91 protein-coding genes, 2 pseudogenes and 1 riboswitch (1 of these 94 cut by a window edge) are annotated in these 114,118 nt (G+C 73.1%); of the genes and pseudogenes, 52 read left to right on the forward strand and 41 right to left on the reverse strand.

Annotated features, from left to right (window positions below; all coding sequences use genetic code 11):
• Positions 1-238: 238 nt before the first annotated feature.
• A complete protein-coding gene (locus tag ACFY0D_RS10580; protein ID WP_390797952.1) occupies positions 239-2,905 on the reverse strand; it encodes a LuxR C-terminal-related transcriptional regulator in 2,667 nt (888 codons plus the stop codon).
• 181 nt (positions 2,906-3,086) lie between these two features.
• Here ACFY0D_RS10580 and ACFY0D_RS10585 point away from each other — a divergent pair, with 181 nt between their 5' ends.
• Positions 3,087-3,806, forward strand: coding sequence for a ZIP family metal transporter (locus ACFY0D_RS10585; RefSeq protein WP_390797953.1), 720 nt, complete (start codon positions 3,087-3,089; stop codon positions 3,804-3,806).
• A 29-nt stretch (positions 3,807-3,835) separates the two neighbouring features.
• Here the strand turns inward: ACFY0D_RS10585 and ACFY0D_RS10590 are convergent, their stop codons facing one another.
• Positions 3,836-5,320 carry a S1 RNA-binding domain-containing protein gene (locus tag ACFY0D_RS10590; protein ID WP_390797954.1) on the reverse strand — a complete coding sequence of 495 codons (1,485 nt, stop codon included), beginning with the start codon at positions 5,318-5,320 and terminating at the stop codon, positions 3,836-3,838.
• Between the two features lie 90 nt (positions 5,321-5,410).
• Here ACFY0D_RS10590 and ACFY0D_RS10595 point away from each other — a divergent pair, with 90 nt between their 5' ends.
• Positions 5,411-6,343 carry an aminoglycoside phosphotransferase family protein gene (locus tag ACFY0D_RS10595; RefSeq protein WP_390797955.1) on the forward strand — a complete coding sequence of 311 codons (933 nt, stop codon included), beginning with the start codon at positions 5,411-5,413 and terminating at the stop codon, positions 6,341-6,343.
• A gap of 126 nt (positions 6,344-6,469) precedes the next feature.
• Here the strand turns inward: ACFY0D_RS10595 and ACFY0D_RS10600 are convergent, their stop codons facing one another.
• From ACFY0D_RS10600 to aceA, 3 genes are all read right to left on the reverse strand, one after another.
• Positions 6,470-7,348 (reverse strand): 3-hydroxybutyryl-CoA dehydrogenase, encoded by an 879-nt coding sequence (locus ACFY0D_RS10600; RefSeq protein ID WP_390797956.1) that lies wholly within the window; start codon positions 7,346-7,348, stop codon positions 6,470-6,472.
• Positions 7,345-8,937, reverse strand: coding sequence for a malate synthase A (gene aceB / locus ACFY0D_RS10605; protein WP_390797957.1), 1,593 nt, complete (start codon positions 8,935-8,937; stop codon positions 7,345-7,347). Before aceB ends, ACFY0D_RS10600 begins: the two co-directional genes overlap by 4 nt.
• An 85-nt stretch (positions 8,938-9,022) precedes the next feature.
• On the reverse strand, positions 9,023-10,309 hold the full coding sequence (aceA, locus tag ACFY0D_RS10610; protein ID WP_351155559.1) for an isocitrate lyase: 1,287 nt from the start codon (positions 10,307-10,309) through the stop codon (positions 9,023-9,025).
• Between the two features lie 432 nt (positions 10,310-10,741).
• Here aceA and ACFY0D_RS10615 point away from each other — a divergent pair, with 432 nt between their 5' ends.
• The 6 genes from ACFY0D_RS10615 to ACFY0D_RS10640 all read left to right on the forward strand — a co-directional run bounded on the left by ACFY0D_RS10615 (position 10,742) and on the right by ACFY0D_RS10640 (position 18,054).
• On the forward strand, positions 10,742-12,157 hold the full coding sequence (locus tag ACFY0D_RS10615; protein WP_390797958.1) for a short-chain fatty acyl-CoA regulator family protein: 1,416 nt from the start codon (positions 10,742-10,744) through the stop codon (positions 12,155-12,157).
• Between the two features lie 92 nt (positions 12,158-12,249).
• Positions 12,250-12,436: riboswitch (cobalamin riboswitch) on the forward strand.
• Between the two features lie 204 nt (positions 12,437-12,640).
• Positions 12,641-14,140 carry a CoA-acylating methylmalonate-semialdehyde dehydrogenase gene (locus ACFY0D_RS10620; protein WP_390797959.1) on the forward strand — a complete coding sequence of 500 codons (1,500 nt, stop codon included), beginning with the start codon at positions 12,641-12,643 and terminating at the stop codon, positions 14,138-14,140.
• Complete coding sequence (locus tag ACFY0D_RS10625; protein WP_390797960.1) at positions 14,137-15,291, forward strand: acyl-CoA dehydrogenase family protein; 1,155 nt, start codon at positions 14,137-14,139, stop codon at positions 15,289-15,291. The genes ACFY0D_RS10620 and ACFY0D_RS10625 overlap by 4 nt, the downstream gene beginning before the upstream one ends.
• Positions 15,288-16,385, forward strand: coding sequence for an enoyl-CoA hydratase/isomerase family protein (locus ACFY0D_RS10630; RefSeq protein WP_390797961.1), 1,098 nt, complete (start codon positions 15,288-15,290; stop codon positions 16,383-16,385). The genes ACFY0D_RS10625 and ACFY0D_RS10630 overlap by 4 nt, the downstream gene beginning before the upstream one ends.
• Complete coding sequence (gene mmsB / locus ACFY0D_RS10635) at positions 16,382-17,284, forward strand: 3-hydroxyisobutyrate dehydrogenase (RefSeq protein WP_390797962.1); 903 nt, start codon at positions 16,382-16,384, stop codon at positions 17,282-17,284. Before ACFY0D_RS10630 ends, mmsB begins: the two co-directional genes overlap by 4 nt.
• On the forward strand, positions 17,281-18,054 hold the full coding sequence (locus ACFY0D_RS10640; protein WP_390797963.1) for an enoyl-CoA hydratase: 774 nt from the start codon (positions 17,281-17,283) through the stop codon (positions 18,052-18,054). Before mmsB ends, ACFY0D_RS10640 begins: the two co-directional genes overlap by 4 nt.
• A gap of 249 nt (positions 18,055-18,303) precedes the next feature.
• Here ACFY0D_RS10640 and ACFY0D_RS10645 read toward each other — a convergent pair whose 3' ends face one another.
• From ACFY0D_RS10645 to ACFY0D_RS10655, 3 genes are read right to left on the reverse strand one after another with little or no spacing between them, the layout of a single operon-like run.
• Positions 18,304-20,370 carry an iron ABC transporter permease gene (locus tag ACFY0D_RS10645; protein ID WP_390797964.1) on the reverse strand — a complete coding sequence of 689 codons (2,067 nt, stop codon included), beginning with the start codon at positions 20,368-20,370 and terminating at the stop codon, positions 18,304-18,306.
• A 4-nt stretch (positions 20,371-20,374) separates the two neighbouring features.
• Entirely contained in the window at positions 20,375-21,352 is a 978-nt protein-coding gene (locus ACFY0D_RS10650) for an iron-siderophore ABC transporter substrate-binding protein (RefSeq protein ID WP_390797965.1), read from the reverse strand.
• Positions 21,349-22,209, reverse strand: coding sequence for an ABC transporter ATP-binding protein (locus ACFY0D_RS10655; protein ID WP_390797966.1), 861 nt, complete (start codon positions 22,207-22,209; stop codon positions 21,349-21,351). The genes ACFY0D_RS10650 and ACFY0D_RS10655 overlap by 4 nt, the downstream gene beginning before the upstream one ends.
• A gap of 217 nt (positions 22,210-22,426) precedes the next feature.
• Between ACFY0D_RS10655 and ACFY0D_RS10660 the strand changes: the two genes are divergently transcribed.
• The 8 genes from ACFY0D_RS10660 to ACFY0D_RS10695 all read left to right on the forward strand — a co-directional run bounded on the left by ACFY0D_RS10660 (position 22,427) and on the right by ACFY0D_RS10695 (position 30,950).
• A complete protein-coding gene (locus tag ACFY0D_RS10660) occupies positions 22,427-23,113 on the forward strand; it encodes a response regulator transcription factor (RefSeq protein ID WP_390797967.1) in 687 nt (228 codons plus the stop codon).
• Positions 23,110-24,498, forward strand: coding sequence for a histidine kinase dimerization/phospho-acceptor domain-containing protein (locus tag ACFY0D_RS10665; RefSeq protein ID WP_390797968.1), 1,389 nt, complete (start codon positions 23,110-23,112; stop codon positions 24,496-24,498). The genes ACFY0D_RS10660 and ACFY0D_RS10665 overlap by 4 nt, the downstream gene beginning before the upstream one ends.
• An 84-nt stretch (positions 24,499-24,582) precedes the next feature.
• The gene (locus ACFY0D_RS10670) at positions 24,583-26,844 is read left to right on the forward strand and encodes an MMPL family transporter (RefSeq protein WP_390797969.1); all 2,262 of its coding nucleotides are present in this window, start codon (positions 24,583-24,585) and stop codon (positions 26,842-26,844) included.
• A complete protein-coding gene (locus ACFY0D_RS10675; protein WP_390797970.1) occupies positions 26,841-27,560 on the forward strand; it encodes an LmeA family phospholipid-binding protein in 720 nt (239 codons plus the stop codon). The genes ACFY0D_RS10670 and ACFY0D_RS10675 overlap by 4 nt, the downstream gene beginning before the upstream one ends.
• 127 nt (positions 27,561-27,687) lie before the next feature.
• Complete coding sequence (locus ACFY0D_RS10680) at positions 27,688-28,419, forward strand: TetR-like C-terminal domain-containing protein (protein ID WP_390797971.1); 732 nt, start codon at positions 27,688-27,690, stop codon at positions 28,417-28,419.
• Between the two features lie 40 nt (positions 28,420-28,459).
• Positions 28,460-29,611 carry an MAB_1171c family putative transporter gene (locus ACFY0D_RS10685; protein WP_390797972.1) on the forward strand — a complete coding sequence of 384 codons (1,152 nt, stop codon included), beginning with the start codon at positions 28,460-28,462 and terminating at the stop codon, positions 29,609-29,611.
• A gap of 296 nt (positions 29,612-29,907) precedes the next feature.
• Positions 29,908-30,372 carry a helix-turn-helix domain-containing protein gene (locus tag ACFY0D_RS10690; protein ID WP_390797973.1) on the forward strand — a complete coding sequence of 155 codons (465 nt, stop codon included), beginning with the start codon at positions 29,908-29,910 and terminating at the stop codon, positions 30,370-30,372.
• On the forward strand, positions 30,369-30,950 hold the full coding sequence (locus ACFY0D_RS10695; RefSeq protein ID WP_390797974.1) for a toxin: 582 nt from the start codon (positions 30,369-30,371) through the stop codon (positions 30,948-30,950). The genes ACFY0D_RS10690 and ACFY0D_RS10695 overlap by 4 nt, the downstream gene beginning before the upstream one ends.
• A gap of 10 nt (positions 30,951-30,960) precedes the next feature.
• Here the strand turns inward: ACFY0D_RS10695 and ACFY0D_RS10700 are convergent, their stop codons facing one another.
• Positions 30,961-34,350 (reverse strand): aminotransferase class I/II-fold pyridoxal phosphate-dependent enzyme, encoded by a 3,390-nt coding sequence (locus tag ACFY0D_RS10700; protein WP_390797975.1) that lies wholly within the window; start codon positions 34,348-34,350, stop codon positions 30,961-30,963.
• A 19-nt stretch (positions 34,351-34,369) separates the two neighbouring features.
• Positions 34,370-35,320 carry an NAD-dependent epimerase/dehydratase family protein gene (locus ACFY0D_RS10705; protein WP_390797976.1) on the reverse strand — a complete coding sequence of 317 codons (951 nt, stop codon included), beginning with the start codon at positions 35,318-35,320 and terminating at the stop codon, positions 34,370-34,372.
• A gap of 91 nt (positions 35,321-35,411) precedes the next feature.
• Between ACFY0D_RS10705 and ACFY0D_RS10710 the strand changes: the two genes are divergently transcribed.
• From ACFY0D_RS10710 to ACFY0D_RS10730, 5 genes are all read left to right on the forward strand, one after another.
• Entirely contained in the window at positions 35,412-36,383 is a 972-nt protein-coding gene (locus ACFY0D_RS10710) for a cyclase family protein (RefSeq protein WP_390797977.1), read from the forward strand.
• Positions 36,384-36,489: 106 nt separating this feature from the next.
• Complete coding sequence (locus ACFY0D_RS10715) at positions 36,490-39,303, forward strand: SpoIIE family protein phosphatase (protein ID WP_390797978.1); 2,814 nt, start codon at positions 36,490-36,492, stop codon at positions 39,301-39,303.
• A gap of 130 nt (positions 39,304-39,433) precedes the next feature.
• Entirely contained in the window at positions 39,434-40,984 is a 1,551-nt protein-coding gene (locus ACFY0D_RS10720) for a sugar ABC transporter ATP-binding protein (protein WP_390797979.1), read from the forward strand.
• Positions 40,981-42,039 (forward strand): ABC transporter permease, encoded by a 1,059-nt coding sequence (locus ACFY0D_RS10725; protein WP_390797980.1) that lies wholly within the window; start codon positions 40,981-40,983, stop codon positions 42,037-42,039. The genes ACFY0D_RS10720 and ACFY0D_RS10725 overlap by 4 nt, the downstream gene beginning before the upstream one ends.
• Before the next feature lie 108 nt (positions 42,040-42,147).
• Positions 42,148-43,248 carry a substrate-binding domain-containing protein gene (locus ACFY0D_RS10730; protein WP_390798171.1) on the forward strand — a complete coding sequence of 367 codons (1,101 nt, stop codon included), beginning with the start codon at positions 42,148-42,150 and terminating at the stop codon, positions 43,246-43,248.
• Positions 43,249-43,318: 70 nt separating this feature from the next.
• Here the strand turns inward: ACFY0D_RS10730 and ACFY0D_RS10735 are convergent, their stop codons facing one another.
• From ACFY0D_RS10735 to ACFY0D_RS10745, 3 genes are all read right to left on the reverse strand, one after another.
• The gene (locus ACFY0D_RS10735) at positions 43,319-44,056 is read right to left on the reverse strand and encodes an NPP1 family protein (RefSeq protein WP_390798172.1); all 738 of its coding nucleotides are present in this window, start codon (positions 44,054-44,056) and stop codon (positions 43,319-43,321) included.
• Between the two features lie 222 nt (positions 44,057-44,278).
• Positions 44,279-44,866 carry a hypothetical protein gene (locus tag ACFY0D_RS10740; RefSeq protein WP_390797981.1) on the reverse strand — a complete coding sequence of 196 codons (588 nt, stop codon included), beginning with the start codon at positions 44,864-44,866 and terminating at the stop codon, positions 44,279-44,281.
• 139 nt (positions 44,867-45,005) lie between these two features.
• On the reverse strand, positions 45,006-45,665 hold the full coding sequence (locus tag ACFY0D_RS10745; protein WP_390797982.1) for a TetR/AcrR family transcriptional regulator: 660 nt from the start codon (positions 45,663-45,665) through the stop codon (positions 45,006-45,008).
• 176 nt (positions 45,666-45,841) lie between these two features.
• Here ACFY0D_RS10745 and ACFY0D_RS10750 point away from each other — a divergent pair, with 176 nt between their 5' ends.
• Complete coding sequence (locus ACFY0D_RS10750; RefSeq protein WP_390797983.1) at positions 45,842-46,960, forward strand: serine hydrolase domain-containing protein; 1,119 nt, start codon at positions 45,842-45,844, stop codon at positions 46,958-46,960.
• Positions 46,961-47,224: 264 nt separating this feature from the next.
• Here the strand turns inward: ACFY0D_RS10750 and ACFY0D_RS10755 are convergent, their stop codons facing one another.
• Entirely contained in the window at positions 47,225-48,094 is an 870-nt protein-coding gene (locus ACFY0D_RS10755; RefSeq protein WP_390797984.1) for an SDR family NAD(P)-dependent oxidoreductase, read from the reverse strand.
• A gap of 87 nt (positions 48,095-48,181) precedes the next feature.
• Here ACFY0D_RS10755 and ACFY0D_RS10760 point away from each other — a divergent pair, with 87 nt between their 5' ends.
• Entirely contained in the window at positions 48,182-48,682 is a 501-nt protein-coding gene (locus ACFY0D_RS10760) for a MarR family winged helix-turn-helix transcriptional regulator (protein WP_390797985.1), read from the forward strand.
• A 21-nt stretch (positions 48,683-48,703) separates the two neighbouring features.
• Here ACFY0D_RS10760 and ACFY0D_RS10765 read toward each other — a convergent pair whose 3' ends face one another.
• Entirely contained in the window at positions 48,704-49,345 is a 642-nt protein-coding gene (locus ACFY0D_RS10765; RefSeq protein ID WP_390797986.1) for a TetR/AcrR family transcriptional regulator, read from the reverse strand.
• Between the two features lie 64 nt (positions 49,346-49,409).
• Between ACFY0D_RS10765 and ACFY0D_RS10770 the strand changes: the two genes are divergently transcribed.
• Complete coding sequence (locus ACFY0D_RS10770) at positions 49,410-51,032, forward strand: FAD-binding oxidoreductase (RefSeq protein ID WP_390797987.1); 1,623 nt, start codon at positions 49,410-49,412, stop codon at positions 51,030-51,032.
• A gap of 143 nt (positions 51,033-51,175) precedes the next feature.
• Here ACFY0D_RS10770 and ACFY0D_RS10775 read toward each other — a convergent pair whose 3' ends face one another.
• The 6 genes from ACFY0D_RS10775 to ACFY0D_RS10800 form a co-directional block, all read right to left on the reverse strand.
• Positions 51,176-52,063 (reverse strand): geranyl diphosphate 2-C-methyltransferase, encoded by an 888-nt coding sequence (locus tag ACFY0D_RS10775; protein WP_351155516.1) that lies wholly within the window; start codon positions 52,061-52,063, stop codon positions 51,176-51,178.
• A 15-nt stretch (positions 52,064-52,078) separates the two neighbouring features.
• A complete protein-coding gene (locus ACFY0D_RS10780) occupies positions 52,079-53,431 on the reverse strand; it encodes a family 2 encapsulin nanocompartment cargo protein terpene cyclase (protein WP_390797988.1) in 1,353 nt (450 codons plus the stop codon).
• Positions 53,432-53,536: 105 nt separating this feature from the next.
• Complete coding sequence (locus ACFY0D_RS10785) at positions 53,537-54,949, reverse strand: family 2B encapsulin nanocompartment shell protein (protein ID WP_390797989.1); 1,413 nt, start codon at positions 54,947-54,949, stop codon at positions 53,537-53,539.
• Between the two features lie 268 nt (positions 54,950-55,217).
• Positions 55,218-55,892 carry a GNAT family N-acetyltransferase gene (locus ACFY0D_RS10790; RefSeq protein WP_390797990.1) on the reverse strand — a complete coding sequence of 225 codons (675 nt, stop codon included), beginning with the start codon at positions 55,890-55,892 and terminating at the stop codon, positions 55,218-55,220.
• On the reverse strand, positions 55,885-56,502 hold the full coding sequence (locus tag ACFY0D_RS10795; protein WP_390797991.1) for a hypothetical protein: 618 nt from the start codon (positions 56,500-56,502) through the stop codon (positions 55,885-55,887). The genes ACFY0D_RS10790 and ACFY0D_RS10795 overlap by 8 nt, the downstream gene beginning before the upstream one ends.
• Positions 56,492-57,112: a TetR/AcrR family transcriptional regulator gene (locus tag ACFY0D_RS10800; protein ID WP_390797992.1), complete on the reverse strand. Its 621-nt coding sequence runs from the start codon at positions 57,110-57,112 to the stop codon at positions 56,492-56,494. The genes ACFY0D_RS10795 and ACFY0D_RS10800 overlap by 11 nt, the downstream gene beginning before the upstream one ends.
• Before the next feature lie 130 nt (positions 57,113-57,242).
• Between ACFY0D_RS10800 and bla the strand changes: the two genes are divergently transcribed.
• From bla to ACFY0D_RS10815, 3 genes are all read left to right on the forward strand, one after another.
• Complete coding sequence (bla, locus tag ACFY0D_RS10805) at positions 57,243-58,142, forward strand: class A beta-lactamase (RefSeq protein ID WP_390797993.1); 900 nt, start codon at positions 57,243-57,245, stop codon at positions 58,140-58,142.
• A gap of 41 nt (positions 58,143-58,183) precedes the next feature.
• Positions 58,184-59,086: a DUF6891 domain-containing protein gene (locus tag ACFY0D_RS10810; RefSeq protein WP_390797994.1), complete on the forward strand. Its 903-nt coding sequence runs from the start codon at positions 58,184-58,186 to the stop codon at positions 59,084-59,086.
• A gap of 137 nt (positions 59,087-59,223) precedes the next feature.
• Positions 59,224-60,069, forward strand: a complete 846-nt coding sequence (locus ACFY0D_RS10815) for a class I SAM-dependent methyltransferase (RefSeq protein WP_390797995.1) — start codon at positions 59,224-59,226, stop codon at positions 60,067-60,069.
• Between the two features lie 69 nt (positions 60,070-60,138).
• Here the strand turns inward: ACFY0D_RS10815 and ACFY0D_RS10820 are convergent, their stop codons facing one another.
• Positions 60,139-60,714: a TetR/AcrR family transcriptional regulator gene (locus ACFY0D_RS10820; RefSeq protein ID WP_390797996.1), complete on the reverse strand. Its 576-nt coding sequence runs from the start codon at positions 60,712-60,714 to the stop codon at positions 60,139-60,141.
• 133 nt (positions 60,715-60,847) lie between these two features.
• Between ACFY0D_RS10820 and ACFY0D_RS10825 the strand changes: the two genes are divergently transcribed.
• Complete coding sequence (locus tag ACFY0D_RS10825; protein ID WP_390797997.1) at positions 60,848-61,579, forward strand: SDR family oxidoreductase; 732 nt, start codon at positions 60,848-60,850, stop codon at positions 61,577-61,579.
• A gap of 57 nt (positions 61,580-61,636) precedes the next feature.
• On the opposite strand, the gene ACFY0D_RS10830 is transcribed toward ACFY0D_RS10825, so the two are convergent.
• The 3 genes from ACFY0D_RS10830 to ACFY0D_RS10840 form a co-directional block, all read right to left on the reverse strand.
• Positions 61,637-63,373 carry an acyl-CoA dehydrogenase family protein gene (locus ACFY0D_RS10830; protein ID WP_390797998.1) on the reverse strand — a complete coding sequence of 579 codons (1,737 nt, stop codon included), beginning with the start codon at positions 63,371-63,373 and terminating at the stop codon, positions 61,637-61,639.
• 112 nt (positions 63,374-63,485) lie between these two features.
• Complete coding sequence (locus ACFY0D_RS10835; protein WP_390797999.1) at positions 63,486-64,058, reverse strand: PadR family transcriptional regulator; 573 nt, start codon at positions 64,056-64,058, stop codon at positions 63,486-63,488.
• 133 nt (positions 64,059-64,191) lie between these two features.
• Positions 64,192-65,289: an alpha/beta hydrolase gene (locus tag ACFY0D_RS10840; RefSeq protein WP_390798000.1), complete on the reverse strand. Its 1,098-nt coding sequence runs from the start codon at positions 65,287-65,289 to the stop codon at positions 64,192-64,194.
• A gap of 527 nt (positions 65,290-65,816) precedes the next feature.
• Between ACFY0D_RS10840 and ACFY0D_RS10845 the strand changes: the two genes are divergently transcribed.
• Positions 65,817-66,656: a Dyp-type peroxidase gene (locus ACFY0D_RS10845; protein ID WP_390798173.1), complete on the forward strand. Its 840-nt coding sequence runs from the start codon at positions 65,817-65,819 to the stop codon at positions 66,654-66,656.
• A gap of 130 nt (positions 66,657-66,786) precedes the next feature.
• The gene (locus tag ACFY0D_RS10850) at positions 66,787-67,392 is read left to right on the forward strand and encodes a GPP34 family phosphoprotein (protein WP_390798001.1); all 606 of its coding nucleotides are present in this window, start codon (positions 66,787-66,789) and stop codon (positions 67,390-67,392) included.
• A gap of 50 nt (positions 67,393-67,442) precedes the next feature.
• Here the strand turns inward: ACFY0D_RS10850 and ACFY0D_RS10855 are convergent, their stop codons facing one another.
• Together ACFY0D_RS10855 and ACFY0D_RS10860 are read right to left on the reverse strand one after the other, a co-directional pair.
• Positions 67,443-68,060, reverse strand: coding sequence for a nucleoside/nucleotide kinase family protein (locus tag ACFY0D_RS10855; RefSeq protein WP_390798002.1), 618 nt, complete (start codon positions 68,058-68,060; stop codon positions 67,443-67,445).
• Positions 68,061-68,202: 142 nt separating this feature from the next.
• Positions 68,203-68,631 carry an Ig domain-containing protein gene (locus tag ACFY0D_RS10860; protein WP_390798003.1) on the reverse strand — a complete coding sequence of 143 codons (429 nt, stop codon included), beginning with the start codon at positions 68,629-68,631 and terminating at the stop codon, positions 68,203-68,205.
• A 173-nt stretch (positions 68,632-68,804) separates the two neighbouring features.
• On the opposite strand from ACFY0D_RS10860, the gene ACFY0D_RS10865 reads away from it, so the two are divergent.
• From ACFY0D_RS10865 to ACFY0D_RS10890, 6 genes and pseudogenes are all read left to right on the forward strand, one after another.
• Positions 68,805-69,884, forward strand: coding sequence for a hypothetical protein (locus tag ACFY0D_RS10865; RefSeq protein WP_390798004.1), 1,080 nt, complete (start codon positions 68,805-68,807; stop codon positions 69,882-69,884).
• Between the two features lie 161 nt (positions 69,885-70,045).
• Positions 70,046-71,554, forward strand: coding sequence for a cytochrome ubiquinol oxidase subunit I (locus tag ACFY0D_RS10870; protein ID WP_390798174.1), 1,509 nt, complete (start codon positions 70,046-70,048; stop codon positions 71,552-71,554).
• 70 nt (positions 71,555-71,624) lie between these two features.
• On the forward strand, positions 71,625-72,002 hold the full coding sequence (locus ACFY0D_RS10875) for a hypothetical protein (protein WP_390798005.1): 378 nt from the start codon (positions 71,625-71,627) through the stop codon (positions 72,000-72,002).
• Positions 72,003-72,127: 125 nt separating this feature from the next.
• A complete protein-coding gene (locus tag ACFY0D_RS10880) occupies positions 72,128-73,552 on the forward strand; it encodes a carotenoid oxygenase family protein (RefSeq protein ID WP_390798175.1) in 1,425 nt (474 codons plus the stop codon).
• A gap of 86 nt (positions 73,553-73,638) precedes the next feature.
• Complete coding sequence (gene dacB / locus ACFY0D_RS10885; RefSeq protein ID WP_390798006.1) at positions 73,639-75,279, forward strand: D-alanyl-D-alanine carboxypeptidase/D-alanyl-D-alanine-endopeptidase; 1,641 nt, start codon at positions 73,639-73,641, stop codon at positions 75,277-75,279.
• Between the two features lie 70 nt (positions 75,280-75,349).
• Positions 75,350-75,487 (forward strand): annotated as a pseudogene (locus tag ACFY0D_RS10890) (VOC family protein); the annotation flags it as partial.
• 12 nt (positions 75,488-75,499) lie between these two features.
• Here ACFY0D_RS10890 and ACFY0D_RS10895 read toward each other — a convergent pair.
• Positions 75,500-76,003, reverse strand: coding sequence for a hypothetical protein (locus ACFY0D_RS10895; RefSeq protein WP_390798007.1), 504 nt, complete (start codon positions 76,001-76,003; stop codon positions 75,500-75,502).
• A gap of 171 nt (positions 76,004-76,174) precedes the next feature.
• Between ACFY0D_RS10895 and ACFY0D_RS10900 the strand changes: the two genes are divergently transcribed.
• The 4 genes from ACFY0D_RS10900 (at position 76,175) to ACFY0D_RS10915 (ending at position 80,357) form a co-directional block, all read left to right on the forward strand.
• Entirely contained in the window at positions 76,175-76,522 is a 348-nt protein-coding gene (locus tag ACFY0D_RS10900) for a S26 family signal peptidase (protein ID WP_314244995.1), read from the forward strand.
• 11 nt (positions 76,523-76,533) lie between these two features.
• Positions 76,534-77,208 carry a hypothetical protein gene (locus ACFY0D_RS10905; RefSeq protein WP_390798008.1) on the forward strand — a complete coding sequence of 225 codons (675 nt, stop codon included), beginning with the start codon at positions 76,534-76,536 and terminating at the stop codon, positions 77,206-77,208.
• Positions 77,209-77,256: 48 nt separating this feature from the next.
• Positions 77,257-79,206: a hypothetical protein gene (locus ACFY0D_RS10910; protein ID WP_390798009.1), complete on the forward strand. Its 1,950-nt coding sequence runs from the start codon at positions 77,257-77,259 to the stop codon at positions 79,204-79,206.
• A 191-nt stretch (positions 79,207-79,397) separates the two neighbouring features.
• Positions 79,398-80,357 carry a GDSL-type esterase/lipase family protein gene (locus ACFY0D_RS10915; RefSeq protein ID WP_390798010.1) on the forward strand — a complete coding sequence of 320 codons (960 nt, stop codon included), beginning with the start codon at positions 79,398-79,400 and terminating at the stop codon, positions 80,355-80,357.
• A 104-nt stretch (positions 80,358-80,461) separates the two neighbouring features.
• On the opposite strand, the gene ACFY0D_RS10920 is transcribed toward ACFY0D_RS10915, so the two are convergent.
• On the reverse strand, positions 80,462-81,706 hold the full coding sequence (locus ACFY0D_RS10920; protein ID WP_390798011.1) for a molybdopterin molybdotransferase MoeA: 1,245 nt from the start codon (positions 81,704-81,706) through the stop codon (positions 80,462-80,464).
• Positions 81,707-81,931: 225 nt separating this feature from the next.
• Here ACFY0D_RS10920 and ACFY0D_RS10925 point away from each other — a divergent pair, with 225 nt between their 5' ends.
• Positions 81,932-83,083, forward strand: a complete 1,152-nt coding sequence (locus tag ACFY0D_RS10925; RefSeq protein WP_390798012.1) for a methyltransferase domain-containing protein — start codon at positions 81,932-81,934, stop codon at positions 83,081-83,083.
• A gap of 16 nt (positions 83,084-83,099) precedes the next feature.
• Here ACFY0D_RS10925 and ACFY0D_RS10930 read toward each other — a convergent pair whose 3' ends face one another.
• Entirely contained in the window at positions 83,100-84,596 is a 1,497-nt protein-coding gene (locus tag ACFY0D_RS10930) for a DUF6056 family protein (protein ID WP_390798013.1), read from the reverse strand.
• 429 nt (positions 84,597-85,025) lie between these two features.
• Here ACFY0D_RS10930 and ACFY0D_RS10935 point away from each other — a divergent pair, with 429 nt between their 5' ends.
• Complete coding sequence (locus tag ACFY0D_RS10935; protein WP_390798014.1) at positions 85,026-86,504, forward strand: hypothetical protein; 1,479 nt, start codon at positions 85,026-85,028, stop codon at positions 86,502-86,504.
• Between the two features lie 145 nt (positions 86,505-86,649).
• Here ACFY0D_RS10935 and ACFY0D_RS10940 read toward each other — a convergent pair whose 3' ends face one another.
• Both ACFY0D_RS10940 and ACFY0D_RS10945 read right to left on the reverse strand, forming a co-directional pair.
• A complete protein-coding gene (locus ACFY0D_RS10940; protein WP_390798015.1) occupies positions 86,650-87,096 on the reverse strand; it encodes a hypothetical protein in 447 nt (148 codons plus the stop codon).
• Between the two features lie 194 nt (positions 87,097-87,290).
• On the reverse strand, positions 87,291-89,435 hold the full coding sequence (locus tag ACFY0D_RS10945; RefSeq protein WP_390798016.1) for a PIG-L family deacetylase: 2,145 nt from the start codon (positions 89,433-89,435) through the stop codon (positions 87,291-87,293).
• A gap of 578 nt (positions 89,436-90,013) precedes the next feature.
• On the opposite strand from ACFY0D_RS10945, the gene ACFY0D_RS10950 reads away from it, so the two are divergent.
• Positions 90,014-91,000 carry a hypothetical protein gene (locus ACFY0D_RS10950; RefSeq protein WP_390798017.1) on the forward strand — a complete coding sequence of 329 codons (987 nt, stop codon included), beginning with the start codon at positions 90,014-90,016 and terminating at the stop codon, positions 90,998-91,000.
• A 16-nt stretch (positions 91,001-91,016) separates the two neighbouring features.
• Here ACFY0D_RS10950 and ACFY0D_RS10955 read toward each other — a convergent pair whose 3' ends face one another.
• Together ACFY0D_RS10955 and ACFY0D_RS10960 are read right to left on the reverse strand one after the other, a co-directional pair.
• Entirely contained in the window at positions 91,017-91,589 is a 573-nt protein-coding gene (locus tag ACFY0D_RS10955; protein WP_390798018.1) for a hypothetical protein, read from the reverse strand.
• A gap of 133 nt (positions 91,590-91,722) precedes the next feature.
• On the reverse strand, positions 91,723-92,670 hold the full coding sequence (locus tag ACFY0D_RS10960) for a nitrilase-related carbon-nitrogen hydrolase (protein WP_390798019.1): 948 nt from the start codon (positions 92,668-92,670) through the stop codon (positions 91,723-91,725).
• A gap of 199 nt (positions 92,671-92,869) precedes the next feature.
• On the opposite strand from ACFY0D_RS10960, the gene ACFY0D_RS10965 reads away from it, so the two are divergent.
• Positions 92,870-93,874: a LacI family DNA-binding transcriptional regulator gene (locus tag ACFY0D_RS10965; RefSeq protein WP_390798020.1), complete on the forward strand. Its 1,005-nt coding sequence runs from the start codon at positions 92,870-92,872 to the stop codon at positions 93,872-93,874.
• Between the two features lie 28 nt (positions 93,875-93,902).
• On the opposite strand, the gene ACFY0D_RS10970 is transcribed toward ACFY0D_RS10965, so the two are convergent.
• Positions 93,903-97,469 carry a BTAD domain-containing putative transcriptional regulator gene (locus tag ACFY0D_RS10970; RefSeq protein ID WP_390798021.1) on the reverse strand — a complete coding sequence of 1,189 codons (3,567 nt, stop codon included), beginning with the start codon at positions 97,467-97,469 and terminating at the stop codon, positions 93,903-93,905.
• A gap of 148 nt (positions 97,470-97,617) precedes the next feature.
• On the opposite strand from ACFY0D_RS10970, the gene ACFY0D_RS10975 reads away from it, so the two are divergent.
• The 3 genes from ACFY0D_RS10975 (at position 97,618) to ACFY0D_RS10985 (ending at position 99,909) form a co-directional block, all read left to right on the forward strand.
• Positions 97,618-98,508 (forward strand): NAD(P)-dependent oxidoreductase, encoded by an 891-nt coding sequence (locus ACFY0D_RS10975; RefSeq protein ID WP_390798022.1) that lies wholly within the window; start codon positions 97,618-97,620, stop codon positions 98,506-98,508.
• Positions 98,509-98,902: 394 nt separating this feature from the next.
• Positions 98,903-99,277, forward strand: a complete 375-nt coding sequence (locus ACFY0D_RS10980; RefSeq protein WP_390798023.1) for a patatin-like phospholipase family protein — start codon at positions 98,903-98,905, stop codon at positions 99,275-99,277.
• 278 nt (positions 99,278-99,555) lie between these two features.
• Positions 99,556-99,909 (forward strand): hypothetical protein, encoded by a 354-nt coding sequence (locus tag ACFY0D_RS10985; protein WP_390798024.1) that lies wholly within the window; start codon positions 99,556-99,558, stop codon positions 99,907-99,909.
• A gap of 225 nt (positions 99,910-100,134) precedes the next feature.
• On the opposite strand, the gene ACFY0D_RS10990 is transcribed toward ACFY0D_RS10985, so the two are convergent.
• A complete protein-coding gene (locus tag ACFY0D_RS10990; RefSeq protein WP_390798025.1) occupies positions 100,135-100,683 on the reverse strand; it encodes a DUF1062 domain-containing protein in 549 nt (182 codons plus the stop codon).
• A 316-nt stretch (positions 100,684-100,999) separates the two neighbouring features.
• On the opposite strand from ACFY0D_RS10990, the gene ACFY0D_RS10995 reads away from it, so the two are divergent.
• The gene (locus tag ACFY0D_RS10995) at positions 101,000-101,389 is read left to right on the forward strand and encodes an SUKH-4 family immunity protein (RefSeq protein ID WP_390798026.1); all 390 of its coding nucleotides are present in this window, start codon (positions 101,000-101,002) and stop codon (positions 101,387-101,389) included.
• Between the two features lie 38 nt (positions 101,390-101,427).
• On the opposite strand, the pseudogene ACFY0D_RS11000 reads toward ACFY0D_RS10995, so the two are convergent.
• The 4 genes and pseudogenes from ACFY0D_RS11000 to ACFY0D_RS11015 form a co-directional block, all read right to left on the reverse strand.
• Positions 101,428-101,682: pseudogene (locus ACFY0D_RS11000) on the reverse strand (IS5/IS1182 family transposase); the annotation flags it as partial.
• A gap of 93 nt (positions 101,683-101,775) precedes the next feature.
• Positions 101,776-102,735, reverse strand: coding sequence for an ABC transporter ATP-binding protein (locus ACFY0D_RS11005; protein WP_390798027.1), 960 nt, complete (start codon positions 102,733-102,735; stop codon positions 101,776-101,778).
• Positions 102,732-105,623 carry a hypothetical protein gene (locus ACFY0D_RS11010; RefSeq protein ID WP_390798028.1) on the reverse strand — a complete coding sequence of 964 codons (2,892 nt, stop codon included), beginning with the start codon at positions 105,621-105,623 and terminating at the stop codon, positions 102,732-102,734. Before ACFY0D_RS11010 ends, ACFY0D_RS11005 begins: the two co-directional genes overlap by 4 nt.
• On the reverse strand, positions 105,620-108,910 hold the full coding sequence (locus tag ACFY0D_RS11015) for an FtsX-like permease family protein (protein WP_390798029.1): 3,291 nt from the start codon (positions 108,908-108,910) through the stop codon (positions 105,620-105,622). Before ACFY0D_RS11015 ends, ACFY0D_RS11010 begins: the two co-directional genes overlap by 4 nt.
• Before the next feature lie 196 nt (positions 108,911-109,106).
• Here ACFY0D_RS11015 and ACFY0D_RS11020 point away from each other — a divergent pair, with 196 nt between their 5' ends.
• From ACFY0D_RS11020 to ACFY0D_RS11035, 4 genes are all read left to right on the forward strand, one after another.
• Complete coding sequence (locus ACFY0D_RS11020; RefSeq protein ID WP_390798030.1) at positions 109,107-109,853, forward strand: ABC transporter ATP-binding protein; 747 nt, start codon at positions 109,107-109,109, stop codon at positions 109,851-109,853.
• Between the two features lie 193 nt (positions 109,854-110,046).
• Complete coding sequence (locus ACFY0D_RS11025) at positions 110,047-111,723, forward strand: FAD-dependent oxidoreductase (protein ID WP_390798031.1); 1,677 nt, start codon at positions 110,047-110,049, stop codon at positions 111,721-111,723.
• On the forward strand, positions 111,720-113,219 hold the full coding sequence (locus ACFY0D_RS11030) for an ATP-binding protein (RefSeq protein ID WP_390798032.1): 1,500 nt from the start codon (positions 111,720-111,722) through the stop codon (positions 113,217-113,219). Before ACFY0D_RS11025 ends, ACFY0D_RS11030 begins: the two co-directional genes overlap by 4 nt.
• Positions 113,216-113,569: a UBP-type zinc finger domain-containing protein gene (locus tag ACFY0D_RS11035; protein WP_390798033.1), complete on the forward strand. Its 354-nt coding sequence runs from the start codon at positions 113,216-113,218 to the stop codon at positions 113,567-113,569. The genes ACFY0D_RS11030 and ACFY0D_RS11035 overlap by 4 nt, the downstream gene beginning before the upstream one ends.
• Positions 113,570-113,609: 40 nt before the next feature.
• Here the strand turns inward: ACFY0D_RS11035 and ACFY0D_RS11040 are convergent, their stop codons facing one another.
• Positions 113,610-114,118, reverse strand: partial view of a DJ-1/PfpI family protein gene (locus ACFY0D_RS11040; protein ID WP_390798034.1) — the 3' portion only. The gene runs 232 nt beyond the window's last position; the window shows 509 of its 741 coding nt (coding positions 233-741); the start codon falls outside the window, past its right edge; it ends in the stop codon at positions 113,610-113,612.

The raw sequence follows: 114,118 nt of genomic DNA on the forward strand, positions 1-114,118 counted from the left end.
GAGGGCAATGCGGCGCGGCATCCCCCCCCCCCCCCCCGCGGCACACACGGCCGCGGCCCCGGGGGGGGGGGGGGGGGGGGGGTTTCCCCCGCGGCGGGGGGGGGGGGCCCCCCCCCCCCAACCCACCCCCCAGGGCCGGGCCGCTTCCGGCCTTCCCCTGCCATCGTCGGCCCTCTGCCCGGCGCTCGGCATCGCCCGGTGCGGGCGAGACACGCGTTCGCGGCGGCCGGCTCGCGGCTCAGAGCATCCCGAGGTCCTGCGCCCGGTGGACGGCCTCGCTGCGCCGGGTGACGCAGAGCTTGCGGTAGATGCTCTTCAGGTGGGTCTTGACCGTGTTGGCCGACACGTACAGCTCGGCCGCGATCTCCTCCGTGGACAGCAGCTCCGCGGCCTTGCGCAGCACCTCGGTCTCCCGCGCGCTCAGCGGCTCCACCACCGGCGACTGCCCGTCGCCCTGCGCCGCGCGCACCGTACGGGCCGGGGCGCGGGGGGTCAGCCAGCCGTGCGACCGCGCCAGTCGCGGGTCCCCGCGCAGGATCCGGCGCACCCACGGACCGCTCTCGGCGAACATCCGGCGCAGTTCCTCGGGGCGGGCGAGGGCCAGCGCCTCACCGAGGCGCCGGTGCGCCTCCTGGGAGTCGCCGTCCGCCGCGGCGATCCGGGCGTGGAGCAGGCACGCGTGGGCCCGTACCGGGGTGGCGACCGCGTCGTCTCCCGCTACGTCCGCCAGCGCCCCCGCCGCGCACGCGCCGCGGCCGGCGGCCAGCAGGGCCCGGGCCCGGGCCACCGCGTGCTCCGGCCGGCCGCTGTCCGGGGCCTCCACCGCGTCCAGGACCCGCAGGGCCGTGTCGGCGTCGTCGCGTGCGAGGTGTACGCCCGACTCGGCCACGGCCAGCTCGTCCGCCGCCCAGGCGGGCAGTCCCTGCGGGTCCACCGCGCGCAGGACGGCGAGCGCGGCGTCCCCGTCGCCCTCGGCCGCCGCGATCCGGGCTGCGATGACGGCGGCCCGGGCGGCGGTCGCGGGGTCCGGGCGCGGCCCCGGCGCCGCAGTGGCCAGGTCGAGGTGGCGGCGGGCGGCCGGCAGGTCGTCCTGCTCGACGGCCACGCCCGCCAGGACGAGGTGGTCGGTCCCGGCCCGGCGCCCGGGCGGCAGGGCGGACCGCTCGGCGACGGCGAGCGAGGCACGGGCGTGTTCGGCCGCCTGCCGCAACCGGCCGCGCAGCAGTTCGGTCAGGGCCAGAGAGCCGAGCGCACCGCAGAGCGCGGATTCCGTGCCCGGCGGCCCGCACGCGGCGACGGCGGCCGTGAGGGTGGATTCGGCCCGGTCCAGGCGGCCCGCGCCCAGCTCGACGGCGCCGAGGTGCGCCAGTAGCAGGGCGCGGATCTCGGGGCGTTCGGCGAGCAGGTGCGGCGGCAGCTCCCGCAGCAGCCGGTCGGCCTCGGCGGCGGCCCGTTCGGTGACCGTCACGTCGTCGGCCGGCCGGCCGGCGAGTACGCCGAGGAAGGCGCGGCCGAACCGCACCGCCGTGCCGCAGGACTCCGCGCGGGAGGCGTCCGTGGGGGATGCGTCCGCCAGGACGGTGTCCGCCCGCCGCAGTCCGGCCTCGCATCCGGGCAGGTCCTGTTCGGCCAGCCGGCAGGCCGCGTCGACCAGTGCGGGCGCCACTCCGGTCGTCCCGGTCGGCATCCCGGCGAAGGCCCGGCCCAGCCGGTCCGCCTCCAGGCCCGTGAGGAGGCGGCCGATCGCCAGGTTGTCGACCAGCTGCGCCGCCGCGAACTGCCAGTCCCCGGCGGCGGCGCCCTGGAGCACCGCCTCCGTGAGCCGCCCGGTCCGGGCGAGCCAGCGCGCCGCACGGCCGTGGAGCTGCGGTTCCAGCCCGGGGCAGCGTTGCCGCAGGTGCGCGCGCAGGACCTCGGCGAACAGCGGGTGCAGCCGGTACCAGGCCGAGGCGTCGATCTGCTCCAGGAACGCGTTGTCGCGGGCCAGCCCCGCCAGGGTCCGTGCCCCGTCGTCCCGGCCGGTCAGGGCGTCCGCGAGATCCGGGTGGACGCGGTCCGTGACGCAGACGCGCAGCAGCAGGTCCTGGGTGGGCGGTGGCTGCGCGTCGAGGACCTCGGTGAGGAGGTAGTCGGCGATCGTGGTGCGGTCGGCCGCGAACTGGCGCAGGAACGCCTCCGGGTCGGCGCTGCGCTGCATCGCCAGGGCGCACAGGCGTACTCCGGCCGCCCATCCCTCGGTCCGCTCCATCAGCAGGCGGATTCCGGCGGGTGAGATGTCCAGCCGGTGCTCGCTCAGCAGCGCGTCGGCGTCCGCGTGGGTGAATCGGAGGTCGGCGTGCCGGATCTCCGTGATCTCGCCGGCCGCCCGGTAGCGGTGCAGCGGCAGCAGGGTGTCCGACCGGCTGGTGAGCACGATGCGCAGGCCGCCGGCCGCGTGCCGGAGTACGAAGTCCAGTCCCTCGGTCGTCGCGGGCGGCTGGGCGGTGTCGAACTGGTCGAGCACGAGGACCGCGGGCTGCGCTGACGCGGCCAGCCCGTCCGCCAGACGCACCAGGAACGACCGGGTCACCCCTTCGGCGCGGGTCGGCCTGCCCACCGCGCCCGGCAGTGCCACCCCGCCCCGGTGGAGGGCCTCCAGGACGTACGCCCAGAAGGCGCCGGGGGCGTCGTCGGGTTCGACGGTGAGCCACATGGGGGGACGCGGCGCGCGTCCGTCGGCCGCCCATTGGGCGGTGAGCACCGTCTTGCCCGATCCGGCCGGACCGTTGACGAGGGTGAGTGGCCCCTGCGCCCCGGCCGTCAGGCGCCCCAGCAGCTCGGGCCGGTGGACCAGCAGCTTCGGCACGGCCGGGGGCGCGAACCTGGCCGTGAGCATGGGGTCGCCGGTCGGGGCACGGTGGTCCATGGAGGTCACCGGGGTTCCCGCGGCGGTACGGACTGTGATCGGCCCACGGTCACCACTGAAGCGGTGATCAGTGGTGATCACCAGTTGTGTCACCTGGTACGGGGGATGTCGGGGCGGACGGCGGCCCGGAGCATGGGCACCGGTCGCCTTCCCCACGCGGGACGGCCGTCCAGGAGGTCCGATGAACGCTCTCGCGGCGGCCGGATGGGGTGCTCTCGCGGCATTCTCCCTGGTCATCGGCGCCTGGCTGGCGCTGCGCTACCGTCCGTCGCCGAAGGCGACCGGACTGGTCCTGGGTTTCGGCGCGGGAGCGCTGATCGCGGCCGTGGCGTACGAGCTCGTGCCCAGGGAGCGCTTCGAGAGCGCCTGGGACTTCCTGGCCGTCGGCGTCGGCGCCCTGACCTTCTTCCTCCTCGACGGAGCCCTCGCGCAGAAGGCCACGGCGCAGCGGTCGGCCGGGAGCGCGCACAACGCGAACCGCTCCATCGTGCTCGGTGCCCTGCTCGACGGGATACCCGAGTCGCTGGTGCTGGGGATGGGCCTGGCCGCAGGCGGCTCGATCAGCGTCCCTTTCCTTGCGGCGGTGTTCCTGTCGAACCTCCCGGAGAGCCTCGGCGCCACCGCGGGCATGCGGGAGGAGGGCCGGCAGCCGGGTGTGGTGTACCGGATCTGGTGGGGCATCACCGCGATCTCGGGCGCGTGCGCCGCGCTGGGGTACGGGCTGGTGGGGTTCGTTCCCGGCACCGAGGGCCGGCTGGTGCAGGCGTTCGCGGCCGGGGCGGTCCTGACCATGCTCGCGAACTCGATGATGCCGGAGGCCTTCGAACTGGGCGGCAGGCTCGCCGGCCTGTCGACCGTGCTCGGCTTCGCGGCCGCGGGTGCCCTCTCCCTCCTGGAGTGACGCGCCGCCGGCGGCCGCTCGCTCAGGCTTCAGGCCTCGGGGGCCGGGGAAAGGCTGATCCGGCGCCGCTCCAGGTCCACGGCGAGCAGGGTGACGCGTACGTCGTCCCCTGCCTCGAAGGTCCTGCCGGAGAGCTCGGTCTCGTGGACCAGGCCCTCGACGCCCGGTGCGATGCGCACGAACACACCGAACGGAATGATCTTGGTGACGGTGCCGGGGAGAGTGTCGCCGATCCGGAGGGCTTCGGCGAAGGCGCGCCAGGGGTCCGGGTGCAGTGCTCTGACGGACAGGCCCACGCGCTCCCGCCCCAGGTCGACGTGGAGGACCTCCGCGCGGATCCGCCGTCCGATCGGGGCCACCTCGTCCACGTCCTCGAAGTACTCCCAGGACATTTCGGGGACCCGCAGGAAGCCCAGGGGCCATCCCCGCTCGTGTTCCAGGTCCAGGTGCACGTGTACGCCGACGTCGTCCAGGCCGCTCGCCACGGTGCCGGTCACCACGTCCCCGGTCCGCAGCGAGGCGAGCAGGGTGCGCCGTTCGTCGGCGGGGGTGCGATTGGTACGCCAGCGTGCCCGTACGACGCCGTCGGCGTCCGGCAGCACTCCGGCGAGCAGGGGCCGGCGATCGGCCGGTGCCAGCGGGACCAGGCCGGCCCGGCTCCCCGGACCACTCCCGATCATCGGGTAGGCGATGTCGGTGCGGCCCATCCACGGCTCGGCGAGGCGCGCCCAGGGGATCCCGTCGGGATGCTGCTGGACGAGGAGTTCGAGCCGTCGCGAGCGCAGGACGGCGGCGCGGACCGCCTCGATGTCGTCGGTCAGGTCCGGCCAGACCGCCAGCCGGGCCCGCGGGGTCAACAGCTCCCGTACCCGGGTGATCTCGGCGGCTGTGGCCGGCCGGTGCCAGCGATGGGCGCCGGCGACGTACCGCTCCTCGACCAGTACCCCGCCGCGCTCGGCGACCAGGCGGTGGACCGCCGTCCAGAAAGCCGCGTCCGCGGGCGGCTGGGGGTCGGTCTCGTCGAGGGCGGGGTCGTACGGGGAGCGTTCGACCGGTTCGACGGTCAGCCCCGATCGTCGGGCGTGTGCCACGGCCTCCTCGTACGGCCTCGCGCCCCCGATGTAGAGGTCGTGCCGTTCCCCGACGTGGAGGAAGAACCCTCCTTCGGTGTACAGCCGGCACCAGGGGCCCTGACGCAGCAGCATGGCCCGCAGCAGTTCCAGGCCGGTGTCGAACGGCACGCGCGCGCCGTCGTGGAAACCGGACGGTGGGAGCGGGCCGGACGGGCCGGGCCTGCCGGTGGGGAACAGCCCCGCCGGCTCCGGGGCGCTCGGGGCCGATCGGGACCGGAAGGAGAAGAACCCCCGCGCCATCGGGTTGTCGATCGTCAGCCGGTCGGTGCCGGCCTCCGGGGCGAAGCGGCGCGCCGCGGCGACGAATGTCTCGGCCACCTGCTCCCGGACGGCGAAGGGGACGGCCGCACCCGGGGTGAGCCGGTAGGTGAAGGGCGGCATCTCAGCGCGCCCGGCGGCTCGAAGTCGCCCCGAGGGCCGGTCTCGGACGGACAGAAAGCTGGATCATGCGGCCCAGCGTAGGGTACCGGGATGATCGAGACACCAGAGGCGTTCACGCACTGCACCGTCGAGCGCGAGGGAGCGGCCGGAGCCGCATGGCTCGCCGAACTGCCGGGGATCGTGGATGAGTTACTGGCACGCTGGGAGTGCGTACCGGACGGTGAGGTCATGCACGGGGGTGTCGCAGTCATCGTCCCGGTACTGCGGCGGGACGCGGTACCGGCCGTGCTGAAGGTCTCCTTCCCGCATCCCGGCAACGTCCACGAGCCGGACGCGTTCGAGGCGTGGGGCGGGCGTGGAGCCGTCCTGCTGTACGAGCGCGACGACGAGCGTTTCGCGATGCTGCTGGAGCGGGTCCGGACGGCGACGCTGGAGGGGGTCGAGGACGGGGACGAGGTGGTGACGGTGGCGGGGCGGCTCAGCCGCCGGCTGGCCGTCCCGGCGCCGGCCGGCCTGCCCCGGCTGCGGGAGCAGGCCGACTCCTGGGAGGAGCAACTACGTCGGGACGAGAAGGAGTTGACGCACACCATGCCGCGGTACGTGGTGGACGCGGCGGTGGCGACCGTCCGCGAACTGGGGCGCACCCAGCCGGACGTCCTGATCCACGGCGACCTCCACGCCCGGAACATCCTGCGGGCGGACCGCGAGCCGTGGCTCGCGGTCGATCCCAAGGGCTACGTGGGCGATCCCGCCTACGACGGCGGCACGCTGCTCAAGACGCGTGCGTTGTCCCTCCTGGGAGCCGAGGACCTCGGCAAGGCGGTCCACCGCACGCTGGACCTCTACGTCGAGGCCGCGGAACTCGATCGCGAGCGCGTCCGGCGCTGGGCTCAACTCCATGCCGTTCAGGCTGCGTTCTGGGGCCGTCGGCACGGCTTCCGGGTCGCCCGCAGCGGCCCGCTGCTCGACTGGATCACGGAATTCGCCGACGACCTCGCGCAGTTGCTGACGCGACCCGCCTGATCGCGACCCGCCGGCCCCTCACTCCCGTACGCGGTGCGGCGCGGGTGCGGCGACACCACTCGCCCCACCCGCGCCGTTCCCGTGCGTCTCCGGCGCACCCTCTGCCCTGGAGACCGCCGGGGCCCCTCAGCCCCGGCCGTATGTGTGGAACCCTCGGCCGCTCTTGCGGCCGAGCAGACCCGCCTGCACCATCCGCTGCAGCAGCGGAGGCGGCGCGTACAGGGGTTCCTTGAACTCCTCGTAGAGGGATTCCGCGATGGCCGCGACGGTGTCCAGGCCGATCAGGTCGGCGAGTTTGAGCGGGCCCATCGGGTGGGCGCAGCCCAGCTCCATTCCGGCGTCGACGTCCTCGGGGGCGGCGAACCCGGATTCGGCCATGCGGATGGCCGAGAGGAGGTAGGGGATCAGCAGTGCGTTGACCACGAAGCCGGCCCGGTCCTGGGAACGGACGGTGGTCTTGCCCAGGGCGTCGCGGGCGAAGGCCTCCACGGCGTCGAGGGTGTCGCGCGAGGTGTGGAGGGAGGAGACGACCTCCACGAGCGGCAGGACGGGGACGGGGTTGAAGAAGTGCAGGCCCACGACCCGGTCGGCGCGGCCGGTGGCCATGCCCAGGCGCATGATCGGGATGGCCGAGGTGTTCGTGGCGAGGATCGCCTCCGGGTCCGCCACGATCTTGTCGAGGCCGGCGAAGACCTCGATCTTGGCCTCGGGGTTCTCGGTGACGGCCTCGACGACGAGCTGCCGGTCGGCGAGGTCCTCCAGGTCGCCGGTGAAGACGAGCCGGGCCAGGGCGTCCTCGGCGGAGATCCGGTCCAGTTTGCCGCGCTGCACGGCCCGTTCGAGGGAGACGGCGACGCGCTCCCGGGCGGCCCGGGCGGCGGCGGCGTCCGACTCGGCGACGACGGTGTCGAGGCCGGCGCGGGCGCACACCTCGGCGATGCCGGCGCCCATCTGGCCGCCGCCGACGATACCGACCCGGTGGATCGGGGCGATCGACGTGGTCATCGGCGGTTCTCCGTCCGGCTCACGAGGTGGCGGGTGTAGGCCTCGGGGGTGAAGAAGGCGGGCAGGCGGGGGGTGAGCGCGGTGTTCACGAAGACGTCCCGGGCCTCGGCGACCCGGGCCCGCGGGTTCTCCTCCTCCAGTGCCGCGCATTCGGCGTCGAGGAGGTCGAGGACCGCCGCCCGGTCGGCCTGGTCGTGGCGCAGCCACTGCCAGATCTGGACGCGGGCGATCTCGGCGGTCGCGGCGTCCTCCATCAGGCCGTACAGGGCCACGGCGCCGCTGCCGCGCAGCCAGGCGTCGAAGTAGCGCAGGGCCACGGCGACGTTCGAGCGGATGCCCTCCCGTGTGGGGGGTGCGGCGATCCGGCGTACGGACAGCAGGTCGGCGGCCGTGATCTCGACGTCCTCCCGGGTGCGGTCCAGCTGGTTCGGCCGCTCCCCCAGGACTCCGTCGAAGACCTCGCGACAGACGGGGACCAGTCCTGGGTGGGCCACCCAGGAGCCGTCGAAGCCGTCCTCGGCCTCCCGCTCCTTGTCGAGGCGGACCTTGGCGAGGGCGGCGGCGTTCGCCTCCGCGTCCCGGCTGGGGACGTGGGCGGCCATCCCGCCGATGGCCTGGGCGCCGCGGCGGTGGCAGGTGCGGACGAGCAGTTCGGTGTAGGCCCGCATGAAGGGGGCGGTCATGGTGACCTTGGCCCGGTCGGGCAGCTGGAAGTCGGTGCGGTGGCCGAAGGTCTTGATCAGGCTGAAGAGGTAGTCCCAGCGGCCCGCGTTCAGCCCCGCGCCGTGCTCGCGCAGCTCGTGGAGGATCTCCTCCATCTCGAAGGCGGCGGTGATCGTCTCGATGAGGACGGTGGCGCGGACGGTGCCGCGGGGGATGCCGAGCAGTTCCTGGGCGAGGAGGAAGACGTCGTTCCACAGGCGCGCCTCGTACCGGTTCTCCAGCTTGGGCAGGTAGAAGTACGGGCCGTGGCCGGCGTCGATCTGCCGCTGGGCGCAGTGGAAGAAGTACAGGCCGAAGTCGACGAGGGACGCGGACAGGGGCCGGCCGTCGATCTCCAGGTGCTCTTCGAGGAGGTGCCAGCCGCGCGGCCGGACCATGATGGTCGCGAGCTGCTCGCCGAGGCGGTACTCCTTGCCCTCCGGGGTGGTGAAGTCGATGCGCCGTTCGATGGCGTCGAGCAGGGTCAGCTGGCCGCCGATGACGTTGGTCCAGGTCGGGGCGGTGGCGTCCTCGAAGTCGGCCATCCAGACCTTGGCACCGGAGTTCAGGGCGTTCACGGCCATCCGCCGCTCGGGCGGGCCGGTGATCTCGACGCGGCGGTCGGTGAGGCCGGGCGCGGGCGGGGCGACACGCCAGTGCGGGTCCTCGCGGAGGGCGCGCGTGGCGAGCGGGAAGTCGAGCGGGGTGCCGCCGGCCAGATGGCCCGAGCGGCGGTGGCGCTCCTTGAGGACCTCCAGGCGGCGGTCCGCGAACGCGGTGTCGAGCCGGCCGATGAACTCCAGGGCCTCGGGGGTCAGGATCTCCTCGTGGCGCTCACCCGGCGCACCGAGGACCTGAACGCTGCTGGTCAGAGGCGAGAGGGGCATGCGGTTCTCCTCAGCGGGGCGGTGGGTGGGGTGCCCGGGGGACTTCCCTCGGGCACCCGTCGGAAGGACTCGGCGCAGAGACGGCCTAGTGGAACTGCTCTTCCTCGGTGGAACCGGAGAGCGCGGTGGTGGAGGAGGCCGGGTTGACGGCGGTGGAGACGAGGTCGAAGTAGCCGGTGCCGACCTCGCGCTGGTGCTTGACGGCGGTGAACCCCTGGGCCTGGGCGGCGAACTCGCGCTCCTGGAGGTCGACGTAGGCGGTCATGCCGTGCTCGGCGTAACCGCGGGCGAGGTCGAACATGCCGTGGTTGAGGGAGTGGAAGCCGGCCAGGGTGATGAACTGGAAGCGGTAGCCCATCGCGCCGAGCTCCCGCTGGAACTTGGCGATCTGGTCGTCGTCCAGCGCGGCCTTCCAGTTGAAGGACGGCGAGCAGTTGTAGGCCAGCATCTGGTCGGGGTACCGGGCGTGGATCGCCTCGGCGAACTCGCGGGCCTGCTCCAGGTCCGGGGTGCCGGTCTCCACCCAGATCAGGTCGGCGTACGGGGCGTAGGCGAGGCCGCGGGCGATGACCGGGGCCATGCCGCCCCGCACGTGGTAGAAGCCTTCGGCGGTGCGCTCGCCCGTGCAGAACTCCGCGTCGCGCTCGTCGACGTCGCTGGTCAGGAGGGTGGCGGCGAGGGCGTCCGTACGGGCGATGATCAGGGTCGGGGTGTCGGCGATGTCGGCCGCCAGGCGGGCCGCGTTGAGGGTGCGGACGTGCTGCGCGGTCGGGACGAGGACCTTGCCGCCGAGGTGGCCGCACTTCTTCTCGGAGGCCAGCTGGTCCTCGTAGTGGATGCCGGCCGCGCCCGCCGCGATCATCGCCTTGGTGAGTTCGAAGGCGTTCAGGGGGCCGCCGAAGCCGGCCTCGGCGTCCGCGACGATCGGCGCGAGCCAGTCCGTCGTGTCGGTGCCGCCCTCGGCGGTGGCGATCTGGTCGGCGCGCAGCAGCGCGTTGTTGATCCGGCGCACCACCTGCGGGACCGAGTTGACGGGGTACAGGCTCTGGTCCGGGTAGGTGTGCCCGGCCTGGTTGGCGTCGGCGGCCACCTGCCAGCCGGAGAGGTAGATCGCCTGGAGTCCGGCCCGCACCTGCTGGACCGCCTGGCCGCCGGTGAGCGCGCCGAGGGCGTGGATGTAGTCCTGCTCGTGGAGCTGTCGCCACAGCCGCTCGGCGCCGCGCCGGGCCAGGGTGTGCTCCTCGCGGACGCTGCCCGAGAGCCGCACCACGTCCTCGGCCGTGTAGGTGCGCTCGATGCCCGCCCAGCGAGGGTCGTCGGCCCACCGCTGCTTGAGCTGCTCGGCCGCCGCCGTCGTGTTCGCCTCTGCCATGACCGTCACCGTTTCCATCCGTCGCTTGTCTTGCCAATGAGCCGGGACGTGGACCCGACGCATTGGCACTCTGTGCCTGTCCATGAGATGCGGCCGCCGAACCCGGCCATGGGCCGAAGCTGAGCAATGCTGCCGAGCCGCCGGGACGAACTGCCTGGATGGCCGAAATCAGGGCGTGAATCGGGCCAGTCAGCTCTTCCCGGCCACCGTGTCCGGCGGGCCGCAGCACCGACTCTGGCACTGACACCGAGTGCCATCAAGGAAGTACATCTGCCAAACTCTGCGAATCTTCGGCCCCTAAATTGCCAAGGTTGCGAAGCCCGCCGACCGCGAAGATCCCCGTATCCTGGCGACGCGTGTCCGGTGCCTGTCCGGTGCCTGTCCGGTACCTGTCCGGCGCGTGTCCGGCCCGGCAGGCGGCGAGGGAGTGCGGTGAGCAAGACGTACGCGGGAGCGCGGCTGCGACGGCTGCGCGAGGAGCGGCGGATGACCCAGGCCGACCTGGCCCGGGTGCTCGCCATCTCCCCCAGCTACCTCAACCAGATGGAGCACGACTCCCGGCCGCTCACCGTTCCGGTCCTGCTGCGGCTCACCGAGGCCTTCGGTGTGGATCCGGGGTTCTTCTCCGAGCGCGACACCAGCCGGCTGGTCGCCGACCTGCGCGAGGCGCTGGCGAACGAGGTGGCGCAGGCCCGGGTCTCCCCCTCCGACCTGGCCGAACTGGCCACCCGCATGCCCGCCGTCGCCTCGGTCCTGCTGGACCTGGGCCGGCGCAGCCAGCTCCTGGCCGAGCGGCTCGCCGACGCCGCCGACGGCCGGGACGCGGCCGCCGACAGCCCGCGCTCGCCCCACGAGGAGATCCGCGAGTTCTTCTACCGGCGGCAGAACTACCTCCACGACACCGATCTCGCCGCCGAAGGCCTCGCCGCCGAGATCGGCATCCGTCCGGGGGACGTCATCCGCGCGCTGACCCGACGGCTCTGCGACCGGCACGGGATCCGGACGGCCACCGACTCCGACCGGCTGCACCACTACGACCCCGCCGCACGGGTGCTGCACCTGTCGAACCGGCTCCGGCCGGGGCAGCAGGCGTTCCGGATGGCCACCCAGCTGGCGCTGATCGAGTACGGGGACGAGCTGGACCGGCTGGCCGCCGAGGACTTCCCGCCCGGCTCCCCCGTCCACGCCCTCGCGCGGATCGGCATCGCCAACCACTTCGCGGGCGCGCTCATCCTCCCGTACCGCGCCTTCCACGCGGCCGCCGAGGAGTTCCGCTACGACATCGAGCGGCTCACCGACCATTTCGGGATCGGCTACGAGACGGTCTGCCACCGGCTGAGCACCCTGCAGCGGCCCAGGCTGCGCGGGGTGCCCTTCTCCTTCGTCCGGGTGGACCGGGCCGGGAACATGTCCAAGCGGCAGTCGGCGACCGGATTCCACTTCTCCCGCGCGGGCGGCACCTGCCCGCTGTGGAACGTGTACGAGGCCTTCGCCGCGCCCGGCCGCATCCACGTCCAGGTGGCCGCCATGCCCGACGGGCAGCGGTACCTGTGGACCGCCCGGGCCGTCACCCGCCACCGCGGCGGCTGGGGCGAGCCCGGCAAGACCTTCGCGATCGGGCTCGGCTGCGAGATCCGGCACGCCTCGCGGCTCGTGTACGCCGACGGGCTCGACCTCGACAACACGGCGGCCGCCACGCCCATCGGCATGGGCTGCCGCCTCTGCGAACGCCTCGACTGCCCGCAGCGGGCCGTGCCGCCGCTCGGGCGGGCGCTGGCCGTGGACGAGAACAGCAGCACCTTCATCCCGTACCCGGTGACCAGGAACCCGGCCCCGGCGCGGGGCTGAGCGGGCGTCAGGCAGCGGACGCGGTCGGCGGGCCGCGGGCGGCGCGGCCGGATGCCGAAGCCGCGCGGCGGCGGCTCTGGACTTACTAGGACGTCCAACTATATGTTCGTGGGCACAAGGTCCGCGGTGCAGGGAAGCCGGTGAGAAACCGGCACGGTCCCGCCACTGTGACCGGGGAGTGTGCTGCCATCCACACGCCACTGACGAGGTCTGTCGGGAAGGCGGGCGGCACGCGGGGATCCGGGAGTCAGGATACCGGCCGCGGATGTTCCGTGTTGTCCACGAGGATGGAGCAGACACGCATGGCACCGGTTTGTACCCACGACCCTGGTGATCCGGCGGAGCGCACGCACACCTTCGCGCGCTCATAGGTCGTCTCTTTCGACCTGGTCCCACGACCCTCCCCAGCGGCGCACCCGATCGGGTGCCGTCCGCCGGTCGGCCGTGCCATCCCCGGATCCAACCTGACGAGAGCAGGCACCCATGGTCCGTGAACTCACCCATTTCATCGGCGGCAAGCACACCACCGGATCCTCCGGCCTCTTCACCGACGTGTACGACCCCAACACCGGCGCCGTCCAGGCCCGGGTCCCGCTCGCGGGGCGGGCCGACACCGAGGCCGCCATCGCGAACGCCGAGGAGGCACAGGCCGACTGGGGGCAGTGGAACCCGCAGCGCCGCTCGCGCGTGCTGCTGCGCTTCCTCCAGCTGGTCGAGGGCGAACGGGACTCCCTCGCCCGGCTGTTGTCCTGCGAGCACGGCAAGACCGTCGCCGACGCCCACGGAGACCTGCAACGCGGCCTGGAGGTGGTCGAGTTCGCCGCCGGTGTCCCGCACCTGCTCAAGGGCGAGTTCACCGACAACGCGGGCACCGGGATCGACGTGCATTCCCTGCGCTCGCCGCTGGGCGTGGTCGCCGGGATCACTCCCTTCAACTTCCCCGCGATGATCCCCCTGTGGCAGGCCGCACCGGCCCTGGCCTGCGGTAACTCCTTCATCCTGAAGCCCTCCGAGCGCGACCCCTCCGTACCGCTGCGCCTCGCCGAGCTGTTCCTGGAGGCCGGCCTGCCGCCCGGCGTGCTCAATGTGGTCAACGGCGGCAAGGAGGCCGTCGACACCCTCCTCGAAGACCCGCGCGTGCAGGCCCTCGGCTTCGTCGGCTCCACTCCGATCGCCGCGCACATCTACGCCACCGCCGCGGCCCACGGCAAGCGCGCCCAGTGCTTCGGCGGCGCCAAGAACCACATGATCGTGATGCCCGACGCCGACCTCGACCAGGCCGTGGAGGCCCTCATCGGCGCCGGCTACGGCTCCGCGGGCGAGCGCTGCATGGCCATCGCCGTCGCCGTACCCGTCGGCGAGGAGACCGCGAACGCCCTCGTGGCCAAGCTGACGGAGCGCATCGCCACCCTGCGCGTGGGCCGCTCCGACGACCCCGAGGCCGACTTCGGGCCGCTGGTCAGCCGGGACGCCCTCGACCGGGTGAACCGCTACGTCGGCATCGGAGCCACCGAGGGCGCCGAACTCGTCGTGGACGGGCGCGGGTTCACCCTGCCCGGGCACGAGGACGGGTTCTTCGCCGGAGCGACCCTCTTCGACCGTGTGACCCCGCAGATGCGGATCTACCGCGAGGAGATCTTCGGCCCGGTGCTGTCCGTCGTACGGGCCACCGACTACGAGGAGGCCCTGCGCCTGCCCACCGAGCACCCGTACGGCAACGGCGTCGCGATCTTCACCCGTGACGGGGACACGGCGCGCGACTTCACCCGCCGGGTGGGCGCCGGCATGGTCGGCGTCAACGTGCCGATCCCCGTCCCCGTCGCGTACCACACCTTCGGCGGCTGGAAGCGGTCCGGCTTCGGCGACCTGAACCAGCACGGCCCCGACTCGATCCGCTTCTACACCCGCACCAAGACCGTCACCTCACGCTGGCCCTCCGGGGCGAAGGAGAGCGCGAGCTTCACCATCCCGACGATGGGATGAGCCCGGTGACCCTCACCCTCAGCCCCGATCAGCTCGCCCTCGCCGAGGTCACCCTCGACTTCGCCCAGGAGCAGCTCGGCCCGTACGCCGTCACCTGGGACCAGGACAAACACTTCCCGCTGGACGTGATCCGCAAGGCGGCGGACCTCGGGCTCGGCGGCGTCTACGTCCGCGAGGAGCACGGCGGTTCCGGCCTCAGCCGCAGCGACGGCGTCCTCGTCTTCGAGACCCTCGCCACCGGTTGCCCCTCCATCGCCGGGTACCTCTCCATCCACAACATGGTCGCCTGGATGGTCGACCGGTACGGGGACGCGGACCAGCGGGCCCGCTGGCTCCCCGACCTGTGCTCCGCCCGGTCCCTGGGCAGCTACTGCCTGACCGAACCCGGAGCCGGATCCGACGCGGCCGGGCTGCGCACCCGGGCCGAGCGCACGGACGACGGTTATGTGCTGACCGGGGTCAAGCAGTTCATCTCCGGCGCCGGCGCCTCCGAGGTCTACATCGTCATGGCGCGCACCGGCGGGGAGGGCGCGGGCGGCGTCTCCGCGTTCGTCGTGGAACGCGCGGACGCCGGGGTCTCCTTCGGCCCGAACGAGCGCAAGATGGGCTGGAACGCCCAGCCCACCCGCCAGGTGATCCTCGACGGGGTCCGCGTCCGCGCCGACCGGCGGCTCGGCGCCGAGGGCGACGGTTTCCGCATCGCCATGAACGGGCTCAACGGCGGCCGCCTCGGCATCGCCGCCTGCTCGCTGGGCGGTGCGCAGAGCGCGCTGGACCGCAGCCTCGCGCACCTGGCCGACCGGGAGGCGTTCGGGGCCCGGCTGCTGGACGCCCAGGCCCTGCAGTTCCGGCTCGCGGACATGGCCACCGAGCTGGCCGCGGCCCGCGCCCTGGTCCGCCAGGCCGCCGACGCGCTGGACCGGGGTGACCCGCTGGCCCCGCAGCTGTGCGCGATGGCCAAGCGCTTCGCCACGGACACCGGCTACACGGTCGCCGACCAGGCCCTCCAACTCCACGGGGGTTACGGCTACTTGAGCGAGTACGGCATCGAGAAGATCGTCCGCGACCTTCGGGTCCACCAGATCCTGGAAGGCACCAACGAGGTCATGCGCATCATCGTCGCCCGCGGGCTCACGGAGGCCCTGCGATGAACCACGGAACCCCCGGGGCCCACGACCAGGACCAGGACCACGTGCTCCTGCGGACCGAGGGCCACACCGCCTACATCACCCTCAACCGCCCCAAGGCTCTCAACGCCCTGACCCACTCCATGGTGCTCCGCATCGACGGGGCGCTCGCCGGCTGGCAGCACGACCCGGACGTCGCGGCCGTCGTCATCGAGGGCGCCGGTGAACGCGGCCTGTGCGCGGGCGGTGACATCCGCGCGATCTACGAGGACGCCCGCACGGGCGGCACCGCCTCGGCCGGCTTCTGGCGCGACGAGTACCGGCTCAACGCCCGCATCGCCCGCTACCCCAAGCCGTACGTCGCGCTCATGGACGGCATCGTCATGGGCGGCGGCGTCGGGATCTCGGCCCACGGCACCGTGCGGATCGTCACCGAACGCTCCCGCGTGGCCATGCCCGAGACGGGCATCGGCTTCGTCCCCGACGTCGGCGGCACGTACCTGCTGGCGCTGGCGCCCGGCGAGCTGGGCACCCACCTGGCCCTGACCGGGGCGCCCGCGGGAGCGGCGGACGCCCTGCTCTGCGGGCTCGCCGATCATTTCGTGCCCTCGGAGCTGCTGCCGCGGCTGGCCGCGGACCTGGCGGGGGCCTCCGTACACGAGGTGCTGGAACGGTACGTCGGTCCGGCTCCCGCCGGCGCGCTCGACGGTGACCGCGCATGGATCGACCACTGCTATGCGGCGGACACGGTGGAGGACATCGTGGAGCGCCTGCTCGGCAGCGGTGTCCCGGCGGCGAAGGAGGCCGCGGCCACCCTTGCGGCCAAGTCGCCCACGGCCCTCAAGGTGACCCTGGCCGCCCTGCGCCGGGTGCGTGGACTCGGCCCGCTGGAGCGGGCTCTGGAACAGGAGTACCGGATCTCCTGCGCGGCGCTGTCCTCCCCCGACCTGGTGGAGGGGATCCGCGCGCAGGTGATCGACAAGGACCGCAGCCCCCGCTGGTCACCGCCTTCCCTGGCGGAGGTGGCTCCTGCGGACGTGGAACGGTTCTTCGCCCCGCTCGGCGCGCGCGAACTGGGGCTCACCCATGCGGATTCGACTCAGGAGGTGCCCTGGTGAGCAGGACCGTGGCGTTCGTCGGACTGGGCCACATGGGTGGCCCGATGGCGGCCAACCTGGTGAAGGCCGGACATCGCGTCCTCGGCTTCGACCTGGTGCCGGAGCTGCTGGAAACCGCCGCCGCGACGGGGGTGGAGCCGGCGGTGTCGGCCGCCGCGGCGGCCGCCACGGCCGACGTGGTGATCACCATGCTGCCGGCGGGCGGGCACGTCCTCGCCCTGTACGGGGAGGGCGGACTGCTGGCCGCCGCACGGCCCGGCACCCTGTTCGTCGACTGCTCCACCATCGACGTGGCCGACGCGCGGGCGGCCCACGAGGCCGCCGGGGCCGCCGGCCACCGGTCCCTCGACGCACCCGTCTCGGGCGGGGTGGTCGGCGCGCAGGCGGCGAGCCTCACCTTCATGGCGGGCGGCGGCGCCGAGGAGTTCGCGGCGGCCGAGCCGCTGCTCGGCGCGATGGGCAAGAAGGTTGTGCACTGCGGGACGGCGGGCGCCGGACAGGCCGCGAAGATCTGCAACAACATGATCCTCGCGGTCTCGATGATCGGGGTGAGCGAGGCCTTCGTCCTCGCCGAGAGCCTCGGCCTGGACCACCAGGCCCTCTACGACGTGGCCTCCACCGCCTCCGGCCAGTGCTGGGCCCTCACCGTCAACTGCCCCGTGCCCGGACCGGTTCCGGGCAGCCCCGCCAACCGTGACTACCTTCCCGGCTTCGCCGCACCCCTCATGGCCAAGGACCTCGCCCTGGCGGCGAACGCCCTGCGGGCCGGCGGGGTGGAGGCGCCGCTGGGCCTGAAAGCCGCCGAGCTGTACGCCGACTTCGCCGCGGGCGAGGGCGCCGGCCTCGACTTCTCGGCGATTGTCCACACGCTGCGACCCCGGAACGGAACCCCCGCATGACCTACGAAACCATCCTGCTGGAGCGCAAGGGCCGGGTGGCCGTCCTCACCCTCCACCGGCCGGAGGCCCTCAACGCCCTCAACCTCCAGGTCATGACCGAGGTGGTGGCCGCCGCGGAGGAGCTGGACCGGGACCCGGAGGTCGGCTGCATCGTCCTGACCGGCTCCGCGAAGGCCTTCGCGGCCGGCGCCGACATCAAGGAGATGCGGCCGCGCAGCTATATGGACATGTACCTCTCGGACTGGTTCACGGCGTGGGACCGGCTCGGCCAGGTCCGTACGCCCACCCTCGCGGCGGTCTCCGGCTACGCCCTGGGCGGCGGCTGCGAGCTCGCCATGATGTGCGACATCCTGCTCGCCGCGGACACCGCGAAGTTCGGGCAGCCCGAGATCAGGCTCGGGGTGATCCCGGGGATCGGCGGATCCCAGCGGCTCACCCGGGCCGTCGGCAAGGCCAAGGCCATGGAACTGTGCCTGACGGGCCGCACCATGGACGCGGTCGAGGCCGAAAGGGCCGGCCTGGTCTCCCGGATCGTCCCGGCGGACGAGCTGCTGTCCGAGGCCCTCGCGGTCGCCGAGACCGTCGCCGGGATGTCGAAACCGGTCGCGATGATGGCCAAGGAGGCCGTGAACCGGGCCTTCGAGACCACCCTCACCGAGGGCGTCCGCTTCGAACGCCGGCTGTTCCACGCGGTCTTCGCCACGGCCGACCAGAAGGAGGGCATGTCCGCCTTCGTGGACAAGCGCCCGCCCCGCTTCAGCCACGGCTGAGCGTGCGAAGGCCGGGTACGGCGCGCAGGACCGCGCCGTACCCGGCCTTCGGCCCGCCCACGACGGGCGGCTGCTAGGGCGTGTTGTAAAAGTCCCGCCTGGCTCGCGGCGCCTGGCACCGCGCCTCGCCGCGTTGTCGGAACGCCCGCTTACGTCCAGTAGGCGGGCGATCCTCCGCCTTGCGATGCACGGCACCAGACGCCGCGAGCCGCGCCCTTCGGGCGCCCGGCGCTACTTTCAAAACACGCCCTAGCGGCGGCTGCGTACGAGCAGGTGCAGGAAGTACGGAGTGCCGATCACCGCGGTCATCAGGCCGGCGCCGAGCTGGGCCGGTGCGATCACGGTGCGGCCCACCAGGTCGGCGGTGCAGACGACGACGGCGCCGAGGAGCACCGCGACCGGGACCACCCGGGTGTGCTGCCGGCCCACGAGCGCACGGGCGGCGTGCGGTGCGACGAGCCCGACGAAGCCGATCGTGCCGGCGGCGGCCACGGCGGTGGCGCTGAGCAGGACGCCGAGCAGGAGGAAGCCGAAGCGGCCGCGGCCCAGGCTCAGTCCGAGCAGCCTCGGGGTGTCCTCGTCGAGCGACACGAGGTCGAGTTCGGTGCGCCGGGCGACCGCCACGACCAGGCCCACGACGAGGACGATCGCCAGCGGCACCACGTCGGGCAGGGTCCGGCCGTAGGTGGAGCCGGACAGCCAAGTGAGCGCCTTCGTCGCGTTGAACGGGTCGGTGAGGATGATCAGGAGGCTGACGAGGGCGGCCGACGCGGTGGCGACGCCGAACCCGACGAGGACCAGCCGGTTCTGCTGGAATCCGCCGCGCGCGGCCAGCCCGAAGACGATGACGGAGCTGAGGGCGGCGCCCGCGAACGCGGCGCCGGCCACGCTCCAGGATCCGGCCAGGGGCACGGTCGTCACGAGGAGGACGGCGCCGAGCGCGGCGCCTCCGGAGACGCCCAGGACGCCCGGTTCCGCGAGCGGGTTGCGGGTCACGGCCTGGACCAGGGTGCCGGCCAGGGCGAGTGCGGCGCCGGCGAGGAGGGCGGCGAGGACGCGGGGCACCCGGGTGTCGAGGACGAAGGTGATGGTCCGGCCGGCCCGTCCCTGCGCCCAGTTCAGCACGTCGCCGAGCAGCAGTTTGGTGTCTCCCAGCAGTACGGCGGCCAGGACCACGCCGACGAGGACGGCCACCAGGACGGCCGTGGTGACGAGGAAGACGGCCCTGCTCCTGATCCGCAGCCGGTCGGCGGCGGCGGCTCCTGCGGTGTCCTTGACCCGGATGGCCATGACGATGAGGAAGACGGCGCCGACCAGGCTGGTGACGACGCCGGTGGGCACGGCGACCGCCACGTCCGTCCGTACGACGGCGCGCAGCAGGACGTCGGAGCCGAGCACCAGGGCCGCGCCGGTGAGCCCCGCGACCGGCAGGCTCGCGCGGTTGCGGGTGAACCCGCGGAACCTGCGGGCGAGCGGGCGGACGAGGGCGGGGGCGCACATGCCGACGAAGCCGACGGGTCCGGCGAGTGTGACCGCGGCCGTGGAGAGCAGGGCGGCGAGCACGACGGCGGTGACCCGGGTGGACCGGACGGGGACGCCGAGGCCGCGGGCGGCGTCGTCGCCGAGGGCCAGGGCGTCGACGCGGCGGGCGAGGAGCAGCAGTCCCACGAGGGCCACGAGGCCGATCGGCGCCATCTGCAGGAGGCCGTCGAAGCCGTGCTGGGCGATGCTGCCCTGGTTCCACCGGAAGATGCCCGCAGTCTGCTGGGGGAACAGCAGGAGCAGGCCCTCGGTGATGGCGGAGAGGCCGAGGGTCAGGGCGCTGCCGGCGAGGACGAGCCGGACGGTACCGGCGCCGAGGCCGGACAGCCCGAGGACGACGGCCGCCGCGGCGAGGCCGCCGACGAAGGCGACGCCGGAGGAGGCGAGCAGCGGGAGCGAGGCCCCGGAGACGGCGAGGATGCCGAGGCCGAAGTAGGAGCCGGCGTTGACGGCGAGGGTGTCGGGCGAGGCGAGGACGTTGCGGCTGACCGCCTGGAGGGCGGCGCCCGCCATGCCCAGCACGGCGCCGACGAACAGCCCCGCGGCCATCCTCGGGAGCCGGGAGGCGATGACGACGGACGCGTCGCCCGGGTCGGCCCGGCCGGTGAGCGCCCGCCACACCTCGGGCACGCCGACGGCGGCCGTGCCCTGGGTGATGTCCACGGCGGCGAGACCGGCGACGAGGAGGACCAGCGCGGCCGTCACCGCGGCCGCTCCCGTCCGGGACGTGACCGACGACGGACGGGTGGCGGCAGTTGTTGCGGTGACGGCCATGGTGCTACTTCGTCAGTGCGGCGACGACGGAGTCGATGTACTTGTTCATCGACTCGGGACCGCCGAACATCCAGATGCCGTCGGGCAGCCGGTTCACGTTGCCCTTCTGCACGAACGGCAGCGAGGTCCACACCTTGTCCTGCGCGAGGACACCGGCGAACGGGTTGCTGTCCTTGTCGCCGTCGTTGCCGATGTAGGCGAACTCCACGTCACCGAGCTTGGTGAGGCCCTCGACGTCGCTGGTGGCCAGGCCGTAGGCCTCGTCACCCTGGACCGTCCAGGCGTTCTTCAGGCCGAGCTTCTCGCTGACCCCGCCGATGAGCGAACCGCTGGTGTAGGGCCGGATCGAGACCTGGTTGGAGACGATGTAGCCGTCCGCGAAGGCGTACGCGGCCCCGCCCTTGCCCGCGTCGGCGAGCGCCTTCCTGCCCTGGTCCAGCTTCGCCTGGAACCCCTGCTTGAGCTTGTCGGACTGCGCCGTGGTGCCGGTGGCCTGGGCGATGAGGTCCAGGTTCTTGGTCATCTGCCCGATCGGGTCGGCGGCGTCGCCGGGGCGGACCTCCAGGACCGGGGCGACCTTGCGCAGCTGCTGCAGGGCGGCCGGCGGCAGGTCGGAGGTGGCGATGACGAGGTCGGGCTTGAGCGAGGCGATGGTGTCCATGCTCGGCTCACCGCGCGTGCCGATGTCCTTGGGCTCGTTCTTGAGCGGGACGGCGGTGTTCCAGGTCTTGTAGCCCGCGACGTCGGCGACGCCCAACGGGTCGACACCCAGCGACACCAGGCTCTCGACGACGTTCCACTCGGTCCCGACGACCTTCTTGGCGGGGCCGGCGAGCTCCACCTTCGCGCCCGAGGCGTCGGTGAGGGTGAGGGGCTCGGCGGTCTTCTTCGCGTCGTCGGCGGCGGGCTCGGTGGTCCCGCAGGCGGTCAGGGTGAGGGCCGCGACGGTGGCGGCCGCCACGGTGAGGAGGAGTCGTCTCATGAGGTGGTACTGAGCCTTTCGGTACGCAGGTGGTGCCGGCCTATCGCGCGGGTGCGCAACTGGCCTGTGAGGGGGTCGGTTTCGACCTCGATGCGGATGCCGTAGGTGTCGGTCAGCCGCTCGGGGGTCAGTACGTCTTCGGGCGCGCCGTCGGCGATGATCCGTCCCGCGTGGAGCAGGACGATCCGGTCCGCCACGGCGGCGGCCTGGTCGAGGTCGTGCAGTACGGCGCCCACGGCGATCCCGTGGTCGTCCGCCAGATCGCGCATGAGGTCGAGGAGTTCGACCTGGTAGCGCAGGTCCAGGTAGGTGGTCGGTTCGTCGAGGAGGAGCACGCCCGTCTCCTGGGCGAGGCAGCCGGCCAGCCAGACGCGCTGGAGCTGTCCGCCGGACAGGTGTTCGGCGCCGCGTTCGGCGAGTTCCCCGACGCCCGTGAGGGCGAGGGCGCGGTCGACCGCGGCCCGGCCGCCCGGATCGTCCCTGCCCCAGCGTCCGCGGTAGGGGTACCGGCCGAATTCGACGAGGTCCCGTACCGTCAGTCCGCTCGGCGTGGGGCGCCCCTGCGTCAGGAGGGCGACGCGGCGTGAGAACTCACGGGGGCTCAGCGCGAAGCCGTCGGTGTCCCCGTCGATGACGAGGGTGCCGGTCCGCGGCCGCTGCAGCCGGGCTGTCGTGCGCAGCATCGTGGACTTGCCGCTGCCGTTCGGTCCCACCAGGACGGTCACTTCGCCGGGTCGCAGCGTCATGGAGGCGTCGTGGACGACGTCGACGCCGTCGTACGCCACGGTGACGCCCTGGGCGGAGAGTTCATGACCCTGGGGAGGCGTGGCCTCGGTGGTCTCTTCAGCTGCTTGCACGTCAGTTAGGTTAGCCTAACCTCAAAATATGGCAAGCACTTTCAACCAGGTGACTGCAAGAGCGAGAACCAGCCAGAAGAGCACTCCGGACATATCCCTTCGTTCCGGAGCGCGGCCGGCGCATTGTTCGGGGAATGTACGGATGGCGGCGCGCCCACCGGAAGGGCCGGTCGCCGCGGTTAGCATCGATGCTGCCAACCGCGGCTGAAAGGCAGTGATGACGGAGTCCAGGGGCCTCGTACTGATCGTCGAGGACGAGCGCCACATCTCCGACGTGCAACGGCTCTACCTGACCCGCGAAGGCTTCGGGGTCCACGTCGAGGCCGACGGGGCCGATGGTCTGGCGGCCGCGAGGCGCATGCACCCGGTGGCGATCGTCCTGGACATCGGCCTGCCCGGCATGGACGGCATCGCCTTCTGCCGCGCCCTGCGGGACGCCGGCGACTGGACACCGGTGCTGCTGGTCACCGCCCGCGGCGAGGAGGCCGACCGGATCCTCGGCCTCGAACTCGGCGCGGACGACTACCTGACCAAGCCGTTCTCGCCCCGCGAGCTGGTCGCCCGGGTCAAGACCGTACTGCGCCGGGCGGCGGGCCCGCCCGGCCCGCCGCCCGGGAGCACCGGCCGGCTCAGCGTGGACCCGGTCAGCCGTACCGTGCGCCGCGACGGCGAGCCGGTCGAACTCACCGCCACCGAGTTCAATCTGCTCTTCCACCTCCTCCAGCACGTGGGCCAGGTCTTCACCCGCGAGCAACTGCTCGCCCAGGTGTGGGGATACCCCGGCTACCGCGACACCCGCATGGTCGACGTCTTCGTCTCGCAGGTGCGCGCCAAGCTCGGCGACGCGAGCCCGATCCGTACGGTCCGGGGCGTCGGGTACAGCGCGACGGCGCCCGGCCCGTGAACCGCCACCCCCGCACCGGTGCGCACCGCGGCTCCCTCGCCCGCAAGATCGTGGTGCTGACCACCGTGGTGGCGGCGCTCGCGGTGGCCCTGACCGGACTGATCGCCTGGCAGACCGCCGCGCACGGCGCCGAACAGCGTGAACGCGACCAGCTGACCCGTCAGGCGACGGTGCTCAGCCGGCTGCCGATCCTGTCCGAGGCGCTCTTCACCGGCGCGCAGGCCCTGGCGGGGCCGAACGGTGTGCAGCTCGCGGTCATCGCCCGGGACGGCACCGTGAGCGGAACGGCCGGCCCGGCCGTCGACCGTACGTCCAAATCGGCCCTGCTGGCAGGAGATCCGGTCTCCACCACCGGCATCCTCGGTGGCCGGGAGGTACTGCTGGTGGGGCAGCCCGGCGTACGCGGCGGCGCCGTCGTGCTGACCGAGCCGTACACGGTCGTCACCGAGAACACGAACCAGATCCGCCGCAACGTGATCGTCCCGCTGGTCTTCGGCATGCTCGGCGCGGCCCTGGCCGGAGCGCTCCTCGCCCGCCGGATCGCCCGTCCGCTCGTGACGGCCGCGCAGATCGCGCACCGGCTCGCCGACGGCGAACGCGGCGTACCGGCCCCGGTGGACGGCCCCCGGGAGACCGCGGACATCGGGCGCGCCCTCAATGTCCTGGACGAGGCGCTGGCCCACAGCGAGAACCGGCAGCGGGAGTTCCTGCTCTCCGTCTCCCATGATCTGCGCACCCCGCTGACCGCGCTGCAGGGCTACGCCGAGGCGCTCGCCGACGGCCTGATCGAGCCGGAGCGGGTGCCCGAGGTCGGCTCCATCCTGGCCGACGAGACCCGGCGCCTGGACCGGTTCCTCGGGGACCTGCTGGACCTGGCCCGGCTGGAGTCCGACGACTTCCGCCTGGACGTGGCCCCGGCCGATCTCCGCGCACTCCTCTCCGAGGCCGCCGCGTTCTGGACCGGCCTGTGCGCACGCCACGGCGTCGACCTCCGGCTCGAACGGCCGGAGCTGCCCGTCGTCGTCGCGACGGACGCCTTCCGGGTCCGGCAGCTGATCGACGGCCTGGTGCAGAACGCGCTGCGCGTCACGCCCGGGGGCGCGCCCCTGGTCCTCGCCGTCCGCCCGGCCGCCACGGGCGGCGGGGCCGAGCTGCAGGTCCGCGACGGCGGGCCCGGCCTGACCGACGACGACGTACGCATCGCCTTCGACCACGGCGCCCTCCACGAGCGCTACCGGGACACCCGCCCGGCCGGCAGCGGCCTGGGGCTGGCCATCGCCCACCGCCTGACCGGCCGTCTCGGCGCCGCCATCCGCGTCGAGGGGCACGGTCCGGAAGGCGGCGCCTGCTTCACCGTCACCCTCCCGCAGGCGCCCGCCGCCTGAGCACCCGGGTGCCGCCGCGGCCCCCTTACATTCCCCGAACAATGCGCCCACGCCCCCCTTACACACACCGCGCACAGTGGCCCCATGAACACTGAATCGGCCGAGGGGCCGGGGCTCCTCCACCGGAGCGGGCGCTGGTGCGCACGGCACGCCTGGCGGGTCGTCGCCCTGTGGGTACTGGCACTGGTCGGCCTCGGGCTCGCCAACCACACCTGGGGCGGCACCTACGCGGACAGCTTCTCCCTGCCCGGCACCAGCACCCAGACCGGTGCCGACCTGCTGGCGGCCCACACCACCGGGTCCGGCGGCACGGCCTCCGCCATCGTGATCACCACCGACGAGGGCGCGGTCACCGATCACCGGGCGGCGATCGACGCGGCCGTCGCCGGCCTGGGCCGGCTCCCGGACGTCCTGTCGGTGGCCGACCCGCTCACCACCCCCGGGGCGGTCTCGGCGGACGGCGGGACCGCCCAGGTGACCGTCCGCTTCGACGGCAACCCGGCGAGCTTCGACCCCGCCTACCTCGCCGGGGTGGACACCGCCGTCGAGCCGCTGCGCGCCGACGACGTCACCGTCGAGTACGGGGCCCCGCTCGGCCAGCTGGCCACCCCCAAGTCCGCGGACCGCGCCTCCGAGGCGATCGGTCTGGCCGTCGCCGTGCTCGTCCTGCTGATCGGCTTCGGCAGCGTCGCCGCCACCGGCCTGCCCCTGGTGACGGCCGTGGTCGGCCTGTCCGTGAGCCTGGCCGGGCTCGGACTGCTCGCCGGGCACTTCGGCTTCGCCCAGGCCGCCCCGACCCTGGCCGCGATGATGGGCCTCGGCGTCGGCATCGACTACGCGCTCTTCCTCGCCACCCGCTACCGGGCCCTGCTGCACGCCGGAACCGAACCCGCCGAGGCGGTCGGCCGTACGGTCGCCACCAGCGGCCGGGCCGTGCTGGTCGCCGCCGCCACGGTGGCCATGGCCCTGGGCGGACTGTGCGCCTCCGGCGTGGGCTTCATCGGCGCCCTCGGTGTCGCCGCCGGACTCAGCGTCCTGGTGGCGGCCGCCGCGTCCGTGACCCTGACTCCCGCCCTGCTGGGTCTGCTCGGCCGCCGCATCGACCGCCTCCACGTCCGCGAGCCCGTCGCGGAACCCACCGGCGAGGCCGATGTCTGGCACCGCTGGGCCGTCAGGGTGAGCCGCCGCCCGTGGCTCTTCCTGGTCGGCGGCCTGCTCGTACTCGGCGTACTCGCGGTCCCCGTCGCGTCCATGCAGCTCGGCCACGTCGACGCCGGAGCCCAGTCCACCAGCAGGACCGACCGCCGCGCCTACGATCTGATCACCGAGGGCTTCGGACCCGGCGCCAACGGCCCGCTCACCGTCGTCACCCACCTCGACAGCAGGCACGTCGAGAGCGAGAGCCTGCGCCAGGACCTCGCGGCCTCGCTCCGGCGCGAGCTGGCCGCCGTACCGGGCGTCGCCTCCGTCACTCCCCCGGTGCCCAGCCCCGACCACGCCCTGCTCATCACCACGGTCGTGCCCGCCACCGGCCCGCAGGACGCGGCCACCGCGGACCTGATCCACACCTTGCAGGACGAGACCGTGCCGCACACGCTCTCGGGCACCGGGGCCACGGGCTACCTCACGGGCACGGCCACCGCCGCCCAGACCTTCACCGACACCCTCTCCGCCAAACTGCCCCTGATCATCGCCGTGGTCGTCTCCGCCGCGTTCCTGCTGCTGCTCACCGTCTTCCGCAGCCCGCTGGTGGCGCTCAAGGCCGCCGTGCTCAACCTCTTCTCCATCGCCGCCGCCTACGGCGTGGTCGTCGCGGTCTTCCAATGGGGCTGGGGCGGCGCGCTGTTCGGCGTCACCGAGAAGGTGCCCGTCGAGTCCTACGTACCGATGATGATGTTCGCGATCGTCTTCGGGCTCTCCATGGACTACGAGGTCTTCCTGCTCTCCCGGATCCGCGAGATCTGGCTGCAGCACGAGGACAACCACCTGGCCGTCGCCACCGGCCTCGCCGCCACCGCCCGCGTCATCACCTGCGCGGCGCTGATCATGACCAGCGTGTTCCTGGCCTTCCTGCTCTCGACGAACGTCGCCGTCAAGATGCTCGCGCTGGGCCTCGGCGTCAGCGTCATCATCGACGCCACCGTGGTCCGCCTCCTCCTGGTGCCCGCGTCCATGTACCTCTTCGGGCGGGCCAACTGGTGGCTCCCCGGCTGGCTGGACCGGCTCCTGCCGCATCTCGACCCGGAAGGGCCCGCCGCCGGGCCGGGGCCCCTGGCGGGATCGGATCCCGCACCAGATCCCGGAACCACACCCGATCTCGCACCCGCCCGAGGAGAACGGCGATGAAGCGCCCCCTGACGAGGATCCGGGCCGCCCTGCGCCGCCGTACCGTCCTCACGATCACCGTCGCCGTGGTCCTGCTGGCCGTCCTCGCCACCGGCGCGGCCGAGTACACGGTCCGCCACCACATCCAAAGCCGTGTCGCGAAGGCGGCTCCGGGCCTCGGCGACGACGTGGCGGTCGGTGTCGCCGGCGGCTGGGCCCTGTGGGACCTGGCGCACGAGAACATCCCCCGGCTCGACATCAGCAGCGACGACGCCCGGGTCGGACGGCTCTCGCAGGTCCGCGTCCGGGCCCGGCTGGACGACGTCCGCCTCGGCGGAACGACCACGGTCGGCGGCACCCACGCGGACGTGACGGTCTCGACGCAGTCCCTCGCCGCGGCGATCCGCGACGCCGTACCGTCCGTGGCGGTGGCCTCGGTGACCACCGATCCGACGCAGGGGATGGTCCTCGCGGACGTCGGCCCGGGCGGGCTCGGGCGGCTGACGCTGCGTCCGGTCCTCGCGGACGGCAAGGTCACCCTCGCCGTCGACGGGCTCACCCTGTTCGGCCGCTCCGTCCCCGCCGACCGGCTCGGAATCGGTGCCGGCGGCTTCGGCCCGCAGGCGGGCGCACCGAAGGAGTACCCGCTCGGGCTCGCGGCCACCTCCGCCGAGGTCCGGCCGGACGGCCTGCACGTCTCCCTGACGGGCGGCCCCAGCACCCTGTCCGACGTCTGACGCCCACCGCTCGACCGCATTCGCCCGGAACGTTCCGTACCCGCCCGGTGGCCGGATCACACCGCATGACCAGGGCGTTCGAAAGACCGTACGCACGGCCGCAGTTGCCGGCGGGTACGGTTCCGGCATGGATGTTTCCGCAATCAGTTCGACCGAGGACGACGACATCACCCTGGCGGTGGTGATCAAGGACATCGCGCGTCAGCAGCTGGTGAAGCTGGGCGCCGCCGGGCTGTCCCTGGACGGCGTGGCACGCGACAGCGGCCTTCCTTCCGCCGATGTCGAAGCCGCCTTCCCGCACCGCGACGATCTGCTGACCGCACTGGTCATCGACGCCTACGACGCGTCCGGCGAGGCGATGGAACGGGCCGACGGCGCCGCCGCGGAGGCCGGTGCGCCGGGAGGCGCACGGCTCCTCGCGGTCACCCGCGCGCTGCGGCAGTGGTCCTTCGCCAACCCCGCCGAGTTCACCCTGATCTACGGCTCGCCCGTGCCCGGTTACCACGCCCCGCAGGACACGGTCCCGTCGGCCTCGCGCACTCCCGCGGTCCTCGCCGGCATCGTGCGCTCCGCGCTGGAGGCCGGTGAACTCACCCCGCCCCGGCGGCCGGTGCCCGGCCCGCCGCTGCTCCTGCCGGAGGCCGTGCAGCTCTTCGGCGGCACGCCCGAGGCCCCGTTCTCGGACATCATCGAGCGCGGCATCGTCCTGTGGAGCAATCTGATCGGCCTCCTCGTGTTCCAGGTCTTCAGCCGTACCCACGACAGCGTCCGGGACGAGGCCGCGTTCTTCGACTACGCCATCGCCGTGGCCGCCGAGAGCATCGGCCTCGTGGTCCCCCCGGCCGAGAACACCGACTGACCCGCCCGCCGCCCGCGCGGCACCGGCAGAAAACCAGGACGTGAACACCACCAGAACCCTCTGCTTCGTCATAGCGGCGCTCTCCTCGTACGCGGCGCTCGTCTACCGGCTGTGCCAGGCCCGGCGCAGTTGGAAGGACGGCGCGTACCGCACGCTGATCGCCACTCTGCTCCTCCAGTGCCTCACCTTCACCATGGGAGCCCTGGCCATGGGGGGCGGGCCCCTGCTGGGAGTCGGCAACCTCGCCGTCCTCCTCATGCACCTGTCGGCGGTCGCCTTCTGCGTCAGCGCGCAGATCATCCTGCTGCGGTGGGCCGCGGCGGACGAGGAGGCCGCACGCAAGACCCGCTACTGGCTGATCACCGGTATCACCCTCGACGTGCTGCTGGCGGCCCTCTTCTTCCTCGCCGACGGCACCGGCCGGCCCGCCTCGGACTTCGACGGCACCAGCGAACCGCTGCTGCTCACCTATCTCCTGGCGTTCATCGTCTCGCAGGCGATTCCGTGCGTCACGATCTACCTCCAGTGCGGGCCGTACGCCCGGATGACCGACAACGCCTCGCTGCGCCAGGCCCTGCGGCTGCTCTCGGTCACCGCCGTGGTCCTGTTCCTCTACTGCCTCGCCAGGACGGTCAACATCCTCACGGCGGCGGGCGGGGTCGACATCGGCGCCTGGAAGGTCGCCGCCTCGGTCTTCAGCGCGGCGGGCATCGTCCTGCTCTCGCTCAGCCTGACCAACTCCTCCTGGGGCCCGGCGGCGACCCGGCTCCTGGAGTGGGCCCGCACGTACCGGTCGTACCGGGCGCTCTACCCGTTGTGGCGGGACCTGTACGAGTCCTCCCCAGACATCGCCCTGGAGCCGCCCGGCGCCTCGGTGTCCGACCTCGACTACCGCCTTCACCGCCGGGTCGTCGAAATACGGGACGGGTGGCGGGACTTGCGTCCGTACATCGACCGCACCGCGGGAGAGGGTCACGATCCGGCCAAGGAGGGGAGCGCGGAATCACGGCAGGCCTTCACCGAAGCTGCACAGATCAAGCGCGCCTTGCAGGCAAAACTGACCCACACGGTGCCCCGGAACAACAAGGACGCCGGCGACTTCGACGACCGTGATACGAACAACTTCGCGGCAGAGCTGGCATGGCTCACCCAAGTGGCAGCCGCCTACAGTAAGCTCGGCAAGGCGAGTTGAGAACTCCCGCCCGGTTTGCATCCCCCGTCAAACCGGGCGGGTATCCCGTTTCCCCGCTCTCGCGGCGGCCGGACGGGTTGCTCCCGCCCGTACTGGCCCGGCCCATCCCCCGAGGGCCGGGCCAGTCCGATGTCACCGGTGACCAACGTGCGTCCCCCGTGAGCGCAAGTTAGCTGCCAGCTATCGGCTGGACCCCACGTTCGCCGAGTCCTGGCCAATTGTCAACTGACAGCTAATCTGTGAAACTGACGTATAGCTGAGGGCTATACCGAAGGGCGACGGGAGGATGGTTCACCATGACCGGGACCGAGAGCGACACCGAGAACGGGAGTGAGGAACGCCCCCTGCTCGCGAAGCGCCTCGACGACCTGTTCCGAACGGTCCGCCCCAAGGGCAAGCACTGGACCAACGCCGAGGTCGCGGACGAGCTGAAGCGGGTCAATCCCGAACTCAAGGTCGGGGGGGTGTATCTGTCGCAGCTGCGCACGGGGAAGCGCTCCAACCCGTCACCCGACCTGCTGTCCGCCCTGGCCCGTTTCTTCGGGGTCTCGGTCGCCTACTTCTTCGACGACGAGGTCGCCGAGTCCGTGCTCGGCGAGCTCGCCGCCATCGAGGCGCTGCGCCAGTCCGGGGTGCGCGCCGTGGCGATGCGGGCGGCGGGGATGAAGAAGGAGAACCTCCAGGCCATCACGGCCATCATGGACCAGTACCGGCAGATGCAGGGCCTGCCGCCCGTCGCCGATCCCTCCGAGTCGCCATGAGGGGCGCCCGCAAGGAGCGGGCGGCCGACCACGAGCGCCGCAGCCGGCTCAAGAAGCTCCGGAAGGCCGGCGCGCAGCGGATCGCCGAACTCGATCTGCCGGCGGCGGCCGACGTGGCCGAACTGTGCCGCCATCTCGGCGAGGTGCGCGACCGTCCGATCACGCTGGTCCCGATGCAGATGCCCTCGTCGCATCCATGCGGCATGTGGGTGGCCGCTCGCGACGAGGACCTCATCTTCTACGACGCCAACACCACCGGCGCGCATCAGGAGCACATCATCTTGCACGAGCTGGGCCACATCATCTGCTGCCATCGCGGTGCAGGCGGGCTGGACGAGGCGGCCGCGCGCCTCCTCTTCCCCAACCTCGACCCCGAACTCGTACGCGACATGCTCCTGCGGGCGACCTACGACGACGTCCAGGAGCAGGAGGCGGAGATCATCGCCTACCTCCTGTCCCAGCGGATCGGCGACGCCGATCAGCGGCACGCCGCGGTGGCGGCCACCGCCGCGGCGGGCGAGGACGGCGATCCCGCCCGGAGCGCCACGCTCAGCCGCATCGAACGCACCCTGATCTGAGATGGATCACTTATCGCCCGGCGGCCGCTGCCGCCACCTCTTCGGCCAGGATCGACACGGCCCGTCGGATGTCCTCCGCGCGGTGTTCGCTGGTGATGAAGAACCGCAGTCTCGACAGCCCTTCCTCCACCGCGGGGTGGAAGATCGGGTCCGCGACGACGCCCCGGGCGAACAGCCCGTCCGCGACGCTCAGGGTTCTCGCCGAGTCGCCGAGGATGCACGGCACGATGGGGGTGCCGGCGCTGGAGCCCGTTGCCAGGCCGGCCCCGGTGGCGAGGCGCAGGAAGAGCTCGGAGTTCCGTCTGAGGGCACGCACCCGCTGCGGCTGCGCGGTGAGCAGCTCGGTGGCGGCCAGCGCAGCGGCCGCGTTGGCCGGGGTCAGGCCGACGCTGTAGACGAAGCCGGGGAGCGTGTGGCGCAGCCAGCGCACCATCCGGGCCGAGCCGCCGAGGTAACCGCCGCAGCTGGCGAAGGACTTGGAGAGGGTGCCCATCCACAGGTCCACGTCGGACCGGTCGATGCCGTAGAACTCGCCCACTCCCCTGCCGTGTTCACCGACGGTGCCGATGCTGTGGGCCTCGTCGACCATCAGCAGGGCTCCGTAGCGCTTCTTCAGCTCGATCACGGCGGGCAGGTCGACGAGGTCGCCGTCCATGCTGTAGGCGCCCTCGACGGCGATCAGCACCCGCCGGAAGCGGGACCTGTTGAGCCGCAGCATGTGCTCCAGCTGCCCCATGTCGTTGTGGGCGAAGGGGCGTCGCGCCGCCCCGGACAGGGCGCAGCCCTGGAGGATGCTGTCGTGGGCGAGCGCGTCGTGCACCACCAGGTCCTCGGGGCCGACGAGGTGCCCTATCGCGGTGACGTTCGTGGCGTGGCCGCTGACCAGGGTCAGGCAGTCGCCGACGCCGAGGAAGTCCGTCAGCGCCCGCTCCAGCCGTACGGTCAGGTCCCGTTCGCCGGAGAGGACGCGGCTCGCGGAGACCGAGGTGCCGTACCGGTCCACCGCCCGGTGCACGGCTTCGTCGACCGCCGGATGGCCGGAGAGCCCCAGGTAGTTGTAGCTGCCGAAGGACAGCAGGGTGCGGCCCCCGATGACGGTCGTGTCCCGGATGTTGCCCTCGTGCACCCGGAAGTAGGGGTTGGCCGCGCCGCTGTCGGTGATCCGGCCGAGGCGCTGCTCGAACTCGCCCACTTCCGGGAACGCGTCGATGACGGCCGTCCTGGCGTCCCATACGGGCTCCTGCTGCGGGGCCGGTCCGGCGGGGGCCGCCGTACGCGTGCGGTCCGCAGCGGTGTGCGGATCCGGGTCCGGATCGACGAGTTCGATCAGCCGGCCGACGGTGAGTTCGGGCGAGAACAGCTCCTCGGACCGGAAGCCCGGTATCCGCTTGGCGATGTTGATTTCGAGCTCCTGCAGCATCAGGGAGTCGAATCCGAGGTCGGTCACCAGGGTCAGGTGCCCGCTCAGCTCGGAGAGCGGGAAGACACCGGTCCGCGAGACCTCTTCGAGCACGAGGGAGGCGGCGGACGCGGCCCGCGCGGCGGCCGCGGCGGACGCGCCGTCGGGGCGCGGCACGGCGAGTGCCGCGGGTGTCGCGGGCGTGGCCGCGGCGGGATCCGGGACTTCCCGCGCCGAGTCGTCCACGACCCAGTGGCGGCGCGGGGCCAGCGGGCTCGGCGGCAGGGTGCACGGGGGTGTCCGCGCCGTCGCGGGCGGCCGGGGCTCGGCGGCGGTGGCCGTGTGCCCGGCGAGCCCTTCCGTACGGCCCGCCTCGACGGCGGCGGCCGCCGCCGTCAGCCGGGCGGTGGCGTCGGCGGCGTCCCGTACCACCAGGGTGAGGTGTTGTGTGAGGGGTGTGCGGCGGGCGAGGGTGTCCGCCACCGAGGCCAGCGGGGGCCGGTCGTCGGTGAGGGTGTCCGCGAGCTCCCGGGCGTAGCGGGCCAGTCCGTCCGGGTCCCGCGCGCTGAGGGCCAGTACGTACGGTCCGCCGGCCGGCGCCGCGAGGGCCCCCGGTCCGGTCGGCGCCGTGGTGCATTCCTCCACGACCAGGTGGACGCCGGTACCGCCGAAGCCGAAGGCGCTGACCCCGGCACGGCGCGGACCGGCGCGGTCCGGCCACGGCGTCGGGGCTGTCGCCACGGTCAGCCGAGCGGCGTCGAGCCCGGAGCGATCGGCCAGGTCGCACTCCGGCTGCGGGGGTATGACGCCCCGCTGCACGGCCAGGACCGACTTGATGAGCCCGGCGATCCCCGCGGAGTTCAGCGAGTGTCCGACCACCGCCTTCACGGCGCCGAGATAGGCGGGTTCGGCGTGCTCACCGCGCAGTTCGCGCAGGACACCGAGCTCGACGGGGTCACCTACCGTGGTTCCGGTGCCGTGCGCCTCCAGGTAGCCCACCGCGTCCGGGGAGAGTCCCGCGTCCCGGTAGGCCCGGCGCAGGGTGCGGAGCTGGCCGGCCGGCTGGGGGTGCATACCGCCCTGCACGGTCCCGTCGTTGGCCGTTCCCACACCGCGGATCACGGCGTAGACCCGGTCGCCCGCCGCCAGCGCGTCGGTCAGGGGCCGCAGCACCAGGACCCCGGCTCCCTCGCCGAGGACGAAGCCGTCGGCCTGCGCTCCGAAGGGCAGGCAGCGGCCGCTGCGCGAGATGGCGCCGATCCGGCACAGCCCGACCAGCAGGTCGGGGGTGAGTATCAGTTGGGCGCCGCCCGCGAGGGCGATGCGGGAGCGGCCCGCGCGCAGTGCGTGCACGGCGTTGGCCACGGCCATGAGTCCGCCCGAGCAGGCCGAGTCCAGGGCGTAGCTCTCGCCGTGCAGGTCGAAGACCGAGCTGATGGTGTTGGGGCCCATGTTGAGCAGGAGCCCGGCCACGGAGGTGCCGTTGAGTCCGTCGACGGCCCGGACCGACTCCAGCAGGCGGGGGTGGCCGAGCCGCGCACCGAACTCGCCACCGGCCAGCTGGCGCATCCGGATCTGCAGGGTGCTGAGTTCGCGGTAGCCGCCCTCGGTGAGCGCCGTGATCACCGAGGTCTCCTCACGGTCGAAGCCGTCGGCCTCCCACCCCGCGTCCTGGATGGCCTCGCGGGCGAGGTCGATCAGCAGCCGGGCCTGCGGGTCCATCGCCCGGGCCCGCCGCGGCGGGATGCCGTAGTGGGCCGCGTCGAAGTGGCCCACGTCCGGCAGCAGCGCCATGGTGTCCGTGTACGCCGACGAGGTGTCACGGAAGTTGTCGCTCGTGAAGGCCGTGGTGCGCCACCGCGAGTCCGGGATCACCCCGAACTGTGCCTGCGGGGCCGTCAGCAGCCGCCAGTACTGGTTCACATTGCGTGCTCCCGGGAACCGGCACGCCATCCCCACGACGGCGATGTCCTCCCGCCGCGGTCTCCTGGCGTCCTCCATGTGGTCCATCCCTGTCCTGTCACCCCTGCCGATCGCTGGTCGCGAGTCGTTCGCGCCACCATTCCAACGTCGCCTTGACCTGTTCGTCGACGGCGGTGGACCGTACCGCGAACGCCGCCTCGTAGGCGCTCGAATCTACGACGAACGGACGGTCGAACTGGTAGCGGATCTCCTTCAGTTCGCGGATCAGCGGGGAGAAGAGCGATGCCACGCCGACCACGGCCGACGGGAGCCCGCGCACGGCGACCGGTCCCGTTCCCGCCTGGGCGCAGAGCCGCCCGGCCATCTCCCGTACGGACAGCGTCGGCTGGGTCGGGATGTGCCAGGCGCGTCCCCAGGCACGCTCCTCGTCCGCGACCTCGGCCAGCGCCCGCGCGACATCGGGGAGGTAGGTCCAGCTGTGCGGGGCGTCCGGGTCCCCCAGCGTGGTGACCGGCCTGCCGCGCAGCAGCGGCGGCACGACCCGTGCGGCCAGGTGGCCGCCATCGGTGACGCCGGGTCCGAAGAAGTCCGAGGCGCGTAGCTCGACCGCCCTGATCCTTCCCTGCTCGTGCAGTGTCCGCGCCTGTTCCCAGACCGCGGCGCGGACCCGCCCCTTGGTGCCGGTGGCCGCGAGCGGCAGCTCCTCGGTCATGGGGCCGTCCACGGGGCCGTAGCCGTAGAGGTTCCCGAGCATGACCAGTACGGCCCCGGTCGCCTCGGCCGCGGCGCAGAGCGACGAGGCCAGCGGCGGCCAGTCGCCCGCCCAGCGGTGGTAGGGGGGTGCGGCGCAGCCGTGGATCGCGGCCGCGCCCCGCGCGGCTTCGGTCAGCCGCTGGGTGTCCGTCGCGTCGAGCGCGACGTGTTCGATCCCGGGTTCCGGGCTCCGGCCCGATCTGGTGACCACCCGTACGGTACGGCCCTGTTCGGCGAGGAGCCGGGCGGTGGCGGCGCCGGCGGGTCCAAAACCTATGACGACATGAAAGCTCACGCGCGCACACTAGCGCGAGCGACCGGCACCCCCTTCCGCGGAGAACGTCTCCCGGCCAGCGCCGGGGGGCGAACCGCCGGACACTGGGGACATGAGCGGCAACCCCACCGACGCCCCCGCCGGCGTCCCCGCCGACGGGCCGGCGAACGGGCCCGCCGTCTCCCGGCAGGAGTTCGACGCACTGTTCGCGTCGGTCCGTACGTGGGGCCGGTGGGCGGCGGCCGACCGCGGGGCCTGGAACCGGGTGACGGCGGAACACGCGCGCAGGGCCGCCGCCACGGTCCGGGACGGGAGGGTCGTCCCGATGGCACGGCCCTGGGACACCCGCCCCGGCCCGGACAACGCGAAGCCCGCGCTGCACTACATGTCCGACCTCGGCGACGTGCAGGTCCCGGAGCCGTCCGTCCACAAGGACTTCCTGGCCGCGGACTACCACGGCAAGAGCGTGACGCACCTCGACGCACTGTCGCACGTCGCCTACCGAGGGCAACTGTACGACGGGCGCGCGGCGCGCGAGTGTGTCGATGCGGCGGGTGCCCGCTTCGGCGCGGTGTCGGCGCTCGGCCCCCTGGTCACGCGGGGCGTCCTGGTCGACCTGCCCGCCGTCCTCGGGGTCGAATGGCTCGAACCGGGCCGTGCGGTGCACGCCCGGGACATCGTCGCCGCGGAGGAGGCCCTCGGGGTGACCATCGGGGACGCAGACGCGGTACTGCTGCGTTCCGGGGCCCTGCGCCGGCGCCGGGAGCTCGGCCCCTGGAACCCCGACGCGGCGAGCGCGGGCTGGCACGTGCACGCCGTACCGCTGCTGGCCGAGCGCGCCGTCGCGCTGCTGGGCGGCGACGGGGACAGCGACGTACGGCCTTCGCCGGTCGAGGGGCTGCACTCCCCCGTCCACGCGCTCGCGGTCACGGCGATGGGGGTGCCGCTGCTGGACAACCTCGACCTCGAAGCGCTCTCGGCCGCGTGCGCCGAGGCGGGCCGCTACGCGTTCCTGCTCGTCGTGGCACCGCTGAACGTCCCCGGCGGAACGGGCTCACCCGTCAACCCGGTCGCGATCCTGTGACGCGGGCACCCAATGATCACGTCGCTCCCGCACCTCATTGCCGAATTGTGAGGAATATACTCAAATCTGGCGATCGAGGGTGCTCCGGTGAGGGGAAGTGATGCACATGGGGGTCGTCGGAGACCGCATCGGCCCCGTGCGATTCCGTGACCGATTCCTGCAGGGCGAGTCGGTCGAGGGAAGCGTGAGAAGCCCGATCCTGAGCTCGTGGCAGCGCAGTCGGCTGCTGGGGCTGTCACCGGAGCAGTCCGAGCTCCCGTTCCAGGAGGGCTTCGACCCGGACGGTCCGCTGCTGCGCGCCGCCGAGCCCGTACTCGACCGGCTCCAGAGCATTTTCGCGGGCAGCCGCACCAACATCTGCCTCGCCGACGGTCACGGCATGGTGCTCGCCCGCCGCTTCGGCGAGAAATCCATGCTCAAGCAGCTCGCCCCGATCCAGATCCTCCCCGGGTTCGTGTTCGCCGAGCAGGTGGCCGGTACGAACGGCATCGGCCTGACCCTCGCGGAGAGGCGGCTGTGCCAGGTCTACGGCGCCGAGCACTTCGCCGAGCGGTCCCAGTCGAGCGCCTGCACCGCGATCCCCTTGCGCGACCAGCTCAGCGGGCACATCCAGGGCGTCCTGTGCCTCGGCTATCCCTACACCGACGCGGACCCGGCGCTGATCCCCGTGGTGCGCAAGGCGGCCGAAGCCATCGAACGACGGCTGATGGACCAGAGTTCGGCGCGCGAGCACGGTCTGCTGCAGGCCTATCTCGACACCGCGAACCTGGCCCTGAGCAGCGAGCACGGCCTCGACGGGCACCCGGTGGCGATGGCCGACTTCCTCCAGAGCGAGCTGGAGCAGAGCGACCAGGCGACCCTCAAGGAGAGGGCCACGGAGCTGATGTCCGGGGACCGGCGGGCCGCCGCCGAAGTGCCCCTGTCCCGCGGCCGGTGGGTCACGCTGGTCAGCCGCCCCGTGACGAGCGCCGCCGGGGTGGAGGGGGTCGTCGTCGAGGCACTGCTCCCCGAGGACTCGGAGCGGCACGCCCCCACCCCCACCCACCCCCATGCCCCCGCCGCGGTGCCGCCCGCGTTCCGTCCTCACGTCACCCCCGGTCCACAACCGGCGACGGTCCGCGCACGCGGCGCACCGGGCGCCGAAGGCCCCGCCGGGGAGGCCGTCGCGGCGCCCGCCGTCGGCCCCGCCCAGAGCCGGGTCAGAGGGCTGGTGCTGGTGGGCGAGCCCGAGGTGGGCAAGTACGCCGTCGCGGCACGCCGGCGCCTGGAGTTGCTGGCCGAGGCCAGCAACCGCATCGGCACCACGCTGGACGTGAGCCGCACCGCCTGGGAGCTCGCCGAGACGGCCGTCCCGAGGTTGGCCGATTTCGTCACCATCGATCTGCCGGGGGGCGTACTGCTCGGGGAGGAATCCCCCCATCCCACCACCGAGATGCAGCGCACGGTGGTGCACGGCATCCGCGAGGACTGCCCCTTCTACCCGGTCGGCGCGCAGATCAGCCTGCGGCCCACCACGCCCCACATGCGCTGCATCGCCACCCGGCAGCCGGTGCTCGAACCGGATCTGCGGGCCGCCTTCGGCTGGATCGCCCAGGACCCCCGGCACGCCGAACGGCTCCTCGCCCACAACATCCACTCCCTCATCACGGTCCCCCTGCTCGCCCGTGGCGCCGTCCTCGGCGTCGCGAGCTTCTACCGCTCGCAGGACCCGGCCCCCTACGGGGACGACGACCGCTCGCTGGCCCAGGAGCTCGCCGCCCGCGCCTCCCTCTGCATCGACAACGCCCGCCGCTACACCCGCGAACACACCCTCGCCCTGTCCCTGCAGCGCAGCCTGCTCCCCCGCGACCTCCCCGAGCAGAGCGCCGTCGAGGTCGCCCACCGCTATCTGCCCGCCGAGTCGGGCGTCGGCGGCGACTGGTTCGACGTCATCCCCCTGTCCGGGGCCCGGGTCGCCCTCCTCGTCGGCGATGTCGTCGGCCACGGACTGCACGCCGCCGCCACCATGGGCCGGCTGCGCACCGCCGCCCGCAACTTCGCCGAGCTGGAGCTGGCCCCCGACGAGCTCCTCACCCATCTGGACAACCTGATGGTGCGCCTCGACCGGGAGGAGGGCGGGGACGGTCCAGGCTCCGGCAGCACCGGCATCGTCGGCGCCACCTGCCTGTACGCCATCTACGACCCCACCTCCCAGCAGTGCACGATGGCCCGCGCCGGCCACCCTCCGCCCGCGCTGGTCCGACCCGACGGCACCGTGTCCCTCCTCGACCTGCCCGCCGGTCCCCCGCTCGGCCTCGGCGGCCTCCCCTTCGAGTCGGCCGAGATCCGGCTCCCCGAGCACAGCCAGCTCGTCCTCTACACCGACGGGCTCATCGAGGACCGCCACCGCGACATCGACGTGGCCCTCGACGCCCTGAACCGGGCGCTGGCCCACCCGGACCGGGCCCCGGAGGAAACCTGCCAGGCCGTCCTCGACGCCGTCGCACCCGAGCACCCCGACGACGACATCGCGCTCCTCGTCGCCCGCACCCACGCCGTACCCGCGGAGCGGATCGCCACCTGGGAGCTGGACGCCGATCCGGCCCTCGTCTCCGAGGTCCGCGCCGCTTCCGTGAGCCAGCTGAACCGGTGGGGACTGGAGGAGTCCGCGTTCGCCACGGAACTCCTGCTCAGCGAGCTGGTCACGAACGCCGTCCGGTACGGGACCGCGCCCATCCGGGTCCGTCTCATCCACGACCGCAACCTGATCTGCGAGGTGCACGACGCCAGCAGCAGCGCCCCGCGCATGCGTCAGTCGGCGACCACCGACGAGGGCGGCCGCGGCCTGTTCCTCGTCGCGCAGCTCGCCCAGTCCTGGGGCACCCGCTACACCACCGACGGCAAGGTCATCTGGGCCGAGTGCACCCTGGCCGCCGCATGACCCCCGGACCCCGGCCGTTCGGCCATTGGGGTCAGACAGCGCGGCGATATGCCGGGAAAGACCCTCTTTATCACCGTAGAGTGCCTCGTACCGTCGGGAAGAACTCGGAGGCCGACCCCCGGAGAAGTCTGTGCATGACGCTCCCGACACCTGGGCGAGCCCACCCTCGCCGTCCGGTGCCGCACCCCTCGTCCGTCTGCGCGGCCTGAGCAAGCGGTTCGGCGGCACGCTGGCGCTGGACTCGGTCGACCTCGACATCCGGCGCGGCAGCGTCCTCGCCCTGCTCGGCCCCAACGGAGCCGGAAAGTCCACCCTCATCAAGGTGCTCGCCGGGGTGCACCAGGCCGACACGGGCGAGGTCACGGTGGCCGGCCATCCCCTCGGCAGTCACGCCGCGACCCGGAACATGTCCTTCATCCACCAGGACCTCGGGCTCGTCCCGTGGATGACGGTGGCCGAGAACATCGCCCTGGGCACCGGCTACTCCCGCCGCCGCGGACTGATCTCCTGGCGGCGGACCCGGGAGCGCTGCGACGAGGCCCTGCGGATCGTCGCCGGGCACCTGAACGCCGACGCCCGGATCGCCCGCCTCGGCCCCGCCGAGCGCTCGCTCGTCGCCATCGCCCGCGCCCTCGCCACCCGCGCCGAGCTCATCGTGCTCGACGAGCCGACGGCCACCCTCCCCGCCGCCGACTGCGCGCGGCTCTTCGACGTACTGCACACCCTGCGCGAGCGCGGCCACGGCATCCTCTACGTCAGCCACCGGCTCGACGAGGTCTACCGGGTCGCCGACACCTTCGCCGTCCTGCGGGACGGCCGGCTGGTCGACCGGGGCCCGCTCGCCGGTCACAGCCCGGACCGGCTGGTGCACGCGATCGTGGGCCACGCCCCGGCCGGACGGACGCCGGGCACTCCCCCGGCCGCCGGCGCGCCCCTGCTGAGCCTCGCGAGGGTGCGGACCGTGTCCACCGGCGAGGTCAGCCTGGACCTGCGGGCCGGCGAGATCCTCGGCATGGTGGGCCTGACCGGCGCCGGTCACATGGAGCTGGGCCGCGCCCTCGCCGGCGCCCGGCCGATCCTCGGCGGGCAGGTCCTGCTCGACGGCCGGCCATACCGCCCGCGTACGGTCCACTCCGCACTCGACTCCGGCGTCGGCTTCGTGGCGGCCAACCGTCAGGAGGAGGGCTGCGCCGCCGACCTGACCGTGCGGGAGAACTTCCTGGCGAACCCGCGCGCGGCCGGCGCCCCCGCGGCGCACTGGATCAGGCCCCGCCGCGAGCGCGCCGAGGCCACCGCCCTCATCGACCGGTTCTCGGTGCACCCCCGCGACAGCGAGGTGCCGATCGCCACCCTGTCCGGCGGCAACCAGCAGAAGGTCATGGTCGGCCGATGGCTCCGCGGACACCTGCGCCTGCTCGTCCTGGAGGAGCCGACCGCCGGGGTGGACGTCGGGGCCAAGGCGACCATCCACCGGCTGCTCGACGACGCGCTGGCCTCGGGCCTGGCGGTCCTGCTCATCTCCACCGATTTCGAAGAGGTCGCGGACGTGTGCCATCGCGCTCTGGTGTTCGTCCGCGGGAGCGTGAGCACCGAGCTGAGCGGTGCGGCCCTCACGGTCGCCGAACTCACCCGAACCGCCTCGGCCATGCCCGCGATCACCGGACCCACGACGGACCGATGACCATGCCCCCTTCCCCTTCGTCCTCGCCTCCGCCCTCGTCCCCCTCCCCGTCCCCGTCCCCGTCCTCGCCTCCGCCGCGGTCCCCCCTGGACCGGCTGCGGGGTCACCACATCGGCGCCTACGGCCTGCTGGCCCTCGCCGTCCTGCTCTTCCTGGTCTTCTCCCTCGTCCTGCCGGACACCTTCCCCACCCGGGACAACGTCTCCTCGATCCTGTCCAACCAGTCGATCCCGGCCATCCTGGCCCTCGGCGCGACCATCCCCATCGCCACCGGCAAGTTCGACCTGTCCATGGGCTACGGCCTCGGCCTGGCGCATGTGATGGTGATGCAGCTCATCGTCAACACGGGCTGGCCGTGGCCGCTCGCCTGTCTCACCGTGATCGTCGGCGGCGCACTGGTCGGCGTCCTCAACGGCGTCATCGTCGAGTACGTGCGGATCGACTCCTTCATCGCCACGCTCGGCACCGGCAGCATGATGTACGCCGTCACCGGCTGGATCACCGACGGCTCCCGGATCGTCCCCGGCCCGGACGGCCTGCCCGCCGCCTTCACCGGCCTCTACGACTCCCGCTTCCTCGGTCTGCCGCTGCCCGCCTACTACGTCCTGGCCCTCGCGGCCGCGCTCTGGGTGGTCCTGGAACGACTGCCGCTCGGCCGGTACATGTACGTCATCGGCTCCAGCCGGCGCACCGCCGACATCATCGGCATCCCCAGCCACCGGTACTCCGTCTACGCCTTCGCCGGATCGGGCCTGGTCACCGGCCTCGCCGGGGTCCTCCTCGCCGCCCAGCAGCAGACCGGCAACCCGAGCGTCGGGCTGGACTACCTGCTGCCCGCCTTCGTCGGCGCCCTGCTCGGGTCCACGACGATCAAACCCGGCCGCGTGAACGCCCTCGGCACCGTCGTGGCGGTCGCCGTCCTCGCCATCGGCCTCGCCGGCATCGGCCAGCTCGGCGCCGACTTCTGGGCCACGCCGCTGTTCAACGGGGCCACCCTGCTCATCGCCGTCGGCCTGGCCGGCTACTCCGCCCGCCGCCGGCTGCGCACCCCCTAGAAAAGTTCGTACGCGCACCGCGTCAGGAGCACCGTGTACCCGAAGGACTCGCACTCACACCCGCACCCGTTCTCGCACGGCAGGACCACCCGCACGGCCGCTGCGGCCCTGCTGGCAGCGGCCGCCGCCCTCGTCGCCGGCTGCGGGAGCGGCGGCCCCTCCACCGGCGCCGCGCCGCCCAAGGCCGGTTGCCCCGCCACCCTCGCGAGCGCCTCGGCGGCCGTCGCGCGGGCCGAGAAGGCCGACACCGCCTGGCACGGCCCCACCACCGGCCCCGCGGCGGTCCCCGGCAAGTCGATCGTCTACGTCGCGCAGACCATGACCAACCCCGGTGTCGCGGGCGTCGCGAAGGGCGTCGAGGAGGCCGCGAAGGCCATCGGCTGGCAGGTCCGGGTGATCGACGGGGACGGCACCCCGGCCGGCATCCAGGCGGCGCTCAGCCAGGCCATCACCCTGCGGCCCTCGGGCATCGTCATCGGCGGCTTCGATCCCCAGCTGACCTCGCAGCAGATGGCGCGGGCCGAAGCGGCGCACATCCCGGTGATCGGCTGGCACGCCGTGGGCTCCCCCGGCCCGAGCGAGAGACCGAAGCTGTTCACCAACGTCACCACCAAGGTGGAGGACGTGGCGAGGATCAGCGCGGACTGGATCATCGCCCGGTCCGCGGGTGATGCCGGGGTCGTCCTCTTCACCGACGACTCGATCCCGTTCGCGAAGAACAAAGCCGAGCTGATCCGCAAGGAGCTCGCCACCTGTTCCGGCGTACGGCTCCTCAGCTACGAGAACATCCCCATCCCCGACGCGGCGAGCCGCACCCCGCAGGCGGTCTCCTCGCTGCTCTCCCGCTTCCAGGACGACTGGACGTACTCCGCCGCCATCAACGACCTCTACTTCGCGGACGCGGCCCCGGCCCTGCGCGCGGCGGGCAGGCCCGGCTCCGGGCCGCCCTTCAACATCGGCGCGGGCGACGGTGACCCCTCCGCCTTCCAGCGGATCAACAGCAGGCAGTTCCAGGCGGCCACCGTGCCCGAGCCGCTGAACGAGCAGGGCTGGCAGATCGTCGACGAGTTCAACCGCGCTTTCGCCGGCCGGCCGGCCAGCGGCTACGTGGCCCCCGTGCACATCGCCACGGCCGGCAACAGCGACGGCGCCACGTCCTGGGACCCGTCCGGTTACCGCGAGGGGTACCGCAGGATCTGGGCGGGCTGACGACACGGCGCAGCGGCGCCGGCCCCGCTCGGTGCGGGGCCGGCGCCCGTGACGTGCCGGGTTCCGGGTGTTACTGGTACGGGTCGAAGGGGATGCCCGCCGGCTTGGCCTCCGCCAGGTGGGAGGCGAAGGAGCCGTCCTTCAGGCCGAAGTGCGCGCTGCCGAAATCGGCCTGGGTGAGCTTGTCCCGCACGGTCGCCGGGTAGCCCGACCACCCGACGAGGGTGGGGAACTGCCAGGCGCGGCGGTGGTTCTCGGGCGGTTCGTCGTTGGTGTTCGCGGCGCGGAAGCAGTGCGTGCCGATGCCGTCCTTGTGGTAGACGATCTTGGGGTGATTGCCGTCCCAGCGGATCTGGTCGCGGGAGTGGATGTTGAAGTCCCCGTGCGCGGAGGTCGCGACGTACTTGGCCTCGTTGCCCTGGATCCACACGACCACGTGCTCCCAGTCGTGGCGGTGCCCGCCGAGCTCGATGCCGGGCAGGGCCTGGTCCTTCTCGAAGTAGAGCGCGTACATGACGGCGCACCAGCCGTTGTTGCAGGCCCAGCGGGAGTAGCCGTTGGTGTTGTCCAGGTCCGAGGCGTCCCGGCAGCTGCCGTTGAGGGCGCCGGTGGGTTTGAGTCCGCCGTTGAGAACCCCGCTCGAACTGATGGCGGGCGTCGGGTAGCAGCCGTCGGTGTCGTAGTCGTAGGCGGGCTGGTAGGTCAGCTCGATCGCTTCGGCTCGGCCGGGGAGCGCCGGGGGCGGCGCCGCGAAGGCCACCTGGGGAACGGCGACGACCACCGCGAGGGCGGCACCGACGACCACCATCGATCTCCGGATGTGACGGTTCGTCCGCAAAACGGGCCTCCTGGCCGACCGGGTGCGAGGGGGGCGGACGCGTCACGACGGAACACCGCCGACCGACACGCCGCGAGCATCATTCGCGAACCGGGGCGACACGGCAAGAGGCCGGGCAGACTCCGTTCCTTGCGTACCGAAGAGCCGGGAAAGCCTCGCACACAAGGAATTTGACGGATTGTCAGAGATCGGTCACGCGACACCTTCGGCGAGCAGCCGCTTGCGATGGCGGCTGCGGCGGAAGGCGGTGACGAGGACGATGACGGCGCAGATGCCGATTCCGAGGACGGGGAGGGCGATGGCCAGGATCAGCCAGCCGGCAAACGCGAGAATGGCTCCGGAGTCCCCGATGGCGTACTGGGAGAGTGCTTGGGACGAGCAGGTGACCTCGTAGTCGCCTGCTCGTGGCACGTCGATGCTGTAGAGCGGATTCCAGGTCTCGTCACGGGTGAGGAACACGTCGATTCCCGGATCGGTGAGACCGGGGTCGCCCGGCCCGGTGATGCTGCACTCCGGGGCGGCCGGCCCGCCGAATTCCTCGTCCCTGATCCAGATGGCCTTCTCGCTCTCCGGCTTGAGCCGAAGGGTGACGGTGTCGCCGTTGGCGAACTGATGGCCGGTGTCCACCGAGTCGATCACGGTGTGGAGCCGGTACGCACCGATGGCCACACCCAGCACGATCAGCACGACGGCGATCGCGGCCGCTGTGGCATACCAGTGACGGCCGGGCCGGAGTTCGTTCGCCGGTGTCTGCGGCGGCGGGAAGGGCTGCATCGGCACACCCTAGATCGTCCGTCCGGTCGGCGAGCCGCTGGGGCCTCCCCGGCGGATCATGTGACTGGTTCAGCGCCGGCCCGGTGGCGCTGACGCGTCACCAGATGTCCACGGAAGGCATCCGGCCTGATCGGCAGGACACCCCCTAGCCCGGGCGGACTGCGGCCTCGATGTGGGCGAGTTGGGCGGCGAGGATCTCTTCGAACGCGGCGCGGCGATCCTCCCCGAGGGGGCGGACGTCGCGGGCGAAGTGGGCCAGGGCCGGGAAGCGTTCGGGGTCGGCGCCCAGAACCGCCACGCGAAACAGCTCCATGCCCTGTTCGTGTTCTTCCGGGGTGACGGTACTGACCCCGGCCTCGGAGGCGATCAGTGCGGCGAGGAGGACCGCGAGCCGGTGGTAGCGCGCCGGGATCTCCTCGTCGGGCAGTCCCGACGCGCGCAGGGCCTGCAGCACCTCTTCCATGACCAGCCGGGAACCGGTGCTGCTCGACGCATGGCGTCCCCAGACCGCGGCGAGCTGGGGCTGCTGCCCGAAGGCCTCTCGCGCGCGCAGGGCCAGGGACGTGATGCGCTGCTTCCAGTCGCCCTCGGGGCGGTACCCGTCCATCGCGGCCAGGAGGATCCGGTCGGCGACCGCGCGCAGCAGTTCGGTCTTGCTGCGGAAGTGCCGGTAGAGGCTGGAGGAATCGGTCCCGAGGGCCGCGGCCAGCTTGCGCACGCTGAACGAGTCCGCGTCGCTCGTGCGCAGCAGCTCCGCCGCCGCATCCAGGATCTCTTCGGTCGACCAACGCCTTCGGCCTGCCATCCCGCTCCTCTCGCCGGATCTCATCCTACCTGTGCGCCTGGTGTTGCACGCACCGCGTGCATAATGAGGACATGAGTATGCCGGCCGGGCCGGCATGCCACTCGTGCCCTGTTGGTCCGGGTCGGGCGAGCGATGCGGAGCCGCTCGCCCCCGGGGAACACGAAAGGACGCATGACGTGAAGAACCCACTGGATGGCGCGGCACTGGACGCAGCCATCGAAAACGTCCACCGCGCCGGAATGCCGGGCCTGTTCGCCGAGGTGCGAGACGGCGACCGGGTCTGGCGCGGCGCCGCCGGGGTCGCCGACGTCGCCACCGGTCGTCCCGTCACCGCCGGCATGCGGCACCGCGTCGGCAGCATCACCAAGACCTTCACCGCCGCCGCGGTCCTGCAACAGGCCGAGAGCGGTCGGATCGGTCTCGACACACCGATCGGCCGGTATCTGCCGGGGCTGGTTCCCGGGGAACGCGGCGCCGCGATCACGGTCCGGATGCTCATCAACCACACCAGCGGCCTCGCCGAGTACCTCCCGTACGCCTACCCCTCCCTCAAGGCGTTCCCCGCGCTCGCGGACACCGGACCCCAGAGCCTGGACGACCACCGGTTCACGCGGTTCGATCCCGTCGAACTGATCGAGATGGGGGTCGGCGCACCTGCCGTCGGCGCCCCGGGCGGCCGGCCGGGTGTGTACTCCAACACCAACTACCTGCTCCTCGTCCAACTCCTGGAACAGGTGACCGGTACGACGGCCGAGCGGTACATCACCCGGAACGTCATCGAGCGCGCCGGGCTCCGGGACACCGAACTGCCCGCCGGACCGTACGTCGACGGGCCGCACTCGCGGCTCTACGAGGCGTGGTTCGGCATGATCGATCCGCCGCGTGACTACAGCGTCTACGACATGTCATGGGTGGGGCCGTCGGCCTCGCTGATATCGACCGTCGCGGACCTCAACCGTTTCTACGGCGCGCTGCTGGCCGGGGAGATCGTCAGCCAATCGTCACTGGCGCAGATGCAACGCACGGTCCCGGTCGTCTCCCAGGAGGGAAGGACGATCGACTACGGCCTCGGTCTGCACCCGATGGAGGGTCCCGGTCCGGGCGTCTTCTGGGGTCATGGCGGCACGGTCTGGGGTGGTGGGGCGCTGGCCATGACCCGTGCCGACGGCAAGCGGCAGATGGCGGTGGCGGTGAACCTTCAGAGGTGGAACAGGCTCGGCTCCTCCGGCATGCCGCAGCCCCATCCCGTCGACGGCGCGCTTGCGACGCTGTACCGCCTGGCGATGTACGGCTGACCGGGACCGGGCATCAGCCGAGGGTGTTCATCAGGATGATGGCCAGGAGGTCCAGGAGGATGACGGCGACGACGACGCCGATCGTGAACCAGGCTCTGCGCGATTCGTCCATGCCTACGAGTCACCTCCCGACCCGGGCGGGCCGCCGTGCGCGCTCCCGGGGATCGCGCGTCGGCCTCGTCCGCCTCCGGCCATCATGACCCGATTCCGGCCGGAGCACAGATCGGGCCCCGCCCCCCCTCTCGGCCGGGACGCCACGGCAGGTCAGGCGACCCAGGTTCCGGTCATGCCGACGACCGCCGAGCCGTCCTGGTCGGCCAGCTTGGTCCCCGTGAAATCACGGGCCCACTGCGAGGTCTGGATACGGAAGGCGGGCCGGTCGGCGGTGAGCGCCTCCATGACGGACTCGGCCGCGCCGGCCGGGGTCTGCGCGCCGTTCAGGAACTGGCCGACCGTGCGCTCGACGTAGTGGTGCAGCGCGTCGGAGTACGGGCCGGCCGCGGCGATCCGGGCCTCAAGGTCGAGGCCGATGTTGTTCACGAACTCCGTCGCCACGGCGCCGGGCTCGATGACGGACACGCTCACACCGACGGCCCCCGCGACGGGGGCCAGGCTCTCCATGTACCCCTCCACGGCGAACTTCGCGGCGCAGTAGGCCTCGTTGAAGGGCTGGCCGATGACGCCGCCGACGCTGGTGACCGTGATCAGGCGGCCGCCGGTGGCCCGCAGGTGCGGCAGCGCGGCCTTGGAGACGTTCAGTACGCCGAAGAAGTTGACCTCCATGACCTCGCGGACGTCGGCGACGGATTCGAGCTCCAGGGTGCCCACGTGTCCGGCGCCGGCGTTGTTGACTACGGCGTCCAGCCGGCCGTAGTCGGCGATGACACCCTCGACGGCGGCCGCGACGGAGGCCTCGTCGACGACGTCGAGCTGTCGGATGTCGAGCTCGACGCCCGCCTCGACCGCGGCCTTGCGCAGGGCGTCGGCGCGGCCGGTGTCACGCAGGGTGGCGACCGTACGCCAGCCGGCCTGGGCGGCGGCGATCGCGGCGGCCAGGCCGATGCCGGAGGAGGTGCCGGTGATCAGGACGGTGCGGTCGGAGGCGGAAGCAGAGGAGGCGGAGGAGGTCGACATGGCGGGGCCTTTCACAGGGGTGATTTATGTGCGTGCACACACACTATAAAATTATGTGCGTGTGCACGCAAGCTCTAGACTGCCGACATGCCGAAGAAGCTCACCGAAGCCGAGATGCCGACGGCCGACTACGCCTTCTACGGGCTGGTGTGGGCCGGGACGGTCATGACCGATCGCGTCGACCGGGCCCTGGTCAAGGCCCATGACCTCCCCGTGTCCTGGTTCGAGGTCATGCTGTGGCTGGCCTCCAGCCCCGAGCCGGTGCCCGCCTCCGTACTCGGCAACAGCACCCTGCTCAGCCGCAGCCAGGTCTCCCGCGTCGTGGACGCCCTGCAGACCCGGGGCCTGGTGACCCGCACGCCCTCCGCGCGTGACGCCCGGTCGGTGGAGGTCTCCCTCACCGAGGCGGGCCGTACGGTGTTCACCGAGGCGGACGCCACCCGGCGCGAAGCCCTGGCCCCGGTCTTCACCGAGCTCCTCGACGAGCGGGACCTGGAGGCGCTGGGCACCGTATGGCGCAAGCTCAAGGCCGCGAAGGCCGCACAGGCGGCGCAGGCCGGACAGGCCGGGCAGGAGCGCGCGAGGTAACCCCTCCCCGGGCAGTGTCCGTCAGCCGGATCGGCCGTCGGGGGTGAGGGTGGCGGCGACCGCGAAGAGACGGGCGCAGCGCCGCGTCATGGCCTCCGGCGTCTGCTCCGGGTGCTTGACCCACCAGCGGACGAGGGTGGCGACCAGGTCCCGCCAGACGTACTTGAGCGCGTCGGCGTCCAGCGGATCGGCGGATCCGGCCGAGCGCAGCAGTTCCGCGGTGCCGCCGGCGGCGAGCCGGTCGATGGCCGCCCAGTACTCCGAGGCCCGGCGCTCGGCCTCACCGCCGGGCGGCAGCGTGGTGTCGTAGAGCACGAACCACGCCTCCCGCTGCCCCTCCAGGGCGGTGAAGATGCCGTGGAGCACGCGCAGCGGCGTGTTCGGGGCGGTCCCGCCCTCCCCCATCGCCGCGCGGACGGTGTCCAGCAGCCGGTCCCCGACCGGGACCAGGCAGGCCACGTACAGGTCCTCCTTGGTGCCGAAGTACTGGTGCAGCAGCGTCTTGGTGACTCCCACGCGCGCGGCGATCGCGGGGAGCGAGGCGGCCGCATAGCCGTGCGTACCGAACTCCTCCGTGGCCGCCTCCAGCATCTGCCGGCGGCGGTGCTGCCGCGGGACTCCCTTGGTGCCGGCCTTCGAGGAATGCGGGGAGGGGGTTGCCATGAGCCGATATTATCAGTAGGTAATTTACCGCTAGGTAAATTACCTCGACCCCTGGAGCGCCGCCATGGCCGGCACCACCCCGCAGCCGACGCAGTCCACGTCCCGCACCCGGTCCTGGTGGGGCTGGGGCTGGACGGACGCGCATCCCGACGACGCGGAATGCACCGCGATCGGCGCCCTCCTCCCCGGCACCCTCGGCCGTCCGCTCCCCGTGCCCCGCGTCCGCGACCTGGCCATCGCCGGCCCCGCCGTCGAACCCCCGCCGAGCCTCGCCCACCTGGTCGCCGCCGATCCCGCGGACCGCGCCGCGCACGCCATGGGCAAGGCCTACCGCGACGTGGTGCGCGCCCTGCGCGGACGCCCCGGCCGCATCCCCGACCTCGTCGCCCGCCCCACCGACGACCAAGGGGTGGCCGACCTGCTGGACTGGGCCGGTGAGCGGCAGGTCGCCGTCGTCCCGTACGGCGGGGGCTCCTCGGTCTCCGGGGGCGTCGAGTACCGAGGCGATGCCCACCGGGCCGTCATGTCCCTGGACCTGACCGCCATGGGCCGCGTGCTGGAGGTCGACACCCAGGGCCGGGCAGCGCGCATCCAGGCCGGCACGCTCGGGCCGAGCCTGGAGGACCAGCTGCGGCCCCACGGCCTCACCCTGCGCCACTTCCCGCAGAGCTTCGAGTTCTCCACGCTGGGCGGCTGGCTCGCCACCCGGGCCGGCGGCCACTACGCCACCGGCCGCACCCACATCGACGACTTCGTCCAGTCGCTGCGCGTCGTGACCCCGGCCGGCACCAGCAGCTCGTGGCGGCTGCCCGCCTCCGGGGCGGGCCCCTCCCCCGACCGCCTGTTCCTCGGCTCCGAAGGGGCCCTCGGCGTCATCACCGAGGCGTGGGTACGCCTGCAGGAACGCCCCCGCCACAAGGCGTCCGCCGCGGTCGCGTTCACGGACTTCCAGGACGCCCTCGGGGCGGTGCGCGCCGTCGCGCAGTCCGACCTCTCCCCCGCCAACTGCCGTCTGCTGGACTCCGGCGAGGCCGCGCTGTCGGGCGCGGCGCACGACGGCAGCTCCGTACTGGTCCTGGGGTTCGAGTCGGCCGACGAACCGGTGGCCGCCCGGCTGGAACGGGCCGTCGCGCTGGCCCGTTCGCACGGCGGCCGGTACGGGGGGACGGGCGGGGCCGGCGGCCCGCAGGAGGGTCAGGACGGCGACGCGGCCGTGAGCGCCTGGCGCTCGGCGTTCCTGCGGATGCCCTACCTCCGCGACGGTCTGGCCCGGATGGGCGCGGTCGCGGAGACCTTCGAGACGGCGGCCACCTGGGACCGGATCCCCGGCCTGATCGAGGAGGTGCGCAGGGAGGTCGGCGAGGCGGCGGTCAAGGCCACCGGATTCCCGGCGACCGTCAACTGCCGTCTGACGCACGTGTATCCGGACGGTGCGGCGCCCTACTTCACCGTGCTCGCCGCCGGCCGGGCCGGTGACGAGGTCGCCGTCTGGGACGACCTCAAGGCCGTCGCGAGCGAGGTCCTGCACCGCCACCGGGCCACCATCACCCACCACCACGCGGTCGGCCGGGACCACCGCCCCGGCTACGACCGCCAGCGCCCGGAACCGTTCGCCCTCGCCCTGAAGGCCGTGAAGGGGGCCCTCGATCCGCACGGCATCCTCAACCCCGGTGTGCTCGTGGACTGATCGGGGCCCGTACGTACGCCGGCGGGCCGGTACGCCCCGGGACACCCCGAAGGGGCCGGGGCCGTCGGACGACGGCCCCGGCCCCTTCGGTCCGCGTCCGGTCGGACGCGGACGGTCAGACACGGACGGTCGGACGCGGACGGTCAGACGCGGTCGGCCGCGATCAGGACGTACTGGAAGGAGCCGTCCTTGTAGGACTCGATGAACGCCTCTTCGATGCCGGTGACCAGGGAGGACGTGGCCCGCAGCTCCCAGTAGGGCAGGGTCTCGGGGGTCAGGTCGATGACGGCCTGCGGGACGAGACGGTTGTCGGCCATCGCGCGCAGGTACTCGCGGCGGGAGTGGATGTTGCACTCGAAGTGCGCGTTGATCTGGGAGACCCACTTCGAGGGCTGGCCGTACTTCGGGTTCCAGCAGCCGGTGATGGTCACGTACCGGCCGCCGACCGCGAGGACGCGCGAGTGCTCCGCGAAGAGGTCGTGCAGGTCGACGTACATGCTCGACTCGTTGTTCCACGAGCCGGCGGCCTGCCCGGTCTCGAACGGGGTGCTGAGCATGTTGCAGACACGGGCCCGGACGTGGTCCTCGATGCCGAGTTCCTGCGCGCGCCCGTTGGCGAAGTCGGCCTGCTTGGCCGACAGGGTGACGCCCTCGACCTTGCATCCGAAGCGCTGGTGGGCCATGACCATCGAACCGCCGCGGCCGCAACCCGCGTCGACGAGGGTGTCGTCGCGCCCGATGGGGCCGAGGTGCTCAAGGAGGAGTTCGGCCTGGGCCGACTCCAGGCGGTGGAGCTCGGCGATCAGCTTCTTCTCGTATGCGCTGTCCTCGGTGTCGCCGAGGGCGGCGTGGTCGATGTCGCCGATGCCGTAGTGGTGGTGGTAAAGGCCGTCCACATCGCCGAGACGGAGGTTCACGGGCCTGGCCTCGTGGTCCCAATAACGGGCGATGTCCCCCTGATAGGGAGTCACCGGGCCGGGGATGAACACGGAGGAGGTACCGGCGGCGGCGGTGAGATCGGTGCTAGTCATGAACAATTCCCATCTTTACCAGAAATCGGGCAGGCTGTAGCGATATGTGTTGGTCTGGTGCCAGTAGTGGTTGCCGTCGACCCACACGGCCACCCCGCGCAGAAAGCGCTGGACGCTCGGGACGGGACAGGTGACGGCCAGCTCGGCGGCCGCGGCCTCGAAGTCGTGCATCAGGTCGTTGTGGACTTCGACGGCCTTCAGGTAGGCCTCCTGCTCGGAGCGGCTCTCGCGTTCGGCGATCACCACCGGCAGGTTCAGGTGCCTTCCAGGACTGGCCAGTTCCTTGGTGTAGGAGTACAGGTCGTTGACGATGGTAGTGGCGTTCCCGGCCAGCGCGATCACCCGTTGCATGGCGGGCTGCGCGTGGAGATCCGCCGGCAGTTCGTAGCCGCCCACGGAGTCGGTGATGGTGGGGCAGGGGCGGAAGTTGTTGAACTGACGCATCGCCAGGTACTCCCACACCTCCGGGACGTACTCCGTCTGCGCCCAGGCCCCCTCGGCGAGATAGCCCATGTGCAGCCGGGCCATGTCGTGCCGGAACCGGTCGGCCTGCGAGGGGGTGGCGGCCTGGAGGAAGTACTCCATGGCCGAGCGGTAGGCGCGCCGGGGAGCGTCCGAGAGGAGCGACGCCTCCCAGTCCGGCGCGTACTCCTTCGTCGTGTGGAGGGGGTCGAGAGCGGTGTGCGCCAGCAGCAGGCGTCCGCCCAGGCCGACGGGCGAGCCGCCGTGGTCCTCGCAGTAGCAGTCGTCGACCGCGTTCTCGGCGACCATCAGCCGGGTGGCGAGCATGAGGTGGTCGATGCTGGGGGCGTCCGGATGGCAGGCGACCATGTAGCGCCCGACGGAGAAGCCGTCGAACTGGTCCTCCCAGTCCTCCGGGTAGAGCGACACCTCGTCCAGCGCCCAGGCCTTGATCCGGCGGCTGAGCTCCTCCACCCGCACCGGATCGGGCTCCGGCACCGGGTGGTAGTAGAGGCCCGGGATCGGGTTGCCGGCCACCGGCGCGGGTGCGCCGGGCGCCGCGGCCGCCGCGGGCGCGTCGCTCCGGGCCCAGTGCAGGCTCGCCGTGCCCAGACCGCTGGGCCCGCGCAGGATCCGTTCGAGGGCGGCACTCGGCTGCGGCGCGGCGGCCGCGGCCGCACCCTCGTCGGGTACGGGTACGGGTACGGGCGTCAGGACCGGGGGCCCCGTCGGCAGGGCGGGCGGGACGGGCAGGGCGGGCGAGGGCGGTGGAGGAGGCTCGCCCGGCCCGGCGCCGGCGGCGGCTTCGACGCCGGCGGCGAGGGTGTTGGCGAGCACGTGGGCCCCGAAGGACGCCACGGCGGCGGGCAGGCTCGACTGCAGAGGGGAAGGCCCAGGATCGGGCATCCGTAACTCCTCGGAGAGATAAGTGGGTTGTCCCGGATCCCGGGCATGCTCGGCGGGCCAGGACAGGCAGAGGTCCTGGCTGTCACGGCCGTCGGGCAGGTCCTCTTAGTCCCGCCTGCGGGCGATCTGCACGTTCTCCAGCACACCGAGCGCGTCGGGCACCAGGATGGCGGCGGAGAAGTAGGTGGTGACCAGGTAGGAGATGATCGCCTGCTCGCTGATCCCCATGAAGCGCACCGAGAGGCCCGGCTCGTACTCCTCCGGCAGGCCGGTCTGGCGCAGACCGATGACACCCTGATTGTCCTCGCCGGTGCGCATGACGAGCACCGAGCTGGTGTTCTCCTTGCTGATCGGGATCTTGTTGCAGGGCAGGATCGGGACCCCGCGCCAGGCCGGGACCGACTGCCCGCCGACGTCGACGTGGTCCGGGTAGAGGCCGCGGGCGTTGAACTCGCGCCCGATCGCGGCGATCGTCCGGGGGTGGGCGAGGAAGAACTTGGAACCGCGGCGGCGGCAGAGCAGCTCGTCGAGGTCGTCCGGGGTCGGCGGGCCGGAGTGGGTCTGGATCCGCTGCTTGAAGGCGGCGTTGTGGAGGAGACCGAAGTCCCGGTTGTTGATCAGCTCGTGCTCCTGGCGCTCGCGCAGCGCCTCGATGGTGAGCCTGAGCTGTTCCTCGGTCTGGTTGTGCGGCCCGTTGTAGAGGTCGGCGACCCTGGTGTGGATCCGCAGCACGGTCTGGGCGATGGAGAGTTCGTACTCGCGGGGCTTGAGCTCGTAGTCGACGAATGCGCCGGGCAGGTCCGCCTCGCCGGTGTGGCCGGCGGACATCGCGATCTCGGCCTCGCCGTGCCGGTTCTGGCGCTGGTTCGGGAGCGAGCTGAACCGGTTGATGTGGTCCTGGAGTTGCGGCGCCACGGCGAGCACGGAGGCGAAGTCGCCGCGGGAGAGGGTGAGCAGGATGCCGGGGGTCTCGGCGGTGGCCGTGTAGTCCCAGGTGGCGTCCCCGTCCAGCAGGGCGTTCTCACCGAACCGGTCACCGTCGGCGAGCACGGCGACGGCGACGTCGTCGCCGTACTTGCCGACGGAGGTCTGGCTGATCCGGCCGTGGGCGATCAGGTGGATCTGGTCGGCGGGGGTACCGCGCTCGACGATCACCTCACCGGCCCGGAAGTCGCGCTGGACGCACCGGCCGGCGATCGCGGTCAGCACCTCGTCGTCCTCGAAGCCGCGCAGCAGCGCCAGTTCGCCGAGCTCGCGCGGGATCACCCGGACGTTCGCGCCGTCCTGGACGAACTCGATGGTGCCGTCGCCCACGGTGTACGTCAGCCGGCGGTTGACCCGGTAGGTGCCGCCCTTGGTCTCGACCCAGGGGAGCATCCGCAGCAGCCAGCGGGAGGTGATCTCCTGCATCTGCGGGGCGGACTTGGTCGTGCTGGCAAGGTTGCGGGCAGCCGCCGTGCTCAGGCTGGACTGCCGCGGCGGCTCCAGCTGGGCTTCCGGGCTGGTGTCAACGGTCATCGGGCGAGCTCTCCTTCGTAAGGGTGGTGATCGGCGGATGCGCACGTCACCGAGGAACGAGGAAAAAGGGGGGATTATCCGGGAATTCCGTCCAGATCCGGGGGAACAGTAGCGGCCGGTACACCCGCTTTGAGCCTGAAAACCGTTGGCATTACCTCGATGCAGTGATCTTGCACCGCAGGTGGTTTGCCGGGGTTGTGAACGATTTTCGGCCTTGCTCACGAACACGGCCGAAAAACGGCGCGGCGGTCAGTTCATGGCGCTGCCCTCACCTGCTACAGCGTGTCTGCTCGGCCGCGGCCGGTCGCCACATCGCCGTCACCTCCAGGGGGCCCACGGTCAGGCGCCGCAGGGTGGTGAAGCCGAAGCGGTGATAGAGCCGGACGTTCGCCTCGTCGGCGGTGGTGAGGAAGATGCCCCCGGGCGCGGGGGTCGCGCTGAGCAGGTGGCCGAGGAGCCGCCCTCCGGCACCCCGCCCCGCCGCCTCGGGCTCCACGCCGATGAACTCCAGGGTCCAGGCCCCGGCCGGGGTTTCGGCCTCGGCGGCGTGCAGATAGCGCAGTGTCCGTACCAGGGTGCGCGGGCCGCAGCCCACCAGGGTGCGGGCCGCCCAGGCCGCCCGGGCCGCACCCGAGGGGACGGTGGCGGGCGGGGTGAGGACGGCGGCGGCGACGGGCCGACCGTGACGGTCGGTCAGCAGGTGGCGGCGGGCTCCGGGGAGCGTGGCGTGCGTACGCAGGGTGGCGGCGAACCAGGCCTGCCGTACGCGGTCCGATCCGCCCGCGATCCAGGTCATGGCGGGTTCGCGGACGAAGGCCGCGGCGAGCACGGGCGCGCACCGCGCGGGTGGCGGAGCGTCGTCGCGGTCCAGGCGGCCGCCACCGGGACCGGTAGCCGGACCGGGACCGGGACCGGGACCGGGAGCCGCGTCGGGGTCAGACATCGCGCCGCCGTTCCAGCGGCGCCTCGGGCACGAGGTGGCACACCAGGAGCTTCAGGAAGAAGAGCGGTGCGAACCAGGCGAGGGCGGAGGGCACGGGCAGCCAGAACAGGTTGACCACGACGGCGGCGGAGTAACCGGCCATGGCCGCGGGGCGCTTGAGATGGACGGGCGTGAACTCCACGACCACGGCGGCACAGAGCAGCAGCGCGGTGTTGCCCAGGGTCCAGCCGCGGTCCCCGCCGAGCACCAGGAGACCCATCGCGGCGAGGTGGAGCACGTGCGCGCCGACGAAGAGCAGGCGGGCGCGCCGGGCCCCGGGGTCCTGGCGGTGGTACCAGCGCTTCGCGGAGTTCGTCGCGTTGGTGAGGATCCCCCCGAGCAGATCAAGGCCGATCAGCACCACCACGGCCCACTGGAGGCCGTTCCAGTCACGGTGGATCCCCGACGACCACACCCCGGCCGCGAGCAGCACCGCGCACCCGCCCGCGCCGAGAATCTCCACCGCCGACTCCGAGCGGGACTTGCCCGGCCCCATGAACCGCTCCAGGCGGCCCAGCGGTCCCGGGGAGGTGGGCGGTATCTCCCAGCGGATCTCCAGGTCAGTGCGCATGCCCGGCCCCTCCGTCGGCTCCGCCGTTCCACAGCCCCCGCAGCAGGCTCCAGACCTGCTCGCCGCCCGGCACGGCCTGCGCCGTCGGCCGCGCCGAGCGCAGCGCGCCCAGGGCCCATTCGTCGGCCGCCCGCATCACGGCCGCGGTCGCGCCGGCCAGCAGGGCCGGGTCCACGTCCGTCCGGATGAATCCGAGCCGCTGTCCGTCCTCGACCACGGCCCCGAACCAGCCCAGCCAAATGCCGTCCTGAGCCCGCCCGACGGCGGTGTCGGCGAGGGCCAGATCGTCCGGGTGGGCGCGCAAGTGGGCGACCAGGGCGTGCGATCCGGCTTCCAGCCGGGCCCAGAAGTCGGCCTCGTCGGGGGCCGGGGTCCAGGGCCCGAGCACGCCGAGCAGGCGGTCGAGCACGTCGTCGAGAACGGCGGCGAGGAGGTCCTCCCGGCCGTCGAAGTACTGGTAGGCGGCGGTCTTCGAGAAGCCCGCGGCCTCAATGATCTTGTTGTACGAGGCGGACGCGGGTCCGTGTTCGGCGAAGTGCGCGCGGGCGACGGCGAGCATCGCCTCCTGTCGCTCGGCCGGCAGTCGATGGAAGCGAGGGAGCGGAGTCATGCACTCACGGTACACACCAGCAGGGTGTACCGCTAGTACACCCCACTGGTACATCAATGCGGCGGAACCGAATTGATCACGTTTGACGTCTTCGGGGGCACATGACCGGCCAGGAAGAGGAGAACCTGACGTGAGGACCCCGGACGCATGGACGTCTCGACGCGCACTGCTGACCGTGGGGGCGGGGGCGGCACTGGCCGCGGCGCTGCCGGCGGGTACGGCCCGCGCCGCTTCACCGGTGGCGGGGCTGAGCGCGCTGGAGCGCGAATACGGGGCGCGGCTGGGGGTGTACGCGCTGGACACCGCCACCGGCCGGAGCGTCGTCCACCGGGCCGACGAACCGTTCCCCATGTGCTCGCTGTTCAAGACGCTTGCGGCGGCTGCCGTGCTGCGGGACCTCGACCACGACGGCGCGCATCTCGCCAAGCGCATCCACTACACGCTCCAGGACGTCACGGACGCGGGCGGCGGGTCGGTCACGGAGCTGCCCGAGAACATCGCGGGCGGTCTGACCGTGGCGGAACTCTGCTCCGCCGCCATCGCCCAGAGCGACAACACGGCCGGCAACCTGCTGCTGCGCGAGCTCGGCGGCCCCACCACGATCACCCGCTTCTGCCGCTCGCTCGGGGACCGCACGACCCGGCTCGACCGGTGGGAGCCGGACCTGAACACGGCCGAGCCGTGGCGGGTGACGGACACGACCACCCCCCGCGCGATCGGACGGACGTACGCCCGCCTCGGGCTCGGCGACGCGCTGGACGCGGGCGACCGGGAGCAGCTGAACCGGTGGCTGCTGTCGAACACCACCAGCGGTGATCGCCTCCGGGCCGGCCTGCCGAAGGACTGGGCCGTCGCGGACAAGACGGGCGCCGGTTCGTACGGGACCAACAACAACGTGGGCATCGCGTGGCCCCCGGGACGCCCGCCCGTGGTCCTGGCCATCCTCTCGACCATGCCGGAGGCGACGACGCCGCGCGACAACACGCTGATCGCCAGAACCGCGAAGCTGCTGGCGGACACGCTCGCCTGAGGCGGACCCCGTTGTCAGTGCCACCTGGCACAGTGCCGACCATGCTCGCGATCACGACCCTGACCGAAACCGGCCACCGACACGTACGGCCCTCCCTGGGGGAACTCTCCGCGCTGGTCCACCGGATCGGCGGTGACGGCGACCGGTTCCTCGTCGTCCAGGCGATCCCCGACCTGCCCGATGTCTTCATCCAGGTGTGGCACCGCACCGGCGGCGACTACACCCTGGAGCACCGCGCCGGCAGCCCCGAGCGGCACTTCAGGACGTCGGTCGACGACCCCGAGGCGGTCATCGCCGCCATGACCGCATGGGCGGGCGGCCGCCGGGGCGACTGGGAACGCGTGGAGTTCCCGCCGGCGGAGCCGGTACCACCGCTCGACCTCGGCGAGGAGGAGCGGGGGCTGTTGGAGGGCCGGATCCGCGAGGTACTGGCCGGTGGGTACACGACGCGGGGCCGACTCGCCGAACTGGCCGAGGACCACCTCGTGTCCGGGGACCGCCGGCCCGTCTCCCCCGCGCAGGCCCGCGCGCTCGCCGACCGGATGTGGCTCGAACGGGTCGGGGAGCAGGCGGACTGGGAGGGCGAGACCGATCCGGAGCGGCTGTCCAGGGCATTCGCCGAGCTGGACGCGGCGGGCATCACGGCTCGCGAGGACTTCACCTGTTGCCGGAGCTGCGGGCAGGCCGAGATCGGAGCGGAGGGCGGACCGGAGACCCGTGGCTTCGTGTACTTCCACAGCCAGTGCACGGACGCGGCGACGGCCGGGCACGGCCTGACGCTGCTGTACGGCGGCTTCGACGGCACCTCCGCGACCACTGCCGCCGTCGGCCGGGAGGTCATCGCCGCCCTGACCCGCGCGGGCCTGCCCACGCAATGGAACGGCGATCCGGGGCAGTCCATCACCGTCACCCCGCTGACCTGGCGCAGACGCCTCGTCGGCTAGGCCGTCTCTTCCGGATCTTGCCCGACCCGCGCCGTCTGGCAAGATCCGAAAGAGACGGCCCAGTGCTGTGACCGGAAGGGTTCACCGGGTCGCGGTCGTTCGGTGCGGGCCGTCGTTTCGGTCGGTACGGTGGTCGCTTGCCGATCGGGGAGGCGGGGACGGGGATGACCGTGCGGGGGCAGGTCGACATGGCGCGCAGCCGGGTGTTCGGGGAGGTGGCCGAGCTCTACGATGCCGCCCGCCCGGGATATGCGGACGCGCTGGCCGCTGAGGTGCTCGCGTACGCGGATCCGGGTGGGCGCACGGCCGTTGAGGTCGGTGCGGGGACCGGCAAGGCCACGGTGGCCTTCGCGGCGCTGGGTACGCCCGTGGTGTGCATCGAGCCCGATCCGCGCATGGCCGAGGTGCTCCGTCGCAACACCGCGCGCTACCCGGGGGTCCGGGTGCACAGCGGCGCCTTCGAGGACTGGCGGCCCGGGGGCCGCCGCTTCGGGCTGCTCTTCGCCGCCACGTCCTGGCACTGGGTGGATCCGGAGCGGCGTCGGGATCTGGTCCGGGACGCCCTCGCGCCGGGCGGGTCCGTGGCGTTGTTCTGGAACCCGCAGGCGGTGCGCGACGCGCGGGTGCACGCCGCCCTGGCCGAGGTCGACCGCCGCCACGGGATCGATCGCTCACCGCACGCCGAACTGGTGTCCGCCTATGGCGACGTGCCCGGGAACTGGGCCGGACAACCCGGCTGGCCCGAGGAGGAATTCCGCCGCGACGGGCGCTTCACCGGCCTGCGGGCCGTCCGGTACCGGCAGGAGCGGCACTACGACACCGGCCGTTACCTGGCATACCTGGCATCGATCTCGCGCTACCGCGTCCTGCCCGACGACCGGCGCGAGCAGGTCCTCACCGAGACGGCGCAGGTCCTGGACGCCCACGGTGGCGGCATCGAGATGGAGCACTTCAGCGACCTCTTCCTCGCCCGGGTGGCGTGAGCGGGACACCGTTCGCCGCGGCGTGGCCCCGGCGCCGACGACAGGCCCTCCGACAGCTCGCCCGCACCGCTACTCCCGCCCCAGGCGCAGTCCGTCCAGGTTGAGGTCGAGGAGGCGTTCGGCCTGGGCCCGTTGCCCGGGACCGGCCGAGGTGAGGGCGATGCCCGCGAGGGCGGCGAACATGTCGGTCGAGCTGATGTCGGACCGGATCGCGCCCGCGGCGGTGCAGGCCTCCATGAGGGACGTGAGGGCGTCCTGGATCATCCGGCGGCTGTCGGCGTACGGGTTGCTCCCCGCCGCGAGGACGGCTCGCATCGCGTCGGCCATGCCCATCTTGGCGGTGGCGTAGTCGATGAAGCGGCGCGTCCAGGCGCGCAGGGCCTCGTACGGCGGCATGGTCCCCAGGAGGGTGGGGACGGAGTCGCACAGGCGGGCGACCTCGTTGCGGTAGGCCGCCTCGATCAGGGCTTCCCGGGTGGGGAAATTTCGGTAGAGGGTGCCGGTGCCCACGCCGGCTTCCTTCGCGATGCGCTCGAAGTGCGCCTCCAGCCCCTGTTCGGTGAACACGCGCACCGCGGCAGCCAGGATCTTGTCCCGGTTGCGCTGCGCGTCGGCCCTCAGCGGGCGTCCTGCGTCTGCGGCCATCAGCGGCTCCCTCGCTCCTCGCTTGCTAAGTGGAGGAGCCTCCACTTAGTGTGAGTGAAGTGGAGGCGCCTCCACTTTCACTCTAGGGCATGCCATCGGCCTGCCCCATTCCTCTTCCGAAGGGACTCCCGCCATGCCGGGAATCGAAGGCAAGATCGTGGCCATCACCGGCGCCGGCAGCGGCATCGGCGAGGCGACCGCACTCCTGCTCGCCGAGCGGGGCGCGAAGGTGGTCCTCGGCGCACGCCGCACGGAACGCCTGGAGGCGCTGGCCGCCCGGATCGAGCGGGCCGGCGGTCAAGCCGCCTGGATCCGTACGGACGTGACGCGGCGCGGCGACGTGTCCGGCCTCGTCGACCTGGCGCGGGAGCGCTACGGCAGGCTCGACGTCCTCGTCAGCAATGCCGGCGTCGGACTCATCTCCCCGCTCGACGAACTGCGCGTCGAGGACTGGGAGGAGATGATCGACGTCAACCTCAAGGGCGTCCTCTACGGGATCGCCGCGGCGCTCCCCGTCTTCCGGGAGCAGGGCTCGGGACACTTCGTCAACACCGTGTCCACCGCCGGGCTGCGCGTCGTCCCGCTCCAGTCGGTGTACGCGGGCACCAAGAACGCCGTGCGCACGATCTCCGAGGGCCTGCGCCAGGAGGCCGGGGACAGCCTGCGCGTGACCGTCGTATCGCCCGGGGCCGTCCGTACGGACTTCACCGGGCGCATGGGACCGCAGGCACGGGCCCGGATCGACCGGATGATGGAGACCGCGCTGTCGCCGGACGCGGTGGCCCGCGCCATCGCCTTCGCCGTCGAGCAGCCGGACGGCGTCGACGTGGGCGACATCGTCGTACGCCCCACCGCGCAGGCCTGAGAAGGGGGACCGGCTCCGGCCGTGACGGGCCGTGCCGGTCCCCCGGGGTCCGCGTTTCTACGGGGCCATCTCGTAGGTGCCGGACAGCGCCTCGACCCGCGCCCAGACGCGCGCCGCCCGCTCCTCGTCGACGACCGGACGCCGGACCGCGCCCAGCGCCCACTCCTGCTGGGCCGCCGTCGCGGAGTCCTTGCCGTACAGCTCGACCGCGTGGCCGGAGAAGTCGCGTACGAGGACGGAGAACAGCTCGTCGAGCACCGACCCGTCCAGGTCCGTCAGGCGGGCCTGCTCCAGGATCAGCTGTCCGTACACGACCAGCGCGAACAGCTGGCCCACGGAGAGGAGGAAGTCGAGGTCGCGGCTCTGCTCCTCGTCCGGGGCGACGGTGGCCACGAACGCGCAGAGGGCGTCGGCCTGCTCGCGGAACCGGGCCACGTTCGGCACGTCGGCGTACGCGTCGTAGGCGGTCCGCCAGTCGTGGAACTGTACGGAGCCCAGGCCCCGGGCCGGCCCCTGCCGGAAGAGGAAGGCGTCGTCGGCCGCGTCGAGCCGGGTCGGTACGGCCGGGTACTCGGCCGGGTTCAGCAGATGGTTGCGCATGAACTTGAGGATCAGGGCGAGATTGACGTGGACCGTGCCCTCCAGCTTGGGCAGTCCGCGGATCTCGATGGCCGCCTGCGCGAAGTAGTTGTCCTTCTCGAAGCCCTTGGCGGCGATGACGTCCCACATCAGGTCGATGACCTTCTCGCCCTCCGTGGTCACCTTCATCTTCGTCATCGGGTTGAAGAGGAGGTAACGGCGGTCGTCGGGGCCCGCGCTGCGGAAGTAGTCGACGGCGCGGTCGCTGAAGAGCTTCATCCCGACCAGGCGCACGTACGCGTCGGCCAGCTCCCGGCGCACGTGCGGGAAGGCGGTGACGGGGCGGCCGTAGAGGACCCGGTTGTGCGCGTGGGTGACGGCCTCGTACATCGCGTGCTCGCAGATGCCGATGGAGGCGGTGCAGAGGTTGAACTTGCCGACGTTGACGGTGTTGAGGGCGGCGTCGAAGGCGGCCTTGCCGGTGTGCAGGACGTCCTCGGCGCGGACCGGGTAGTCGTCGAGGCGGAACTCGCTGACGTACTTGGAGGAGTCGACGACGTTCTTCACCAGGTGGTACGCCGGGTGGCGGCTGTCGGCGGCGAAGAAGACGTAGCCGTCGGGGCCCTCTATGTCGGTGCGGCGGCCGAAGACGGAGACGAGGCCGGCGGCGTTGCCGTTGCCGATGTAGTACTTGGAGCCGCTCGCGCGGAATCCGCCGGCACCGGCTTCGTCGACGTACGGCTGCAGCAGCATGTCGGTGGAGTAGATGTCGGCGCCGTGGGTCTTCTCGGACAGGCCGAAGGCGAACACCTCACCCTCGGCGAGGAGCTGCGCGGCGCGGGCGCGGGCGTCGGCGTTGCCGCTCTGCCAGACCGGGCCGAGGCCGAGGATGGTGACCTGCCAGGCGTACCAGTAGTCGAGGCCGTAGAAGCCGAAGATCTCGTTCAGGGCGGCGATCCGTGCCGTGTCCCAGCGCTTGTCGGACTCCCCCTCGCCGGCTGCGGTGGCCGGGGTCAGGAAGGTCGCGAAGAGGCCCTCCTTCGCAGAGAAGGCGAGGAAGTCGGCGAGCCAGGCGCGCGAACGGTAGTCCTCGATCAGCCGGCGCTTGCCGCGGCTCTCGAACCAGTCGACGGTGGCGCGCAGCAGCCTGCGGGTCTCGGGGTCGAAGTGCGCCGGGTCGTACGTGTGCGGGTTGAAGAGCAGGGCGTCTGCCATGGAGGTTCACCTTCCGAGGGGTTGGAGGAGGGGAGGGGAGGCCGGGCACATGCATGGGGGGCGGTGCGGCGGCGGGGGCGCGGGCGGTGCGGCTTCCGCGGCGCGACGAAGCTCAGGCGGTGGCGGTCGGCGGGGGCCCGCCGAGCCGGTGGAGCGTGGCGAGGACGTCGTCGAGCCAGGCGATCGTCATCCGCTCGAACGCGATGCCGCCGCGCAGCACGACGTGCTGGAGCTCCTGACCGGGGTCGAGCGGTGCGGGGGCGTCCGGCCCGGTGAAGTCGCGCAGTTCACCGGCGAGATAGCGGGCCAGCCGGTCGCTGTGCGCCCGGTGGTGCCGCTCGACCTCGTGGATCAGCGCGGCCGGGTCGTCGAAGGCCGCGCCGCGGATCTTGACGGCGAGGTCGTGGCGGAGGCTCTCGGGCTCGATCGGCTCGTGCAGCCACTCGGCGAGGACGGTGCGGCCGGGGCCGGCGACGGAGTACTCCTTCTTGTCCGGCCGGCCCTGCTGCGGGACCTCGCGGACGGCAAGCAGCCCGCTCCCCTCCATGCGCCCCAGGACGCGGTAGATCTGCTGGTGGGTGGCGGTCCAGAAGTAGCCGATGGACCGGTCGAACCGGCGGGCCAGCTCATAGCCGGAGCCCGGCTTCTCCAGCAGGGAGACGAGGATCGCGTGGTCGAGCGCCATGCCCCGATCTTTCTATGCAACTCGTTGCATAGACAAGCGGCAGGGGTCAGGTGAGACGCGGCTCACCCGGAGGCCGCCGGACGCCCCTGCTCGCCCCCGGACGCCCCCTGTCCGCCCGCGCTCGCCCCCGCGCTCACTCGGCGGCGAGCCGTGCACCCGTCCAGACGAGCGCCGGCGGGATCTCCCGCAGCCAGGTGTTGAAGCTGTGGCCACCGCTGTCGAGGATGATCGACGAGACGTGCGCGGGTGCTTTCACCTTGCGGATGAACTCCTGCGTCTCGCCGTAGTTCGGCTCGCCCCGCAGCGAAGAGGTCACCAGGAACGAGGAGTTCCGCTGCGGCAGGTGATCCAGGTGCCACAGCAGGTCGGACCGCTTCTCCTCGTCCTTGTTGCCCTTGAACAGGTCACCGGAGTCCTTGTCGATCTCGGGCCTGTACTCCGCCGACAGGCCCACGCCGACCGCGTACGCCTCCGGGTGCTGCACCGCCATCTTCAGGGCGCAGTAGCCCCCGGTGGAGTCGCCGATGATGCCCCAGCTCCGCGGCGAGGTGCCCACGCGGTACGTGCCGGAGATCGCCTTGACGACGTCCGCGCCGAAGAAGGCCTCGCTCTGCGGGCCCCCGGGGACGTCGACGCACTGGGTGTTGGGCGCGGCGATGGTGGGCCGCATCATCACCAGGATCATCGGCTGCACGCGCTTCTGCTTCGCCAGGCTCCACGCCAGCCGCGGGTAGTGCAGCTTCTTGATGAGGTTCTCGGCCATGCCCGGGTAGCCCGTGAGGACGACGGCGGCCGGGAACCTGCGCTCCTCGTCGCTCTTGTCGAAGTACTCCGGCGGCAGGTACACATACGCCTCGGCGGCGGCCCGGGACCGCTCGCCGTGGATCGTCACCTTCTCGATCGCCCCGCCCACCTGCGGGTTGCGGCCGCCGGGCACCTCCGGGGCCTGTCGGCCGAGCACCTCCACCGCGGCGCCGCCCGGGGCGGCCGGGGCGTGCTGCTTCGTCCCGGCGAGGTCGGCCCAGGAGTCGTAGAGGAGGAAGGTGCGGTTGGCCGCGGCGCCGACCGAGGCGAGAACCGTCAACTGCACGAGCACGAGCAGCCCGACGCGTCCCAGCACCCGCCGGGCGCCCGGCCCTCCCAGCCGGGGCCACACCCATACCGTCAGGGCGAACAGCATCGCCGTGCACACCGCGACGCTCGCCATGAGCGTCCCACTCGTCAGACCCATGAATCAGTGAACCCTCTGCACCGTCCCCGTCCGGACGCTCGGGTCCGGAGCGCTACCGGCGGGTAGCGCACCAGGCAAGAGGGGTGGAGCGGGCCCCGCGTTCCCTCCCGGACGAATCCACCGGTGCGGACCTGGCCTTCGTGGCTTCGACCGAGCCGGGACCGAAAAGGCGCGGACGGCCCGACTCCCCTTCGTGGAATGCCACATGAGGCTCTGACGGCGGCCTGGATCCTGTGCGGCAAATGGCATTCCCTATACCGATTCACCCTTGCGGATGCGCTCGACGAGACGATCTGACCTCGGTGGTCGGCAGTCGCTGGTCGACAAGCCGTACACGATCACCCCGGCCGACCTGCGCAAGCTGCCCCAGGGCGTGCTGCTGCACGAGGTGAACTCGATCCGGGCTTCGCCAAGTCCCAGGTCCTCCTGGCCGTTTCCGAGGACGGGACGGCGTTCGAGGGCGCGGCCGGCCCGCGCCTGGTCGTCCCACAGGACGGAGGGCCCGGGCCGCCGGCACCGGCGTCGCGCTGGGCTCAGGGCCCGCCTCCCTCACCCTCACCTTCGGTTTCGGCGCGAGCTTCTTCGACCGGGTGGGCCTGGCCACGGCCCGCCCCGAGGCACTCGCACCGCTGCCCGCCTTCCCCGACGACCAGCTCGACCCGGCCCGCGGCGGCGGCGCCCTGTTCGTCCAGATCGCCGCGGACGACCCGCTCGCCGGCCTGCACGCCCTGGCGCACGGTGAAGCGCCTGGGGCACGGCGAGGCGAAGACCCGCTGGGTGAGGTCCAGGTTCACCACCGCGCCGGTGCCCGGCCGTACCGCACCCAAGCACCGCAACCTCGTGGGACAGCTCGACGGCACCGCCAACCCCTCCCCCGCCGACGGAGCCGCGCGGGGCCGGATCCTCGTGACCGCCCCGGTTCGCCGCCGTGGCCGGCGGGCGGCTCGTACGTGGTGGTCCGCCGGATCCGGATGCTCCTCGACCACTGGGACACCCTCCCCGGCGGTGGCGAACACACCGCGCCCGACCTCACTGCCCACTGCCCGGACGGCGTCCCGGTGATCGCGCGCAACGCACACATCCGGCCGACCGCACGCGGCACCAACGGCGGCGCGACGATGCTGCGCCGCGGCTCGTCGTACTACGACCGCCTGCGCGCGGACGGCACACCGGACGCCGGGATGCTCTTCGTCGCCTGGCAGTCCGGCCCCCGCACCGGCTTCGTCCCCGTCCGGCAGCGCCTCGCCCGCGGCGACGCCCTCGGCCGCTATCCGGTCCACGAGGCCTCGTCCTTGTTCGTCGTCCCCGGCGGCGTCCGGCCGGGCGGTCATGCCGGCCAGGCCCTGCTCGAAGACGCCCCCCAATAGGTCGTGTCGTCCAGGTCGTGTCGTCCGTCCGGGCGATGTGCGGGAACCCCGCAACGGTGGTGGGCGTTGGTGCGACCATGGAAGGTGATCAGCGGGATCCGACTTCCGATGACTCCGAGGGGAGCCGTTCATGAGCACGGCGAAAGACCTGTTCATCATCGCCATGGACCCGCAGCCGGACCATTCGGTCGGCCAGGGTGACCTGTCGCTCGCCCTCGCCGGCGCCGAGCTGATCGATCTCCTCGACGCGCAGGCCGCCGTTCTGGACGGCGACCGCATCGTGCCGGGCGGACAGCCCGCGCTGGAGGACGGACTCCTGGCCGAGGCCTCGTCGGCGCTCACCCGGCAGACGCCGTACGAGCGGGTGGAGGACTGGCTGTGGCGCCGCGGCCGTGACCTCTCCGCCTCCTACCAGGCCACCCTTGAGGAAGCCGGTGAGCTGACACGGGGACGCCGTGGTCTGCTGCCGTTCGGATCCGATCGCCTGGAAGTGGCAGATACGCCCGCTCACCGCCAGGCCCTGAGCCGCTGGGAGGCGGACGAGCCCGTGCTCGCCTCTCTCGCCGCGGCCGTGGGCATCCGTGACCCGCGGTCCGAGGACGAGCCCGGCCTGGACGACGAGGCGGTGACGACCGTACTGGCCGTCGTCGGCGACGCCGTGATGGAACTGGAGGCGGTGCGCCAGCGGCGGTCCATCGAGAACGCGGCGTTCGCCAACGTCTGGCGCGTCCCGTGAGCCGCACGGCTGCTGCTGCTCGGTGAGCCCGGGACCCGCCGCGCGCGCGGTCAGCCGGCGTCGAGGACGAGGTCGGCGCGGTGGCGGCCCAGGGCGACGAGTCGGGCATTGCGTTCGTCCGAGCCGCTCACCCAGGCGCGCGCGTACGCGGGGTCCTTGCCGTGCCGCACATGACGGTCGATCAGCCGCTCCAGGCGGAGGTCCTCGGCCGGGGCGAGGTACCAGGCCTCGTCCAGCAGGGGGCGTACCGGGGCCCATTCCCCCGCGTCGTGGAGCAGGTAGTTCCCCTCAGTGATCACCAGCGGTACGTCCGGGGGCACGGGGATGCTGCCCGCGATCGGCTCCTCCAGGGCGCGGTCGAAGGCGGGCGCGTACACCGTGGGTCCGTGCGGTGTGCGCAGCCGGCGCAGCAGGGCCACGTAGCCGGCGGCGTCGAAGGTGTCCGGGGCGCCCTTGCGGTCGGCGCGGCCCAGCCGGTCCAGTTCGGCCTGGGCGAGGTGGAACCCGTCCATCGGGACCACGACGGCCCGCTCCGGCCCGAGCGCGTCCGCGAGGCGGGCGGCCAGTGTCGACTTTCCGGCCCCCGGGGGCCCGGCGATGCCCAGGACGCGCCGCTCGCCCGGGGTGGCCAGCGCCCGCGCCCTCACCACCGGTTCCGTCGTGCTCATCCGCACATCCTGCCCTAGGGGGTGTCTTGTCGGTCAGGGCGGATCAGGGCGCCGCGAGCCCGGCCTGACCGACAAGACACCCGCCAGGGGTACGGCCCGGCGCCCCCGGCCGTGGTGGCGGGCGGGGGGCGCCGGGCGGCGGTCAGCAGCGCGGACAGGCGTCGCGGATCACGCGCCAGGTGAAGGTGGCGGAGGCCGTGGCACCCGCGGCATCCCTGGCGGTGACGGTGACGGTACGGATGCCGCTGCCGCGCAGGAGGCCCGAGATCAGGCCGGTCGAGGCGTTGATCGTGGCGCCGGCGGGCAGGTTCGCCGCGGACCAGGTGTAGGGAGCCGTGCCGCCGGTGGCGGCCATCGGTAAGTACGCGGAGTCGTACTGGAGGGACACCTGGTTGCCCGGGTTGACCACGGACAGGGCAGCGGCGGCCGCTGTGCGCGTCACCGCCGGGCCGGTCGGGCTGTGCGGCGCGGCGAAGGACGGACCGACCGAAGCTGCCAGGACAGCGGTCAGGCCGACGGCCAGCGCCGCCAGTCTGCGCGAGGTGCGCGGGGTGCGTATGGATGTGCTCAACGGAACCTCCGAACTCGGCGGGCGAGGACGGCGTCCCGGTAAGGGTCTCGGAGACCGCCATCGCCCGTTGTGGGTATGCATGTTCGAGGTGCGTGGCGCGTCGGAATCATAGGCGGGCCCGGCCGTCCCGTCGATGGCGCCGCGGTCGGCCGCACACGCCTACGCTGTCCGCTATGCCCGGTACGGTCGCCGTTCCGCACAACCCCCCGCCCCGCGCCCGGCTGCGGTCCGCCACCCGCCTGGCCGTATGCGCCGCCGTGCCCTGGTTCCTCTGCCTCTGGTGGGGCACGAGCACGGTCCCGGTGCCTGCCGCCCTGCCCGCCGTACTGATCCTCCGCGAGGACGTGTACGCCGCCCCGCGCCTCGGGTGGAACCGGCTCGTCGGCGTCGTCGTGGGCGTGGCGCTGAGCACGTTCGTACTGCACTGGCTGCCGCCGCCCTCGGCCTCCTCGGTGACCTCAGTGTCGGCGGCGGCCTCGGTGTCCTTCCTCGCCGTACTGGCCTGCGGCTGCGCGGGCATGTACCTGATGTACCAGGGAGGCGCCCCCAACCAGCAGGTCCTGGTCAGCGCGCTGGTGATCTACGCGACCGCCCTCCCCGGCTATGCCCTGGCCCGCTTGGTGGAGAGCGCGGTCGGCATCGCCACCGTCGTCCTGCTGGGACCCCTGCTGTGGCCGCCGGACCCATTCCGGTCGGCCGCGGACGGCCTCGACACGTACCGGAGCGAACTCGGCGGCCTCCTCGACACGGTCGCCGCCCGGCTCGCCGGCGGCGGACCGCCCACCGCCCCCGAGCTCCCCGAGGAGGCGGAGCTGTGGCTGCGCCCTCGGAACGGCCTCGCGTCCTACGACCGGGCCGCGCGGCGCGCCCGGCTCCCCCGGCTGTACCCGCGCACGCCGAGCCGCACGCCGGACGGGCTCGGGGAGCGGCTGCGGCTCGCCGCCCGGAGCGCCCTCACGCTCCAGTTCTTCGCCCAGGAACTCCGGGAGCGCGCCCGCACCGATGGCCCGTGCGCGGCTCCCGATCCCGGTGCGGCTCCCCATCCTGGTGCGGCTCCTCATCCCGGTGCGGCTCCCGATCCGCCCTGCGCGACCTCGCCCCGCTGGTGCGGGCCACCGCCCGCGCGCTGGACACCGCCCTGCGCGGCGAGGACTGCGCCGCGGACCTCGACCGGGCCCGCGGCCTGGACCTCGCCCACCGCGCGGCCCACCCCACCCGCCACGACGCCGTCCTGCGGGCGGGCCTCCACCTGACCCACGAGGCCGTCGCCGACCACATGTCGGCCCGCCCCTGACGACTGTCCGGGGCAACCCCGCGCGGGTCGGCCGCCGCTGACCGCCCGTGTGCCCGTACGCCGGGCAGAGTGGCCCCCCCGGGAAGCAGCAGCGGTGCGCGGAGGAGGACGAGGATGCCGTTGGACCTGGCGCTGGCGCCCGACACGGTCGCCCGGTGGCAGTTCGGCATCACCACCGTCTACCACTTCCTCTTCGTGCCGCTGACGATCTCGCTCGGCGTGCTCGTGGCCGTCCTGCAGACCGCGTGGGTGCGGACCGGGAAGCGCACGTACCTGATGGCCACCACGTTCTGGGGCCGACTGTTCCTGATCAACGTGGCGATGGGCGTGGTCACGGGCATCGTGCAGGAGTTCCAGTTCGGGATGAACTGGTCGACGTACTCGCGGTTCGTCGGCGATGTCTTCGGTGCGCCCCTGGCCTTCGAGGCGCTGATCGCCTTCTTCCTCGAATCGACCTTCATCGGCCTGTGGATCTTCGGATGGGACCGGCTGCCGAAACGGATCCACCTGGCCTGCGCCTGGGCGATGGCCGTCGGGGCCCTGCTCTCCGCCTGGTTCATCCTCGCGGCCAACTCGTGGATGCAGCACCCCGTCGGCTACACCATCTCGCCCGAGACCGGACGCGCCGAACTCACCGACTTCCTCGCCGTGCTGACGCAGGAGACCACGCTCGTGGTCGTCTACCACACCCTCTCCGCCGCGTTCCTGACCGGCGGGGCCTTGATGGCGGGCGTGGCGGCGTTCCACCTGCGGCGCGGCAGGCACGTTCCCGTGATGCGCGCCTCGCTGCGCCTGGGCCTGGTCACCCTGGCCCTCGCCGGCCTGCTCGTGGCCCTCAGCGGGGACACTCTGGGGAAGGTCATGTTCCGGCAGCAGCCGATGAAGATGGCCGCGGCCGAAGCGCTGTGGGAGGGCCAGACCTCCGCGCCCTTCTCCGTGTTCGCCATCGGTGACGTGTCCGAAGGTCACAACACCGTGGAATGGTCCATCCCCGGTCTGCTGTCCTTCCTCGCCGAGGGGAACTTCACCGCCTACGTCCCCGGGATCAACGACACCGCGGCCGCCGAGGAGGTGCGCCACGGCCCGGGCGGCTACCTCCCGAACATCCCCGTCGCCTTCTGGGGCTTCCGCTTCATGATCGGTTTCGGCATGGCCTCCTTCGGCCTGGGCCTCCTCGGCCTGTGGCTGACGCGGCGCCGCTTCCTGCTCCGGCCCGCCCTGCGCACCACCGGGGACGAGGTGCCGCGGCTCGTCCTCACCCGCGGCCGCCCGCTTCCCCCGAGGGCGGCCGCCTGGTACTGGTGGCTGACCGTGTGGACCCTGGCCTTCCCGCTCGTCTCGACCTCCTGGGGCTGGATCTTCACCGAGATGGGCCGCCAGCCGTGGGTGGTCTACGGGCTCCTGCGCACGATCGACGCCGTGTCCCCCGAGGTCTCCCAGGGCGAGGTGATCGCCTCCCTCACGGCTTACACCGCGCTGTACGCGCTCCTCGCCGCGATCGAGATCAGGCTGATGGTCCAGGCCGTGCGGGCGGGCCCCTCCGAACCGGCCGCGCACGAACTCGACCCGCCCACCCGGATCGGCGGCGACCACGACGACAACGACCGGCCGATGGCGTTCTCGTACTGAGCGGTGCCGGTCGGGCCCGGCGCGCGAGCCACCGATAGGCTCGGGCACCGACCGGGGAGATGAAGGATCGATGACGTTGAACGAAGGCCTCCGGGTGAAGCTGGCCGCGGACCTCACGCTGACCGGTTCGGTCACGGCGGCGGGGGAGGCCGTCGCCGGGTTCCTGGCCCTGGCCTCGGGCACCGAGGGCACCGTCGAGCGGGTGGACGAGCACCAGCCGCAGAGCGGCGAGGACGTCCGCGAGTACGAGCGCCTGAAGTCGCTCCTCGACTCCTTCGGCTCTCAGATGCCCGAGGGGAGCAGGAGGCAGCTTGAGGAGAAGGTCGCCTCCCTGGAACCGGCGTGGATCGCCTTCCAGGAGCAGAAGCTCCGCGTGACGGTCCGCGTCCGCTTCGACAACGGGTTCGTCCTCGACGGCGCGCACGAGGGACTCTTCGACTCCGCCTGAGGCCGCCCGGCCGGGGCGGTCCGGGGCCGTCTGGCACCCTCACCCGGCGCGCGTTTCACTGGAAGGTGCCGTACCCAGCGCGCCCACGCGGGACCGCGCACCCGGGAGGTCCAGTGAACACGTACGTGTCACCCCGCTTCGACCCTGCCCGTGTCCCCCACCTGCTGGGGTCCTTCGCACCCGTGTCCGAGGAGGTCGACGTCGCGGACCTGGAGGTCACGGGCGAGCTGCCGGACACCCTGGACGGCCTGTACCTGCGCAACGGCCCCAATCCGCGGTTCACGCCGATCGGCTCGTACCTGTACCCCATCGACGGCGACGGCATGCTGCACGGCGTGTGGATCTCCGGTGGTCGGGCCCGCTACCGCAACCGCTTCGTACGCACCCCCGCACTGCTGGCCGAGGAACGGGCCGGCCGAGCCCTGTGGGGCGGCGTCGAGTCGATGATCATGCCGGACGCCGACCAGGTGGGTCCGGAGCTCGCCGGCACCTTCCGGGACATGCCCGACATCAACGTGGTCCGGCACGCCGGCCGCCTGCTGGCCCTCGCCGAATCGGCCTGTCCCTTCCGGATGGACGCCGAACTGGCGACGCTCGGCCGCGAGGGCTTCGGCGGCGCCCTGCCCGCGGGCATCACGGCCCACCCGAAGATCGACCCGGGCACGGGCGAGATGGTCGTCTTCTGCTACGGCCTTGAGCCGCCCTACCTGACCTGGTCCGTCATCGACCACCACGGCGCGGTCAGCCGCGGGCCCACGCCCGTCGACGGGGTGGACGAGCCGATGATGATCCACGACATGGCCCTGACCGGCCGCTACGCCGTCCTCGTCCTCGCCCCGGCCTTCTTCGACCTCGCCGCGGCCATGACGGGCGGCTCCTTCCTGGCCTGGCGCCCCGAGCGCGGCACCCGGGTGGCACTGATCCCGCGCGACGGCGGACCGGTGCGCTGGGCGGCGGACGAGGCCTTCTGGACGTGGCACACCGTGAACGCGTACGACGACGGCCCGGGCGCTGACGCCCCGGTGGTCCTCGACTACGTGCAGTGGAGCAGGCTCACCGTCGGCGGACCGGAGGAGGACGCCGGGCCGATCAGCGGTGGCCTGGTACGCGCACGCATCGACCCGGCCGCCGGCAGCATGGCGCGTACCCCGCTGGACGACGCCCGGGTGGAGTTCCCGCGGGTCGACGACCGGCGCATCGGCCGGCGCCACCGGTACACCGCGCTGGCCACCGAAACCGGGCGGACGGACCTGCTGCCGGGCGAGTACGACGCCGTGCGCTGGTACGACAACGAGACCGGCACCTCCCGCGTCTGGTCGGCCGGGGACCTCTCGGTCGGCGAGCCGGTCTTCGCCCCCGAGCCGGGCTCCGGGTCCGGGTCCGAGGAGGGCGGCCATTGGCTGACCTTCGCCACGGACCGCACGGACGGATCCAGCTGGTTCCTGGTCATCCCCGCAGACGATCCCGCCTCGGGCCCGGTGGCCCGCGCCCGTATCCCCGTACGCGTCCCGCTCGGCCTGCACGGCTGCTGGCTGCCGACCGAGGAGTGAACCCGCCCGGCGCGCCCGCCCGGCGCGGCCGTGCCACCCTGGTTCCTGGCCTCGGGAGGAGACAGCCGCCACGAACGGAGCGCGCTGTGAGCAGACCGATCCACCCCGCACCACTGCGGCGCGGTACGGCCGCCGCCTGCGCCGCCCTGCTGTTCGTGGCCCTCGCCTCGGGCACCGCGACCGGAGCGGACCCGACCCCGACCCCGGCCCCGGCCCCGTCGACGCCGTCCGTGACCGGCGACACGGGGCTCGCCGGCCTCGACCCGCGCATCAGGGAGATCATGCGCAAGCCGGACTACCGCAATGCCCAGTGGGGCCTCCTGCAGACCGACCCGGACAACGGCCGCGTGGTGCACAGCCTCTTCCCCGAGCAGTTCTTCATCCCCGGTTCCACGGCCAAGCTGATCAGCGTCTCGGGCCCGTGGCACACCCTGGGCGCCGACCACCGCTTCGTGACCCCGCTCTACGCGGTCGGCGAGCGCGACGGCGCCACGCTGACCGGAGACCTCGACCTCGTCGCCCAGGGCGACCTCACCATGGGCGGCCGGACCCGCCCCGACGGCACGGTCGCGTACACCGACCTGGACCACACCTACGCCAACGACTTCCCCGGGGCGACCCTCACCCCGGAGAACCCGCTCGCCGGGATCGACCTGCTCGCCCGGCAGGTGCGCGCCTCCGGCATCACCCGCGTGGACGGCGACGTGATCGTGGACAGCCGGCTGTTTCTTCCCGACCCGGAGCTCGTCCCCACGCCGACGCCCCTGATCATCAACGACAACCTGATCGACCTCACGACCACCCCCGGGGACCGGCCCGGCGCGGACGCCCGGCTGGACTGGCGGCCCAAGGTCGCGCCCTACCAGGTCACCTCCGCCGTGAAGACGGTGGCGGCCGGGAAGCCGACCGCGGTCACCGTGACGGCCACGGACGGCGGCACCCGGATCCGCCTGACCGGAACGATCGCGGCAGGCTCCGAACCACTGCTGCGCACTTCCCCGATCGGCGACCCGGCCGCCTTCGGACGGGTCGCGCTGATCGAGGCGCTCGAACGTGCCGGGGTGCACGTCACCGCCGACCCGTCGGGCGCCAACCCGGTGGGGCGGCTGCCGCGCGACTACGACGGACGGCCACGGGTGGCCGCGTACACCTCCCCGCCCTACGCCCAGTACGCCAAGCTGATCCTCAAGGTCAGCCACAACCTGGGCGCCAACCTCGGCATCTGCCTCCTCGCCGTCACCGCGAAGAGCAATCAGTGCCCCGCCGGCTTCCCGGTGCTCGCCGGCTTCCTCGACCAGGCCGGCGTCGACCGCGAGCAGGCGCAGCTCATGGACGGCCGGGGCGGCAACCCCGCCGACCGGGCCACGCCGCAGGTGCTGGTGCAGATGCTGGCGTACTGGCAACGGACCCCGGACGCGCGGCTGTTCCGGGAGGCCCTGCCCATCCTCGGGGTCGACGGTCTGCTGGCCGAGAACTGCCGCAGCTGTCCGGCCCGGGGGAAGGTGTTCGCCAAGACCGGCGCGGCCGTCGGCGGTGACGCCCTCAACGACCGGCTGGCCGTCGGCGCCATCACCATCGCGGGCTACCTCGACAAGGGCGGCGGCCGCTTCGACACCTTCTACGCGGGTGTCAACGGCGCCTCCACACCGAGCGCCGATCCCACCGAGGTGCTGGCCATCGCCAACGACCTCGCGATGATCGCCGCCTACCTCCAGGAGTCGTCCTAGACCACGTCTCTATGCTGGACCGATGCAGTCGATCAAGCAGTTCCAAGTCACCTTCGACTGCGCGGAACCTGAGCGCCTCGCCGCACTCGAAGCCGAATGCGCACGACTGGTCCCGCTCGGCGCGGTACACGTGCGCACGCTGTACGACGGCGATGATGCGTGCATCCCGATGCTGGACATCGAGGGCAACGAGTTCTGCATCGACTGAGCGGGGAACCGGCTACCGCTGCGCCCAGGTGTGCAGCAGGGCCTCCCGCGCACGCGGTTCGGGGGTGCCTTCCACGGCGTGCTCCCGGCCCCACGCCTCGACGGCCCGCGGGTCCGCGGTTCCGGCCACGAAGCGGTCGAGCAGGTCCTGGGAGAGCCGTGCCTCCTCGGCGGGGTAGCCGGCCACCGCCGCGTGGACGATGACCTCGTGCGTACCCTCCTCCGTCTCCAGGCGCAGCGTCATCTCCGGCGGCCCCTCACCGAGGTAGTCCGCTCCGATCGCGGCCGAGATCATCGCGCCGAGGGCCTTCGTCGCACGGCCCACCGGGTTGTGCCCGGGTACGTCCTCGACCACGGCGGAACGCAGCCCCGCCCATGTCCACGTCCGGGGGTTGTCGGGGTCCGCGGCTTCCAGGCCCTCGGCGGTCAGCCGGACGCAGATCCCGAGGGCGTTCGGCGGCGACCCCACGTACACCGCGTCCGGGGTGACCCAGAACAGTCCGACCATCGCCGCCACGCGCCGCTCCCCGCTCTCGTCCCCGACCCACCATCCATACCGCCCTCCGGGAACGGACCGCCGCAGACACACCGCAGACACGCCGCGGACACGCCGGGAGGCCGCCGTCCGCGCGCGGGGCGCGGGCGTAAATCGATGGGGTCCCGCGGCCGGATCTGCGAGCATCCACGGATGGGTGCATTGGACGCAGTGGCCGGCAGGGTCGCCGGCGGAGCCACCGTGGAGTTCCGGCCGACCGGCTCCTCGATGGTCCCGTTGATACGCAGTCGTCAGCGGGTGGTGGTCGCTCCGGCCGACCCGTCGAAGCTGAAGGCCGGGGACATCGTCCTCGCCCGTGTCGCCGGGACGGTGTACCTGCACCTGGTGTCGGCCGTGGACCCGGCGAGGAAGCGGGTGCAGATCAGCAACAACCGGGGCCGGGTGAACGGCTGGACCGGCCACGACCGTGTCTTCGGTATCTGTACGGCGGTCGACGGTGTCCCCCGTGTGGGCGCCGCGGACAAGACGCGTGCGGCGTAGGGGTCGTCGCGATGCGCCGAATGAAGCTTCCGGTCACCCTTCACCAAGCGCGTCTCGGACCGGTGGAGTTCAAGGTCATCCGACCGGCCGAGCCACCGGTCCGGGCCGTACTCGTCGACCGTGACCGCTCCTTGGACACCCATCTCGACCAGGACGCCGCGTATCTGATCGGCGGCCTGTGGCTGCTCGCCGCCTCGTCACCGCGCTCGCTGGTCCACCTGCCGATGCGCGGCAATCGCGCCCCCGCGCACGGGCGGCCGGAGGCCGGGACACGACAGCTCGATCTCGTGCTGCTGCACCACTCGCTCCAGTTCGCGCCGGCACGCTGGAAGGAACTCCGCGCCCGGCTCGGCCCAGGGCGCCCGCAGACGGTGACCTTGACGGTCCCCGGTCCGCCGCCCACCGGCGGATCCTCGGCCGACGACGCGGCACGGCACCACCGGGAGAACCGGGATCTGTTCCACCAGCACCTCCACGCCGAGACCCTGTTCATGACCGGCAGCGCGAAGGTGTTCCGGGCCACCGCCCCTCACTTCCTCGATGTCGCCCGGCACGGTCCCGGATACGTGGCCGCCCATCCGGGCCACGGGCACTTCTGCACCGAGTTCCATTCCACCGAGGGCGTCCTCGGCACCGCGCGCGAGATCCACGTCGAGTACTGCGACCGATGGAGCCCGCACGGGTGATCCCCGCGACCCGTTCGCCCTCCAGGCGCTCGGGTTACCGTTCCGGCCATGAGACCACCCGAGGAACTCGACTCCGTCGACTGGGCGTCGCTGCGGCACGGACAGCGGGCGGAGGCCTCGAACGTTCCCCGGATCATCCGGGCTCTGTACACGGACGACGGGCGAACGGCGCGCGAGCTGGTGCACCCGCTGTGGGTGCTGACCCGCTGGAACGCGGTGTACTCGGCCACGCTCGCCGCGATCCCGTTCCTCGCGCACGCGGCCGCGCACGTACCCCGCGTACGGGCGGACCTGATCCACCGGCTCGCGGACATCGCCGACGGGCGCGGGCCCGGTTCGGCGGAGCGCGGCGACGAGGACGCGGCTGCCTTCGATCTGGTCCTCGCCGAACTCCCGGCCCTGTTGCGGTTCCTGGAGGACCCCGATCCCGAAACCCGGCGTGCGGTCGTCGCCCTCACGCCGCTCGCCTCCCTGGTGGGTGAGGACGTAGGGGACCGCCTCGCGCAGCGTTACGAGGAGGACCCCGACGGGCCGGTCCGGGCCGACGCCTTCTCCGCGCTCGCCGGCCTCCGCCCGGACGTGGTCCGGCGGTGGGCGGCCGAGGCCGTCACCGACCCCGAGCCGCTGGTGCGCGAGCGGGCCGCCGTCATGCTGCTGGAGGAGGCCGGTACCCCGTACCCGGCGGATCTGGTCGATGTCCTCGCGGAGGCGAGCTCCCACGTCCCGCCCCGCGACGGGCTGCCGTCCCTCCTCGTCGGTCTCCCGGATCCGGGCCACCGCACGGCCCGGGTCCTCGACGCCGACGCGGGGGCCATGGCGGTCGTGGCCCGGCGGCTGATCGCCGCCGGCGACCGCGGCCGGTGGGGTCCCAGCGGGCCGCGCGTCTGGCGTCGACGTGGCGGGACCGGGAGGAGGAGGCCTTCGACCTGCTGCGGAGCGCACTGCCGCACGGACACGGGGACACGTTCCGGTACCTGGGGGGAGCTGCTCCCGTACGTCCGGCACGCCGACCGGCCCTCCATCGCCGCCGAAGTGCTGCCCCACGCCCAGGACACGGACGCGGACCCGTACCGGTCCCGGTCCGCACGGATGCTCCTCGGCCTGCTCGGGGACGAGCGGGTGGAGGGCCTCCTCCCCGGCCAAGAGCCGGGGGCCGTGCCCGGCACCGAGGACGATGCCGACGTCCTCGGGGAGTTGGCCGCCGCAACCGGCCGCTGGGACCTGTGGCGGTCGGTCCTGCGCTCCTCGCACCTACGGGACGGGAACCGGGCGCTGCGCGCTCTCTCGCCGGCCGTCACCTCCGAAGTGCACCCCGAGCTGGTGGCGTTGCTGAGGGTGCGGAGGCACGTCCAGGTGGCGGCGACGGCGCTGGCCGAGGCGGGGGTCGCCACGCCCGAGGTGATGGCCGCGCTGACGGAGATCTCGCGCGAGCCGGACGGGTACGAGCCGCCCGCCGACGAGCACAACTTCTGGGACGTGATGGCGGTCCAGGACCGTGGAACGGCACGGACGGGGAACCGGATCACGGCTGCCGTGTCCCTGGCCCGCCTCGGTGGGCCGTCGGAACCCGCGCTCGCCCTGCTGGCGCAGGCCTCGGGCGGGTGGCTCGCCCTGGCCCGGCACCTCGGCCCGGCCGGCCGGCCTCTTCTCCCCCTCGTCGAGGCGGCGCTGGAGGAGCCGGCGCCCGCGACGCGGCTGTGGGCGGCGGAGGCCCACCGCCGGATCACCGGTGACCCGTACGCGCGGTGCGTGCCCGTCCTGGCCGACCTGGTACGGACCCGGCCCGGCGGCCAGACGCACGGCGCGGCCCCGCCGCCGTCGGCCCTGGCCACGCTCGCCGAACTGGGCGTCACCCCGGACGAGATCCGCCCCCGCCTGCGCACCTGGGCGGACTCCGAGCGCCGGATCATCCCCTGCCACGGGCGGCACGGCCCGCTGGACGACGACCTCCTGCGGGAGGCCGCGCGGGCCCACCTGTCACTGCTCGCCGACCGGTGACGGGGCGTCCGGGCCGCGGCGGGCCGGACACACGGCCGGTCGGGCGCGCGGGCGGGCGGGCGACGCGGTGAGGCGCCAGGACCGTGAGCATGGTGCTCCTCCCGGCGAGGAGACCGGCCGGCTTCGACCGTCGGCCGTCGGCCGTTAGGGTGAAACCTGACCCTCCGTGAAGAAAGGCCCTGCGGCTCACTGTGACCGGATCACGCACGCACACCCTCTTCTCCTTCGGCACGCTGATGGACGAGCGGGTCCAGACCGCTCTCTTCGGCAGAGCCGTGCCCATCTCCCCGGCGTCGCTGGCCGGTTACACCACCCGGCCCCTGAAGATCACCGATCCGGCGGTCATCGCGGCCAGCGGGCTCGACGTGCATCTGATCCTGGAGCGCAGGCTCGGCGCCTCGGTCGAAGGCGCCGTGCTGCACCTCACCGACGAGGAGCTCGCCGCGGCCGACGCCTACGAGGTCGACGACTACACCCGTCGGCGGGTGGTCCTCTCCTCCGGCGAGAGCACCTGGGCCTACCTGGACGCGAAGCCGCTGCGCCCGGCGGAGCGCATCGTCATCGTGGGCGACAGCATCGCCTACGGACGCTGCGACCCGCGGGGCGGCTGGGCGGGCCATCTGGCGGCCGCCCACATCGCCGGGAACGAGGCCGAACGCCGGCTCTTCAACCTGGCGGTTCCCGGCAGCACCCTCGCCGACGTCGGCGAGCAGACGCCCGCGCTGCTGGCGGCCCGCCGGCCCGACACCCTCCTGGTCGCCGCCGGCATCAACGACTCCGCCGTGCCGCTCGCCGCCGCGGAGGCCGCCGCGGACGCCCACGCCGACGGAGCCGCCGATTTCACGCAGCTCACCGGCAGCCTCGACGCGCTGGCCGCCACCGCCCTCGGCCACAACGCCCGGCTCGTCGTCGCCGGGCCGTCCTGGCTCGACGAGGACCGCACCCGCGACTACGAGGGCCTGCGCTTCACCCGGGCGCGCGCACTGGCCCTGCGCGCCTTCCTCCGCGCCTGGTGCGAGGCGAACCACATCGACCACCTCGACCTGTGGGAGCCGCTGCGGGAGCGGACCGACCTGCTCGTCGACGGCCTGCACCCCACCGCCGAAGGGCACCGGGCCCTCTACGAGCACCTCGACGCGGTCGGCCGCTGACCGCCTCACCGCCCGTGGTGGTCTGGGCGAAGACGAGCGCCGCGGTTTCGGCGGCTCGTACAAACGGCTGCTGGACCTCGTCTGACGGGCCGCCGGTCCGGCCGTCAGCCGGCCGTCAGGACCAGGGGTGCCGGATCCCCGTCCGTCCAGTCCGGGGGGATCGCGGCGAGCGCGTCGCCCACGGCGGCCCCCTGGAGGAACGCGGCGCCGTGCCCTTCGGCGATCCTGGCCCGCGCGCCGTCCCAGGCGACGGGCACCAGCCGGGTCAGTCCGGGGACGGGCCGCACCCGCCCGTGCACCGGAACGTGCGGCAGGGCACCGAGGCCGCGTCCGGACAGACCCGCGATCAGGGGGCCGAGCAGGGTACGGGCGGCGACCAGCGCGGCGTACGGGTTGCCCGGCAGTCCCACCACCCAGCGGTCCGGGGCCAGTTCGGCGAGCAGCATGGGATGGCCGGGCCGGCAGGCGACGGTGTCGACGACCATCCGCGCCCCGGCGTCCTCCAGGAGCCGGCGCAGCTGGTCGGTGACACCGACGGAGGTGGAGCCGGTGACCACGACGATGTCGGCGCCCCGCACCGCGTGCACGGCCCCGGACAGACGCCCGCCCGGCCGGTCGGGGACGTACCGCACCTCTTCGGTCTCGCCGCCGAGTTCGGCAACCAGAGCCGGAAGCAGCGGCCCGAGGGCGTCGCGCACCCGGCCGGGGCCGGGAACGCCCGCGTGGTCCAGCTCGTCCCCGGTGACCAGTACGCCGACCCGGGGGCGCGGCCGCACCGGCAGCGTGTCATGGCCGCAGGCGGCGGCGAGCCCGAGCAGGGCGGGGCCGATCCTGGTGCCCGCCGGGGCGAGCCGGCGGCCTGCGGGGGTGTCCTCGCCCGTGCGCCGGATGTGCCGGCCCGGCGGCGGCACGGGGCCGGACACCCGGCCGTCGTCCGTGGTCACCGCCGACTCCAGCGGCAGCACGGCGCGGGCCCCGGCCGGCACCTCGGCCCCGGTGGAGATCTCCACGCACTCCGCCGGGCCGAGTACGCCCGCCCAGGGCGCGCCCGCGCGGACGGCGGCCCGTACCCGCCAGGGTCCGGTGCCGGACACCGCGTAGCCGTCCATCGCGGCCGTGTCGAAGCCCGGGAGCGGCCGCAGGGTGGGCAGGCCGTCGGCCAGGGTGAGTCCGGCCGCGTCGCGCAGGGGGACCGTACGGGCGGGCAGCGGGCGCGCCGCGCCGTGGGCCAGTACCCGGGCCCGCGCCCAGGACACCACGGGGGGCCGTGCCGGGGCCCTGGACGAGGAGGTGGAAACGGGGTCGGGATCGGGGGCGGGTGCGAGGACGGGCGCGGTGGTCGGAGGCATGAACACAACTGTCGGCCCGGGGCGTTTCCGGGTCCCCGCGGGAGGGTTGCGGTTGCGCTCCGGTCCGCTCACCTCCCGCCTCACGCGGGTGTGAACCTCGCCTGCCCGACTGAAGCACGGGTCTCACAGAGCGGAGCGCATCTGGCATATGCGGTCTCCATGTGGGCATGCTTGCGCAGATACAGCCCTAAGCAGCAACATCAGCTCGAATGTAAGGACTGAAGTATGGCGGTCGTCGTCATGCAGCCCGCGGCCGGGCAGGCTCCCACTGCCGTGAGCAGGGTGCTCGCCGCAGCGGGTCTGACCTCCCGGACCGTCCCGCTCGCGGACGATGCCGGCCCGTCCGCCGACCTCGCCGGGGTGGAGGGCCTGATCGTCCTGGGCGCCGCCGATCCGGCCCTCCTACGGGAGGCCCTGGCCGCGGAGGTGCCCGTACTGGCCCTGGAACCCGGCACCCGGCTGCTGGTGCGGGAGGCGGGCGCCGCCCCGGGAGCCCGGCCCGACACCGCCCCCGACCGCCCGCCGGTGGAATTCACCCGGGCCGCGGGCTCCGACCCGCTGTTCGCCGGGGCCGCCCGGCCCTCCCCGTACCTGCGGCCGGCCCGCGATCCCCTGGAACTGCCAGCCGACGCCGTGGTCCTGGCCTCCTGCGACGGGTACCCGGAGCAGGCGTTCCGGATCGGCGCCAGCGCCTGGGGCGTCCGCTTCCTGCCGCAGGAGCTCTCCCTGGACCCCTGGGGCGAGCAGCTCCTCGGCCGGTTCGCCACCCTCGTGGCCGCCCGCGCCGAACACACGGCCACCCGGGCCTTCTTCACCCGCCGGGCCGACGCCTGGGAGGAGCGGTTCGCCTACCAGACCCCCGCCTACGAGGCGGCGATCGCCCGGCTGCGGCTGGCACCCGGCGGGCGGGCGGCGGACCTCGGCTGCGGCACCGGCCGGGCCATGCCCGCGCTCCGGGCGCAGGTCGGACCCCGCGGCCAGGTGTTCGGCGTCGACCTCACCCCGGCCATGCTGGCCGCCGCCTCCCGGCACGGCCGCACCCGTCACGGGTCCCTCCTCGCCGCCGACTGCACCCGGCTCCCACTGGCCGGAGCCTCGCTGGACGGCATCTTCTCGGCGGGGCTGCTCGACCACCTCCCCGACCCGGCCGCCGCCCTGCACGAATGGGCCCGCGTCACCGCGGCCGACGGCGTCCTGCTGCTCTTCCACCCGTCCGGCCGGGCGGAGCGTGCCGCCCGGCACGGCCGCCCCCTCGACCCCGGCGACCTCCTCGCCGAGGGCAACCTCCGCCGGGCGCTGGCGACCACGGGCTGGCGGCTGGAGGAGTACGAGGACGCCGCCGGTCACTTCCTGGCCCGTGCGGTGCCGCGCGGCTGAGCCCGTACGACCGTACTCAGACGCGGTGGATCCGCTCGATGCCGTACCAGGTGGAGACACAGGCCGCGACCCAGTCCCGCTGGTAGTCGGACGTGAAGAAGGGTTCGGCCAGGCTCCCGATGTACAGGGGTTGGTATCCGAGGTCGGTGGCACCCGCGGCGGTTTCGGTCCGGATGCGGGAGTTCTGGGCGTCCCAGGCCACCGCGCGGGTGACCGTGGCGGTGGTGAGCTGCTTGACGCTCGGGACGAGCACGGCCAGCGAGGCGAGCGTCAGTCCGGCTGCGATCACGATGCCCGCCGGCAGGGCCACGGCGGCCCCCCGGCGCGCCAGGTACCCGCGGGCCCACACCCCCAGCAGGACGCCGTAGGCGCACAGCGCCAGTTCCATCGGTACGAGGTAGTTCGTCCAGGTGCGGGCGTACGTCCATCCGCTCGGTCCGTAGCCGCTGCGCAGCCCCACCACCACCGCGAACGATCCCAGCACCACCACGAGCACCGGCAGCAACAGCAGGGCGACCAGCATCTTCCGCGGGACGGCCGGGCCCGGTTCCCGTTTCCCCGGCGCGGGCACGGGCGCCGCGAGCCCGGCCCCCAGGCCCAGCAGGATGCCGACGGCGGCGGCTCCGAGGTAGGCCCACTGGCCGGTGACGGTGTCCCACATGTGCAGCCAGTCCTCGTAGGTGCCCCGGAGTTCGCCCGCGGAGAGCATGGACTCCTTGGGCGGTTGCTGGGCACGTCGCCACCGGGCGCCGGGGGACGTGGTGAGCACGATCAGCCCGCAGACGACCCCGGCGCACCAGAGCAGGCACCAGGTGAACGGATGCCAGGTCCGCGCCAGCCCCAGGCGGGGCACGGCCAGCAGTCCCACGCAGGCCGCGAGGAGGCCGCTGACGAGGGAGAACGACTCGCTCAGGGTGCCGATCGCGAATCCGATGAGGAACGCCGCGGCGAAGCCGCCCGCGCGCAGGGCGGCCCGCGGCCGGCGGACGGTCCAGATGCCCAGCAGCAGCGCCCACACTCCGATGACGCTCGGGATGGTGTGCGAGATCGTGGCCGGTGCCCACAGCAGGACTTGATAGCTGCGTGTGCCGCCGTAGTAGATCACGGCCTGGACGGCCAGGGCGGCGGCGACCAGGAGCAGCACCGGGGGTTTCACGCCGAGGCACCGCAGGAACCGGATCCCGAGCAGGACCAGGCCGATGGTGAAGGCGACGGCTATGACGGTCGGCAGGATCTTCATCCCGGCGAGTCCGTCGCCGTAGACGATGCCGCTCAGGAAGGCGTTGGTGATCCGGCCGTTCTGGGTGGCGTAGAAGTCGTGCGTGATGCCGAGGACGCCCAGATCGCGGGACTTCCAGGCGGCGCACCAGTCGTCCGAGGTGGGCCGGATGTAGAGGCCGAGGAAGCAGCCGACGGCGATCAGGGCTCCGGCCGCCGCCACGAGGGAGCCGCCCGCGACCGGCAGGAGCCTGCGGACGAACCGGCGATTCCCCTCGGTCGAAGCAGTGTTCATCCACCAGTCCTTCGCAGCGAAGCGCGGCCGGACCGACTTCCGACGGCCGATGCGCCTGCCGGTTCCGGTCACACCAATGTGCACGGTCCACCGCCCACCGGCATCCGCGAGGAGAGCCGCCGGGGCCGGGCCGGCGGCCCTCCTGCCGGGCGCCACGGGCACCTTCGCCCCTGTCGCGGCCGCTGCTCGGTTGCCACGTCCGTTGCCGCGTCCGTTGCTCCGTCCGTTGCTCCGTCGGTTGCTGCGTCCCTGGTGCGTCCGTTGCTGCGTCCCTGGTGCGTCCGCTGCTCGGTGCGGGAACGCGAGGCCTCTTCAGGCCCTTCCCCGCCGTCACCCGGGCGGCGGGCATGTCGTGGCGGGCTCCGCACATCCGGCCCACGATGGGAGCTCCGGGGCCGCGCGCACGGAAGCCCGACAGAAGGAGTGGCGATGCATGCTGCCCGGCTCGTCCGCTGGGCTGCCGTCACGGCGTCCTTGGCGAGCGTCGCCCTCCCCGTGTGCGTCGCGGGGAGCCCCGTCGGCCGGCCCTCCCAGGAAGGGCGGCGGGTGTTCTTCGTCCGGCCCCTCGGACACCAGAGCCACGGCGAGGCCGAGGGCCGCTACGCGCCCCTGTCGATGCTTGTCGCCCCCACCGTCGGGCTCCTCTCCAACACCAGCGCCGCCGAGGGCGTCACGCCTGCCGTCGCCGGGGGCGCACGGTACGTCGAGCGGAGCCACGTGCTGCGGCTGCTGTCCGGCCGGTGGAGGTACCTCCCCGCCGGCCGGCCGGCGTCGGTCGTGGTGCCCCCGGAGGACCCGACGGCCCGTCTGCAGATCGCGGAGAGCCACGCCTGGCTGGCCGCCGGGCGGGTGCCGGGCGGTTCGGCGGCCCAGCGCGCGGCGGCGGAGCGGGCCCTGCTGGGCATGCGCGCCCTGCTGCGGCCGAACGGGGCCATGGCGGCGGGCTGGTCCCCCGGCTGGATGTACTCCTGGCCGCGCGACTCCAGCTTCGCCTCCGCCGCGTTCGCGCACACCGGCCACGACGCCGAGGCCTACCGGATCCTGCGCTACAGCGCCGCGACCCAGCGCAAGGACGGCACCTGGGACGCGCGGACGGAACTCGACGGATCCGGCCCGCCGGACAGCAGACGGTGGCAGCTCGACGCCAACGGCTGGGTGCCGTGGGCCACCTGGCAGTGGTACCTGACGGCGCCTCCCGCCACCCGCCTCGCCCGGCTGACCGCCCTCTACCCGATGATCCGCAAGGCGGCCGACCGCGCTGCGGCCTCCCTCGGGGCGGACGGGCTGCCCCCGGCCTCCCCGGACTACTGGGAGGTGATGACGACCACCACCAACATCGGTACGGCCGCACCCCTGCTCGCCGGGCTCAACGCCGCCGCGCACCTCGCCGGCGAACTGGACCGGCCGCAGGACGCGGCCCGCTGGTCCGGCGCCGCCGGGCGGCTCTCCACCGGGATCACCCGGAAGTTCGCCCCCCTCGGCTATCAGCGCACCGTCGACGGACAGCACGGACAGGACAGCGCGGTGGCCTTCATGGCGCCCCCGTTCAACACGGCCCCGGCCGATCTGCCCCGGGCGCTGGACACCACGTACAAAGCGCTGCTGCTGCCCAACGGGGGGCTCACCCCCGGGAACGATCCGACCGCGCCGTGGGGTGCGAACGCCTGGACCCCCAGCACCTCGTTCTTCGCCCTCGCATGGGCGGGCACGGGGCAGCCGGCGAAGGCGCGGCAGGTCCTGGACTGGGTCCTCGCCAAGCGGAACCCGCTCGGGGAGCTGCCCGAGAAGGTGGACCGGGCGGGCCGGCCCTCGTCTGTCGCGCCCTTGGCCTGGACGGGCTCGATCGTCGTCCTCACCCTGGTGGCACTCGACGGCGGGGCGCTCCCCGCACCGCCCCGGACGCCGTAGCGCCGAAGCGCCGAAGCGCCGAAGCGCCGAAGCGCCGAAGCGCCGAAGCGCCGAAGCGCCGAAGCGCCGAAGCGCCGAAGCCTCGTATACCCGAAGACCTTTCAGCCCGCTCAGCCCTTCGGCCCTTCGGCCTGTGGACACCGCCTCAGACCGGGGCCGTTCCGTCACCGGGCGGCGGAGCGGTGCGCAGGCGCTCCAGCTCGGTGAGCAGGTGCTCGTACGCGAGCTTCTCGGCCGCCACCGCGCGCGCGAGGGGAAGGTGGTGCGGATCCTGCCGGGTCCGGGCCTCCTCGGCTGCGGCGACGCGGGCCTCCCTCGCCCTGTCCAGTTCGTTCATCGCCGCCACCGTGCCGGCATCGAGCAGCCTGTGCTCCAGGAGCTGGGCGAAAGCCCGTTCCGTCGGCGCCTTGAGCCGGTCGAGGTCCTGCGCGCAGCTCTGCGGGGTCTCCGTCCGCTCACAGGCCTGGTCGAGATCGCGGGAGAGCGAACGGAGGGTCTTCCCGAGTTCCGGGTACCCCCACTCGGGCGCGGTCTCGCTGCCGCATCCGGCCACCAGGGCCGTACAGGCGGCCAGGGCGGCGAGGGCGCGCATCGTTCCGGGTCCTGCGCACACGCGTCGGCACGACATGAGAGGAGGGGTCATGGATGCCCCGATCGCCCGTTGGTCCTGGTGCGGCCGCCCTGGCTGCGCGAGGTGGTCTGGCTGACATCCTCGCCCGCCCCCATCCGCCGTGCCACCCGGTGGCCCGGCGGCGCCGGGGCCGCGGGCGAACGCTGCGGCGCAGGTCACCGAGGGGGCTGTCCCCCGGCGACGGTCGTGCCCGGGCGGCCGGCCTGCGCGAGCGTCCAGGGCTGGACGGCCCGGTGCCACGGGGCGGGGGTCCGGCTGCCGGGCGGTGTGGCGCCGCCGCCTGCGGGGACCGTCGTGATGACGTGCAGATCGGCGTCCAGGCCGAGCGCCGCGGCGACGGCCGTACCGGCCCCCTCGGCCACACCGGCCGGGGCTCCCGTGTACAGCATCTGGGACTCCTGCCAGGGCTGCGGCCCGCCGGCGGCCGCCACGCCGACCGTGCCCGCGCCCGCCCGGCCCGCGAGCAGGTCGCCCGCGATGCCCACGGCGCCGTAGCCGCCGAGGCCGCCGGCCTCGGCGACCGGGGAGAATTCCGGCGCGGACCCGTCCGCGCGGGCCAGGCTCGTGGCGACGGTGCCGATACCGGGCCGGCGGAAGAACAGGCGGACGCCCTCGCCCTCGGGGCGCACCGAGAGCGCGCCCGTCGTCTGGGGCAGCCCGGTCGGGACGGGGGCGCCGAACGGGGCCTCCGGTGCCGGCTGGACCCAGGCCAGTACGGACCCGGCGGTGGCCGCGTACACGTGGCGCCGCCCCGACGCGTCGGTCGCGGTGACCGGATCGCCCTGGAGGCCGGCGCCGCCCAGGGCCTGCCACCCGCCGAAGTCGCCGCCGGGGGTCTCCTGCGCCCGGGCGCGCAGCGTCCGGCGGGAGTCGCGGACGTACACCGTCATCCGGCCCTCAAGGTCCACGGCGACGGACGGCCCGCTGATCGCCGAGGTGCCGGACCTGTCCACGGCGTCCGGGGTGCCCAGCGACCGCCACGGGCCGAATCCGCCGTCGACCGCGCTCTGGACGGCGTAGACGATCTCCCGGCCGTACTCCTGGGGCGTCGCGCCGAGCGTGGTGCGGGTGGCGAACACGCCGATCCGGCCGTCCCAGAGGCGGACGGCCGCCGCCCCGGAGTCGATGCCGTCGCCGGGCAGGAACTCGGGGCCCTGCCAGAGGGCCTGCGGGCCGCTGCGCGACCAGTACGCCATACGGCCGTCCAGCGCGGCGAAGGCCCAGAGCCGTCCGGAGACGCCCTCGGTCATCCAGGAGGTGCCGTCACCGCGGCTGTAGCGGATGGTCTGGCTCCAGCCGGCGCCGGTGGGCCGGGTCGCGGTCTTGCGGTCGCCGCAGCCGGCGGGGCTGCCGCACCAGTCCTGGTGATCGGTCCAGGCGTAGGTCTTGAGGTAGCCGAGCTTCTCCTCGGCCGTCTGCGGGTCGAGCGTCGGGGGCAGTGAGCTGTTCGGGTAGCTCACGTAGTTCTGGACCGAGAAGTGCGGCCGGGCCGTGGTCTTGGCGTAGCGCTCGGCGGCGGCCTGCACGAAGCGGGCGCCGTAGATGTGGTCCTGGTGGTCGAGGAAGGCGCCGCCGCCCTCCGCCCTGCCGGGGGTCGGGTCCTGGGTCCGTATCGTCGTCGGCCGGTACGCCTCGAACACGCCCGCGATGGCGGCCACGGCCTGGTCCTTGGTGTAGGAGAACCAGTCCTTGACCGGGGTCCCGGAGGTCAGCTGGGCACCGAGGGCGGGGGTCCGGCCGTCCCACAGGCCACGGAGGCTCTCCGGATTGTCCCCGGAGATGCTGCGGGCCTCGCGCAGCTCCATCCATACGAGATTGACCTGGGGCCGGGCGACCAGGACGTCCACCTCGGCGCTGCCGCCGCCGGCGGTGGGTACGGACTTGCGCTGCCAGGCGCTGACCCGGTCCCCGGTGGCCATCTGCGCGTAGGCGGCGCGTATGCCGTTCTGCCGGGCCTCCGCGTAGGCGGCGCGGTCGGCGGGACCGACGGCGTCCTGCAGGTGCGGGCTGTGGGCCTCGTTCCTGCCGTCGGACTCGCCGGAGGTCAGGTAGACGGTGGTGACCTTGATGCCCGTCGATATGGAGCGACTGAGGTCGGGGTTCATGAAGAAGAGGTCGTCGTCGGGGTGCGCGACGACCTGGAGGGCGGAGCCCTCGGTCACGCTCGGGGTGACCAGCACCTCGGGGGCCACCTGCGGGTGCTCGGTCCCGTGTCCGTAGGCCCAGGCCGTTACGCCGGCGGTGCCGACGGAGAGCGCGGCGAGCAGGGCCGCGAGTCGGGTGCGGCGGGCCAGGGACATGTACAGCGCCTTGAGGGTCGGTCCGGTGCGGCGATCCGCCTGGGAGGTCGATCGGTGTCCCGATGGCTCCGTTGCTTCCGGAGACGACCGGGGCCGATTATGGCTCGCACGTTCGGGGCTGACACACCATCAAGTCGCATATGACCGTAAAGGGAGTTGTGGAAGAAACGGGCCCATTTGCCCGATTTGTCGACTGTTGTGCGGTTGGCCCGGGAAACAGGCCAGAACCGCTAGATGCGCTGGCCACCTGCGGGTTGCACGGGATCGGTACGGCCGCCGAGCGCGCCACCCCCTTCACCACCGACCCCCACAAGTGGCGCATTCCACACCTCCGGGCCGACAGGCGGCGGCAGGCGCCTGCAGTGACGTAGCTCTCACCGGTCGATGAGGCGACCCCCGGAGCTCAGGCGCCTCGACATCCCCGGCATTAACATGGACAGAAGCGACCGAAAGGCCGACACCGCTGAAACAACCGGACCAGCCGGACCAGCCGGACCAGCCGGACCGGTGAATCCTCGGCATTCCGCTCGGGCAGATCGATCGAGTCGTTCGACCGGCACTCAGGACAGTCGATGCCAATGAAGCGCATCACGGCATTGCGCTCGCGCAATGGAATCCCCGCCATCGCCAGCGCCGTCACGCTGACCGCCGCCTGCCTGCTGTCCGGGGCGGCGGATCCCGGCAGGAAAGCACCCTCCTGCCCCACCGCACCCTCGGACAGCTTCTGGCACGCCCCCGTGGACAAGCTCCCCGTGCACCCGAATTCCGGCCGGTACGTCGCCTCGATCGGCTCCGCCGAGCCCCTCCATCCGGATTTCGGATCGGGGCTCGTGGAAGGCCGTCCCTTCGGCATTCCCATCACCGTCTCGGACACGGTGGTGCCGGAATCCGAGGTGTCCCTGGACTACCCCGAGGAGAGCGACACGTCGGGCTACCGGATCCCGACTGACGCCAGGATCGAGAACGGTCCGGCGAGCGACGGGGACCGGCACGTCGTCGTCTGGGACAAGGCCCTGTGCAAGTCCTACGAGCTCTTCGACGCCAAACGGCAGGGCGGCGACACCTGGCACGCCGGCTCGGGTGCGATCTTCGACCTGCGGTCCAACGCCCTGCGGCCCGACGGATGGACGTCCGCCGATGCCGCCGGCCTCGCCATCCTCCCCGGCCTGGCGCGCTACGACGAGGCGGCCGGCGGGCGGATCGACCACGCGATCCGCATCACCGTGCCCCGCTCCGACCAGAGCTACGTCTGGCCCGCGAGGCACCAGGCGGGCTCGGCGGCGGACAGCTCGCTGCCTCCGATGGGGCTGCGGCTGCGGCTCAAGAGCACGGTGGACACCTCGGGGCTGGCCCCGCAGGCCAAAGCCGTGGCCGACGCGCTCAAGAAGTACGGCGCCATCGTCGCGGACAACGGCTCACCCTGGTACATCACCGGCGAGGAGAACCCCGGTTGGGACAATGCGCAGCTCGACGGGCTCAAGGACCTCAAGGGCTCGGACTTCGAGGCGGTCGACGCCTCCGGTCTCCAGCAGTCACCGGACTCCGGAGCCGCCGCACCGCAGTGACGGCTGCCGGCCCCGGCTATACGGGGCAGGGCCGGTATTCGAGGCTGAGTTCGCGGTCCACTGCGTAACTGGTCCGCATGGAGGCGTCCGTGACCGCCTGCCAGGAGCCGTACTTGACGTAGAGCTGGTCCGCGGTGGGGCCGAGCGGGTTGCCGTACTTGGCGATGTTCCGCTCTTCCAGGACGCGGACCTCCTCGGGGGTCATGCCGGCCCGGGTGATCTCCTTCGCCTGGTTGCGCATGTCGACCATCTCGCGGGCGATCTCCTCGTCGGTGGCCCCCGCAGCGCGCATGGCGGCCTCCGTACGGTGCATGTCTTCGAGGAGTCCGTGGTAGCGCATCCGGGTCCGCTGGGCCTCGACCTTCTCGTCCATCGGCAGGACCCGGATCCGGCACACGACGGGGTCGGCACTCGGGCACGGGTCGTCGGCGGCGACGGGGCGGGCGAGCGGCGCGGTGATGACCGATCCGCAGGCTTCCGCGGCATCGGCCAACGAGGCGGAGGCGGTGCCCAGCAGCGCGACGGCGGCCACGAACGGGAGCAGGGCGCGGCGGGAGCGGGCAAGGGAGAGGGAGAGGGAGCGAGGCATGCCCGCATCCTGGCGAGGACGCCGCGCCCTGACACGTGGACACCCCGATGATCACTCCAACGAGTCCGAAGGTCCCTCCCCCGGCTCGGGGAGGGACCTTCGGGAGATCATCGAGAGACGGCCTGGACGGCCCTTAGGCTCCGGGCGCGTCCAGCCGTTCGGTGAGGCTGCCGTAGAGCCCGGGGCGTCGGGTGCGCATGAGGCCGAACTCCAGCCAGTCCCGGCGCTGGTCGAGGTCGAGGTCGGCGACGAGGACGGCCTCGCGGTCGCGCGGGGCGCGCAGCATGATCCGGCCGTAGGGGTCGGAGATGAAGGAGGAGCCGTAGAAGGTGGAACGGCCCTCGGTTCCCACCCGGTTGGGCACGATCATGAAGAGGGCGTTGGCCAGGCCGTTCGCGCTGATGGCGTGCTCCCACATGGGCCGGGTGTCGAAGTCCGGCAGGTCCACCTCGGAGCCGATGGCCGTGGGGTGGACGAGGATCTCGGCACCGGCCAGGGAGTAGGCGCGGGCCAGCTCCGGGAACCACTCGTCCCAACAGGTGGGGAAGCCGAAGCGGGCCCCCTCGTGGGCGACCACGGGGAACCCGCTGTCGCCGGGGCGGAAGCACAGGTCCTCGCGGTAGCCGGGGAAGGCGGGGATGTGGTTCTTGCGGGTCCGGGCGATCAGCTTGCCGTCGGAGTCCACACAGACGGCGGTGTTGTAGCCGAGGCCGCCGTCCTCGGCGCGCTCGTACAGGGAGGCGTGGACGGTGATGCCGAGCTCGGTGGCGAGTTCCGCCGCGAGGGCGACGGTGGGGCCGGTCTCCACGTCCTCCAGGTAACGGGCGGCGCCGTCGGCCATGGGGTCGTCGGTGTTGCAGAAGTAGGGGCTGCGGGTGAGTTCCGGGAGGCAGACGACCGTGGCGCCCTGCCCGGCGGCGAGCGCGACGCCCTCGCGGAGCCGGTTGTCGTGCTCGGCGGCATCGGCGTACCAGCGCATCTGGACGAGGCCGACGCGCAGCGGTTCGCGTTCGCCGGGCTGGGTGCGGCCCGGGGAGCCGAGCGGGGATCCGAAGGAGGTGAGGAGCGCGTACGAGGTCACGGGCGGGCTGCTTTCGGAGTTCTGACTGAAATTTCAGTCAGAATGCGGGATACGGAAAGGATCGGTCAAGGGGCGGCGATCGGCGCGGTGCGGCGAACGGGCCCCGCACGGGCGGCGCCGGAACGTTCCGGCACGGCACGAATGTAGACGCTGCCGGAACGTTCCGGCAAGGTCGGACCGGGCGTCTAGAATGCGGGGCGTGATCCCACCTGCCGTGACCCTGCTCGACGTCGCCCGCGCCGCCGGCGTCTCCAAGAGCACCGTCTCCGACGCGCTCCAGGGCTCGGGGCGGGTCGCGGAAGCCACCCGGGACCGGGTCCGCGCGGTCGCCGAGGAGCTCGGATACCGCCCCAACAGTGCCGCCCGCCGGCTGCGCCGCTCCAGCACCGGAGCCGTCGGCCTGCACCTGCCCCAGACCGCGAGCCGGCTGGGCTACTACATGAATCTGGCCTTCGGAGCCGTCCAGCGCGCCCAGGAGGAAGGACTCGACGTCGTCCTGCTCGCCCCGGGCGGCGGCGCCTCCGGCCCGCTCGCCTCCCGGGTCGACGGCCTCCTCGTCGTCGACCCCGAGGTCGGCGACAGCGCCGTCCCGGGGCTCCTCGACTCCGGCGTCCCCGTCGTCACCGGTGAGCGCTACCTCGGCCCCTCCCCCACCCCCGCCGGCGCGGTCGTCTGCGACAACGCCGCCTCACTCACGGCCCTCCTGGACCACGTGCACGACCGCGGTGCCCGCCGCCCCGCCCTGCTCGCGCCCGAGGGCACCTCCGCCTGGGCCCAGGCCCTGCGCGAGACGGCCGCCGCCTGGGGTACCTCGCACCGGAGCGAAGTCACCCTGCACACCGTCCCGTTCGCGGCGACCGAGGCCGACGCGGACACCGCCACGCGGCGGCTGCTCGCCACCGACCCCGGGATCGACGCCGTGATCTGCGCCCCCGACGGTGCGGCCCCCGGAGCCCTGCGCGCCGCGGCCGGCCTCGGCCGCACGGTGGGCGCCGACCTGCTGGTCGCCTCCTGCGTCGACGGCACCGCGAACCGGAGCGCGAACCCGCCCGTGACGGCGGTCGACCTGCGCCCCGCCGACTACGGGCGGGCCTGTGCGGAGCTCCTCTGCGACATCCTCGCCGGCCGCGCCGGGCCCGACACCGTCCGCCACCACACCTGGGTCCTCGAAACCAGGCCGTCCACCACCGGATCCCACCTCTGAACGCCGCAGGTCGAACGGCCGGGCACCCTCAGGAGCGGACGGCCGGTTCGACCTCGGCATCGGAATCGGAATCGGCGTCGGCGTCGGCGTCGGCGTCGGCGTCGGCGTCGGCGTCGGGAGGGTGCGTCGCGCCGAGGGCGAAGGCCGCCTCGGCCGCCGTGCGACCCAGTGCCGACAGGCAGGCCGACCAGGTCCGGTCCACGTCGTACCGTTCGGCGGGCGGCAGCGGCGCTCCGGCCGACGTACGAGCCGCATCGGCGGCGCCGAGCAGTCGGGCCGCCCGCCCGGGCTCGCCGCCGGCCGCCGCCGCGCCCGCCAGACCCTCCAGAGCCAGGGCCATGGCTCGTACGTCGCCCAGCGCTCGCGCAGCCGCGAGTCCTTCGCGGTGCAGGGCACGGGCAGCGTCCGTGTCCCCCCTCAGTTCGGCCGTAAAGCCCAGTTCGGCGAGCGCGAGCGTCGTGCCCGGCCCGTAGCCGGCGTCCCGGAACCAGGTCAGCACCGCCCGCATGTGCTCCTCGGCGCCGACGAGGTCCCCGGTGCGCCGGGCGACCATGGCGAGTCCGATCCGGGCGTCGGCCTCCCCGGCCCGGTGGCTCTGTTCCCCGGCCAGCCGCAGGGCGTCCGTGTGCCGTTGCCGGCTCTCCTCGTACGCACCCGCCAGGAGCGCCGACCGGCCCAGCGCGCACAGCCGTTTGCCGGCCTCGGTCGGCAGCCCGAGCTCCTGGGCGATGGCCAGCCCCTCCTCGTGCAGCCGGGACGCCTGCGGGTACTCGCCCGCGATCTCGTGGAGCGCGGCACGGGGGAAGACCGTCTGCAACAGGCCCCAGCGGTCGCCCAGTCCGCCGAACAGGCGTGCGGCACGCTCCGCGTCGCGGCGTACCGCGGCCAGGTCGCCGTGCGCGAGGGCGTGCCGGGCGCGCACGCTCAAGGCGGCCGCGGTCCCCCAGGCGTCGCCGAGCCCCTCGGCCACGGCCAGGGCCCGGTCGGCAAGTTCCTCGCCCGCGGCCACGTCTCCCGTGCCCATCTGGGCGGCGGCCAGGAACCCCAGCGCGTGCGCGTGGCCCAGCGGGTCGTGTTCCGCCACCTCCCGCGCGTCGAGGGCGGCCGCCGCGGTCCGCAGGAGGCCCTCGGCGGCGTTGGACGTGCCTTCCCACACGGTCAGGCCGGCCCGCCAGGCCGTCGCCAGGGCGGTGGCGGCGATCCGCTCCCCCGCGAGCCGGTCCTGTCCCGGGCCGGTACCGGACTCAAGGTTCGCAGGGTCCTCGGGGTGGGCTGGGTGGTCGCGCTCCGCGGCGAGGCAGGCGTCGAGCAGCCGGCCGCCCTCCGCGGGTCCACCGCGCAGCAGCCAGTACCGGGCCAGGGCGCGCGCCGCCCGCAAGGCCGGTACCACCCGGCCGTGCGCCAGCGCCTCCTCGACCGCCGGGTACAGCTCCGCCTCGGCAGCGTCGAGCCGGGCGAGCCAGAGCCGCTGGCGCGGGCCGCGCAGCAGCGGTTCGGCCCTCAGCGCCAGCTCCCGGTAGTACGCACCGTGCCGGGCGCGGGCTTCCTCCTCCTCGCCGGCCGCGCGCAGCCGCTCCCGTGCGTAGTCCTTGACGGATTCCAGCAGCCGGTAGCGGCGGCCCTCCGGACGGTCGACCAGGACCACGAGCGAGCGCTCCACCAGGCGGTCGAGCGCCGGCGGCACCTGCTCTTCCCGTACGTACGCGGCCGCGTCCGAGCACACGGCACCCGCGGCCTCCGCGGCGGCGTCACCGCCGTGCACGGACAGCCTTCGGAGTACGGCTTCCTCGGTGCCGCCGAGCAGCGCCCAGCTCCAGTCGATCACCGCGCGCAGGGTCCGCTGCCGTGGGGGTACCCCGCGCAGCCCTCGCGACAGGAGCGTGAACCGGTCGTCGAGTCCGGCGAGCAGGCCGTGCACGCCCAGGGCCCGGGCCCGGGCGGCGGCCAGTTCCAGGGCGAGCGGCAGCCCGTCGAGCCGGCGGCACAGGGCCTCGACGGCCGCGCTGTCCTCGGGCGTCGTGGTGCGGTCCGGCGGGAGTCCGGCGCGGGCCGTGAACAGGGCCACGGCATCGGCGGGCGCGAGGGGCGCCAGCGGGTGCACCGCCTCCCCCGCCAGGGCGAGCGGTTCCTGGCCGGTGGCGAGCACCGAGAGCCCTGGCGCCTGCGGGAGTACCGCCTCCAGCACCTCGGCCACGCCATCGGAGACGTGCTCGCAGTTGTCGAGCAGCAGCAGGAGCCCGCGCTCCCGGAGGGCGCCCACGAGCAGGCGTAGCGCATCGGGCTGTTCCGCCTCCCCTCCGGCGGTCGGGCTCCCGTCGGGGCCGCGTACGCCCAGGGTCCGCAGCGCCGCGGTGGCCACGGCGTCGGCCGGAGCGCCTGCGGGGAGCGGTGCGAGCGCGACCAGCCATGCTCCGTCCGGGTGGCGGGCGGAGGCCAGGCCGGCGCATTCGACCGCCAGCCGGGTCTTGCCGACGCCGCCGGGTCCGGTGAGGGTGACCAGCCGGGAGTGCGCCGACAGGGCGCGGACGGCGGCGAGGTCCGTTTCGCGGCCGACGAGCCGGGTGAGCGGCTCGGGCAGTTGTCCGGCCGCTCCGTTCTTCGCGGTGCCCGGCGCGGCCGACGGGGCGGCCTGCAACGCGGCGTGCGGGACGGCCTGCGGGACGGCCTGCAACGCGGCGTGCGGGACGGCCTGCGGGACGGCCTGCAACGCGGCGTGCGGGACGGCCTGCGGGGCGGCGGCCGGCGCCGCGCCGCCGGGGTCCGGATGCCGAGCGCCGCCCTTCGTTCCGGGGTCCTCTCCGTGGGGTGGCTGCTCCAGGCCGGCGTCCTGGCGGAGGATCGCCTGCCGCAGCGCCGTCAGCTCCGGTCCCGGGTCCAGCCCGAGTTCCTGGGCGAGTCGGCGGCGCAGCACCTCGTAGCTCTCCAGCGCCTCCGCCTGCCGGCCCGCCCGGTACAGCGCGCGCAGCTGGACCGCGCGCAGTCGCTCACGGAGCGGATGGGCGGCGACGAGCTGGTCGAGCTCGCCGAGGACGGCGCGCTGCTCGCCCAGTGACACGCGCAGGCCGAGCAACTCCTCCAGCGCGGAGAGACGTTCCTCCTCCAGCCGGGCGGCCACGGCACGCACGGCCGGGTCGTCGGTGTGGCCCGCGTAGGCCTCGCCGCGCCACAAGGAGAGGGCCTCGCCCAGCAGTTCGGCACGCGGCCGGGGAGCAAGGCCCCGGGCTCGGGCCCTGGCGGCCAGGTCGGCGAACCGCTGCGCGTCCAGTTCCCCGGGGGCGGGCTCCAGCCGGTACCCGCTCGCGTCGTGGAGCAGGCGCCCGCGGCCGTCCAGCGGTGCCGCGCGTTCGAGGGCGGCGCGCAACCGCGAGACCTGCCCCTGGAGGCTCGCGTACGGGTGGCGGGGCGACTCGCTGTCCGCGCCGCCCCACAGTGCGTCCACCAGCCGATCGGCGGAGACGGGGCGGCCCGGTTCGACCAGCAGCCGGGCGAGCAGCCGGCGTGCCCGCGCTCCGGTCACGGCCACCGGTTTCCCCTCACCGTCGCCGTCGCCGTCGCCCGTCCACATCATCAGCGGCCCCAGAACCCCCACACGCATGTCGATCACCCTAACCGGCCTGCCCGCTGCGGCCCGGCGGGCAGCAGAGGGGCAGCGGACCGGCAGTGGACCGGCGGCGAACCGGCAGCACGGCCTCGCAGGGTGGGTCCCGTTCGACAGCAGCGACGACCCCAGGAGAGAAACCGTCATGAGCGCAACCGCCGCACCTCACACGATCCCGGTCAGTGTCATCGGCCTGGGCAACCTCGGCCAGGCGCTGGCCGACGCCTTCCTGACGAAGGGTCATCCGACGACGGTCTGGAACCGCTCAGCGGGCAAGGCCGACGGCCTGGTCGAGCGGGGGGCGTCCCTCGCGGCCACGCCCGCCGATGCCGTGGCGGCGGGGGAACTCGTCGTCGTCGCGGTACTGGACTACGACACGGTCGGCGAGCTCCTGCGGCCGGCGGCCGGGGCGCTGGCCGGCCGCACGGTCGTCAACCTGACCACCGGCACCCCGTCGGCCGCGCGCGCCCTCGGCGCCTGGGTGACCGACCGGCGGGCCGCCTACCTGGACGGCGCCGTGTACGCGGTGCCCCAGACCATCGGCACCTCCGCCGCCTTCGTCCTCTACAGCGGCGACGAGGCGGCGTACCGGACCTGGCATACGGTCCTCGACACGATCGGTGAGGGCAGTCTCGTCGGTCCGGCTCCCGAGCTGTCGTCCGTGTACGACACCGCTCTGCTCAGCGGCATGTACGGGATGTTCGCCGGGTTCTTCCAGGCGGTGGCGCTCGCCGGCACGGAGGGGATCGGGGCGGCGGAGCTGACGCGCCCGCTGGTGCGGTGGCTGACGGCGGCCGCCGACGCGCTGCCGGGCTTCGCGGAGGAGATCGACGCGAAGGACTACACCACCACGACCTCCAACCTGGAGATCAATGCGGTGGGGCTGCGCAACATCCTCTCCGCCACCGAGGCACAGGGGCTGCCGACGGATCTGCTGGCGCCGTTGCTGCGCCTCTTCGACGACCAGATCCGCGCGGGGCATGCCGCGTCCAGTCTGTCCAGGGCCGTGGAGTCGTTGCGCGCCGACAGTCTGTGATCCGTGATCCGGCCTCCACGCGATCCGCTGGACCCGAAGCTTGGCCGAGGTTCCACCGTCGGTCATGTCGGTCACGTCGGTCACGCCGGCCGCGCGGACCATCACCTGGTGCCAGGGGGAGACGGAATCATGGAGCTCGAAACCGCGACAACATTCGACCGGGCACTCGTACGGGGACCGGGAGGAGCGGTCGGAACCGCGTGGATGGCCGGACTGGTCGCTGAACTGGGGCGCAGGGGTGTGGATCTCGGCGCTGCCGACTGACGGTCGGCACGTCGGCCGGTGCCATCGTCGGCGCGCTCCTGACCACCGGCCAGGACCTCGGCCGGCTCGCAGCGGTGGCGCCGCGGCCGGGTCCGGTCCCCCGGCGCGGGGTGTACCTCTGGTGCACGCGGTGGCGGCGAGCAGTGCCTTCCCCGCGGCCGAGCCGCCGGTCTCCGTCCAGGGGCGGCGGTACATGGACGGCGCCCTGCGCTCCGGGGCGAACGCGGACCTCGCGGCCGGAGCCCGCACGGTCGTCGTCATCGAGCCCCTGGCACACCTTTCGCCGGGTGAGCCCCTCGACCGGCGGGCGGCGGCCGACGGGGCGCGGACCGTGGTGACCATCGGTCCCGACGCGGCAACGGTACGGGCGTTCGGGGCCGAGCTGAACGACCGGGCGAACTGGGCGCCGGCCTACCGGGCAGGTCGCGACCGGGTGGCCGCTGCCGCGGAGCGGCTGCGCTCCGTGTGGAAGCCCGGATCCGGTCCGGGTGGCTCCCAGGTATGAGATCGCGGACCGCTCCGAAGGGTGATGACGGTGAGTCACAGGCGGTGGGACTTTGGGGGTGTCGGACGAACGAACGAAGGAGCGATCGATGTACGTGATGCGGCGAACCGTCCCTACCGCTGTCCGCGCTTCCCTGGCGCTGCCGGTCGGGCTCGCAGCGGTACCCGCCACCTGGCGCGCCCGGTACGGAAACTGCGTAGCTGCCGACCCTGAGGCGCCGGTAGCGTCCGGTCTCCCGATCCGCCGTACCGGCGGACCACGTCAAGAGAGCGATGCGGATGACCAGCCGGCAAGCAACGACGACCCTGTGGCGCCCCACCGGCCCCAAGGAGCTGGATCGGGTACGGGAGCTGAATTGGCGTGCGTGGCCGCCCAGGCTGCCCGAGCAGCCGATCTTCTACCCGGTCCTCAACGAGGACTACGCGATCAGGATCGCGCGGGACTGGAACGTGAAGCACGATGGCGCCGGCTTCGTCACTCGTTTCGAGGTCGAGTCGGAGTTCTTGAGCCGATATCCCGTTCAGCAGGCGGGCGGGCGGACGATCCTGGAGCTCTGGGTTCCGGCTGAGGAGCTGGACGAGTTCAACGCCCACATGGTCGGCGAGATCCAGGTGGTCCACGAGTTCCGCTGACGTGGGCAGGGCTTGCTGCCGGGAGCCCGCCGGCCCGGTGCGATGATCCCGGGATGGCGGTGATCGCGGCGTCCGAGCCGTCCTCGACAGCCCCGCCTCACCAGCAGGTCCGCGCCCGCGCCGGGCATGCCGTCGCCCGCACGAAGGCCTGGAAGTCCTTCTGCAGCAACCTTTAGGGCCTGTCCGGCGGATCCCGCCGGACAGGCCCTTGGCCCCGGGGAGGGGTCAGCGCTTGAGCGTGAAGGTGAAGTCCCCGGAGAGCTTGCCGCTCAGCCGGACCGCCGAGACGAGCTTCCCGTCCGTGATCAGTCTCTCGACCTCGGCCCGTGAAAGACCGCACCCCTCAGAGATCAATCGCACCGGCCGGACCGGGATCCGCGCTGCGAAGCGGACCGAGACGTCGATCACCTCGCGGTCCAGGTGATCCGATCCGCCGGTGTCGAGGCGCCAGGCGCCGTCCCAGTCGAGGGCGATGTGATTGCGGCGCCGCACGACCGGATCCTGGAGCAGTACGGCTGCCAGGCCCGGGTCGTTGTCGTGCAGTCGGCGCAGCAGCTCGGGTCGTACGGAGCGCACGTGCACCCGCTCCAGGACCGTGAGTTTCGCCGTGTCCCCGCAAGCGGTGCAGAGCACGAGGAGCCAGGCGTCGAGGAGCTTGTGGTTGGCGTTGACGCGAAATTTGCCGTTCGCCCGGAAGCGCTCGGACGCGCACGTGTGGCATCGGCGGAGAACGAGCGGCAGGCAGGTGGGAGCGACCACCCAGGTATTGAGCACAGAAGTACACCGGTTCCAGTGAGAAGACCGCAGCAGAAAGGAGCGCGGCGCACATGCGCGACGCGCGACGAATCGGCACTCGGGGGGTCTCAAAGGGTGTACAACGGAACGTCCTTGCCTAGACGACTTGTCCAGCAGCACGGTAACGGCGCACAGCGGGGCGGCTCCACTGGTTTCCTGGCGCCCTGTGCGGACGGGCCGGGCCCTTCCAGGTCCTGTCCGACGGGTTGTGCCGGTCTGAGAGGATCGGCCTCACCACAGTCGGCGGGCGTGAAGGACGGGCTGATAGACGTGGGTGATGTGGCCTGGTTGCCGTATGACGCGCACTGTCTTGCTGCCATCGGTCCGCGAGCTTCCCGCAGGCCGGGCGGTGTTCCTCGGCTCCTTCGAGGACGGCATCAACTCGTATTGGCTGCTGATCGACAGCGGTGAGGTCTGGATGGTCAGGGGCTACGAAGGCAATCCGGAGGAGCAGTACGGCCTGGTCAGTACATCGGTGGACCGCCTGGTCGAGGTGCTGCGGATCTGGGAGGCGTTCGTCTACTCCGGCAAGAGCGACATGCACGACGACTACGACGACTGGGCAGACGACGTGATCGACCGGGCTCGGCAAGCGGATCCGACGGCCTTCTCGGATGTGGACTCCCGGTGGTCACAAGTGTTCGAGGAAGTCGAGCTGGGCGTGCTCGTGCCGGAGGAGACGTAGTACTCGGCGGCTGCTCAGGAGCGAAGCCACAGCCGCCAGCCGGGCGTGATGACGGACGCGAGCGGTCGACGCCCGCCCTCCCCGGCGAGGTGGATCTTGCAGGCCAGCCCGCCTCGTGAGCATCCCAAGGCCTCATCGGAACGGTGACGCGCCGGTCGGCTTCGCCGGCCCGGAATCCTCGGAGCACGAGTAGTGGCGCCAGCCGCGTGCCGATGAGCGCGGCAGGTCGTGGAGTCGACGCTGACCATGCTCCAGTCGGTCCGGCCTTCGGCATCGGCGTCGGCCTGGGCGGCCAAAGGATCAGCACTCGGCTTCACCGAAACCGCTTAGTGCTGCGATGCACCGCACCGGACGACGCGATCCGGCGAACCTTCACGGCCACATCACTAGTAGGCGCCGTCCGGGCGTAGTTCGATGTGGTCCGGGGCCAGGTCGACCGCCACGCGGTGTTCCATGCCCAGGGCCTCCAGGAACTTCGGGGGGAGCTGGACGCGCCCGGAGCGGTCGAGGACGACGTACTCGCGTTCGCTGATGGATTCCTCGCCGTGCTCGTCGGTGACCAGGCGGCGCAGGACCTCGCTGCTGGTGCGGCCGTCGCGGATCGCCACGGTCCGGCGGACTTCGCCCGCCACCATCGGGTCGTGCGTCACGATGACCACCGTCACGCCGAGTTCCTTGTTCACGGTCCGGAAGGTCTCGAAGACCGCCGCGGCCGTCTCCGAGTCCAGTTCGCCCGTGGGTTCGTCGGCGAGCAGCACCTTGGGGTCGTTCGCCATCGCCACGGCGATCGCGACGCGCTGCTGCTGGCCGCCGGACAGCTCCGCCGGGCGGCGGTGCGCCAGTTCACCGATCCCGAGGGCCTCCAGGATCTCCCCGACCCTGGCCGCGCGGCGTGCGCCCGCGCCGCGGCGGGGGCTGTCGCCCTTCAGCTGCATCGGCAGGGCGACGTTCTGGGCGGCCGTCAGGAACGGCAGCAGGTTGCGGGCCGTCTGCTGGAAGACGAACCCGACCGCTTCGCGCCGGTAGCGCAGCCGGTCCCGCGCCGACAGTTCCAGCAGGTCGTAGCCGGCGACCGCCGCGCTGCCGGCCGTGGGGACGTCCAGGCCGGCCAGGATGTTCAAGAGGGTGGACTTGCCGCTGCCGGAGGCGCCGACGAGGGCCATGAGGTCGCCCTGCTCGACCGTCAGCTCCAGCCCCTGGAGGGCCTGTACCTCGATGCCGTCCTGGCTGAAGATCCGCACCAGACGGTCGCAGGCGATCGCGGCGTCCGCCGCCGGGGTGCGCGGCTCCGCGGCGGCCGTCGCCCGGCGGCGCAGCTCCTCGTACGTCGGCTGGTCGGTGTTCAACGCTGGTCTCCCGCTCTCAACTCGGTGGTGATCTGCCGTCGCCCGGATGTCGCCGCCTCTGCGCACACGGCTGCGGCGACCAGGGCGGCCAGGCCCAGGGCTTGGGTCAGTACGGGCCCCGCCGTCAGCTGCACGCCGTTCGGAACGTGCGCGCCGACCAGCGTGGACAGGTCCATCGCCGGGCCGAGCAGGGCCACGGCGGCCGCCGCCACCAGGGCCCCGCCCAGCGTCGCGGCCAGGGTCTGCGGCAGGGTCTCGGCGAGGATCAGCGCCACGCCCTGCCTGCGGCGCAGCCCCATCGTGCGCAGCCGGGCCAGCAGCGCCGCGCGTTCGGGGACGGTCCGCACCAGCGTCAGCAGGACGGCCAGCAGGGCGAAGCCCGCCGCTCCGGCCATGGAGGCCCAGAAGAGGCGCTGCGCCGAGCGCTGCAGCGGATCGGCGCCCAGTGCGGTGACGGCCTCGGCGCTGGTGTGCACGGGGTACAACTCGTCGAGCGGGGCCGGGCCCGCGGCGGAGCCGGACCCCGGGATCGGGGCCGGCGCCGGGGCCGGCGTCCCGGGCGGCGCCGGGAGCTTGGAGCGGACCAGCTCGCGCAGCCGGTCGCCGTCGACGTCACCGAGGCCGAGCCACCGGTTCGGGTGGTCGGGGCCGCCCATGGGGGCCGTCGCGGCGCCCGTCGGCAGGACGACGGTCGCGGCGTCCCGCGCCGGATGGGCCGGGGTGCAGTCGACCAGGCCCGCGACCCGTACCTTCAGCTCCCCGCCGTCGCCGGGCTGCACCGTGTACGTGCCGCCCTGTTCGGCCTGACCGGCCAGGCTCGCGCTGAACAGCGCGGGCACCGGGGCATCGGCGGACGCCGCTCCGCCGGTGGCCAGCAGGGCGGGGTCGAAGGATCCGCAGCCGAGGACGCGGGACAGCTCCGCGTACGCGGCCGGCTCGGCAACGATCACGGTGACCTGGCTGGATCTCACGGTGGTGCCGTGCAGGGAGGAGTCGTGGTCGATCCACAGCGGCACGGAGGTCCGTACGCCCGGCAGTTCGCCCGCGGCCTTCGCGAGCCCCGCCGGGAGCGGGGTTTTCCCGAATGCGGAGATCGCCACGTCGCCCCCGACGGTCAGCCGGGCCACCCCCAGCCGGGACGATTCCACCGACTGCAGCACGGCGGCGCCGAATCCCCCGGTGGTGATGGCGACGATCAGCGCGACCATCGGCAGGACGGAGGGGCCGGTGCGGCCGCGGGCCTGCGTGCCGGTCGTCGCCGGGCCGCGGGCGGCCCGCGCGAGTCCCAGGAAGCCGACCAGTCCGGAGCTGCGGCCGGCCACCCGGGCGAGCCATCCGGTGACCACCGGCTGGATCCGGGCCAGCAGCAGCCCCCCGCACAGGGCGAGCAGCAGCGGGGCCGCGATCAGCAGCGGGTCGAGGTCGCTGCCGGGCGGGGCGACCCCGCGGCGGCGGACCTCCACCACGGCGGCGACGGTGGCGAGGAGGACGAGCAGTTCGGCGACGGGCCTGCGCCACCGCCCGGCCGGGCGGGCCGGGGACAGCAGTACGGCCGCCCGTACGGGGAAGGCCAGCAGGGTGAGCAGGGCGACGGCCGCGGCCGAGAGCAGTGCGGGCGCGAGCCGGGGGGTGGGCAGCAGCAGGACGGCGAGCGCGGTGGCGGCCGCGGCCGCCGGGAGTACGGTGACGGCGCCCTCGCCGAGGAGCCGGCCGACGATGGCGGGGCGCGAGCCGCCGCGCGCGAGCAGCAGCCGCAGTTCGGCGTCGCGGCGGTCGGCCGCGAGTGCGCCGGCCAGGCACAGGACGACGAAGGCGACGCCGCCGACCCCGGCGGGTCCGATCGCGGCGAGCGGCGCCGCGGCCTGGGTACGGGCGCGGGCCTCTTCGAACCGCTCGGGCAGCCACGAGGTGGTGTGCAGCCGTGCGCGGCCGGTCTCCCGGGCGAGGGTGGCTGCGGTGGGCCCGGCGATGTAGGAGGCGATGTCCTTCCTCGTGGCGTCGAGCCGGTCGGCCCGCAGGTGGCCGACGTCCACCGGCAGTTGCCAGAAGTCCTCGGCGGTGCGGCTCCAGGTGCTCATCCGGTCGAGGTCCCCGGTGCCGACGAGGGCGTCGACGTCCCAGGCGAGGCTCTCGTTGTAGTAGTGCTCGCAGGCGTGGGCGAGGCACCCCAGGTTGTCCGTCCAGAAGCCGTCGGTCTCGTCGAGGACCGCGTAGAGACCGACGACCTCGACGGACGGTGTGCCGTCGACCCGGGACTCGCTCTTCAGGACGGATCCGACGCGGGCGCCGAGGGTCGCGGCGGCCTTCTGCGAGAGGGCGACCTGCAGGGGCGCCATCTCCCCGGGGGCGGCCTGCGCAGGGGCCGTGGGCGTGCTGCTCGGCCAGTGCCCCTCCGCCAGCTTCACATGGGTCTGCGCCTGGCGGACGTGCAGGAGGTTCATGCTGGGCGGAAGGCCGGAGGGCTGGGAGAGTTCCGGATTCAGCAGCGGCTGCCGCTTGGTGGTGCGCGCGCCGTGGACGGTCTTCTCCGGGTCCACGCGGAAGGTGGATCCGGTCGGCCCGAGCAGTTTGTCCAGCGTGGAGTCCAGGGCCTGGGCGCTCTGCCCGCTGTCCGGGGAGGGCGCGGTCACCTGCAGGCTGGTGTTGCCGGCCGCGCTGCGTTCCAGGAAGGAGCGCAGGGCCTGGTCGGCGCCCCGGTCCTGGGCCCGCGGCAGCGCGGCGGCCAGCAGGACGGCGACGAAGGCCAGCGCGGCGCCGAGCAGGGTGCCCAGCGGCGCCGCCCGCAGCCTGGTCCTGACCCAGGGCGCGGGCCGCGGGGCGGTGGGCGGGGGCGGGGTGGCGGGCACCGGGGTGGACGAGGGCGGGGTGGCGGTCGGCGGGGTGGTCACATCTCCTCCACGGGGCGCAGCCGGGCGGCGATGTCGCGGCCCCGGGGGCCGCTGAGTGCGGCCGACAGCAGGGGAACGGCTGCGATGGCGGCGACCGTGAGCACGGTCTGCCAGAACGGCATGTCCACTTGTACGGGCGGGAACGGCCGCCCGGCGGCGGGTGTCAGCACGACCAGGGGTGTCATCAGATGGACGAGGGCGACGCCCAGCCCGGTCCCGACCGCGGACCCGATGACGATCAGCACCCCGCCCTCGGCGGCGGACGCGAGGGCCAGCGAGCGGCGCGGGGTGCCGAGTGCGAGCAGGACCGAGAACTCCCGTCCGCGCACGCGCCGTTCGGCGGCGGTGGAGGTCGCGAAACCGATGGCCGCCAGGACCGCGCAGGCGGCGGCGAGGGCGGCCAGGGCGCTCTGCGGGCCGGCGCTCAGCGGGTCGTCCAGCAGCCGCTCGGTGATCTCCTCGCGCAGTTGGACGCGCTCGATCCGGGCGCCTTCGCGCAGCTGGTCCGCCGCGCGGGCCGGGACGGGGTCGGCGGCCGATTCGGCGGGCAGCCACCACTCGGTGGGCGAGGCCGGCTGCTGGCCGACGGACTCCAGCAGGAACCGGCCGAGTACGTGCAGGTCGACGGCGAGTGCCGAGCGGCCGGCCACGGGGAGGGAGTCCACGGAGGCGGTGATCCGCATCGGGACACTGGCGCCGTCCAGCGTGACGGGGACCGTGTCGCCCACGGAGGCGCCCAGGGACCGCAGGTAGCGGGTGGTGGCGACCGCGGGGACGGCGGTGGGGGCCGGCGCGGCGGGCGTCGGGAACGCCACGGTGGTGACGCCCTGCAGGGTGCCGAAACCGCCCCAGTAGCGCAGCCGCAGCAGGTCCGTGGAGCCGGCCGGGACCGGGATCGGCTCGGGGGCCCTCTTGGCGCTCGTCCCCTGCGGGAGCGAGGTCCGCCAGCCGGCGGCGTCCGCGGGTGCGGTGACGCCCGTGGCGGCGCCGTCCGCGGTGTCGGAGACGGCGATCCGGCGCAGGGCCAGTTCGCTGCCGTCTCCGGGGTCGTCGCCGTCACCGGCGTACGAGAGGCGTATCCCCGCCAGGGTCAGCGGGGTGGCCGCCGATCCGACCGGGGCGCCGGTCAGCGCGTCGAGGAGGAAGGGGAGGGTGACGTCGCCGCCCTCGGGCAGGGTGACCGAGGCCGTCCCGTACGTCGCCCCGAACCGGTCGCGCAGCAGCAGGCTCACGGCGGCCCAGCTCGTACCGGAGGACCGGACCGACACGTCGAGGTCGATGCGGCGCGGGGAGCCGGGCAGGGCGACACCGGGGCTCGCGGGGGCGGCCGCGGCGCCCGGGGCGCCGGCGGCGAGCGGGGTGAACAGCTCGCGCATGCCGTGCCCGCCGCGCAGGTCCGCGCGCAGCGGTACGCGTTCGGCCGCCTTGACGGCGTCGAGCGCGACGATGTCGGCGGGATTCCCGTCCGGCAGCTTCTGCTCGCGGCGGACCACCGGTACGAGGCGGTCGCCGCCGGGCAGGGCCGCGTAGCGTCCGCCCTGCCCCATCGGGGACATGCTGCTTCCGGAGATCCGCAGGCCGCCCGCGGTCGCGAAGTCGGCCTGGTCACGCTGGGACGCGGACCAGCCGGTGTGCTGGCCGAGCGCCAGGATGCCGCTGGCGACGGCGAGGACGAGCAGCAGCACGGGCCCGGTGGCCCGGCCGGGCCGTCGGGCGAGCTGCCAGCCGAACAGGGCGGGGCCCAGGCTCCGGCCGCGCGCCGCCAGCCGTCCGCCGGCCCGCGCCGCGAACGGCAGCAGGCGCAGGACCAGCAGCGTGCCCCCGCACAGGGCCAGGGCGGGAGCGACGACCAGGACCGGGTCGACACCGAGCCCGCCGCCGGCGGAGGCGCCGGACGCGGGGGCGTCCGTACCGCCGTACTGCGAGAGCTGCTGGTAGCCGAGGACGGCGAGGACCACGACGGCGAGGTCGAGGCCGGAGCGGGCGGCGCCCGTCACCAGCGCCTGGCGGCTGCCCACGCGGCGCAGTACGGCGGCGGAGGCACCGCGCAGGACGGAGGGCAGGGTCGTCAGCAGGACGCAGGCCAGGGCGCAGCCGACCGCGACCGGCCAGACCAGCCAGGTGTCCGGGATCTCCAGGTGGACCCGCCCGAGCGGTCCGAACCGGCCGAAGAGGCGCAGCAGGGGCGGTGTGAGCAGGGGTGCCAGGACGGCCGCGGGCAGGGCGAGCAGCAGGGACTCGGCCGCGGTGAGCGCGCCGAGGCGGCGTCGGGAGGCGCCGCGTGCGGTGAGCAGGACCCGTTCCGGTTCCTGGCGGACGGTCAGGATGTGGGAGACGAGGAGCAGTGCGGCGGTCGACAGGACGGCGAGCTGGAGCGCGCCCATCAGCAGGGTGGAGCGGGCGACGACCGTGCCGGCGCTCAGCTCGGCCAGCAGTTTGGGCAGTTCGGTGGCGGTCCGCAGCGAGCCGGCCCGTTCGAGGGCGGCGCTCGCGGGGTCGGTCGCGGTCCGGACGGCCTCGGCCTCGGCGGCGCGGACCGTGCGCAGGTCCGGGGTGAGCAGCGTGAGGCGGTGGTTCTGCAGGATGCTGCCGGTGGTGAAGGCGCTGTCGTCCACCAGGAGCGGGCCGTAGATGGCGAAGGTGTCGGCCTGTACCTCGCGTCCGCCGAGGGGGTCGAGCCGCCAGTACGCGGCGTCCGGGTCGGCGGCCCGGTACACGCCGGTGACCAGCACGGTCAGCGGCGCCCCGCCGAACCGGTCGTCCAGCCGGACGGGCGCGGGCAGCGCGGACTCGGCCAGGCCAAGGCGGGCGAGCGCGGCGCGCGGGACGGCCACCTGGGTCGGCGCGGCCGGGGCGCCGGCGGCCGGGGGTGCGGCGGCCGGCGCGGGCCACGCACCGGCGAGCAGCTGTACGTGGTCCTTGCCGAGGGCGGCGAGCAGGGTCAGGTCGGCGTCGCGGCCGGAGGCGGCGACGCCGGGCAGCCCGTACGAGCGGCTGCGGGCCACGCTCTCGGAGGCCACCGGGAGCCGCCCGAACACCTCGTCCGCGAAGGCCCGTACGGACGCGTCGTCCTTGGCGCGGGAGTCGGCGGGATGGCCGCTGGTGATCACGACGGTGGTCCGGGACTGTGCCGTCCCGGTCAGGGCCCGCCGGAGCCCTTCTTCGCCGACGCCACGGGTGAATGCCGTCAGCGCGGTCAGTGTGGTCGCGGTGATCAGTACGGTGAGCAGCACGGCGACGGCGAGCGGCCATCGCCCGCGCAGTCGGCGCACGACGAAGCCGAGCACGTGTGGTATTCCTCCCCCGTCCGGACCGTCAGTACCGGATAGCGGACGATGCTGTCAGATGTGATCGATAGAGGGAAGGGGCTTGCGTGACTGGTGCGACAGATGCGCAAATGCGATCAGAAAGCTGCAGCGACAGATGGTGCGGGACAGGGGGCCGGGCGCCCCGCGCGGACAACTCGACGGGGGAACGGACACGATGAGGGATCACCAGGCGACGGCTACGGCGACGGTCGCGACACAGGCAGGGCGGCAGGGCGACGGCTCTCCGATCGTGGTCGTCGACGACGTGCACCACAGCTTCGGCAGCGGATCGCAGGCCGTCCACGCCCTGCGCGGCGTGTCCTTCGAGGTCCGCCGGGGCGAACTCACCGCCCTCAGGGGCCGGTCGGGCTCCGGCAAGACCACCCTGCTGAACCTCGTCGGCGGCCTCGACACCCCGACCGGCGGCCGGATCACCCTCGACGGCACCGACCTGGCGACCCTCGACGAGCCGGGCCTGCTCGCCCTGCGCCGCGACCGCATCGGCTTCGTCTTCCAGTCCTTCGGCCTGATACCCGTCCTGACCGCGGCCGAGAACGTCGGCGTCCCGATGCGGCTGCGGCGCGTGCCCGCCAAGGTGCGGGAGGAGCGCGCCCGGACCCTGCTGGCCCTGGTCGGGCTCGCGGACCACGCCGAACAGCGGCCCGGCGAACTCTCCGGCGGCCAGCAGCAGCGCGTGGCGGTGGCCCGCGCCCTGGCCAACGACCCGGACCTGATCATCGCGGACGAGCCGACGGGCCAGCTCGACTCGGAGACCGGCCGTTCGGTCATGGAACTGCTGCGCGCGGTGGTGCGCAGCGAGTCGGTGACCATCCTCGTCGCCACCCACGACCCCAACCTGATCGAACTCGCCGACCGGGTCGTGGAACTGCGCGACGGCCGCATCGTCGATACCGGCGCGTGAGCGGAGCACCTCCGTACGTGACGCTCCGCGAGCGGCCGCAGGGCGTTGACCAGGAGCGACCGGGTGGGTACCCGGAGCGCACGGCCCGCGTCGTCCCGGAGCGGTCCGGGAGGATCGACCATACGATGGGCGGGAACCGGCGCGGGCGGCTCGCCGGGCCGCCTGCCCAGAGCACTCGGGGTGGAGACGACGTATGGCACAGGCCGCCGACACGGCGCGGACCGTCATCCTGACCGTGGACGACGACCCGGGAGTCTCCCGGGCCATCGCCCGTGACCTGCGGCGCCGCTATGGCGCCGAGTACCGGATCGTGCGCGCCGAGACCGGCGACTCCGCGCTGGAGGCGCTGCGCGAGCTGAAGCTGCGCGGGGACCTGGTGGCGGTGATCCTCGCCGACTACCGGATGCCGCAGATGAACGGCATCGAGTTCCTCGAACAGGCCCTCCAGGTGTATCCGGGTGCGCGGCGCGTGCTGCTGACCGCCTACGCCGACACCAACGCGGCCATCGACGCCATCAACGTCGTCGACCTCGACCACTACCTGCTCAAGCCCTGGGACCCGCCGGAGGAGAAGCTCTACCCGGTCGTGGACGACCTGCTCACGGCCTGGCGCACCAGCGACTACCGTCCGGTACCCGCCACCAAGGTGGTCGGGCACCGCTGGTCGGCGCGCTCCTCCGACGTGCGGGAGTTCCTGGCCCGCAACCAGGTGCCGTACCGCTGGTACTCCTCCGACGAACCGGAGGGGCGGCGGCTGCTGGAGGCGGCCGGGGCCGACGGGCAGCGGCTGCCGCTGGTCATCACACCCGAGGGCACCGCCCTGATCGAACCGGAGGCGCCCGAACTGGCCTCCCACGTGGGGCTCGCGACGACGCCGGCCGCCGACTTCTACGACCTCGTCGTCATCGGCGGCGGCCCGGCCGGGCTCGGCTCCGCGGTGTACGGGGCCTCCGAGGGGCTGCGTACCGTCCTGGTCGAGCGCTTGGCGACCGGCGGACAGGCCGGTCAGAGCTCCCGCATCGAGAACTACCTCGGATTCCCGGACGGCGTGTCGGGTGCCCAGCTCACCGAGCGTGCCCGCCGCCAGGCCGGCCGGTTCGGCGCCGAGATCCTCACGGCGCGTGAGGTCACCGGGCTGGAGGTCAACGGCGCCGCACGCGTCGTCCGCTTCTCGGACGGCTCGGCGATCGCCGCCCACAGCGTCATCCTGGCCACCGGTGTGTCGTACCGGCAGCTCCACGCGCCGGGCTGCGACCAGCTGACCGGCTGCGGGGTGTACTACGGCTCCTCGCTCACCGAGGCGGCTTCCTGCCAGGGGCAGGACGTGTACATCGTGGGGGGCGCCAACTCGGCCGGGCAGGCGGCGATGTACCTGGCGAGGGGCGCCAAGTCGGTGACGCTGCTGGTGCGCGGGGAGTCCCTGACGGCGTCGATGTCGTACTACCTGATCCAGCAGATCGAGGAGACGCCGAACATCACCGTGCGTACCCGGACCGTCGTCGAGGCGGCGCACGGCGAGGGGCACCTGGAGCAGCTGACACTGCGGGACGCGGACGGCGGAGGGAGTGAACTCGTCGACGCGCAGTGGATGTTCGTGTTCATCGGCGCGGCCCCGCTGACCGACTGGCTGGACGGAACGGTGCTGCGCGACGAGCACGGCTTCATCCTGGCCGGACCGGACCTCACCCCGGACGGGCGGCCGCCTGCCGAGTGGGAACTGGACCGGCCGCCCTACCACCTGGAGACCAACATTCCCGGCGTGTTCGTGGCGGGCGACGCGCGCGCCCAGTCCGCGAAGCGCGTCGCGTCCGCCGTCGGAGAGGGAGCCATGGCCGTGATGCTCGTCCACCGGTACCTGGAGCAGTCATGAGCGGGCAGGTCATGCCGTGCAGCCCGCAGGAGATCTCCTCGCTGTTCCTGTTCGAGAAGCTCACCCCGGAACAGCTCGGGCGGCTGTGCGCCGAGGGGCGGGTGGAGATCTTCGAAGCCGGCCCCGTGTACACCGAGGGCTCCCCGGCCACCTGCTTCTACGTGATGATCGAGGGCACCGTCGTACTGTTCCGCCGGGTCGGCGGCGACGACGTCGAGGTGAGCCGCACCTCGCAGCGCGGTGTGTACGCGGGGGCCATGCAGGCGTACCTGGGCGACCAGGTGCCGCAGACGTACACCAACTCGATGCGGGTGACCGAGCCGACGCGGTTCTTCGTGCTGCCCGCGCAGTCGTTCTCGGACATCATGCAGGAGTGGTTCCCGATGGCGGCGCACTTGCTGGAGGGGCTGTTCTTCGGCTCCAAGAACACCCAGCGGGCCATCGGGCAGCGCGAACGGCTGCTGGCGCTCGGGTCCTTGTCCGCCGGCCTCACCCATGAGCTCAACAACCCGGCGGCGGCCGCCGTGCGGGCCACGGCGACACTGCGCGAACGTGTCGGCAAGATGCGGCACAAGCTGGCCCACATCTCCCAGGGCCAGTACTCGCGCGAGACGATCGCCGACCTCATCGAGATCCAGGAACGCACCGTCGAACGCGTCGCGAAGGCGACGGCGCTCAGTCCGCTGGAGGCCTCCGACCGGGAGGACGAGCTCGCCGACTGGCTGGACGAGCACGGCATCGCGGAGGGCTGGCGGCTCGCGCCGACCTTCGTGCAGGCCGGGCTGGACACGGACTGGCTGGACCAGGTCGCGGCGACCGTGGCCGAGGAGATCCTGCCGTCGGCGATCGGCTGGCTCAACTACACGGTCGAGACCGAGCTGCTGATGGACGAGATCGACGACTCCACCACCCGCATCTCCCATCTCGTGGACGCGGCCAAGCAGTACTCGCAGCTCGACCGCGCCCCGTACCGGGTCGTCGACGTCCACGAACTCCTCGACAGCACCCTGCTGATGCTGTCCGGCAAGATCGGCTCCCGGGTGCGGGTGGTGAAGGACTACGACCGCTCCCTGCCGGACGTGCCCGCCTACCCGGCGGAGCTCAACCAGGTGTGGACCAACCTCATCGACAACGCCGTGTTCGCCATCGGGAGCACCGGCGGCGAGGGCACGCTGACGGTCCGCACGGCGCGCGAGGGAGACCGTCTGCTGGTGGAGTTCCGCGACACCGGACCCGGTATCCCGGCGGACATCCGCAGCCGCATCTTCGACCCCTTCTTCACCACCAAGCCGGTCGGCGAGGGCACCGGTCTGGGCCTGGACATCTCCTGGCGGATCGTCGTGAACAAGCACCACGGCAGCCTCCAGGTCGAGTCCGCCCCGGGGGACACCCGCTTCCAGGTACTGCTGCCGCTGACCGCCCCGGCCCCCGGGACCGATACCGATACCGGATCCGCTACCGGATCCGCGACCGAGACCGCTGAGGAGCCCGTATGAGCGACATCGAGGGAATCGACCCGAGCGCCGCGCCCACCGGCACCGGCTGCGCCGAGTGCGACGAGCTGGGCGGCTGGTGGTTCCACCTGCGGCGCTGCGCCCAGTGCGGCCACATCGGCTGCTGCGACTCCTCCCCCGCCCAGCACGCCACCGCCCACTGGAAGTCCTCCGGCCACCCCTTGGTGCAGAGCTTCGAGCCGGGCGAGGAGTGGTTCTGGAACTACGACACGGACGCCCTGTACGACTCCGGCCCCGAGCTGACCGCTCCGCACGATCACCCGGCGGAGCAGCCGACCCCGGGCCCGGCCGGCCGGGTACCCGAGGACTGGACGCAGCACCTGCACCGCTGACCGCCGTGACCCGCCGTGACCGCCGACTACGGCGGTCCGGCTACGGCCGCCCGGACGCGGGCGGCGTCCACACCGTGCCGCGGGCCTCGTATTCGAGCATGGCCTCCACGCCGGTCGCCGCGTCGGCACCCAGTTCCCGGCGTACGAGCCACAGGGCGAGGTCCAGCCCGCTGGTGATGCCACCCGCGGTGACCAGATCGCCGTCGTCCACCACACGGGCGTTCTTCAGGAGGCCGCCCTGCTTCTCCAGGTCGGGGCGCGCCTTGTGGTGGGTGGTGCAGGGGCGCCCCGTGGTCAGCCCGGCGGCGGCCAGCAGCATGGTGCCCGTACAGACGGCGCTGACGGTGAGGCCGGGGCGGACGGCCGCGGCCAGCTTCCCCGGGAGGACGCCGCTGCGGATCTCGGCCCACACTCCGGGGCTGTCGCGGCGCGCGTATCCGCCGCCGGGCACGAGGAGGATGTCCGCGGTGCGCGGGGCCCAGGCGTGCTCCACGTTCACCTGCGTGCCGTAGGCCGCGCGGACGACGCCGGGCCCGGAGGCGCTGACGT

This window comes from Streptomyces sp. NPDC001502 (assembly GCF_042894785.1).
Classification (GTDB): domain Bacteria; phylum Actinomycetota; class Actinomycetes; order Streptomycetales; family Streptomycetaceae; genus Streptomyces; species Streptomyces kutzneri.

Excerpts from the sequence above, each read along its gene's own strand:
- ACFY0D_RS10580 (WP_390797952.1), bottom strand. The coding sequence starts at position 2,905 with ATGGACCACCGTGCCCCGACCGGCGACCCCATGCTCACGGCCAGGTTC.
- ACFY0D_RS10585 (WP_390797953.1), top strand. The coding sequence starts at position 3,087 with ATGAACGCTCTCGCGGCGGCCGGATGGGGTGCTCTCGCGGCATTCTCC.
- ACFY0D_RS10590 (WP_390797954.1), bottom strand. The coding sequence starts at position 5,320 with ATGCCGCCCTTCACCTACCGGCTCACCCCGGGTGCGGCCGTCCCCTTC.
- ACFY0D_RS10595 (WP_390797955.1), top strand. The coding sequence starts at position 5,411 with ATGATCGAGACACCAGAGGCGTTCACGCACTGCACCGTCGAGCGCGAG.
- ACFY0D_RS10600 (WP_390797956.1), bottom strand. The coding sequence starts at position 7,348 with ATGACCACGTCGATCGCCCCGATCCACCGGGTCGGTATCGTCGGCGGC.
- aceB (WP_390797957.1), bottom strand. The coding sequence starts at position 8,937 with ATGCCCCTCTCGCCTCTGACCAGCAGCGTTCAGGTCCTCGGTGCGCCG.
- aceA (WP_351155559.1), bottom strand. The coding sequence starts at position 10,309 with ATGGCAGAGGCGAACACGACGGCGGCGGCCGAGCAGCTCAAGCAGCGG.
- ACFY0D_RS10620 (WP_390797959.1), top strand. The coding sequence starts at position 12,641 with ATGGTCCGTGAACTCACCCATTTCATCGGCGGCAAGCACACCACCGGA.
- ACFY0D_RS10625 (WP_390797960.1), top strand. The coding sequence starts at position 14,137 with ATGAGCCCGGTGACCCTCACCCTCAGCCCCGATCAGCTCGCCCTCGCC.
- ACFY0D_RS10630 (WP_390797961.1), top strand. The coding sequence starts at position 15,288 with ATGAACCACGGAACCCCCGGGGCCCACGACCAGGACCAGGACCACGTG.
- ACFY0D_RS10640 (WP_390797963.1), top strand. The coding sequence starts at position 17,281 with ATGACCTACGAAACCATCCTGCTGGAGCGCAAGGGCCGGGTGGCCGTC.
- ACFY0D_RS10645 (WP_390797964.1), bottom strand. The coding sequence starts at position 20,370 with ATGGCCGTCACCGCAACAACTGCCGCCACCCGTCCGTCGTCGGTCACG.
- ACFY0D_RS10650 (WP_390797965.1), bottom strand. The coding sequence starts at position 21,352 with ATGAGACGACTCCTCCTCACCGTGGCGGCCGCCACCGTCGCGGCCCTC.
- ACFY0D_RS10660 (WP_390797967.1), top strand. The coding sequence starts at position 22,427 with ATGACGGAGTCCAGGGGCCTCGTACTGATCGTCGAGGACGAGCGCCAC.
- ACFY0D_RS10670 (WP_390797969.1), top strand. The coding sequence starts at position 24,583 with ATGAACACTGAATCGGCCGAGGGGCCGGGGCTCCTCCACCGGAGCGGG.
- ACFY0D_RS10675 (WP_390797970.1), top strand. The coding sequence starts at position 26,841 with ATGAAGCGCCCCCTGACGAGGATCCGGGCCGCCCTGCGCCGCCGTACC.
- ACFY0D_RS10680 (WP_390797971.1), top strand. The coding sequence starts at position 27,688 with ATGGATGTTTCCGCAATCAGTTCGACCGAGGACGACGACATCACCCTG.
- ACFY0D_RS10690 (WP_390797973.1), top strand. The coding sequence starts at position 29,908 with ATGACCGGGACCGAGAGCGACACCGAGAACGGGAGTGAGGAACGCCCC.
- ACFY0D_RS10695 (WP_390797974.1), top strand. The coding sequence starts at position 30,369 with ATGAGGGGCGCCCGCAAGGAGCGGGCGGCCGACCACGAGCGCCGCAGC.
- ACFY0D_RS10700 (WP_390797975.1), bottom strand. The coding sequence starts at position 34,350 with ATGGAGGACGCCAGGAGACCGCGGCGGGAGGACATCGCCGTCGTGGGG.
- ACFY0D_RS10710 (WP_390797977.1), top strand. The coding sequence starts at position 35,412 with ATGAGCGGCAACCCCACCGACGCCCCCGCCGGCGTCCCCGCCGACGGG.
- ACFY0D_RS10715 (WP_390797978.1), top strand. The coding sequence starts at position 36,490 with ATGGGGGTCGTCGGAGACCGCATCGGCCCCGTGCGATTCCGTGACCGA.
- ACFY0D_RS10725 (WP_390797980.1), top strand. The coding sequence starts at position 40,981 with ATGACCATGCCCCCTTCCCCTTCGTCCTCGCCTCCGCCCTCGTCCCCC.
- ACFY0D_RS10735 (WP_390798172.1), bottom strand. The coding sequence starts at position 44,056 with ATGGTGGTCGTCGGTGCCGCCCTCGCGGTGGTCGTCGCCGTTCCCCAG.
- ACFY0D_RS10745 (WP_390797982.1), bottom strand. The coding sequence starts at position 45,665 with ATGGCAGGCCGAAGGCGTTGGTCGACCGAAGAGATCCTGGATGCGGCG.
- ACFY0D_RS10755 (WP_390797984.1), bottom strand. The coding sequence starts at position 48,094 with ATGTCGACCTCCTCCGCCTCCTCTGCTTCCGCCTCCGACCGCACCGTC.
- ACFY0D_RS10760 (WP_390797985.1), top strand. The coding sequence starts at position 48,182 with ATGCCGAAGAAGCTCACCGAAGCCGAGATGCCGACGGCCGACTACGCC.
- ACFY0D_RS10765 (WP_390797986.1), bottom strand. The coding sequence starts at position 49,345 with ATGGCAACCCCCTCCCCGCATTCCTCGAAGGCCGGCACCAAGGGAGTC.
- ACFY0D_RS10770 (WP_390797987.1), top strand. The coding sequence starts at position 49,410 with ATGGCCGGCACCACCCCGCAGCCGACGCAGTCCACGTCCCGCACCCGG.
- ACFY0D_RS10775 (WP_351155516.1), bottom strand. The coding sequence starts at position 52,063 with ATGACTAGCACCGATCTCACCGCCGCCGCCGGTACCTCCTCCGTGTTC.
- ACFY0D_RS10780 (WP_390797988.1), bottom strand. The coding sequence starts at position 53,431 with ATGCCCGATCCTGGGCCTTCCCCTCTGCAGTCGAGCCTGCCCGCCGCC.
- ACFY0D_RS10785 (WP_390797989.1), bottom strand. The coding sequence starts at position 54,949 with ATGACCGTTGACACCAGCCCGGAAGCCCAGCTGGAGCCGCCGCGGCAG.
- ACFY0D_RS10790 (WP_390797990.1), bottom strand. The coding sequence starts at position 55,892 with ATGTCTGACCCCGACGCGGCTCCCGGTCCCGGTCCCGGTCCCGGTCCG.
- ACFY0D_RS10795 (WP_390797991.1), bottom strand. The coding sequence starts at position 56,502 with ATGCGCACTGACCTGGAGATCCGCTGGGAGATACCGCCCACCTCCCCG.
- ACFY0D_RS10800 (WP_390797992.1), bottom strand. The coding sequence starts at position 57,112 with ATGACTCCGCTCCCTCGCTTCCATCGACTGCCGGCCGAGCGACAGGAG.
- ACFY0D_RS10810 (WP_390797994.1), top strand. The coding sequence starts at position 58,184 with ATGCTCGCGATCACGACCCTGACCGAAACCGGCCACCGACACGTACGG.
- ACFY0D_RS10820 (WP_390797996.1), bottom strand. The coding sequence starts at position 60,714 with ATGGCCGCAGACGCAGGACGCCCGCTGAGGGCCGACGCGCAGCGCAAC.
- ACFY0D_RS10825 (WP_390797997.1), top strand. The coding sequence starts at position 60,848 with ATGCCGGGAATCGAAGGCAAGATCGTGGCCATCACCGGCGCCGGCAGC.
- ACFY0D_RS10830 (WP_390797998.1), bottom strand. The coding sequence starts at position 63,373 with ATGGCAGACGCCCTGCTCTTCAACCCGCACACGTACGACCCGGCGCAC.
- ACFY0D_RS10835 (WP_390797999.1), bottom strand. The coding sequence starts at position 64,058 with ATGGCGCTCGACCACGCGATCCTCGTCTCCCTGCTGGAGAAGCCGGGC.
- ACFY0D_RS10840 (WP_390798000.1), bottom strand. The coding sequence starts at position 65,289 with ATGGGTCTGACGAGTGGGACGCTCATGGCGAGCGTCGCGGTGTGCACG.
- ACFY0D_RS10850 (WP_390798001.1), top strand. The coding sequence starts at position 66,787 with ATGAGCACGGCGAAAGACCTGTTCATCATCGCCATGGACCCGCAGCCG.
- ACFY0D_RS10855 (WP_390798002.1), bottom strand. The coding sequence starts at position 68,060 with ATGAGCACGACGGAACCGGTGGTGAGGGCGCGGGCGCTGGCCACCCCG.
- ACFY0D_RS10865 (WP_390798004.1), top strand. The coding sequence starts at position 68,805 with ATGCCCGGTACGGTCGCCGTTCCGCACAACCCCCCGCCCCGCGCCCGG.
- ACFY0D_RS10875 (WP_390798005.1), top strand. The coding sequence starts at position 71,625 with ATGACGTTGAACGAAGGCCTCCGGGTGAAGCTGGCCGCGGACCTCACG.
- ACFY0D_RS10900 (WP_314244995.1), top strand. The coding sequence starts at position 76,175 with ATGGGTGCATTGGACGCAGTGGCCGGCAGGGTCGCCGGCGGAGCCACC.
- ACFY0D_RS10905 (WP_390798008.1), top strand. The coding sequence starts at position 76,534 with ATGCGCCGAATGAAGCTTCCGGTCACCCTTCACCAAGCGCGTCTCGGA.
- ACFY0D_RS10910 (WP_390798009.1), top strand. The coding sequence starts at position 77,257 with ATGAGACCACCCGAGGAACTCGACTCCGTCGACTGGGCGTCGCTGCGG.
- ACFY0D_RS10920 (WP_390798011.1), bottom strand. The coding sequence starts at position 81,706 with ATGCCTCCGACCACCGCGCCCGTCCTCGCACCCGCCCCCGATCCCGAC.
- ACFY0D_RS10925 (WP_390798012.1), top strand. The coding sequence starts at position 81,932 with ATGGCGGTCGTCGTCATGCAGCCCGCGGCCGGGCAGGCTCCCACTGCC.
- ACFY0D_RS10930 (WP_390798013.1), bottom strand. The coding sequence starts at position 84,596 with ATGAACACTGCTTCGACCGAGGGGAATCGCCGGTTCGTCCGCAGGCTC.
- ACFY0D_RS10935 (WP_390798014.1), top strand. The coding sequence starts at position 85,026 with ATGCATGCTGCCCGGCTCGTCCGCTGGGCTGCCGTCACGGCGTCCTTG.
- ACFY0D_RS10940 (WP_390798015.1), bottom strand. The coding sequence starts at position 87,096 with ATGCGCGCCCTCGCCGCCCTGGCCGCCTGTACGGCCCTGGTGGCCGGA.
- ACFY0D_RS10945 (WP_390798016.1), bottom strand. The coding sequence starts at position 89,435 with ATGTCCCTGGCCCGCCGCACCCGACTCGCGGCCCTGCTCGCCGCGCTC.
- ACFY0D_RS10950 (WP_390798017.1), top strand. The coding sequence starts at position 90,014 with ATGAAGCGCATCACGGCATTGCGCTCGCGCAATGGAATCCCCGCCATC.
- ACFY0D_RS10955 (WP_390798018.1), bottom strand. The coding sequence starts at position 91,589 with ATGCCTCGCTCCCTCTCCCTCTCCCTTGCCCGCTCCCGCCGCGCCCTG.
- ACFY0D_RS10970 (WP_390798021.1), bottom strand. The coding sequence starts at position 97,469 with ATGCGTGTGGGGGTTCTGGGGCCGCTGATGATGTGGACGGGCGACGGC.
- ACFY0D_RS10975 (WP_390798022.1), top strand. The coding sequence starts at position 97,618 with ATGAGCGCAACCGCCGCACCTCACACGATCCCGGTCAGTGTCATCGGC.
- ACFY0D_RS10985 (WP_390798024.1), top strand. The coding sequence starts at position 99,556 with ATGACCAGCCGGCAAGCAACGACGACCCTGTGGCGCCCCACCGGCCCC.
- ACFY0D_RS10995 (WP_390798026.1), top strand. The coding sequence starts at position 101,000 with ATGACGCGCACTGTCTTGCTGCCATCGGTCCGCGAGCTTCCCGCAGGC.
- ACFY0D_RS11020 (WP_390798030.1), top strand. The coding sequence starts at position 109,107 with ATGAGGGATCACCAGGCGACGGCTACGGCGACGGTCGCGACACAGGCA.
- ACFY0D_RS11025 (WP_390798031.1), top strand. The coding sequence starts at position 110,047 with ATGGCACAGGCCGCCGACACGGCGCGGACCGTCATCCTGACCGTGGAC.
- ACFY0D_RS11030 (WP_390798032.1), top strand. The coding sequence starts at position 111,720 with ATGAGCGGGCAGGTCATGCCGTGCAGCCCGCAGGAGATCTCCTCGCTG.
- ACFY0D_RS11035 (WP_390798033.1), top strand. The coding sequence starts at position 113,216 with ATGAGCGACATCGAGGGAATCGACCCGAGCGCCGCGCCCACCGGCACC.